A 92,537-nucleotide genomic window follows, 5' to 3' on the forward strand; every position below is an offset into this window, starting at 1 on the left:
CTTTAATAATATATAAAGTTTTTAGAATTCATTAAATCATGTACTAGAGGTGTAATCATGCTGATTTTTGTGGATGACGAACAAAAAAAGTTTCATCTAACAAACGGAAGAATTAGTTATGTATTTTATGTCATGAAAAATGGTCAACTTGGGTCTTTGTATTTTGGAAAAGCAATTGACATTCATTCAAATTTTACTCATATCCAAAATGACAATTCTTCTACAACATATACTTCTTATTATTATGCTGATCGATCAATTAGTCTTGAAACGATTAGACAGGAATATCCCGTATATGGCACTTCTGACTATCGTGAACCGGCATTAAGTATTCGTCAGTTAAACGGTAGCCATATTACTAACTTTATCTATAAAGATTTTACAATTACAAAAGGGAAACCAATTTTACAAGGTTTACCTGCCACTTATACAGAAAATGAAGAAGATGCTGAAACAATTCAGATTGTTCTTGAAGACTCAATTCTTAAAGCTGTGCTTGTCATTTCCTATACAATATTTAAAGATTTATCAGTTATTACTCGAAGTGCATATATTTGTAACCAAGGAATTGAACCATTTTATTTAGAGAGATTCATGAGTGCAACGATTGATTTTCCTGACCATGATTTCATGATGATTCAGCTAAGTGGTGCATGGTCTAGAGAGAGACATATAAAGGAACGTCAGTTAGTGATGGGTACACAAGGAATCTCGAGTTTGCGAGGCTCAAGTTCACATCAACATAACCCATTTCTTGCCTTTAGAAGAAAGGAGACTACAGAAAATCATGGTGAAGTATTTGGTTTTAATTTAGTTTATAGCTCAAATTTTATTGCTCAAGCTGAAGTTGATCATTATGATATGACTCGAATCACGATGGGAATACATCCGTTTCGATTTACCTGGAAATTATCTGAAAACGAACACTTTCAATCCCCTGAAGTAGTGATGGTGTTTTCTGATCAAGGAATGAACGGAATGAGTCAAACTTATCATGATTTATATCGAAACAACTTAATTCGTGGAAAATGGAAAAATAATGAACGACCTATATTAATAAACAATTGGGAAGCCACTTATTTCAATTTTAATGAAGAATCCTTACTTCAAATCGCAAGAGAAGCAAAACAACTTGGGATTGAATTATTTGTATTAGATGATGGTTGGTTTGGTAAAAGAAATAATGCAACTAGCTCTCTAGGCGATTGGTATTCAAATACAGAAAAATTCCCTAAAGGAATAAATAGTTTTGCAAATCAAATTAAAGAGTTAGGTTTAAAATTTGGTCTTTGGTTTGAGCCTGAAATGGTTAGTCAAAATAGTAATTTATTTAAAAATCATCCTGATTGGATTATTTGTACACCTAATCGACAAGTTTCTTTAGGAAGGCATCAACTAGTCTTAGATTTCACGAGAAAGGAAGTTGTCGATCATATTTATAAAAAAATGGCAGATGTTATAAAAAATACAAATTTGGACTATATAAAATGGGATATGAATCGAAATATTACTGAGGCTTATTCTAAGAAGTTAGCTAATGATCAACAAGATGAATTTTTTCATCGGTATATTTTAGGTGTGTATGAATTATATGAACGACTAGTAAGTGATTTTCCAAATGTGTTATTTGAATCATGTGCTGGCGGTGGTGGTCGATTTGATCCTGGTTTATTGTTTTATGCACCCCAAGCATGGGCTAGTGATAATACAGATCCAATTGAACGATTAAAAATTCAATACGGTACCTCACTACCATACCCAATTTCTAGCATCGGATCACATGTATCAGCATCACCTAATCATCAAACATTACGTTATACCCCATTATCAATTAGAGCCAATGTCGCATTCTTTGGAACATTTGGTTATGAATTAAATCCTTCGATACTTACAAAACAAGAAAAAACAGAAATTAAATCGCAAATACAATTTTACAAACAGCACCGATCATTAATGATGAACGGAGATTTTTATCGGTTACTTGATCCTTTTAAGGATAACGAAGTAGCTTGGATGGTAGTAAGTAAAAACAAAAATGAAGCCATTATAGGCTGGTACAAGATATTAGCAAGTCCAAATCCACCGAAGTACCAGACTTTAAAACTGACAGGTTTAAATCCAAATACGAAATATTTACTAAACAATACAAATCGCACTTTTTATGGAAACGAATTAATGGAAAATGGAGTCCCCTTACCACCCGAATTTAATGGTGCCAATAAAAAAATTGCAAAACGAGCAGGTGATTTCCAATCTTGCATCTTTCATCTTGTTTGTTGTGATTAATTGAACGAAACTAGTACTTAATGTCTTATAAAAATGATATATTGACCAATCAAACGCTTGTCTTTTCGTGCAATAAATCTTGCAGATGTGCGATAAACACAAGCGTTTTGATATGGTCGAAAACCATTCAATATTAAAAAAGGTTCTTAAGCTTTCAATAATTCCTCAATTGTCGCTCTCATCTCTTGAGGATTTGTTTGAGGAGCAAATCGTTCAATGACTTCACCATTTTTATCAATAATAAATTTAGTAAAATTCCATTTTATTGATTTTAACCCCATAATACCAGGAGCTTTTGAGCTTAAATATTTAAATAGTGGATCTGCTTTGTCACCATTTACATCAATTTTTGCAAAAACAGGGAAGGTTACACCAAAATTCAATTCACAAAAACTTTGAATTTCTTCATTTGAACCTGGTTCCTGATTCATAAATTGATTACATGGAAAACCAAGAATTTCTAATCCGTCTTCTTTATATTCTTCATATAATGCTTGTAAATCTTTATATTGAGGAGTATATCCACATGCACTTGCAGTATTTACAACAATCACAACTTTATCTTTATAATTTGAAAGAGATACTTCTTCGCCCTTGCTATCTTTTACTTCAAAATCATAAATACTCATTTCACATTCCTCCTTCTTCCTTATAATGTTAATAGTAATTATTTTCCATCAAAAAGTCTATTCTAATTACTATATTTTGAAAAAAACCTTCAAACCTATTAGTATTTAAATTATAGTTTAATTAAACTAATTTCTTCACCTTTTAACTAAAGAATGGAGGTAAGTGTATGCAAGATTTAGGGTTTAATACATATTTAATTGATTTATATGATTTATCGTTTCAGGAACGAACGGGTAGCTATATTATATTAGATGAAGATATTACAATCATTGAAACAAGTGCAAGCCCTTCCCATGAGTATTTATTAAAAGGTTTAAAAGAGTTACAAATTTCATTTGAAAAAATTAAAAATGTTATCGTAACACATATTCATTTAGATCATTCAGGTGGCGCTGGCTTGCTAATGGAAAAATGTCCAAATGCAACTCTTTTTGTACATCCAAAGGGAGCTAGGCATTTAGAAGATCCGACAAAATTAATTGCGAGTGCAAAACAAGTTTATGGTGATGATTTTAATCGTTTATTTAACCCAATCCTTCCAATTGACTCTACTAAAATTTATCAGGTAGCCGATAGTGAAGAGCTTGTTATTGGTAAAAATCGTAAACTAACATTTTTACATACTCCAGGTCACGCTATTCATCATATTTCAATTTTCGATTCTTCTAGTAAATTTATGTATACAGGAGATACTTTAGGTATTTATTATCCACAGCTTCAAAAGGAAATCGGTACGTTTATTTTACCATCGACATCACCTAATCAATTTTCATACGAAGCAACTCTAAGTTCATCAAAAAAAATTCAAGAGTATAATCCGGATGCTATTTGCTTCGGTCATTATGGATTAACTAGAGATACAAATTTCGTATATGCGTCTTTAAAACAATATTTAGATCGTTTTATAAAACTAACTGCTACCACGATTGAAGAAAATAAGGAAAAAGCTTTTTATGAGAAAAGTAGGATTCTGTCAGAAGTATTATACAACGAAGTAAAACAAGATCTTCAAATTAAGAATATAGATAAAAGTAATCCGGTTTTCCAGATTATTAAATTAGATTTGGAAGTTTCAGCTATGGGATTAGTACTGGCTATGGATCAAAATTAACCAAATAAAAAACTTCAGCCATTTGGCTGAAGTTTTTATTATTTTTTACCCTTTTTTACCGGTTTATTTTTGCTCGAAACAGGTTTTTTGTTTTGATTCGAAACTGGTTTTGTTCTTTTTTCATTTGATTGATTTTCATTCAATTGTTTTTCGTTCATTTCGATTTTTTGTATTTCGCCATGTGAAACGGTTAAATGTTCAAAAAACATTTTTTGCGTTCCTCTTAAGCTAAATAAATTCTTTTTCTCTCGAGGTGTTACCAAGTTTATAACAGTACCTTGTTTACCCATTCTTCCTACACGGCCACTTCGATGAGTATATTGTTCAACTTTTTCTGGTACATCAAGTGTTATAACGTACGGTAACTCTTGCAAATCAATTCCTCTTGCTGCTACATCAGTAGAAAATAGTAAAGTAGTTTTACCAATTTGAAGATCTTTTAAAACTCGGCTTCTTTCCATTTTCCCTAGTTTTGAATGCAGTACCGCTGTTTTAATTCCTCTAAAGTTTAATTTAGAAGCGTATCCTTCAAGTTTAAATGGATCATTACTAAATACGATTGCTTTCATATTTTGAACAGAACCAATTCTTCTAAGTAATTCTAGCTTCTCTCTTTCTTCACAAGGAATAAACCCATGGACTATATTTCCTTCCAAGCTTTGTTCAATCGAAATTTCTTTTAGATTTGAACTTGTTTCTTTTGCAAACTGCATTGCTGCCGGTGTGATTGTTGCCGATAAGAATAATAGTTGGCGATCTTTCATTGTTGCTTTGACAATTTGCGGTAAATCTTTTTGATCATCCGTTTTTAATAATTCGTCTACTTCATCAAAAACAATTGTCTTAACACAATGCATTTTTAATTTTTTCTGTTTAATTAGTTGTGAGATACGCCCCGGTGAACCAACGATAATTTTAGGCTTCTGTTTTAATTTTTCAATCTGACGTTTTATATCAGCTCCACCAACAATTGAAGCAACCTTTATATTTGTATTTTGTGTATAGTCTTGGACAACCTGAAAAATTTGCATTACAAGTTCACGAGTTGGAGCCATGATAATAATTTGAGGATTTTCTTCCTTTTCATCAACCTTATTAATCAATGGTAAAACATATGCAAGTGTCTTACCAGTACCTGTCGGAGATTGCGCTATAACATCGTTCCCTTCTAAAATTGCGGGGATTGCTTCCTCTTGAACTGGTGTCCATTTCGTAATATTATTTGCTTTTATTTTTAAGATTGTTTGTTCTGCTAATTGAAAATGTTCCATTTAAATCTCCTTTAATATTTGCTCATCGTACCATTGTAACATTATTTCTGTATTATGTACCAATTCTTCTATTAGATCGAAGTCATCTTCGGTCATTTTATTTTGAAATTTTATGTTTACTGACGATTTAATGATATTTTTATCTAAAATAGACTGTTTAATGTTATAAAATGGAGTGAATTGTTCAGTTGTCTTATTTTGAAATAAAAGTAGACTTCTTTGAATGATTTCGATTTCTAATTGTTTAGGAAAGGAAAATTCAATTTCAATATAACAACCTACTTCAGTTTTTCCATTAATTAATTCATTATATAAATCACTAGCCGTTGTATTCATTGAAAATGTGCAACTAGTTGTCTTAGTCGACTTGTTTAGCTTCCTAAATTTAATTGAGAATAATCGATCCATCTTGGAAAGATTAACAAAGTCATTTCGATCGATGATTTCATATTCTCCGTCTAGATCTTTATCATATATAAGCCCTTCTATTACAACCTTCATATTATCAAAAGCGGTCGGATCAAACATTATTTAAACTCCTTTAAACTATAGATTCCTTTAGTTCGCTTATTTTCTATTATGTATCATATTAAACGAACCACACAAAAAATAATCCGATAAAATCGTCTTGATTCAAATTTTATCGGATCAATTTTTATTTAACTATTTCAAATTGGCTATTATAAAGATTTGCGTAGAAACCTTCTTTTTCCATTAATTCATCATGCGTACCTTGTTCAATTATATCGCCATCCTTCATACAAAGAATCAAATCTGCATTTCGAATAGTCGAAAGGCGATGCGCAATCACAAAACTTGTTCTTCCTACCATTAAATTGTCCATTGCTTTTTGAATGAGTGCTTCAGTTCTCGTATCAACACTACTCGTTGCTTCATCTAAAATTAATATTTCAGGATCTGCCAAAATTGCTCGAGCAATCGTGATCAGCTGCTTTTGACCTTGGGATATATTATTCACTTCTTCGTTAAGTATCATATTGTATCCATCAGGCAGGGCTCTAATAAAGTGATCAGATTGAGCAGAAATAGAGGCATTTTTAATTTCCTCATCTGTTGCATTTAGTCTTCCAAAACGAATATTATCCGCAATGGTACCATTAAATAGCCAAGTATCTTGCAGAACCATTCCAAATAATGATCTAAGTTCATCCCTTTTATAATTCTTTATGTTATGTCCACCGATTGTGATTTCCCCACTATTTACATCATAAAACCGCATTATTAAATTTACAATTGTTGATTTACCAGCTCCTGTAGGCCCAACAATTGCAATTTTTTGGCCAGGTTTAACGACTAAATTAAAATCATGAATTATCATTTTTTCAGGTGTATAACCAAAAGCAACATGATTAAAGCGAACATCACTAGTAACTTCATTATGCTTAATTGATAGGGCATTTGTTACTTCAGGTACTTCTTCTTTTTCTTCTAAAAATTCAAATACTCTTTCTGCTGCAGCTGCAGTTTGTTGAAGTATATTTGAAATATTAGCAATTTGTGAAATTGGCTGCGTAAATGAACGAACATACTGAATAAAAGCTTGAATTCCTCCGACTGTCATTGATCCATTTGCAGTAAAATATCCACCTAATATACAAATAGCAACGTAGCCAATGTTTCCAATAAAAGCTGTAATTGGAATCATAAGTCCTGATAGAAAATTTGCTCTCCATGCCGATTTATATAACTCATCATTATACTCACTAAAGGCTCTTGTAGATTCTTCTTCACCACTAAATGCTTTTACTAAAACATGATTTCCTAACATTTCTTCTACATGTCCATTTACTTTTCCTAAATATCTTTGCTGGTTAATAAAATGTTTTTGAGATTTTTTAACGATCATCATGACAAATACCATTGAAAGAGGCAATATGCATAGTGCAACTAAAGTGAGTTGCCAGCTGATCGAAATCATCATAATTGTTATACCAATAATTGAAGTAATCGATGTAATTATTTGCGTTAAACTTTGGTTTAATGTTTGATTAATCGTATCAACATCATTTGTTATTCTAGAAAGAACTTCACCGTGACTAGTTTGATCAAAATAACTTAAAGGTAATTTATGAATTTTATCATTTATATCACTTCGAAGCTTATAAGTTACTTTCATCGTAACACCACTCATTACATAGCCTTGAAAATATGCAAAAAGTGAGCTTAATAAATATAAACCGATCAACCATAAACCAATTACACTTATTTTCCCAAAGTTAATTTTTCCACTACCACTAATTTGTTTCATGACACCAGAAAAAATTTCATCTGTCGCTTTCCCAAGAATTTTTGGCCCTAGTATTGTAAACACAGTTGAAATAATTGCTAGTATAAAAACAAAAATGATCGTCTTTTTGTGTGCTCCTAAATACCCCATCAATTTTGTCATCGAACCTTTAAAATCTTTCGCTTTTTGACCTGGCGCCATTGGAATATTTCTTCCAAACATTTGACCAGGACCACGACGAACACCCTGATTTTGAAAAGTATTTTTATTAGAATTGCTCATGCTAATTCCTCCTTGGATAACTGCGATGAAGCAATTTCTAAGTATTCTGGGCAATTTTTCAGAAGTTCTTTATGAGTACCTTGGCCTACAATCCTACCGTTATCTAAAACAACAATATGCTCTGCATTCATGATCGTATTTACGCGTTGGGCAATGATGATCATCGTTGCCGATTCTATCTCTTCATTTAACGCTTTTCTTAGAGCAAAATCCGTTTTAAAATCAAGCGCAGAGAAACTATCGTCGAAAATAAGAATTTCAGGTTTCCTTGCTAAAGCCCGAGCAATCGAAATTCTTTGTTTTTGGCCACCTGAAACATTATCTCCACCTTGAGAAATTTCAGCATTAAATTCCCCTTCTTTTTGAGAGATAAATTCACTAGCCTGAGCGATTTGGGCTACTCTTTCCATTTCTTCATCAGAAATATTTTTATTTCCGTATTTTAAATTAGAAGCAATTGTCCCTGTTAATAATAGACCTTTTTGAGGTACATACCCTATTTTAGTACGTAAATCCTTTTGCTTTACTTCCCTTAGATTTACACCATCAACTAAGACTTCTCCTTTGGAAACATCATAAAAACGTAATATTAAATTTGCAATTGTTGTTTTCCCCGAACCAGTTGGACCAATAATAGCAGTTGTTTGTCCTGGCTTTGCAACAAATGAAATATCATTTAGTACATCATTTTCAGCACCTTCATAACGGAAACAAACATTTTTAAATTCAACAAATCCTTTTTTATTCGCTTCGAAGTTTTTATGAGACTTTGGATCGATAATTGTTACTTCAGTCGACAACACTTCTGAAATACGTGCACCAGAAACAGCAGCTCTAGGAACAAGGATAAACATGATTGAAATCATTAAAAATGCTGTGATGATTTGCATTGCATATTGCATAAATGCGATCATATCGCCAACTTGCATATTAGATTTAGCAATTTGATGGGCACCAACCCAGATAATTAAAAGTGATGACCCATTCATAATCAACATCATTGAAGGCATCATCAGTGTCATGATTCGATTAACAAATAAATTCGTTTTCGTTAATTCGCTGTTTACCTCTTGGAATCGCATTTTTTCATGTGAAGCATTTCCAAAAGCTCTAATCACCATCAATCCCATTAAATTTTCTCTTGAAACTAAATTTAATTTATCTATTAACTTTTGAATTAATTTAAACTTTGGAATAGCAACTGTCATGATTATCATAATTAAAGAAAGTAGAACAATCACAGCTAATGCAATAATCCAACTCATCGAAGCAGATTTATTGATTGCCATTATGATTCCGCCAATCCCCATTATTGGTGCATAACAGAGCATTCGTATCCCCATCATTAAAAGAGTTTGAATTTGCATAACATCATTTGTACATCTTGTAATCAGAGATGCCGTTGAAAATTTATCAAATTCATTGTTAGAAAAGCTTTCAATTTTTTTGAAAACATCTTTACGTAAATTCCTAGCAACGCCAGAAGCAATTCTTGAGGACAAGAAGCTGACTAAGACTGTAGCTATTCCTCCAAGTAAAGCAATCGCAATCATAATCAATCCAATTTTAACGATATATAGACTTCCTAATTTGTGTAAATTAACGCCTAATTCTGTATAAAATGCTTTCGTCATCATAATACCACTTTGAGTTAGTAAGGTTTTATCCGATGAAATAGCTTTATTATGCGCATTTATTATCACATTTTTGGAAAGTTTATCAAACATTGGCTGTAACTCATATAGTTTAGTTACATTAATCTTATTTGAACGCGGCGTACTGCTAGTTTGTGCATGACTGACTTTTCCAGCAGATTCTTCTTGGATTATATTAAATAACGTCCATGTAGATACACCAAATGATTGATCAAGTTGTTTTTCTACATTCTTATTTAATTTTTTCTTTACGTATATGTTCTGATTTGCCTTTTTGTAAATACTTATGTATGTTTTCCCTTTTGAATTTTTATCAGTTGTAGATTTTAAATCATAATTATTCATTACAATTTCTTTTTCTTTATCCGTCATAAAGGTGGTCATTAGTTTCATACCTTTTTGACTAATTGCATCTGGAGCAACGTGCAATATACCATTTTGCTGTATACCATTGTTTACTATTTCAGACATATAGTTAGGTAAGTTCAAATCACACATGGCCTGACCAAATAAAAATAATATAGCTAAAATAATACTTGTACTAAATGATTTTAAATACTTAGCTAACTTGATCAAATGAGCATCTCTCCTATTTTGTTGTATTTTGGCTCCTAAACACTAACTCATACTGAAAAAACTCGCATCAAATGCGAGTAAATTTTTCAGTTTGAATTATTAAGTTAATTAAAACAATCCTTTTGGACGTCCTAGTTCATCTACGTCCATATTTAATGCAGCTGGTTTTTTCGGTAAACCTGGCATTGTCATTACGTTACCTGTTAGTGCAACAATAAAACCTGCACCAATTGATGCTTTAAGTTCTCTTATTTCTACTTTAAAACCAGAAGGTCTTCCAACTAAACTTGGTTGGTCTGATAAAGAATACTGAGATTTTGCCATACAAATTGGTAGGTTGCCCCAACCATTCTCATTAAATTCCAAAATTTGTTTTTTCGCTTTAGGAGAAATATTCACTCCGTCTGCACCATATACTTCTTTTGCAATTTTTTCTATTTTATTTTCAATTGAATCAGATAATTCATATAAATAATTAAAATTTTCTTTAGGATTTTTTAACATATTAACAAGTGATTCAGCTAGCTCTACGCCACCTTTACCGCCATGTTCCCATACTTCTGTTAAGACAATCTTAATGCCATTGTCTTGTCCCCATTGTTTTAATACGCTAATTTCTTCTTCTGTGTCAGAAATAAATTTATTAATTGCTACAACAACAGGTACATTGAATTTTTGAACTGTCTCTACGTGCTTTTCAAGGTTTTGGATTCCATCTTTAACCGCTAAAGCGTTTTCATTAGTCAATTCGTTTTTATTTACTCCACCATGCATTTTTAATGCTCTAATTGTTGCAACAATCACAACTGCGTCAGGTGTAACACCTAAAGCTCTAGTTTTAATATTTAAGAATTTTTCTGCTCCTAAATCTGCACCAAAACCAGCTTCCGTAACAACATATTCCCCTAATTTCATAGCCATTTTAGTTGCAATAACACTGTTACAACCATGAGCAATATTAGCAAATGGACCACCATGAATAATTGCTGGAGTGTGTTCAATCGTTTGAACAAGATTTGGTTTAATTGCGTCTTTAAGTAATAATGCAAGAGCTCCTTCTACTTTTAAATCTCCAACAGTTACTGGAGTTTTATGTATAGTATAGGCAACAACAATTCGTTTAAGCCTTTCTTTTAAGTCTTGAATTGATGTCGCTAAACAAAGAACTGCCATAATTTCAGAAGCAACAGTTATATCAAACCCATCTTCTCTTGGAACTCCACCAGATGGACCACCTAAACCTACAACGACATTTCTTAAAGCGCGATCATTTAAATCGACTACTCTCTTCCAAGTAATTCTACGCACATCAATTTCAAGTTCATTTCCTTGATGGATATGATTATCAATAAATGCTGCTAAAGCATTATTGGTCGTAGTAATGGCATGGATATCACCGTTAAAATGCAAATTAATATCATCCATTGGTAAAACTTGAGAATAACCTCCTCCAGTTGCACCGCCTTTTACTCCCATTGTTGGCCCTAAAGAAGGTTCACGTAATGCAACGATTGCATTTTTGCCAATTTTGTGGAAAGCTTGTGCAAGTCCAACAGTGACCGTAGATTTCCCTTCACCTGCAGGAGTTGGATTTATTGAAGTAACTAAGATTAATTTACCATCTTCATTTTCTTTTAATCGGTCTAAAATTGATAATGACAATTTAGCTTTATAATGACCATAGTTTTCAACTTCTTCATCAAAAAGATTTAAATTATCTGCAATTTCGGTTATTTTTTTCATTTCTGATTCAAAAGCAATTTCTAAATCTGACTTAACTTGACTCATTCAATCATCTCCAATTGCACTTCATTATAATCAAAATTATAGCACAATTTTACAAAAAATTCATTTTTAAAAATTCGAAATTCTTTCATCAAATCATTCAAAATTACTAATACTTTCTACTTATCAATGGAATCCAAAGTTACATACTAAAGATAAGGCATTAAAAGAAAGGAGTGTAATTTTATGTATCGTCATACAAAGCATAATGAACATAAACGTAATCACAATTTACCAAAGGATCAAAATGAAGAATATAGTGCAGAGTTTTATCCCACAAGGAATGTGTTTTATTCGGAAACAACTTCAGATAAATCTCATGCCTCTGGAATTGTAATTGGATACGTAGCTCTATTTTTTTCACTATTTTCGTTATTTTTAATGCCTGTTATATTTGGGATTGTTGGAATTGCACTTGGAATATACTCTGTAACTAAAGGTCATTCCACTTTAGGATATACAGCAATTGGGTTTGGATTATTTTCGGTAATTGTAACTATTTTCTATAATTTATTAATTGTCTTAAGTGCAATACTTTAAGAGTAGATTAAAAAATAAGCAAAAAAACCTTTAAGGTCCTTTCAGAATAGATGTACTTCATCTACACACTGAAAGGACCTTAAAGGTCCATGATATTCCTTCGCAAACGAACACTTACTCCATTTTTACAAATCGAAAGACAATTAATTTTCATTAAACTTGAACTACAGACCATTCGTCATCTTTCTTTGAATAAGTTAAATTTGCAATATGATTTGTGAGGTCGCGATACTCTTCAACATTTTCTAAAATTTCATCTACACCAGAATAAAAATCAACTCGGAAAATAGGGATTTCGATTACCTTTCTATTTTCAACTCTTTCACTTAAATCGATTATTAATCCATCCTCCATTAAAGGATATAATGTCAACATTAATTTAATATTGATTGGATTAATTTGTTTTGAACGATTAAATATATTTAAACTTCTTCTCTGAAGTTGTGTAATTTTATAAGATATAACATTACAAAGCATAAAAATAAAATCATTAGTTCGTTTATAATAAACTTTTTGATACATTCCATCACTTATATTCATGTATGCAAAAGAATTGTTTAATCTTGGTATAAAAGGTTTTTGTAATGGTTCTTTTTTGTGAGCAAGATACAGTAATTCTGCGATTTCTTTAGGCTCTAGCTCATCTAAATCTGCTAATTCTTCAAAATCGATCCAACAAAGGTCGTCATGTTCACTATGTTCTAATATAAATTGATTAATATCTTCTCTTTCAACATAATAAAAAGAGGAATTTAAATTAAATTCGGACCATTGAATATCGTGTTTTAGCAAAAGAATGTTTTGAAGAGGAAAAGGAAGTCCTTGAACAAACTCTTTATAATTTATGCCTGAGGTTATAAAGCAATGATTATGGTTATCACCATAAATATAGATAATATCCTTTATTGAATCAATTCCCGCCAACGATATTGCCACCTTTAATTTTTTTCTTTATCATATCATACTTTATACTAAATTTATCATCAAAAATGATTAATTTCATTCTTTTTATCTAATATTTTTATACATTTTTTACCATAATTCCGTATGCTCTACCTCAATAATAATGTTATACAGGAGGCCTACATAAAGCAGTAGTTTTTGTTTGAATTGGTTCTTTCGTAACAGAGCGAATACTCCATTCACCGTCATCATTTGAAAAATTAAATTTAACAAGAGTGTAAGGTGGTTGTTGATCTTGTTTATATGCAATTAATTGAATTGTTGCCCCGAATACGTATGTACCATTATATTTCTTTTTTAGATTTGTGATTGTTGCACAATTATATTGTTCTCCTGGACCGAACATTTTATATAAACGGTTATTTATACTAGGAAAAAGAATTGATAACACTGCATCTTCTAATACTTCATTTTGTACCGCAAATGCATTTGCCGGTTTTGATGTCCCAATTAAGCATATTAATAGTATGATAATAAATCCTCTTTTCATATCTAATCCTCCATCTTAAGGTTTTAACAAATTACTTAGTATCTATTCTTTACAATTTACTGATGGTTATGAAAGAGAGTTTAAATGAACAGGGAATAAAAATTATAAGGAATAAAGAAAAAAGAAGACCATGAAAAGTTTTTTCTTTTCTCGGTCTTCTTTTTAGCTGTTAAATACACTATTGATGATCCCAATAGTATTTGCTCAAGATATCTGAGAGCAAGTCAATTGTTCTATAAAGTTCAGGTAATGTATTATCGACTCCACCTACTTCGATTAATATCGAGTGTGGCGATAAATCTTGGTTATAAACGCCATTTCCTTGTTTATAGTTTTTACTAAATATTCCTCTTGTTAAACCTTTGTTAAATTTCATAATTTCACTATTTAAATCTTTCGCTAACGCTAAGTTCTTTCTATAATTTTTGTTTTCTACTCCGACAATAAAGTATAGCTTTGCGTATTTTTGACCATCAATCTCAGTTGTTGTCACATTTTTTCTTTGATCATCACGATGTATGTCAATAAGATAATTTAAATCATTATCTTGAGCAAGCGCATTTTGTACAACCAATCTAGACATTTTATATGAACTTCCCCAATTCCAATTTCTTTTCGTCAATTCAGATCCAATATTTGTTTTATCGTCAATCGCACCAATGCCATTTGCTTCTAAATTATTTTTTAATCGTTCACCTAGTAAGCTTACATTTACTTTTGGAGAAGAAGCTTGATTTGGTGACTTTGCACCTGGGATTAAAGGTAAAAATGATTCCCAGCTATGTGTGTGGTAAATAAAAAAGACATCTTTTCCATTTGTAGTTTTTGATGGTGGATTTGCTGGATTTTTAATTGGTTCATTCACTGGATCTTTAACAGTTGGATTTTGGTTAATTTCGTCAAGTGTTAAGCTTGATTCGATTGGAAGATTCGTAAAATCAATTCCTTCTCCAGCGACTAATATATTATTTTCGAATTTTGTCATACTTGATATTTCATGTACTAATAAACTTTTTGGATCGTACAGTCTAATATTGGTAATAAATGAAAAAAGAATATTACCGAGAGGTTGTCCATTTTTATTGGAATCATCACCTGACTTAAAATGACCGTTTTCATATTCAAACGCTTTAATAAATCCTTCATAACTCATTTTTTCGAACCATTGATGTACATAATATGATTTGGTATTTTTCATTGATGTCACAAATAAACTAGCTAACAAAAATAATAAGACAATGCCTACAAAGACACTTGCCGTTACACGTTTAAGATTAATAGATTTTATATATATTGATTGTCTCATTAAATCACCTCTAATAAATCGTATGTACAAGCCCTATAAAATAGAATGAAAAAATTATTAAATCCTATCCTATTAATTACTCCACCACTATAAATGAGTGTGATTAGACTATAAAATTGTTCGACACTTCATCATTTTAATCCACTCACATTTATGAATTTTATTAGAATTTTGATTAGTAAAATATAAAAAAAGAGCTGCCTTAATAGGCACCTCATAAAAAAGTTCGCAATTCAATTAGCGTAAAAGCTCTTTTTTTAATAAATTACATATTATTATTATTGTTGCAACGATTGAATACTGTAAACGGATTTGCAACACAACTATTTCTGGCAGCTTCTAATTGAGTATCACAAAATGAGCTTGTTGCTGGTGATACCATACTATTATTCATATTTCTATTTCTTCTACATCCACTACGTCTATTATTATTCATATTTCTGTTTTCGTTTCTGTTTTCGTTCATGTTTCTGTTTTCGTTTCTGTTTCTGTTTTCGTTCCTGTTTCTGTTTTCGTTCCTGTTTCTGTTTTCATTTCTGTTTTCATTTCTGTTTTCATTTCTGTTTTCATTTCTGTTTTCATTTCTGTTTTCATTTCTGTTTCTGTTATGGCTATTATTCATATTTTCACTCATTACTCTATCATTGTCATGATTTCTATGACAATCACAGTCATTACATGGTCTACGAACTTCAACAAACTCTCTCATATCTCTTACTGGAGATACTTCTTCTCTTTCTTCTCTTCTACGATTGCAACCACAAAATCCCCACATTTAAGAACACCTCTATAATTATTTATTGTACATTTATAACATACGTAGAAATTTAGATATTGAATGTGTACATGTCTAGATATGAACAAGTTTTTTATATTATTTTTCGATTTAAATTGATAATTCGGTAAATGAAATTTTTAAAAAGCTCACTTTTATAAGAATTTGTTAGTTGTTTATCCTGAAAGTAAAAAAAAAATGAGCCAATTAGGCTCATTTTACTTGTTGCGGTATACATACGCATCTTTTGGTGGTTGAATTTCCTTAATATTAGTGACATCTAAATAAGGAATGTTTACTTTAAATGGTTGATAGTACATTTGTTGTATATTACCAGTAGCTTCAATCCATTGATCATTTTTAAACGTTTGTCCATTAGGTAAATCAATTAGCACTCCATATACACCGGAATCGGCAACACAGTGAATAATGCCAAATCTAAATAAGAAAACCTGATTTTTCTTTAATCCTTTTTCATGATAAATAAAGCCTTTATAGGTCAATTGCTTACCTAAATATTTTCCAGGCTCATCGTATAAAACTTCCATTCCTTTAAGAAAGTCATAATCATTTAGGACAATACTTTTTTTATTTATATATTCTTTTGATTCTTGTTTAATTAATTTTTGATATCCTTCTTGCCCATAGTAAATACTTAAATCAGGCTTTAAATATTGCCTTTCCATGAAAGGATCATTATTCCCTGGTTCTGAAACGGGGAAATGAAACCCTTTTGCTTGTACAATCGTAGAGTCCAAAGTTGCAACTGGTAAAAATATACCGGTAAACAATGGAAAGATGAATACTAAGCCATTTAAAAACTTTTTAAAACCTTTAGCTTCCTTATGAACATGTCCATGTACACAAGTATGATCACAATTATGATCATGATGGTGGTCATGATCGTGGCTATGCTCTTCATCTTCATCATGACTCGTTCTTAAAGTATGAATTACTTGAATTAAAGTTAGAAATGCAAATAATATCGCAGCTGTCAAAGATAAATAAGAGTATTTCATATTAATATATTTTGAGATCGTACCTTTAATATGCAATTGCATTAAAAAGAAGGTAAATCCTAATAGTACATATGCTCTTGCCATATTGATTCTCCCTTAAATGAGTAATGTTGTGAAAAACGTTAATACAATAACTAACCCAATAATAATGAATACATATCGACTTTTGAAATGTTGGAATAACATTAATGTATTTTTTATGTCGATCATTGGACCAATAACCATAAACGCAACGATTGAGTTTAAAGAAAACGTACTTTGAAATGAAGATGCTACGAATGCATCAGCCTCAGAACAAAGAGATAAAATAAAGGCTAATGCCATCATTACTAGAATACTAGCAACTTGTCCATTACCTATATGCATTAACGTTGAAGTTGGAATAAATGTTTGTACGAATGCTGCAATAAATGCACCTAAAATTAAAAATTTACCCATTGAGAAAAATTCCTCTATAGCATGTACACAAACACTCCATAATTTTTTCCTAGCAGGAATTGAATGATCAACTGGAATTGTAACTAGATCGTGTTTTAATGGATTCTCAATTTTTAAATATGATAATACGATACCAATTATATAAGCAATGATCATAGCAGCTCCAGCACGATAAATAACCATTTCAATATTATTACCAAATGCAATAAATGTTGCAAACAGTACAATTGGGTTAATGATCGGCCCTGTTAACATGAACGCGACCGCTACATAGTGTGGCACACCTTTTTTGATTAGCCTACTTACAATTGGGACAATTCCGCACTCACAACCTGGGAAAATAAATCCCAATAAAATAGCTACTAATACTGCTAGATATCTATTTTTTGGTATTAACTTAGATAACATTTCCTCAGTAATAAATATTTGAATGATCCCCGATATAAAAACACCAATTAAAATAAATGGCAGTGCTTCAACTACTATCGAAATAAAGATCGTATTCATTTGTAAAAACGAATGATAAAAATTCGTACTCATAATCTCTCTCCCATGTACTTTTTAAAAATGAAAACTCACAAAACCTCCGAATGACCGGCGGCTTTGTGAGTTAAAAGTACCTTTTTTTCCAAAATATTAATGCAATTGTTGTTGATAATATTGCAGATATACCTATTACGATTGGAAACGCATGTGGAATATTTGCTAATGGGATATGATCAACGTTCATCCCATAAAAACTTGAAACCATTGTTGGAATTGATAAAATAATTGTAATAGAAGTTAAAAATTTCATTACAATATTTAAATTATTTGAGATAACCGAAGCAAATGTATTCATCATTCCACTTAAGATATTACTATATACTTCTGCCATCTCTATTGCCTGTTTATTTTCAATAATAACATCTTCTAATAAATCTTCATCATCTTCATACATTTTTAAAATATTCCCTTTAAGAATTTTTTGCATGACAATTTTATTCGATTTTAGTGAAGTCGTAAAATAAACAAGACTTTTTTCAAGGTTCAGCATTGTAAATAACTCTTGGTTTCTCGTAGATTGATGTAATTCGGCTTCAATTTCATTTGTTTTGCGATTAATTTGTTTAAGATAACGTAAATAATATGATGATGTCGTATGCAATAGTTGAAGTGCAAATCTAGTCTTTTTAAATGTAAAAAATCCTTTTACTTTTTGGTAAATAAATCTTTCAAAGATCGGATTTTCACTTAAGCAAATTGTCACAAACGTGTGAGATGAAATAATCATCCCGATTGGTATTGTATCAAAAATTGTGTGCCCATTATCATCATGAGCTACAATTGGAATATCAACAATAATTAGAGTGTGTTCCCCTTCAACCTCTATCCTTGAACGTTCTTCATCATCAAGTGGGTCTTTGATAAAATCTAAATCTAAGTCTAATTTTTGAACTAGATATTGAATTTCTTGTTCTGTTGGATTGATCGCATTGATCCAGCAACCTTTTTCAATGACATCAACTTGATTTAGTTTCCCTTGTGCATCTGAAAGATAAAAATTTAGCATCTTAATTCACCTCTAATTCTGAAACAAAAACTACACAATAATAGCATACGAAACATTTATATATGTTTCAACCTTTATTAAAAAGAAAGTCCATTTTCTAATAATCAAGCGCTATCGGCTGGCTATTTTAGTGAGCATTTATACTATTCACAAATAAAGAAAAAGGCCACTTATAGTGACCTATTTTTTAGTATCCGCTTTTATAGAAATAATGCATATCACTTAATTCATCAATGTATTGATAAACTTCTAACTGACTTTGTAATTGTTCTTTTGTATGTAATGAATAATCTTCCGTATTCAATTGATTTTGAACATTTGAAAGAGTATTTGATAAATCAGATTTTAATGCATCATACGACATAGAATACATAAAATTCATCCTTCCAATTGAAATTTATCATATTATATGTAATATAATGTAAAACAAATCATATTTATTTTATTTTCTACCTTTAGCCACTAATTTTTTTATTAAAAAATATACAACAAATAGGGCAATCGCTATAATGATTAGCATCGGAGTATAAGGAGCTAAAACCTCTTTAGCAGTTTCCCAGTTCTTTCCTAATTTCTCACCTATTTTGATAAATAGTATAGACCAAGGAATGATTGCAAGAACTGTATAAAGTGTAAATTTACTTACTGGCATCTTTGCTAATCCAGCTGGGATCGAAATGGCATGTCTAACAACAGGAATAAAGCGAGCCGTAAACACTACTCCTACGCCATATTTTGAAAACCATTTTTCTGCTAAATCAAGGTGATGCTTATTAATTAGAATATATTTACCATATTTTTCAATAATTGGACGCCCACCAAAATAGCCTAACCAATATAAAAATAATTGAGCAATAGTTCCTCCTATTACCCCTGCTACTAAAGCACCTGCAAAATTTATATGCCCTCCGGCTACAAGATAACCAGCATATGCTAAAACAATCTCGCTAGGAATAACCTCGATCATTAATCCTAATGCGATCCCTAAATATCCTAATGACGCAAAAAATTCTAATATTTGATGTATTATATTTGTCAATAGGATCCCCCCTCTCAAAAACAACTTGTACTACAATGATAATACATAGGAAGATAAAATATGTCAAAATAAAGTAATACTCCGGTGAAAGTAACTTATTTCATATAAAAAAAGGCTGTCCAAGTCAGTGACCTGACAATAGAACAGCCTTTTATCATTTCTTAATTATTTAATTACAACGTTTTTGTAAGTGTAATCTGGTCCGAACGCATGCTCAATTAATCCAGTTACTTTTGGCTTCATAACGTATGCAATCGCACGTTGGTAAATTGGAAGAATTGCTGCATTGTCTTGAACTAAGATTTTCTCTGCTTGTAAGAATGCATCAGAACGCTTAGTTGGATCTAATAAGAAATCTGAACCTGCTTGAGAGATTAACTTGTCATAATCTGCGTTAGCAAATCCCATTTGGTTGAATGGGCTCTTACTAGTCCACATATCGAAGTATGTCATTGGGTCTTTATAGTCTGGACCCCATCCGCCGAATGAGATGTCATAATCTTTCTTAGAGTTTAAATCTAATTGTTGTGCAAATGGAACTGATTTAATGTTAATTTTTAAACCTGGTAAGTTTTTAGTGAATTCACCTTGTAGGTACTCACTGATTTTTTTGTTAGTTTCAGTATCTGAACCTAATAATTCGATTGAAACATCTTTCTTACCGATTTCTTTTAAGCCTTGTTCCCATAATGTTTTAGCATCAGCTTTATCGTATTTTACAAGTTGTCCAGAAGCATCACGGAAGTCTTTACCGTTAGCATCTAAGAAGTTACTTGGAGCTAAACCGTATAAAGGTACTGAACCGTTATTTAAGATTACGCTAGTGATTGCTTCACGATCAAATGCTTCATTTAAAGCTTTACGGATGTTAACGTTTTTAAGAGCTGGATTTTTCGATTCGTTTACACGTAAGAAGAATACAGTTGGCTCTTTAGTTGTTCCGTAGTCAGGGCTAGATTTATATTTGTCAACAAACTCTGCAGTTAAACCAGCACGGTCAACTTCACCAGACTCATATAAGTTTACAGCAGTTTGTGGATCTTTTACGATTTTAAAGTTGATTTCTTTTAAAGATACGTCTTTAGCATCATAGTAATCAGGGTTTTTAACTAACTTGTAGCTTTGATCATGTTTCCACTCTGATAATTCAAATGGACCATTGAAGATTAAGTTAGCTGCTTCTAAACCATAGTTTTTACCTTGAGATTCAACGTATTTTTGATTTAATGGTAAGAATGTTGGGAAAGTTACTAATGAATCAAAATATGGAATAGCTTTTGCTAATTTAACTTCTAAAGTTTTATCATCAACAGCTTTAACTCCTAATTGATCAACTGGTTTTTTACCAGTAGTAACATCTTCACCGTTTTGTAATACATTCAACATGAATGCATACTCAGATGCATTTTTAGGATCTGCAGCACGTTTCCAACCGTAAACGAAATCTCCTGCAGTTACAGGCTCACCATTAGACCATTTAGCATCACGTAAGTGGAATGTATAAGTTAAACCGTCAGCTGATTTATCAAAAGATTCTGCGATACCAGGTTGTACAGCATCATCTTTACCTAACACGTTTAGACCTTCCATAATGTTACCTAAAACGTTGAAAGATTCAGCGTCTGTACTAGTACTTGAATCTAAACTTGGTAGCTCAGCTCCGCCTAGTAAGTTCAATACTTGTGGTTTTGCTTTTGCTGTTTCTTTTTTACCTTCATTTGATTTGTCTGAGTTACATGCAGTTAAAAGCATGCTCACAGCAACAGATAAAGATAGAAAATACGATACCTTCTTTTTCATTAGATTGCCTCCCCAAAATTAAACAATTAGACTTAAAAACTATTAAAATATTCAAACAATTTTTATTGTCCGAATAGTTAATAACCTTTAACTTACTTTTTATTTTACATACTTTTTAGAAAATATCAACAAAAAATCGACATTTTTTTCAAAAAAATTAATAAATTTAAACAAATCTTTACTTTTTTGTAATTAAAAGTTACATTTTCAAGTGCTTTTTTGCATATTTAAATCAAAACTATTAATAATTGCCCCAATTTCAATAAATGTTTAAAGTGAGACAAATATGTATATTTTTTTCAAGTTTCAAGAAAAAATCATATAATTTTCTCTCTGCAAGCACAAAATAAAACAAGAGCCAGCGAAAAAAAGTAACCATCTGGACACCTTTTAACATTTACTTTTAAGATTTTACTTATGCACAAAAATAGAAAATAACCCCTTTAGTTTATTACCTAAAACTTCCTAAAAAAGAGAAGGGTGATCCCTTCTCTTTTTGTTTGATACTATTTATTTTTTTTGTTAGAAGCCCATTTGTAAGAGAAATCTCCGCCAAATTTATGCGCAATAATACCTTTAACTGAATCTTTTTGTAAATATGCACGGCCGCGTTGGTAAATTGGTGAAATACCAGCTTCATCCATAATTACTTTTTCAGCTTCTACCATATCATCCCAGCGTTTTTGTGGGTCTGCTTCTTTCTTTGCAGCATTTACAAGCCCATCATATTGTGGATTGTTGTATGCCATTTCATTGAATGGACTGTTAGATAAGAACATATCAATAAATGTCATTGGATCTGGATAGTCTGGACCCCAACCTGAGAATGAGAAGTCGTAATCTAATTTTTTCTCGTTATCAAGTTTAATTTCAAACGGTTGTGGAGCTACAGTAATTTTTAAACCAGGTAAGTTCTTCTCAAGCTCACCAGCGATATACTCAGCAGCTTTTTTGCGAGTTGTATCATCATAAGAAAGCATTTTCAGTTCAAATTTATCTTTACCAAGTTCTTTTTTAGCTTCTGTCCATAATTTTTTAGCTTCTTCGACATTATACTTGTTAAAGTCACCATTATGATCACGGAAATCTTTTGAATCTGGTCCTTTTACCCACTCAGAAGGAACTAACCAGTATGCAGGTTTAGAGCCATCATTTAAGATTGTAGATGTTATAGCAGATTTATCGTATGCTAAGTCAAATGCTTTACGAGCTTTAGCATTTTTAAAGATTGGTAGTTTTTCATTGAAACGGAAGAATACTAAACGAGCATCTAATTGAGTTTTGTATTCTGGGTTGTTTTTATATTTATCAACGTACTCAGAATCTAACATTACTTTATCAATATCACCGTTTTCATATAAGTTAACCGCAGCAGAAGTATCTTTAACTACATTGTATTTAATTTCATCTAACTTAACTGTATCCTTGTCCCAATATTTAGGATTCTTCTTCAATGTAAAGCTTTGCTCATGCTTCCAGTCACTTAAAGTAAACGGACCATTATATAATTGAGTATTTGCTTCTAAACCATATTGATCACCTTTAGACTCAACCCACTTTTGGTTTTCTGGTAAATATGTTCCAAAAGTTGTTAATTGTAAGAAATAAGGTGTTGGTTGCTCTAATGTAACTTGTAAAGTTTTATCGTCAACTGCTTTAACACCTAATTGATCTAATGGCATTTTACCATTGAAAATTGCCTCAGCATTTTTCACATAGTAAAGAATGAATGAATATTCAGATGCAGTTTTTGGATTTACAGCACGTTGCCATCCGTAAACGAAATCTTTAGCAGTTACAGGATCACCATTTGACCATTGTGTATCTCGTAAATGGAAAGTATAAGTAAGTCCATCTTTACTAACTTCAATCGAATCTTTTTTAGCAACACCATCTACTACTTCGTCACCTTCACCTAAACGTAGTAAACCTTCATTTACGTTGTTTAAAACTTCGAATGACATTGAATCAGTAGTTTTTGCTGAATCCATAGAAGGAATCTCAGTAGTTGTAGTTAATCTTAACGTTTGCTTCGTATCTTTCTGAGAATTGGTTGCTGTTTTTTCTGTGTCTTTGCCACAAGCCGCTAGTACTGTACTTAGTACTAATAAACTTGAAACAGTTGTTGCTAATCTACGCTTCATTAGAGCACCTCCATATATTAGTGATTTTTCCATTTTATAATTTACTTATTTTTCTGAAAAATCACTTATTACTTTTTCAATATACTACAAACTTTTCAGAAAAAAAAGTATTTTTTTAATATTTAATTTATTTTTTATTAAAATTTCTTCAAATCTTAGTTCAATTTTCACACTTTTTATAAATTTTAGTGTAGTTCAATATGATTGTATTACTATTCACATATTTTTTTGTTGCAAAAAAAACGCATTTTTTTTAAATTGTATGTCGATTCTACAAACATTTTATGAACTTAATTATTAGTTTCCATTCTTACTAAATTATGGGTTATAATATATCTTATTGAATTTGAATATATCTATTTTTATATCAATTTTAGGAAGTGAATGTATGATAAGAAAAAGTATCCCAAACCTATTTACTCTAGGGAATTTATATTGTGGGTTTCTATCGATCGGCTTTGCAGCTAAAGGAGAGTTTAGAAATGCCGCAATTCTTATTTTAATAGGAATGATGCTCGATAGTATGGACGGTCGAGTTGCTAGGGTTTTAGGAGTCCAATCACAATTAGGAAAAGAACTAGACTCTTTAGCTGATATAGTTACTTTTGGAGTTGCACCTTCCTATTTGGTATTTTGTACACAATTTTCAACTGAAGGTATCTTTGGTCTAGGAATTGCTGGTTTATTCCCGCTGTTTGGCGCATATAGATTAGCACGATTTAATGTAACACCGATTTCAACATCATTAAAATATTTTACTGGTGTCCCAATTACAGCAGCTGGTGGTTTTGTTGCTTTTTTAACATTATTTGGAAGTCGAATACCGCAAATAGTCATTATTACAGTTTTTGTTGCATTAGCATTCTTAATGGTTAGTAGAATTAAAATTCCAAGCTTTAAAGATATTCCGATCCCTAAATATGCTACAATTATTACGATTTTTTTAGGATACGCATTATATCTAGTATGGCATGCTAAAAAAGTGCAGTGGCCATTCTTCATTTATATAGCAATTCCGCTTTACATTTTCTTTATTTTCTTTCAATTTTTCAAAAGTAAAAAGAAGCAATCAAGTAATGAAAATAAGAAACCACGTAAATTCCGTTTAAAAAGAAAGTCTTAATAAAAAGTATGTTTTGATGCATTGTTTTTCATCAAAGCATACTTTTTTTTATATATTAATCCTTTTAAACCGCATTTTTCTTGCACATTAATAATTACTGTTCTATAATGACTAAGGATTAAATCGTATTTATTACGATTTTGAATATTTTAATAAAATTTATGTACCTAATTGTTTGATAAGAATTATCTTACATTTTTTTTAAAATTTAAAAAGGAATGATTACGAATTACATTAAAATATTTTAACCTTTTTCGTTTATTAATAAGCTTATTATAAAATACTAAAATGATAAATTTTTTTAGGGAGAGAAAAAAATGAAATTTAAAAAATTAGCAATTACGACTTTGCTAGTAACAAGTGCAGTTCTGTCAGCTTGCAATAAAGACACGCAACAGCAAAGTACGAAAAATAAAAACAAAAATAAACTGACGATTTATACAACCATCTATCCTTTACAAGATTTTGCTGAAAAAATTGGTGGTAAATACGTAGATGTTCATTCCATATACCCTACTGGTGTTGATACCCATGATTTTGAACCAACTTCTAAGCAAATTGTGAAAATCGCAAACTCAGATTTATTTGTATACAATGGTGCAGGTATGGAACCTTTTGCAGATAAAATAAAAGATACACTTAAAAATAATAATGTTGCGATCTTAGAGGCTACCAAAAATATTGAATTAATAAAGTCAAACGAAGAAGAAATTCAGGCGGATGAAGATCATCATGACGTTGATCCACATGTTTGGTTAGATCCATCTCGAGCAAAAATTGAAGCACAAAATATTAAAGATGAATTAGTTAAATTAATGCCAAAAAACAAACAGTACTTCGAAGCAAATTATGATAAAATTGAAAATCAATTTGATGAACTTGATAGTGAATTAAGAAATTTAGTTTTACATTCTGCACGTAAGGATATTGTCGTTTCACATGCAGCTTATGGATATTTGGAGCAACATTACGGAATTGAACAAATCCCAATCACTGGACTTTCCCCTTCTCAAGAGCCTTCACAGAAGGATTTAAAGAAAGTTGTTGATTTTGTTAAAGAACATAATGTTAAATATATTTTATTCGAAACATTTGCTACACCAAAAGTAGCATCCGTTGTAAAAAATGAAACTCATGCTGAAATCTTAAGACTTAACCACTTAGCAACTATTTCAGAAGACGATGTAAAGAATCATAAAGATTATTTCGACTTAATGCAAGAAAATATTGATACGTTAGATAAGGCATTAAATAACCGTTAAAAAGAGGACCCAATTTGTTGGGTCCTTTTTTGCTACTATTTATCCTACCTTCATATTTTCGGAAATCGGTTCTGATTTTCTCTTAATCTCTTTAAACATCACTTCAAATAAATAGGCTCCGATCAAGGCTAATATTGAAATGATGCTAAATGTCCATTTATATCCAATCAGCCCAGCAAGTGGAATTGTTAATGGTGCAATCGTTCTTCCAAGTGACCATCTTAATCCAGCTGCTGCAAAATACTGTCCACGTTGATTTTCAGGTGCAATTTTTGCAATAAATGAGTTCTGATTTCCTACAACTAATATCTCACCCAAAGTAAAGAGTGCCATTGCAATAAAAATTACATAGGCTGATAGCGTAAATCCAAATAACAGCATAGATAAAGCATAACAAACAGATGATGCAAAAAATAAAAGTCTTTCATTAAACTTATTTGCAAGTTTCGTTATTAAAACTGTCAATAACGCTACGATTAAACCGTTTTCTGCTATGACCCAGCTAAATAACGTTTCACTATTCGTCTTTAAAGTAAAATCGCTAAAATTAAATAATGTTTGAACTGGAATACTTTCTTTAATATAAACCGCTAGTAATAAATCTAATTGAGTAAAAGTTTGAGAGATTAATATACCAGCTGCAACAAATAAGAAAAATACCTTATCAGTAAAAATAATACGATAATTCTTTACTTGTTTTACTAAAACTTTTGAAATAGAATCTTCTTTTTCTTGTCTTACAGAGTCTGGTAATGATTCCTTTATTAATAGAAGAATCATAAATGCGACGATTAAAAAGATAAATGAAGATGTAGCATATAATAAAAATCTTGCTTTAAAAAATAAAATCCCACCAATGATTGGTCCGATAACAACATTAATATTGATCATCGTATAAAAAACAGCGAATACTAAGTTTCTTTCATCTTTATCTTCTACAGTATCTGCTACCATTGCCGAACTTGCTGGATTATATAGCATTCCTGTGACACTAATAATTGCAAAACCAAAAAAAGTTAACCATGGAGAATTTAAAATTGGTGAATTTGCAATTGTTAGCAAAATCATTCCTCCAGCTTGAATAAAAGCTGAAATAACCATCATTCTTTTTCGGCCATACGTATCAGCCAAATATCCTCCAATTAAATTTGCAAATACCCCAACAGCTTGAGAGCACATAAGTAAGACTCCCGCTGTTACTTTTCCCAATTCTTCTGCAAAATAAATTGCTAAAAATGGTAAATACATCCAAAAGAATAATCCAAAGAAAAACTCGGCAACAAGCCTGATTTTCATATTAAAATTCCATTTAAGTATATTCATGATGTCCGTCCCCCTAACCTTCTCACTTTAACATAATTAAAAAAATGCGTAAATTGAATTTTAATTTCTACTTCCTTCTTCTAAGAAATCTATACCAATAAATGCATTTAATTGAACTGTTTAGAAACTTTTACTAAGGGAGCATGTCTATTTTCTTAAAATGTATCATACAATTTAGTACTACATTTAGGAGGACTTCCTATGAAATTGAACTTTAGTAAAGAAGCTCGAAATATAGCCTTTACATATGTCGGAACTGTTATTGGAGCAGGTTTTGCTACGGGTAAGGAAATTGTAGAGTTCTTTTCAATTAACGGGGTATATGGTGCAATGGGGATCCTGTTTGCCACTGTATTATTTTGTTGGTTCGGAACTAAAATTATGACAATTGCTCATACATATAAATTAAATTCTGCTCAGCAATTTAATGTACTATTATTTGGAGAACTCGGAGGAAATATTATTAATGGGCTATTATTCTTTGTTTTAATTGGCGTTACAAGTGTCATGTTGTCAGGTGCTGGAGCCGTATTTAAGAATTACCTACATTTTGATTCTTTTATCGGTTCATTATTTTTTATCATTTTGACTTTTATCGTTTTAAGAAAAGGGACAAGTGGTTTATTCAGTCTAAATAATACAGTAGTCCCAATTATGTGTGCTTTTATCGTCGCAGTTTTCATTAACTCACATTTACCATTTACAATGCATGAAATCACACTAGATCATATTTTACCTTCTATTAGTTCGCTTAACCTTACAGTGTTTTCAAAACCTATTACTTATGTTTGTTTAAATATGGCTTTAGCCCAGGCTGTTTTAGTACCTATTGGTTTTGAGTGTAAAGAAAAATCTTCAATTGTACAAGGCGGGGTATTAGGCGGTCTAATTTTAGGGACTATTTTATTACTAATTCACCTGAATGTATCAGGTGTAACCAATTTTCAACAATATGAAATTCCAATGGTAGAAGTAATCAAAAAAATCCATCCAATTTTCTATTACTTTTTCCTAATGGTTATTTTAGCTGAAATTTTCACTACATTAGTTGGAAATATCTATGGGATGTCTAGGCAAATAAATTCATATATCCGATTAAATACAAATATAGTCGTTATTTTATTATTAATATGCTGCCTATTTATTAGCATTATTGGCTATGGACCATTATTAACATTCCTTTATCCACTTATCGGTTGGATTAGTTTCCTTGTAATCCTTACCTTACTAAAACCTAAAAAATCATCTTAATCGCAATCATCGCAAACTTCATAATATAAACCAAATTCAATGTGTAACTTTGGCATCCATTGAATCTTAAACATCCTACTTTGCCAACGTTCTAATACAAATTGAATTGAATTTTCATCAGGATCGTTTATTAATATCATTTGATGAATTTGTAGGCTTTTTACTGAGAAGCGATTTTCATTTTCGATATACCAATCAATCGTTAACTCATCGTATTCATTTATAATAAACTTAACATACGTGCTCGGTTTATCTTTCAAACTCATCTCGCTAAAGATTCCTTCGTCAGTCACAATAATTGGATAATCACCTTTATCATTTTTTTCTAATTTTATTTGAAAGGTATTTTCTAAAAAACAAATCATTTTGTCACCTTCTAATTTATGATATGTTGATAGTTTATCAAATTAAGACAGGAAAAGACAGGAATATGCCGGTTCAAAAGAACTTGTTAGGATGGTAATGTTGGAATTTTGTTCTCAAATTGAAAAAGGATTACTCTTATTTATAAGAGTAATCCTTTTTTTTATTTTCGATTATATAAAGCTTTATATTTAGACCATGTATTTCTTCGTTCTTTCATTAAAGTAATGAATTCCGGTTTACATTCGTCTAAATTAGTTAACGCTATCAGTTCGTTATTTTTCCATTTTGTTACAATACCTTCTGTAGTATAGATTAAGTATTGGTACTCTAAGTAACTTCCTAACGTTGATAAGCTTATTTGTTCAAAAATATTTTCTGCAAAGCTGTTAGAAAATGATACACATACCGGCCTAGTGCCCACTCGATCCAAGTCAAGAACATGTACAATTTTCCTATTACAATCTATACATAATGAATAAACGGAAGGAACAATTCCACCAGTTAAAAAAACTTGTTCATTGCTATAGAATTCCTTCACTCTAATCCTCCTATTATCATTGTATATAAGTATATGCAATAAAAAATAGAATTGACTAGTTAAATTACATTATGCGTCACTTTATTTAATGGAATTTTGGATAAACATGATCTTCCCTGCTTCATTAAATTTTAAAGAAGCTTCAAATTCTTTGCCATCTTTTGAAAATCCTTTTATAACTTCTGTTGTCTCACCGTTTAATAACTGCTTCATTAAAGCTTTTGTAATTGTTTTACCTAATATTTTTTTTGAAATTGTAACTTCACATTTTGTTTTTTGGAATTGATCACACCCATAAAATGAGCCTTTATCGACCATTTTACCATCGCATTTAATACATTTTCCAACACTAGTTGATTTTTTCTTCGGACCAAACTTCGAATTTTGCATTTCCTCAATTTTAAAATCTGAAAAATTCCATATCTTCTCATTTTCATATGCATCAAGAATTATTTTTTCAGTTAATTTTTTGGTTTGTTCCATAAACTCAAGACTACTTGCTTTTCCTTCTCCAATTTCACTTAATCTCTGCTCCCATTTTGCAGTCATTTCAGGTGAAGTTAAAATATTTTCCCCTAGAGCATAAATGATCAACTTCCCTTTATCCGTCGCGAAAACTTGATTTTTCTTAACATCAATATATTTTCTATTTTTTAAAGTACCTATAATACCAGCCCTAGTTGCCTCAGTACCTAGCCCTTCAGTTTTATTTAGTATTTTCGTTAATTCCGGATTATCAATATGTTTTCCGGCAGACTTCATTAATGTAATTAATTGTCCTTCTGTATATCTTTTAGGTGCTTGAGTTTTCTTTTCTTTTACCTCTACTTTTTTAACAATTCCTTCTTGCCCAGTTTCAACAACGGGTAAATTTTGTTCTTCAGTATTTTTTTCTTTTGATTTTTCGAATATGACTTTACGCCAACCTTCTTGAACCATTATTTTTCCTTTTGAAATAAAGGTCGCTCGCCCGTCTACTAACGTATGAATTGTAGTATAGTCAAAAATTGAATTAGGATAATGTGCACTTATTAAACGATTTACAATTAGTTCATATATTTTCAATTCCTCATCATTCATTTTATGAATATTTGGCACTTGCTCAGTAGGTATAATTGCATAGTGATCAGTGACCTTTTTCTCATTAACGTAGCGACTATTATTTAAGATCGATTGATTTGGCAGAGGGAAGAATTGTGAAAATTGCTCAATTTTTTCAAGTTTCTTCAATATATCTGGGAGCATCATTGCTTCTTCTTTCGTAATAAAACTTGAGTCTGAACGTGGGTATGAAATATTCCCTTTGACATAAAGTTTTTGTGCAATCTCTAGTGTTTTTTGTGGTGAAAATTTATATTTACTGTTTGCATCAGCTTGAAGTGCCGATAAATTATAAAGAAAAGGTGGTTGAAACTCTTTTCTTTCTTGCTCAATATCAGTAATTTTTACGTTTTTATTTTCACAAAAGCCAGCAATTTTTTCTGCTAATTCCTTTGACAAAATTTTAGATTCGGAATTGTTATGCCATTTTCCAAAAAACTTTTGCTTTTCAAACTGAAATGTAGCAAAAACTTCCCAATAAGGTTCGGAATTAAACCTTTCAATCTCAAGTTCTCTTTTCACAATGAGAGCTAGTGTTGGTGTTTGAACTCTTCCTAACGAAAAGACATCCTGGATTCCTTTCTTCTGCAGATGTAAGGAATATACTCTTGATGCATTCATCCCAACTAACCAATCAGCACATGCTCGGCTATACGCCTCAAAGAATAAACTTTTTGTTTCACTTTCATCCAATAATTGACTAAATCCTTTTTTAACGGCATTTTCTGTTAAAGACGAAATCCAAAGCCTTCTCATTGGCTTTTTATTTCCAGCTAAATTTAAAATAAGGCGAACAATATGTTCTCCTTCACGTTCACAGTCACCTGCAAGAATTATTTCAGTAACCTCTTCTAAGTGGACTAAGTTCTTAATAATTGAAAATTGATCCCATTTTCCTTTTGATACTTTATGCCCAAAGCGATTAGGTATAATAGGTAAAGTATTTAATGACCACTTTTTCCATTTTTCATCATATTCTTCAGGTGATAATAACTCACATAAATGCCCAATAGCCCAAGTTAAATATGCACCTTTTGGAAAAAACTCGTTAGGTTGAATGACTAAGAACCCTTTTTTCTTTTGGAACTTAAAAGGGGCTGCAAGCTTTAAACCTTGATCAGGCTTTTCGGCAATAATTAATTTCATTTTCTTCCTCACATTTTAAACTAATTTTTGTATCACTGTATTTGTTTGATATAGTTATTATATAACTTATGTAATGGTAGGGAAAGCCGTAAGAAACGAAAAAAAGGCAGTGCCAAAAGAATACATTCTCTTGAACTGCCTTTTCTTCTCTTAATAGTTGGACGCTTTTAACTACACGCTGGATTACGTGGTATTTGAATAAATTCTACTTCTTCTAATATTTTAATTCTTTTTGTTACAATGACAACAAAGTTAGCTGTCCATATATATTTAGGAAAGTTATTTTCGTCAACCATCATTGCTTGAAATGTATCATTCATCATTTCTTCAAATTTTTCCTCTGTAATAAAATCATTTTCAATTTTAAATTCAATCCATTCACAATGAATCATTTTCATCTCTCCATCTCTTTATAAAGTGAAATCAAGATCGATTCTTAATAGTAATTTAAATCACTTACTATGGTTGTAGTATATCATGTACTTTTTAATTTGTGAATAATTTCACAAACGGATGTTAACTTTTTATTTTATTTGTGAAATATTTAAGTCAATTGAGTGTATATTATGATATTAAGCGCTTACTTGACTTATATTCTTAATAGTTGTATATTAATTTCAACATTTATTAAAAATATTAATAAATGGAAATTCTTTCGCGCTTCATGTGCAATGTTTTAGGAGGAAAAGAAAAATGCAAGGAAAAGTAAAATGGTTCAACAATGAAAAAGGTTTCGGATTCATCGAAGTTGAAGGTGGAGACGATGTATTCGTACATTTCTCAGCAATCCAAACTGACGGATTCAAATCTTTAGAAGAAGGTGCTGAAGTTTCTTTTGACATTGTTGAAGGTAACCGTGGACCTCAAGCTGCTAACGTAGTAAAGCTATAATATAAACTTGACTACATAAAGGACTGATTATCAGTCCTTTTTTATTTTTATTAAGAGATTATCATAAAAATTATTCAGTATACTTAAACAAAAAAATCCTCTTGCTTTTCATGATTCCCATTTTATTTGGGAATACTACGAAGTGAAATAAGGAGGGTGTTTATGTCAAATTTTAATAATTTTGAAGATGTAGAAATGAAAGTGAAAGCTGCTCAAAAGCTTGTAGGCTATGCAACAATGAGCATGGACGCACAGCAGTTAACAGATGCAACAACAGCAGTTAGTCAAGCAAGAGAACAGCTCGAAAAAATGAAGGGCCTTGCTACTGATTTAGATGATGAATTTTTAAAGAAACAAGAAGAAGACTTAATGCAAGTTGAGCAACAAATAAGAGAAGCTCAGATATAATGAAAAAGAAGGTACTTTTAATGGTACCTTCTTTTTTGTGTTTAAATTAAGTTAGTGGCTAATTAACAGTCAGAAGTTAATTGCTTACCGATCATTTTTATTTTTTCTCCAACCGTACATTTATTAATACAAAAGGATTGAGCAAATTTTTGGCTATGGTCTTTTCTAAAATGTTTATAAACAAAACAACCATCGCAATAAGTCTTTATTAAAGTATCTATTTCGTCCAAGATTTCTTTACGTTCCATACTTCATTTCACCTCTTCATGTAACTTCAATCGTACTTATTATCTTATTCCCTTTAAGTGCTTGCGTTGCTAGATTATGAGCTTCTTTATTATCATTACGTTTAATAAGTTCTAATTGTAAGGTTAATTTTAAGTTTTTACAATTTCTTTCAATTCGATTTATGAATCGTTCATGTTGTTCCTCATAACATGGCCAATCTCCATTTAATTGATTAATGACAACTTGTGAATCTCCTTTAATAAGAATCGTTTGCCCTTTTATATTCATTTCCTCTAATAGTAGGATTGCATTTTCAATAGCAGCAAACTCTGCTTCATTATTTGTCAATAACCCATCTAATTTTTCATTAAACCTTTTTCGATAGTTTTTACCATTTTGACTAAAATATAAGCATACTCCTATACCTGAAATAGATGTTGATTGATCAAATCCACCGTCAAAAAAAATTGAGATATTATGTGGTTCTTCTTCAAGTTCTTTTAAGTACTTTATTACTTGTTTTTTGGTCCACTCTGTGTCGAATTCATCTAAAAAGATGATTTCTTTTGTTCTACCTGTACTTTCAAAATCCTCCGCTAAAAGTAGAGCTTCTTTTATTTCTAACCATTCAGTTTCAAGTGTAATTTGATATTTCTTTTTAGTTTGATACTTCCAACTGATCTTTAGCTTCATCCGTCACACCTCTTCTATTGTTTATTTTAGACTAGACTATGGTTAAATATAAAAATACTTCTTTCATATTTTAAGTTTTCATTTTTTTGAATATATACTAAAATGATACATATATAAGTGTTGGAGGTTTACTATGATTGAAGTTTATATTGACGGAGCTTCCAAAGGAAATCCCGGGCCCTCAGGTGCAGGTATTTTCATAAAAGGAATAAAAGAACCTGTTTTTTTAAGTATTCCATTAGATTCGATGTCTAATCATGAAGCAGAGTTTCATGCCTTGTTACTTGCACTAGATTATTGTGTCAAACATAATTTAACAACTGTTTCATTCCGTACAGATTCAAAAGTCGTTGAAGAAAGTATTGATAAGAATTATTCGAAAAACGATTTGTTTATTCCTTTATTAGAGAAATCACTTAAGTTGATTAATCAACTTGATCTTTTCTTTATTAAATGGATTCCATCAAGCGCAAATAAGGTTGCTGATGAACTTGCTCGAAAAGCCATAAAATAAAAAAGGAATGGACGATATGAAAAATAAATTAATCGCTTTTTCTTCTTTAGTCTTTGTTTCCTTCATTTGGGGTTCTTCGCTTTTCATTGTTAAAGAAACACTTAAGATTGTCCAACCATTTACATTTAATGCATTACGATTTATTGTAGCAGCAATTGTCTTATTTACAGTTCAAACTTTATTAAATCGAAAAAATAATAAAAGATATCGCGGAAAAGCTGGATTTATTTCCCCTGGAATCGTTATAGGATTATTCTTATTTCTAGGTTTTGTTTTTCAAACATTTGGATTACATTACACTTCCATATCCAAATCGGGTTTTATAATAGGTATTAGTGTAGCGATTGTTCCTTTTCTTTTATTTTTTAAATATAAGAAAAAGCCTACTTTACGGGAAAATTTATGTGCAATTATTGCATTCATCGGATTATTTTTATTGACTCTTTCAACAAATTCCAAGTTTAATTCCGGTGATATTATTTCCTTTTTCAGTGCGATTGCGTTTGCTCTTCATATTATTTATTCAACGATTTACTCACCTAGTTATAATTCACTACAACTAGCAACTGTACAAATAACTTTTGTAGGTTTAGCCTCTTGGACATTTGCTTTAATTTTTGAAGATTGGCAAGTCATTTTCAATCATGCATTATGGACAAATAAATTTTTCATTTTTTCAATTCTATTTACAGCAATTTTTTGTACCGCTGCTGCTTTCTTTATCCAAATGTTTGCCCAACGTACAATAAGTGCCACAGAAGTAGGAATTATTCTCGCTACTGAGCCAGTTTTTGCAGCGATTACTGGTTATTATTATGGTGGAGAAAGATTACAAGAAATTGGTTTATTCGGTTGCAGTTTAATTTTAATTTCTACGATCGTAACTCAAATTAGAAAGAACAAAAGTAAAAAGCAATTATATAAAGAAGAAAAAACCATTCACAAGATGTGAATGGTTTTTTTTCCCGCAAATGCCGTTGTTCTTTTTATGTCTAAGTAAACCGAACTCCAAGGTGGATGTCCTCACAAGTAACGCTCATCCTCCTATATGTAGGCACGATGTTGTTACTTAAATATCGGTCTTCCGGTATACAAATCATTGGTTTAAGACATAAAATGACAACGCACACAGCAGGTTTTGTTAATTTGTATTCTCATTCTATACCAATTAAAACTATTTTGCAACTAATTATTTTTTCTTATTCACAACATTTTCTTCATAAGAAATCCAGTCACTAAAACTTCCAGGATAGAGTTTTACATTCGTATATCCAGCTTCAACTAATCCTAAATAATTAACACAACCAGTGACACCTGAACCACAATAAACAACAGTTTCATTGTCATTTTTAAATGGTTTAAAGAGAGTTTGTAATTCTTCTTTTGTTTTAAATTCTCCCGATTCATTTAATACATCTTTCCAAAATGAATTTTTTGCTCCAGGTATATGGCCAGCAATTCCGTCAATTGGTTCAAATTCGCCAATATATCGAATAGATTCTCTAGAATCAATTAAATTGTAATCCTCATTTTTACTATTCTTCTTAACTTCATTCATCGAACTAATCATATACTCTTGTACGTTAATCTCGAATTTTTTAGGTATTACTTCTTCGATTTTAGTAGTTACTTCAAAATCTTTTTCCAACCATTTTTTATAACCACCATTTAAAACAAAAGTAAACTGATGCCCTACTAAATTACATAAAAACCAACATCTTGCCGCGTTATCATTCGTACCATCATCATAACAAATAACAATTGTATCATGATCGATCCCTAGTTCCCCTAAAAGATTTCCAAAATCATTTAAATTAGGAAACGGATGCCTGCCTCCATGCTTTTGTACAGGACTAGATAAATCATTATTTAAATCAACATAACGAGAAAGCGGAATATGATTTTTCTGGTATTCACTTAAACCATATTCTGGATTTGACAATTGAAATCGACAATCTAAAAACACAACATTTTTATTTAAGCGCAATTTATTTGCAATGTTTACATCAATAATATTTTTCAATTTTAATTGTCCACCTTCATATTAAATTAATTTTTTGAATAAGTTTAATACTTTTTCATCTACAACGACTTCATTTAAATTTTCAGTTGCTTTAATTGTTTGTTGAACATCATTTTCGATTTGATTGCTGCAGTTTTGCAACACAGAGTTTAATGCATCAACATATTGGATGTGATAATGCTCTGCAAATAAGCTATTCATATTTGCTAAATACTCTTTTAATGGTGTTCTCAATTCATTAATGCATTCATCGATCATAGTTTCTTTCATATTTTCAACAAAAAAGCTTTTTGGATTTTTAAAGTAATTCTTTAAACTTTCAAATCGATCTACATTAATAAATTGATCAGGATTTTTTATCGAAACAGGTAAAATCTCATTAATTTCGCTTTTTTGAACAATAAATTCAGATTGAATCGAATGAATTTCATCAATTACTCGATCTTGTGACATAGAAATTTCATTTGTTAAAAACTTCTCTAATCTAAATCCAGTTACTCTTAATTCCTTTAAAATCTCTTCCAATACTTCATATATAAATTCACGAATTTTAGTTACAAATAATTGTTTAATATTTTTTGTTGTATTATTAAAAATACTTGGATTAAAGAAGTAAGGGAATAAATCTCGCATCCTTAATTCGATACGCTTTTCGATAAAGAAAATCAATTGCTCGTTTTCTTTCATAAAGGCTCTTGGTAAATTAGTAGGTTCTGCATTTTTAATCGCTTCTTTAACATTTTTCTGAATTTGCTCAAGTTCGTTGAAGAATTGATCTTTTTCACGCTTTATTCTTTCGAAACGATTAATCGTATCACGTAAGATTTTTTCAATTGTTAATAGGTCATTAATAAATGTTTTAAAGACTTCATTTGCAATTTCAAATTGGAAGAAATTTTGGATTTTCGTATTTAATTTCTTATAATTATTCTGGATTTCTAAATTTAACTCTGATTCACCATATCCCTTCATCTGAAGCATACTTGAAATAGGAAAAACAGCTGGGAAACGAACCCCTAGTTTCGTTAATTGGTTTACAAAGAAATTTTGTACGATTTCGATTTCGTTTTGATCCTTTGCTAAATCCGAAGCATTTAATACAAAGTAAACTTTATCACTATCAAAACTTTCTCTCATTCGTCCGATTTGCATTAAGAAAGACTCATCTTGACGTGTAAAAGCATGCTGATAATGTGCAACATATAAAATTAAATCAGCTTTTTTCAAATAGTCGAATGCTAGTTCAGTATGTCTTGAATGGATACTATTTCCTCCTGGCGTATCCACTAATACAATTCCACTTAACGTGATCTCACAATCAAAATAAACTGTACTTTCTTTTACAAAACATGCTCGATTTTCTTCACTGATTACACTTACATACTCACTTAAGTCATATCGCTTAGTAGTACCTAGTAAACTTCTCATTTCTTCATAATTTTGACAGACGCTTTCTGCATAAACGAAAGCATCAGTAGGGATTTTATCCTTTTGTTTCTTGATTAAATTTTGAAGAGTATTAAACCACTCTTTTTCACTTGCTTCCACTCCCCATTTTTTGAAGAAATCAAGAAACTCTTCTTTTAAAGATTCCTCTGATTTATAACTCACATCAGCTTTTTTATTGCCAGATTCAACTGTTGATCGTTTAATCTTACAAATTGCCGCTGTTGTTGGGTGTGGAGAAACAGGTAGTACACGATCGCCAAGTAGAGTATTTATATACGATGTTTTTCCAGAACTAAACGCTCCGAATAATGCAATTGTGTATTCGTTTGATTTTATTTGCACTCTTTTTTCTTTTAAAATACCGATTTTACTCTGAATAAATTTATTTGAAGTTAATTCGTCTAATATAAAATCAGCGACTTCATATTTAGCTTGAATTTCTTCGTTTGAATATTTTTTTGAATTAGTTTGTTCGATGTCAGCAATAAGTTCTTCTTTTACTTCCGGTACTTGAACAGTTAAAATTTTATGATTAATTAACTCGCTTACTGATATTAAAGTAGGCTTAATTTCCGGCAGGTCTTGATTAAATTCTTGATGATTATTTAAAATCGTCTTAATTTCTGTAACCATATGAGAAATTTTTTGATTATTAAACTCTAATTCATCAAATCCTTCTATTTTTGATTGTAAATCAATCTTTTGATTTTTTAACTTTAGTATAGTTGATTCATTTTGTACTTTAAGTTCTTTTGAAAGTGTGTAAATAAATTCGGAAATACTTTTACGATATACCGCCTTAATCCCTTCACTAACTTCCTTCGTATACTGTAATAAATAATTTCCACCTGTATCAATCAAGTGGGACGGCTTTGGACAAATTACCTCTTCACTCAAATTAGGCTCTAAGATTTTATCAAAGTCACTGCTATCAATTTTATTATTTTCAATTTGTTTTACAGTTCGAATTGCTGCTTCTTTTACAAAATACTCTATTTGTTTATTTGTTAATTCTTTTACTTTGTGAATAAATTGACTTTTAGATTCATGTAAAGCATTTTCAAGTTTTTTTCTTGATTGAAATAATCCTTTATTTTGCAATGCTTTTTCTGATTCTAAATATTTTGACGCTAATTCTCTCATTTCAAATGGTGTAATGTTTGAATTAGTAAGAACTTGTTGTGTAGACTGCAAACAATTTTCCTCAAATGATGAAACTGACTTTTCAATCACTTCAATTTCATTATTTAAATCATTATAAACTGATCTAATTTCATCTGCATTTTGATCGAGATCAATGTAATCGTTCTCAAGTTGTTGTATTTGTTCGTTCATAATTGTTAAAAAGCTTGCATTGTCATTTTCAATTTGAACTACGTCTTGATGACTGTATAAATCATTTAAATAATTTATAAACTGGTTATATTCATTATTATTGACAGATTTATCTCTTGTAGAAATATAAAAAACTTGTAAGTTGCCTAATCCTTGTTTTTTCAAGTTTCCAATTACACCATGTTGAAACTGTTCGAACGTCAATTCGGTTTCATCGTGTTTATCAATACATGTGATGACTAAACAAACTTTATTATTTTTTTCAACTAAATTATGAATAAAATCGATATTTGTTTTCGAATGAACATGTTGATAATCCATTAAATAAAAAATACTATCCGCTAGATGAATGACAGAATTTGTTGCCTCTAAATGATCCATATCTGTTGAATCAATTCCTGGAGTATCAATTAAAACAGATCCAGTTGGAATTTTAAATATCTCTTGTGCCCACTCGAGCTCAATTATTGAGCCACTATCAGAAGCTAACTTTTTTAGTTCGTCTACTTGAATGTCCTCTTGAATCTGATACATTTCACCATCTTTAAGAGTAATTAACATTTTACTTTCGCCATTTTTTAATTTTACAACGTTTGCACTTGTAGGAATTGGGCTTGTAGGTAGTTTTTCAACTTGTAAAAGATCATTTAGTAAGGATGACTTACCAGCAGAAAAATGCCCACAAAATACGTAATAACTTTCCTTATTTTGTATTTTGTATGCTAATTTTTTTAATTGAAATAATTCCTTCGAATTTCCTTGTTCAGAAAGTAAATTGATACCTGAAGAAACCTTATTCAGTAATTCCCCTCTGTTAATCTTAGTGTTTTGCAACGTGATTTCCCCATTTCATTTCATACTCAAATATTTTCCCTAGCATTATTTTATCCCCATATATATTAATTTGGAAGAAGAATGTATAGGCATATGCATATAAAATAAAAAAAACTAGGTAACATCACCTAGTTTTGAACTTGTTTAAGTACATATTTAGTTAATAAAAAGTATAAAAGAATTGTAGCTGACACAAATCCAAGAACCATTTGACGCACAACCTTTCGAAGTTGATAATGATTTTCATTCTACATTAATCATAATCAGTTATTTTCCATTTGTCAATAACTATTCGATTGATTGTAAAAGCGCTTTATTTTCTTCTCGGATTCTTACTTTTAATAAAATTAAATTACAAACAGAAAAGATTACAGTTGTAATATACGCATGAAACATAATTGGTATTACTAATAATTCAATTGTAACGATTATGTAATTTGGATGCTTGATATATTTATAAAGCCCACGTTTTACTAATTTTTCATTAGGTAAAATGATGATTTTTGTATTCCATCTTTCCCCCAACGTAGAAATAACCCATACCCTTGCTAATTGTAAAATGACAAAAACGATTAGGAGAAATGTTAAAAATCCAATTTCTATATATTGAATGAAATAATTCTCAATTAAAATTGATATAAAAAACATGTTATGTAAGATGATAAAAAATTTATAATGCTCTTGGCCAAATTCAAGTGCACCCCGCATTTTTAATTTTTTTTCATTTTTCTTTGCTATACCTAGCTCAATCACTCTTTGTATGATGATGAATAAAAAAATAATCTTTAACATTAGCATTCTACCCACTTTAACAAAGATAACTCTGAACTAAATCCTGGTCCTAAAGCACAAAGAAGTCCGTACTCATTCGTTTTTCCTAACTTCATAAACTCAGATAACACAAATAAAACAGTACAAGATGACATATTTCCATATGATTTTAAAATATTTAAGGATATTCCGATATTCGCTTCGGAAAGATCTAAAGATTCAATATAAGCATCCAATACTTTTTTCCCTCCAGGATGAGCAATGAAGTGAGTTATATCCCTTATCGTTAGTTCATTTTCCGTTAGAAAGGTTGTAACAACTGGTTGTAACCAACTTTTAACAATCGATGGAATATCCCTAGAAAAAATGACAAATAAACCATCATTCCGAACATCCCATCCCATTACGTCTAATGAATTTGGCATTAGAGTTGAGTTAGTTTGTTCAATTGACGGCAAAGATTTATGTATCGTTCGATTTTTCAAATCACTTTCATCGCCAATAACTAGTACCGCTGCTGCTCCATCAGCAAATAGTGAAGTTCCTATTATATTACTCTTGGACAGATCTTCTTTTTGAAATGTTAAACTACATAATTCAACTGCAACTAGTAAAATATTTGACTTTGGATGGGCTTTACAATAATCAAATGCTCTTGAAATACCACTAGCACCACCTGCACATCCTAGCCCCCATATTGGTATTCTTTTAATTGAAGAATTAAATGGCAGGATATTAGCTATATGAGCATCAATTGTGGGTGTAGAAATACCAGTTGAAGATACAAAAATAATTCCATCAATTTCTTCATATTGAACTTCTGAAGATAAAAATTCATTACTCGTCACACAATTTTTAATCGCTTCTATCGACAATTCAATCGAGATTTCAGTGTATGCCTGATTTTTTTGCTCAAAGCTATGCTCTTCGCTATACCAAGGAAGCTCCTTAGCAATATATCGACTTTGAATCTCACCATTTTGAAATACAGATAATAAACGATCAATTGAAGGATATCTTTTCAAAAAAAGATCTCGAATAAAAGGTACTACATTTTCCTGATCGATTTTATATTTAGGTACAGCTTTTCCAACAGATAAAATTAAAGGCATAATTTTCCACTCCTTGTAGTCATTACCTTTTGTTTAAAATTGGAAAATTATTCTTTTATAAATGCAAAAAAAGACAATTCGCTATTCATTCATGGACCATGAACAAATAATAAGAATTGTCTAAGCGTTTCAAAGGAGTTTTCTTTCTGTTGTGCAGTTTTAGTATATCTCATTTTACTCAAATCTACATTCGCAATTATTTCCATTAAAACGATTCTGAAATAGCCCTCATAACGCTTCTAATACACGTTTATGATTTATTTACTTCTTCCAACTCATATAATTTTGTGTATTTTGATTCTAAATAATCTACAAAATATTTAACATTCAATTCTTCACCAGTAACATCCTTCAAAATTTGTTGCGGTTCTTTCATTGCACCATATTGGTGAATATTCACTTTTAACCAATCAAGAATTGTTTGAAAATCATTCGTTTCAACTAATTCATTAAAATTTGGTAATTCTCTTTCCATTGTTGCTTTAATTTGAGCAGCATACATTGCACCTAATGCATAAGTTGGAAAGTATCCAAAATGCCCCATCGACCAATGTACGTCCTGTAAAACACCTTCTCGATCAGTTTTAGGAATTATTCCTAAATACTCCTCCATTTTTTGATTCCAAATTGAAGGAAGATCAGTAACCTGAATTTTGCCATCTAATAAATCCTTTTCAATTTCATAACGAATCATTACGTGTAAAGGATAAGTTAATTCATCAGCTTCAATACGAATAAAAGATGGCTTACTATGATTTATGACTTTATAAAATTCATCTAAAGTAACATTATCTAGCACTCCATTAAGTTGCTCTTTTAACTTTGGATAATTTGATTTCCAGAATTCATAGCTTTGTCCAATTATCTTTTCATATAAAAGGGACTGAGATTCATGAATACCTAAAGATGCTCCTTGAGCGATCGGTAAACCTTCCAAATCTTTGGAAATGTTTTGCTCATATAGAGCATGACCACATTCATGAATTGTACTAAACATGGCTTTTTCAAAATTATTTTCATGATATTTCGTTGTTACTCGAACATCACCTAAATTAAGAGAAGTAGCAAAAGGATGTGGAGTAGGGTCTAATCTTCCGGCATCAAAATTATAACCAAGAGAAGCTAATAGTTGCTCACATATTTCTTTTTGTTTTTGCATTGAAACGAATGCTTTAATCTCTTCTTTTTCAAAGTTTTTCCCACTTGTCGCTACAGCTTTAACAATCGGTACTAATTTATTTCTTACTTCTGAAAATACTTCGTCCAGTTTATTTACAGTCATTCCAGGTTCATATTGATCTAAATATGTATCATATTTACAGTCCTTATATCCTAAATATTCAATGAATTTACGTTTATACTCAATTATTTCAGTTAAATAAGGTTCAAATTTAGCAAAATTATTTTCTTCCTTCGCTTCTGCCCAAACACTCTCAGAAATTGCTTGGCATTTTACAAAGGCTTCAAACTCATCAACTGGTATTTTCGTATTTTGATCGTATTGCTTTCTTAAATATTTTACAGTTTTTTCAACTTCTAACGAACATTTACCTGCACTAATGGCTTCTTCCATTGTAATTAAATAGTGAGCCATATCTTTTGAAGTACTCATTTTAAATACATCGGCTGATAATTGACTAATTACATTTGAACGCTGACTAACAGCATTTTTTGGTGCACCTGTTCGAAGATCCCAATATAAAACACCAATTGCTTCTTCAATGTTTAACATTTTTCTTACATACTCTAAAAACGAAGCCTCATAATCTTTTAAGCTCATCAAAACACCCACCTTTAAATATCAAATTTTTGAGTCAGCTAAATAGTAACATAAAAAATAGATGGATTAAGAAGAATTATCTCACTTTTTAAATAATATTTCTCGACAAAACGGATATTGTCAAATCACTTCGTATATACTACTCAAGTCTTTGAATCCTTTTTTGATCAACACAAAATTTGCATTCCGAATATTCCTTGACAGGAATATTCCACGTGAGGTATATTCGATTTATGAATTCGACTTTAATTGCTCTTGCAGAGCCGAACCGTTTACAGATTGTCGAACTCTTACGTGACGGTCCTTTATCAGTCGGGGAAATTGCTGAAAGCTTAGGACTTAAACAACCACAGGTTTCAAAGCATCTTCGCGTTCTAAGCGAAGCTGGGCTTGTCGAAGTTCAACCAATCGCCAATAAAAGAATTTATAAACTAAGACCCCAGCCGCTAAAAGAAATGGATTCGTGGATTAAGTCATTCCGACACGTCTGGGAACAGAGATTCGATCAATTGGACGATTATTTAAAAAAATTACAAGGCAAATAATCATGACTTATTCAACGCACACAATTTGATTTGTATTAACTATTTTTGAAAGGAGAAGTACAGGGAAAACATTACTTACTATGACATCACTTTTTGCATCTGTAGAAATTCGCAATAAAGTTGTTGAAGAATACGGCGCAATAGAAGACGGAAAACAGACTTTAAGCAGCCTAGCAGATTTTTTAATCAATATAAAATAAATGGAGGAATTAATAATGAGTAAAAATACGTTTAATGTAGATGAGCAAGGATTAGTCTTAACAAGGGTTGTAGATGCGCCACGTGAATTAGTATTCAAGGTTTGGTCAGAAGCAGACCATCTTAAAAATTGGTGGGGTCCAACAGGCTTTGAAATGGATGTAGCAACGTTAGAATTTAGACAAGGAGGTAAATTCCACTATAAAATGGAATCTCCAGAAGGATTCGTAATGTGGGGATTATTTGTTTTTGGTGAAATTATTGAACCTGAGAAAATTGTATTTGTTAATTCATTCTCTGATCAAGAAGGTAATATGGTCCGTGCTCCATTCTTTGAAGTTTGGCCATTGGAAATTCAAAATACTTTAACTTTAGAAGAAAATGATGGGAAAACAACTATTACATTAAAAGGTTTTCCAATCAATGCTACTGATGAAGAAGTTGCAGCATTTATTGCAAATAAAGATTCTATGCAACAAGGCTTTACTGGTACTTTTGACCAACTAGATGCATATTTAGCTAAAACTTCATTATAAGATAAATGCAAAAATACCCTTTAAAGCTTGTAAATAGCTTTAAAGGGTATTTTTTTAGTGCTTTTTAATAATAAACAACTTTCGTTTTAGCGATTAAATCATGCAATGTTTTCCGATCTTTTCGGAAGATAAAAAATAGATCAACGAGATACAAAATTCCAATTACCACTATAAATATTGGCAAATTTAGCTGGCAACCAAAAGCAAATATCGAGCGTAATGTCATTGTTTTGAAATCAACTAAGTCTTCTGTATCCTTCACAACCATAATACTTAATAATCTTTTTCCTATTGTTTGTCCGTTCCAAAAATAAGTAGGTACTATGACATAAAATAGGAAAATAAATAATAGCGACCAAATTGAATATAGAAACAGTTGCTTACTACTAAACATAAAAAAATCTAAAATGTCTTTACTTTCTAACCCAAGTATTATTAACCCTAATTTAGAAAATAAAAGATTTAATGAGCCATCGATCCAAGCTGCAAACAATCTTCTAAAACGACTTGCCTGTTCGAAATCCATCTAGAACCTCATTCCACATTTTATAAAAAAATGGATATTAATCGATATACTCTATTATACTTAGGAAGTTTTGTTTTTGATTAGTGATTTTTAACTATTTGATTTAATTTTTTTATACAAGCTGCATAAGTTGTTTTTTCACTACATGATAATTTTTAATGTTCGGTTGATAAACAAACTAAAAAAGAGATGAAAATTTTGACTATTGATCTATGACAAGTCTCCCTCTTCTTATTAAGATATTTCATTTAAAAAGGACTAATTACTATTAAGTAGAATTATTAAAATTAAATAGAAATTTACAAAGGAGATATTTAATGAAGAAAATTTTGACAGGAAAAATGAGTATTACTCAAGCATTATTTGCATGTGCCTTTTCTTCAATTGCAATTACTGTGTTAGAAAGTTATATACATTATAGTAATCGCTATATTGCTGGTATAGTTGCTGGCTTAATCACTTTTTTCAGTTTTCTCTTAGCATTTATCATTTTCAAAAATGAGAAATAATAAGTTTGAATTTTACGTAGCATGAGGTTTTATTAGGAATATTTCGATAAATCAAGATGGACAGTACGGTCATGCATTAGGATTTTTTATAGGATATATTTTTGGGTTTACTTTTTTATTTAGACGAAATAAAAAATATGAAAGTAACTAATTAGTAGATCGACTAAATTGCGCATTTAACGGAGAAAAACCTTGTTTATCCAAGGTTTATTTTTTGTTTAAGAAAGCAATAAAATATGCGAAAAGAGCAAAAAAATAAGACCACAAAATTTTTTTTGTGATCTATGTACTATTTTATCATATTGGTTTAATATTAATTTTTGATTGTTTACCTGCAACCGTTTTCAACAATTTCTGTAGTTCTCTTAAATCAGTGTCCAACTGATGACGAATCTTTACTACTTCATGATGATTGTCATTATTTTGATTTTGAGCTTCTTGCAACTTGATTCGTTTTTCTTCAATATTTCGTTCTAAAGATCTGGCTGTTCTAAAAAACATTCAAATTACCTCCTTTTCAAAAAAGTATGAACACGCTTTCATTTTTATCTATAATACTATAAAAAAATATCTTAAGACTCTCTAAATGTGAATATTTCTTGAACTTAATTAGGCTTCCTTTAAAACTTCAATATTTCCCCTTATTAAATTCAACTCTTCTTAATAAGTAACCGTGAACACGCTTTCATTTTTATCTACTATACTATAAAAAAGCAATTTATTAAATATCTAAATATGTCTATTCTTTGAACTTATTAAAAAAACATAAAAAATTAATAAGTTTGAATTAATCATTTATTTATGTTTGCTTTAATGTTTTGTATAGGGAGATTTATTAAGAACCTCCCCATACGAATAAGATTATGCTAAATTATACAATTTAGTGTACTTATCTTCTAAGTATTCAATAAAGTATTTAACATTTAATTCTTCCCCTGTAACATCTACTAAAATTTCTTTCGGTTCTTTTAGTTTTCCATATTGGTGAATATTAAGTGTTAGCCAATTTACAATTTGATGAATCTCACCGCTTTTTAAAATCGATTCATAATCGGTTAAATCCTGTTTCATTTTATTCTTAAACTGCGCTGCATACATTGCACCTAAAGCATACGAAGGAAAATAACCAAAATCTCCACCTGCCCAGTGAACATCTTGTAGAACGCCTTCTCGATCGTTTGATGGAACGACTCCTAAGTATTCTTCCATTTTTTCATTCCATACTTTTGGTAAATCCTTTACTTGTAAATCACCATCAAACAGTTCTTTTTCAATTTCATATCGAACCATTATATGCAATGGGTATGTACACTCGTCCGCTTCAATTCGAATTAATGAAGGCTCACTATGGTTTATTGCTTTATAAAATTCTTCAACCGATAAATTTTTAAAATAATCGCCAGTTTTCGCGATTAAATTTTCATACTGTGTTTCCCAAAACTCTTTACTTCTTCCAATCATATTTTCAAAGAATAGTGATTGAGACTCGTGAATTCCCATCGATGCACCTTCACATAATGGTGTCCCAATTAAATTCGATGATAAATTTTGCTCATAAAGTGCATGGCCACATTCGTGAATGGTTCCAAAAAGCGCACTCATAAAGTTATCTTCTATATATTTCGTTGTTACACGAACATCACCAGGATTTAACGTAATCTGAAATGGGTGAACTGTTTCATCTAAACGACCAGAATCGAAATTATAACCTAATTTTTCAAGAATATCTTCACTTACTTCTTTTTGAATTTCAATTGAGATTGGTTGTGACAATTCTTCGCGAATTAGTCTAGTTTGTGATTTTGAAATTTTTGCAACTAGTGGTACAAGACTTTCTCTTACTTTCCCAAATACTTCATCAAGCTTCCCAGTTGTCATACCAGGCTCATAAAAGCTTAATAAGGTATCATATTTCTTTTCTTTATAGCCCCAATATTCAATGAATTGTTTTTTCATCGCTACAATTTTTTCTAAATATGGTTGAAACTTACTAAAGTCACCTTCATTTTTAGCATCTTCCCAAGCATTTTCACTTAATGAACAAAGCTTTACATATTCTGCATATTCATTTTTAGGGATTTTACAATTTAAGTCATAATTTTTTCTACATTCCTTAACAGATTTTTCAATGACTTCATTTAAGTTGCCAGTACCTATTTCTTTTTCTAATAAATTTAAATAGTTTTCCATTGTACTTGATGTCGTCATTTCAAATACTTCAGCAGAAATTTGACTGATGACATTTGATCTTTGTTCAGCACCATTTTTAGGAGCTCCAGTTCTTAGGTCCCAATACATAACATTAATTGCTTCATTATAATTCTCGATTTTCTTTAAATATTCAATGAATTCTTCTTGTATCTTATTATTTGCCATATTTATCACTCATTTCTAAATATTGTTAATTTCATTCTATCATAACTTTTATATCGAATTAATATTAAGCTTCAAAAGCACTTTCGTTAACAGAATTCAAATGATTAAGTTTCTTTAAAAGACATGTTTAATAAAAGTATTGTACAATACAGCAAGGTGATGTTATGAAAATATTATTATTAGGAGCAACTGGAAGAGTCGGTTCTTTTTTAGTGGATTTATTATTAGAAGCTAAATGTGAAGTAATTGCTTTAGTAAGAGATGAACAAAAAATAACGATTAATCATGAAGCTCTTACAGTTTTAAAAGGAAATACGCTAAATGAAAATGATTTAAATTTAGCTTTAGAAAACGTAGATGGAGTAATTTCTGCATTAAATACTGGCAGTGAAAATATTTTATCTAGAACTATGGGACTACTAATCCCTCTTCTGGAAATGAAAAAAATAGGTAGGATCGTTACAATTGGAACTGCAGGTATTTTACAATCAAGAGTTGATCCAACAATTCTTCGTTATTTAAGCTCTGAATCAAAACGAAAATCAACAACCGCAGCAACTGATCATGAAAAAGCATATAACTTATTAAACCATAGTCAGTTAAATTGGACGATTGTTTGCCCTACTTACTTACCAGATGGTCCAATAACGAAAGATATTCGTGCTGAAAAGAATTATTTACCGATTGATGGCCAACGTATTACGACTGGAGATACGGCTTTTTTCGCATTTAAGGAATTTTTCGAATGCAATTTTAGTAACTCTAGAGTTGGAATTTGTAATTAAAAAAAGCTAGCGAATGCTAGCTTTTTAAGATTTTTAAGATGGATTAACAGGCAAACTATTTAAGATTTTTTCTTTCGTTTCCTTGTTTAGATCATTCTCGATAAATAAAACGATTCTTCCTTTATCTTCATGACTACGAATTAGTCGTCCAATTCCTTGGCGTAATCTTAATAACATATACGGCTCATCGATCTCGAAGTAAGGGTTCTGTGCATTTTGACGTTTTGATTGGAATACTGGATCATTTGGCGGGAATGGTAGCGCGTGAATGATCACTTGACTTAGTGACATTCCTTGAATATCTAATCCTTCCCATAAATGAACTGCACATAAAGATGCGCTAGTATCTTCTTGGAATTTTTGTACAATTGAACTAATTTCTTCTTCACCTTCAAAGTATAAATTGAAGTCTAATTTTTCTTTTTCAACTTGCAGTTTAAACTTTTTCATTTCTTGAGTTGAATTGAAGAGAATTAATGTACTTCCGTTATTATCCTTTAACTTCTCAATAATCTTTTCATTTTTTTCCTCAATTTTGGTTGGGTCAACTTGATTTAACTCTATTTTCATTTGTTCATCATAGTCAAACGGAGAATTAACCGAAAATGATAAGTAATCTTTTATCCCTAAACTACCTGCGATATAATCAAAAGAACTATTTTGAGAAAGAGTTGCAGATGAAAATACAATCGGCATTTTCTGATTAAATACTTTTTCTTGTAGAAGCTCATTTACAGCCTTTGGCATGATGACAAGTGTTAATTCATTTTGATTATATTCAATCCATTGAATCGCTGTAATTTCATTAATAAATAAATTTAAGCAACGCTCAACATCATCTAAATGCTCATCAACAATGTTTAACTGATATTCATCAATCGTATACATTTCACTTTCAAAGACTAATTCATCACCAATACTACTAATTTGAGATTTTAATCTCCTTGCTAACTTAATTAATCTTTCATTCATATTCAGTTTAAAACGTCTAGATCCTTCAACTTCTTCAGTATTATTATCTAATTCAAAAAAGAATTGATCATACGTTTCTAATGTATCTTCTAGTAACTGTTGGAAACTTTCACGCGTACCTGATTGCATTAAAAATGATAAAAATGTGTTTAATGTTTCTTGTTGAAGTCGATATGTTAACGATTTTTGACTTGCAAATTCAAGTAAATGTCCTTCATCAAATACTACACAACTTGGATTAGGTAGTAATGGCAATTGACCTTCACGTTTTCTAGATTCTACCGTCCAAATATGCTCCATATAAAATTCTTGTGAGCAGACAATTAAGTCAGTTGCTTTACGATAATGTTCTCTTGATAGAGTTTGTCCACATCTATGTCTTTGTTCACAAGTAGAACAATCCTGGAAATAATCATATGAAATTGTATCCCACTCTTCATCTGTTAGATCCTTATATTCAGTACGGTCCCCATATGGAGTAAATTTTTGGAGTGTTCCATAATCATTTACAAAGCTTGGTAAATTTTCATAAACTCCTAAAACGGCATCCGATACGTCAATTTCCGAACGCTGTAAATCTAATTTTTTTAAACATAAATAATTTGTAGTTGATTTAGCTAATCTAACATCAATTGATAAATTTAAAGCATTCGATAATTTTTCAATGTCCCCATTTTTCTTTACTAGCTGCTCGATTAAAGATTCATCAGCACATGCGATAATAGCTGGCTTACCAGTATATCTTGCATAGCATAAACAATATAGCAAATAGACAAACGTTTTACCTGTACCAACACCTGCTTCAGCAAAAATAACTTTCTTTTCTTTAAAAGCTCTTTCAACTTGATAAGCCATAAAGATTTGCTCATCTCTTAATTCATAGCCTGCATCTGGTAATAAATCGTAAAAAACGTCCCCAATCCACTCCCCTAGCTTTTCAATGAATTGGTCTTGCTTTCCTACCTCAAAAGGTAATTTAGTTGAATGACTCATTGCTACCCCCAAAATGTAAATTAAAAAGAAAAAGTCCTCTTGTGAGAACTTTAATTTTGCAAATTTATTCGATCCATTATATTATTTAAAAATTGTCTCTACCCGCTATCATACAAAAAAAGTGAGGGAAAGGCAAGGGAAATAAGGCATGATCACTTAAAGACTAAGGAATCTGTGAATTAGGAACGAATTAAAAGTGTACATTGCTTTAAATTCATAATACTCCTTAATCTCCCCTTAGTTATTTTTACCAACCTTTTGCTTGTTTTATCATTTCTTCAACAATCATTTGAGATTTTAATGCTTCTTCACCATTAATCGATGGATTTTCATCAGAGTAAATGCAATTGATAAAATGTTTAATACAATCCTCAAAACCTCTTTGTTTTAATGTTGTGTCCCATGATGATGAAAACGAATTACTAATTGTGTTATTTTTTTCGATTTCAAAGTTGTTCATATTTTTTACCCTTATAATCGAACCTTCATTAATTAATTCTAAGCGCTCAAGATTTGTTCCTGACTTTCGGTGCATTACTGTATTAATTGTAGTTCCTTCTAACGATTCATATTGGTGTGTAGCATACTCTAGTTGATTAGTATGAGTAAGTTGAACCCTTCCATTAATCAAGTTAACTTCTCCGTCTGCAAACCATCTAATTGTATCAACCAAATGTAAATAATCATCCAGCATCGTAAACTCGAATGAATTAGACCCGATTTTATTCTCTCGATGCTTTTCAAATCTAATTAACGCTATATTCTTTGCCTCTTCTTTTGCCTGCACATACATTGGACAGAATCGGCGGTTGAATCCAACCATAAGTTTTCTATTTAGTTTAATACTTAATTCAGTTAATTTTTCTGACTCTGGCAATGTAGCTGCTAGTGGTTTATCAACATATACATCTTTACCTTTATTTAATAAATACGATACTACCTCAAAATGTGAACTAGTTGAACTATGTACAAATACTGCGTCACTTTGTTCTGCAAGTAAATCCAAACTTTCAAAATCATGAATTCGATATTGTGAACATATTTTCTTACGCTTTTCTTTATTTGGTGAAAATGCACCGATAAAATCCCAGTTTTCTTCTTTTGTAAGAATTGGTAAATATGCTTTTTGTGCAATATTGCCTAATCCTACCATCCCGATACGTAGTTTTTTCATTTTGATCAGTCCTTTAAATTGGGTTACTTTTCTAGATTTATTGTAACAAATAATCATTCTTCTTAATAAAAAAATGATTATATTTCCAGATAATCTAATGGCAATAACATTCAAATTATCGGGAAATCTATAAAATAGTGATAAAAATGGTAGTTTGGAGGTGTTTATTTGTACTTATATTCTTTAATTCAGACTAATTTTGATACGAATGATGATATAAGTGTTGTAAGGGACCTTTATTTGCTTCAGCATGAAAAGAGTTTCACTAGTCATGAATTCCATGATCTAGTCACTCAATATAAAAGTACTGCAGAAACGAATTGGCATGTTGCACACTTACTTGAAAAAAATCATGGATTTAGAATTGTCCCTTCAATAAATTTATGATATTGATAAATCTAATACAATTTTTGTTCAAATTTTGTTCGTAAAAACTTTACCGAAATAAGATATTATAAATAAAAGGTGCCCCAATCGTCTAATCGACAATTGGGAACACCCTTTTAAATTTTTACTCTTCGATTTTTCTTGGAGGTCTTTTTCCAAAGTATTGATAATAGTCAGTTTTAATGAAGCCATTAAATAATTTACGTTTTTTTGTTGCAGGTTTACCGTAAAATTGTTCAAATCCCTCATGACTAGTTAGTACATACGCTGACCATGTATCTAATTTTGTAAAAACATTCCCCATATCTGAATATAACTTTTCAACGTAAGGACGATCGTTTAATCGCTCACCATATGGTGGGTTTGTAACAACATATCCATACTCAGATTTAGTAGTAAAGTCTTTTACTTGCATTTGTTTAAAAGCGATTGTATCTGATAATCCAACTTCATCAGCATTCGCTTTTGAAACATTAATCATTCGATGATCAATATCTGATCCGATTATTTCAAGTTTTTGATCATAGTTTGCTAAGTCTTCTGCTTCTTGTCTTGCTTCATTCCATCTTTTTTTGCCGATCCAGTGCCAATCTTCAGACGCAAAGCTTCTAAACGATCCTGGAGCAATATTATGTCCAATTAATGCAGCTTCAATTGGAATCGTACCAGATCCACAAAATGGATCAACAAAAGGTAAATCAGCATTCCAATTCGTTAGTAATACTAATGATGCAGCAAGTGTTTCTTTTAATGGTGCTTCACCTTGATCTACGCGATATCCTCTTTTATGTAAGCCTTCACGACCAGTAGTATCAATCGTTAATGTTACGATATCTTTTAAAATAGAGACTTCCACTCGGAATAATGGACCATCTTCAATTAACATACCTTGAATATTTTGGATTGTTTTTAATTTATCAACAATTGCTTTTTTGACGATTGCTTGGCAATCTGATACTGAAAATAATTTTGATTTATGAGATTTTCCTGATACAGGAAATTGACCGTTTCTTGGTATAAACATATGCCAAGGTAAGGCTTTTGTTTTTTCAAATAATTCATCAAATGAGGTTGCCTTAAATTCACCAACACGAAGTTTCACTCGGTCAGCTGTTCTTAGCCACAAATTCGCTTTCACAATTCCAGCTTCATCCGCTTTAAATAATACTCGACCATTTTCAACTACTACATCTTCAAAACCTAGGCTTTTTATTTCTCTAGCGACTAGGGCTTCGATACCCATTGCAGCAGTAGCAATTAATGTATATTTCGCCAATTTTACCACCTATCTCATTCAAATTAAGAATGAACTTTTCTTTTCATATTTTCATTTTAATTCCTATTTTCATTATGAACAATTTACGTCGAAATTACAAAAAACTCTCCATATAATGAAGAGTTTTTATACAGTTTCATCATTTCATATGTTCTGTAAGCCATGTTCTGTACCATTCGTACTGCAAGCGGCTCTCGCCTCGTACTACAAGGTGGTAATCATCTATCTACAGAATAATCTGTCCCTTTCTCAGTTCAATTCCTTTGAAAGGATTCCCCTACCATAATTTGGGTTTCTCACTCGTGGGGTTTACCGCGTTCCACTCCTCTCATTTCTTCGAGGACTACGTCACTGTGGCACTTTAAAGGTAGTAGAACCATATCCGTAAAGGACTTAGGTCCGTTCCCTGCCGTTAGCTGATACACAGCTACCCTATCTTATGACTTCGATAGGCACGATCACTACAGCCATCGCAGGACTGTGCGAGCATGGACTTTCCTCAACAACGTCTAGCGTTGCAGCGATTACCCGAACATATTGAAACGAACATTTATTAGTATAGTAAATTATACTTAAGTTTGCAATGCTTTCTTAAAATATAAATTTAGTTAAAATTATTCGAATAATTTACTTCCAAAAACATGCTTCTCTAAATTTGATAATCTTTTTAGAACATCAGTATTCGTATTATTAAAAGGTGATGGTGGAGGTGTAGCTGTGTTCTTTTGATCCTCCAACAATTTTTTATATTTTGCATTTTCTTGTTGTAGGGCTACGATTTGATTTTGAAACGATTCATAATCTTTAATGATCGTGTCTAAGTATTGATCCACTTCCTCTTGATTATATCCTCGCATCGAAACTTTAAACTCTTTATTTAGGATATCTTTTATACTTAGTTTTATTTTTGTTGCTTCCATGTGTGTCACCCCAAAACATTTAGAAATATTTACCTTCTATTTTTTCAAAGTCTTCATAAATTGTCAATTATCTATTCTATATTTCCCTATATTTATTATCATCATTCTCAAATGACTCTTCTGCAATCACTTGTAAATCGTCAAATGTGATGATTTCTACAGGATAATTAAATAGTTCATTTTTCTTGTGTGCTAAATCATATAAATACCTAGGACTTCCTTCTTTTTCATTATCGTAAAATAAAATACATCCATCACTTTTACTAACTAAAAATTCATTTTTTGCTTTTAACTGTATTGGAGATTCGTATGGTTTTCTTGAAATTGAGTCGACGTGATCTGCCCCAATTAAGATTTCATTATAATATTCTTTATTTGCTTCATTCCAATTTTTCTCTTGATCTTCGTAGGGTGTAAAAATACCCAGCTTTAACTCAGGATACTCAAGCTGAAGTTCGAATACTACTTCTGCGGCCCATAATTCGGTACCCATTTGCCCTGAAATAATAATCCATTCTAATTCATCTATAAATAAAATTATTTTATTTTTTATTGCTTTTTTTATGTATTTAACTGCATCATGTTTATTCGAAAAAATTCCTAATTCAAATGATTTATAACCAGATATAAGTAGTATCTTCATATTACCTCACAATAATAAATTAGGAAGAACTAAAAGTTCTTCCACAAATTAAATTTTATTTTATTAAATACTCTGCTGTATTTCAAATATTTAGTAACAAATAAAAATTGTAAGTATAATTTTATCTCGCAAAAATCATTAATTTAAATAATATTCAAATGTAGAAATTTATATTGAGGGAATCTAATATTTAACTTTACTTTAGTAGTCATTAGCTTAGTGGAAATCAACTATTAAGACAATTTAAGATCAATATTTCAATATTTGATTGCTGCTCATAGAGGATATTTTGTTCCCTTTTAGATTAGTTATTATGTTAGGAATATTATTGTTAAAATTTTTTCGTAGAAATTTTACTTAAGATAAAATTACATATAAGGCTTGTTTAAAACTAGTAAAAATAATTAATGTTAATGTAATTGTGAAAAAAAATAAAAAAAGTATTTTGTTCAAATTTATCCTCTCCAATATCCTAAATATACTTTAATGTCAACTTTTTTATTTTATTAGGTTTGAACATATTTCACAACAATAAAATTAATAATGATTAAAAGTTTAAATATTCTGATTTTTGCGAGTATAGACAATGATTGCCGAAAGCATTTTATTCCTTTAAAATGAGTTATGAAATCGTTTTAAATTATAGATAAAATTTAGATTAATGCAATACAAGGAGTAAAAAATGATTAACAAAAATTCCCCAATACCAATTTATCACCAATTATTAGAATACATAAAATGTAAAATCGCATCAGGTGAATACCCCGCTGATGAATTAATTCCATCAGAAAGAGAGTTTTCAGAGAAATTCCAAATATCTCGCATGACCGTTCGACAAGCATTAAATAATTTAGTTCAAGAAGGAATTGTCTATAGGCAAAAAGGTAAAGGTACATTTGTTAGTCGTCAACAAGTTGAAAAAAAAATTAGCAGATTAAATAGTTACACAGAAGAAATGATTGAAAGAGGTTTAAAACCAAGTAGTAGATTAATTCAATTTGATATCTTAAATTCTGATAAAGCATTATCTACTATACTTAAGATAAAAGAAAACGATCCCATTTATTTTATTAAACGAGTCCGATTAGCAGACTCAATTCCTATGTCGATTGAAAGTATTCATGTGTCATGTGATATAGCTCCAAACCTAAATCAAAGTGTTTTAGAAAAATCATTCTTTGATTATGTAAATGCCAATATTCCGGACCCTATTCAATATGCTGATCAATCGATTCAAGCTAGAATGCCTTCTGAAGAAGAAGCTCAATTATTAGAAATTCCGCCGAATTGTCCCGTATTAGCAATTTATCGTACAACCTATTTAAGAAGTGGCAAAGTTTTAGAATACGAATTGACTGTATACAGAGCGGACCGCTACAAACTTGTACATTCTTTATCTAGAAATGATTAATAGTAATAGAGATAAAAGTGTTATACAACGAAAAAAAGCCAGGGATTCCTGGCTTTTTTATTTAAAGAAAACCCCAATTTGTTTAAATAGTCCGCCTACTTGATTCATGGTATTCATCATTTGACCCGCAGTAGACATCATTTTAGGGACATCGTACGAACCGGAACCATTTTTAAATTGATTTAATATTGATGAAAACTGAAAAGATTGACCATTATTATTTTGTTGGTTTAATTTTTTTGGTTGAGTTGGATAAGGTGTACTTGGCGCAAACATTGGTGGAGTTGTAAATGGACCTTGTTGTAACATTTGTGCGTGTTGAGGTTGCATGGAATACTGGTGATTTTGAGGGCTAGTTAAATAGTTCGTTTGATTACCAAATTGTGAAGGATTCATTGGCATATGTGGATATTGATTTTGCATCATCCCGAAAAAATTAGGATCGTATTGGTACACTTGGTTATACGAAACAGCAGGATGTTGCATTGAAAACTGTTGTGGTGCTGCATACTGGATTTGACTTAATTGACCATAACTACTAGTTTGTATTGATGGTCCCCCATAAGGAGATGGCTCAATCATCTGTGATTGTTGGATTGGTTGTGGTGGTTGTGTTAGTTGAGTTGACGGTGTATGTTGTGTCTGTTGTGATTGAACTGGTGGTTGTTGAGTATTAATAGTAGGATTTTGGGAAAAAGGTTGAATTGTATTTCCATAGTAACGCTGATTTTCATTCGTTAATTGGTTCATTTCTGGATAATTAAAATTCTCATCAATCATTTGATTTTGTTTTCTAAACCACTCAAAGCTGTTATCTGAATGATTTGGAGGAAACATTTGAGATCCCATATTCTCACATCCATTATAAGTTTTCTCATTTATAAATATGTTACAAATGCCTATTCTGTTACTTCTATTATCTTATGCGCTATTTGTCATAATATGTCGGAAGTTTAAATTTTTAAAAAAATTTAAATCTTAAATATTTATGATACATTTTATATAGTTATACAAGTTGTTAATTAAATTTTAATGTTGGAGGGGTAATAATGACTTTACAAGAATTAAAGAGCAAGTTTATTTCATCAAAAAGTTTCGAACCAACTGACTTTAATCAATTAATGGACTTTTTACAACAAAATTACCTAAATGGTGAGGTTACTATTCAACATTACAGAGAATTAGTTAAAGAACTTGAACGTTTTGGCGCTTGTAAGCCAATTTAGTAAACGGGAATATTAATATTATAAGAAATAAAGCGATACACATTTACTAAATTGTAAAAGTGTATCGCTTTATTTAATTCCTTTTATTTACTTATACCTTCATTCAAATAAAACATCTTCTACTTATATATGATTATTAAATGTTAAATGCTAATTGTCTTCCTAAAAATGGTGTTGAAATCCAACTACCACCCTCTTTTGCTTGACTTACTTTCTTTTCAAAATGATGAAGATGCACTGTTGTTGACTGGATCTTATTTAAAAGTGAATTCTTTTCTTCATCACACTTTTGATCAATTCTTAAAGCTAAGGAGTGCTCAATAAATTCAACCTCATTTAAAAATTCATCAATTGCTCGAAAAAAATCTTCTCTTTGAATTAACTCCATACAGTTCAACTCCTCTTCCTAATTTTCTAAATTTTCTTTACAAAATAAATTCAACAACAGTTCATCTACCTCCTTCTTCACTGACAAAACTAGAACTATTTCGCTAAACAAAGTGAATAAAGGTATTTTCATCTATAATTTCGACAAAAAAACTTGTAACGTGGAACAGAATTGGGAAAGGTATATTACATGGAGGTGTTTCAAATGGCAAAAAACAAAAATGAAAAAAAGAAAAAGCAAGAAAAAAGTAAAAGTCAACAAACTGGTAATCCAAAATTAGATGGTCCTAATTTCCCTGCTACATAAATGTTGGGACACAATCGATTTGATTGACATTATTTCTATAAAATTTAAATGAAAAAAGCTAGCATTTATGTGCTAGCTTTTTTCAGAGTGTTGAAATATAAATCGGTCATTAATGAAAATGTACAATAAGTGAACAATGTATTAATGAATATAATATTCATTTTTGGAAGATCTCGAGGCTCAAGAATCTCGCCCCATGAAAAACGAGCATCTTGTAGTGGAAATCAATATCACACTACTCCTTTTACGAAAATTTGGTACTTAGTTGATAAGATCGTTTTTCAACAGCGTGAAAAACAGCTAGCATTATTATTGAAAAATCGATTTCAATTTTAACAACGAACTAAGTAGCTCTTGCTTAATTAAAAAAGATTCCTTAAAACTATCTCCACTCGTAACGATTTCATTTTCATACCATTCATTTAAAATTTTACTACTTGTGTACCAATCCTCCTCAACAGTTCGTGTGTGAGGGATCATTGGATAGACATCTCTTAATTTCGGATTATTTGAGCTTGTAATTCCAACTAACCCTTCGTAATCACTTCTACTGCCTGTGTGAATAGTTTGCGTAGCAAAATCGATAAACTCATTGTGTATATCTTCATGAAATAAAATAGAATATAATTGTTTCCCAATCTGTATCCTTTTCGATAAATCTTCAAATTGGAAAATAACAAGTCCATATAGTTCCCCATTACTTGATGGAAATATAACATAACTAAGTTTTAATTGTTCCTGGAGTTTAAATGCTAAAGAATTAAAAACTTCACTTTTAAAAAATTTATTTTGAATGACAGGTCTTTCAATCATATTTTGTTCGTTAATGATCAATGAATAGACCAGTCTTTTCTTATCTCGATCCGTCCAATATTTCTCCCATTCAATTTCCATAAAACTAGATACTGAAAAATATTTCAATAGGTAAAATAATGGCTTATTTTTTACTTTTGAATATTCAAAAAGAAGTAACTGTGGAAATGCATCTAAAAAAATAATCCAATTTGCACGTTCATACGTCATAAAAAGCTGTTTTCTTTGTTTTACACTTAGTCCATTAACGAATATTTCGTTTTCCAAATCAGTCATGTTATAGCCTGCATTACGTGATACCATACTTGCAAGAAAAGACCACTCTATTTCACTTTGTCTTAAAAAATATTCTTGGTATGCAATCGTTCTGGAAATATTATCAGCATTATATTTAACTGTTTCTTTCTTTATTAAATCAATAAGTTTTGCTTCTTCATGTGATAAATTGTGATTTTCTCTTCTTTTTTTTATGAAACCTTTCCAGCTTTCATGGTTTGCATTCATTGACTCACCCCAAGCAATCTGGTATTTTTTTACACGAACATCTGTTTTAGTGCTATAATACGAGTTGTATGTAAATTAAGGTGGAGTTGGTTTTATGACAATAAGTTATCCAAATCGAAGAAATAATGTAGTTCAAAAAAGTCAAAAAAATAACGAAATACAAGTAAAATCAAATAATACTTATAGTAATCGCGGAATGTCACTTGAAGATGATTTAAATGCTACTAATACGTATTATTTATCAAATAACATCGCAAACATACATAAAAAACCAACACCTGTACAAATCGTAAAAGTAGACTATCCAAAAAGAAGCGCTGCAGTTATTAGAGAGGCCTATTTTAAACAGCCTTCAACAACCGACTATAATGGCATCTATAAAGGGAAGTATATTGATTTTGAAGCCAAGGAAACGAATAATAAGACTAGTTTTCCTTTACAAAATTTCCATTTACACCAAATAGAGCATATGGAAAATGTACTGAATCACGGTGGAATTTCGTTTGTCATATTAAAATTTTCATTATATAATGAAATTTATTTTATGAAAGCAACTGATATTCTTACCTTTTGGAAAAGGCAAACAGATGGTGGAAGAAAATCAATATCTAGAGAAGAATGCAAAGAGTATGGAACGTTACTTAAACCAAGTTATCCAATCATTGTTCCTTACTTAAAATGTATCGATGAACTTTTTGTAATTTAATATTTTAATAAATTCATTAAGTTCATTTGAAAGGCAGGAGAAACAAAAAAATGGCAAAAGAGTATAGTTCTCGACAAGAACGAAAACAATTGGAAATGGAAAAGCCTTCAAATGTAAAACCAAAAAAACGTGAAGGTTTATGGAAAAAGATTACATTAACAATATTAACTTTAGCGGTACTTTGTATTCTTGGGGGAGTTGGGACTTTCTATTATTTAGTAAGTGATGCTCCTAAACTTGATGAATCAAAGCTAAAAGTACCTTTATCGTCTACGATTCTAGATAAAAATGGGAATGTTATTGCGGAACTAGGAACAGAACAAAGAACAAAAGTTTCATATAACGAGATTCCTAAAGTAGTAGAAGATGCTTTTATTGCTACTGAGGACGTACGTTTTTATAAGCATAAAGGTGTTGATATCCGCCGTGTGCTTGGCGCAGTTTTAGCTAATATTACTGGTGGATTTGGATCACAAGGTGGTAGTACGATTACTCAACAAGTTGTCAAAAACTCATTCTTGTCTCCACAAAAAACAATTAAACGTAAAGTACAAGAATGGTATTTATCATTCCAGCTTGAACAAAAATATTCTAAACAACAAATTTTAGAAATGTATTTAAATAAAGTTTACTTCTCAAATGGTTTAAAAGGCCGCGGAGTTTATGGTGTAGCAAAAGCAAGTGAAACATATTTTAGTAAAGATTTATCGAAAATTACATTACCTGAAGCAGCTACACTTGCTGGTATGGTACAAAGTCCAAATAACTACAATCCAGCAAAACATCCAGCTCAATCAGAAGCTAGAAGAAATGTTGTATTAAGTCAAATGAAAAAATATGGTTACATCACTAAGGAACAATATGATAGTGCAAAAGCAATTCCTGAGAAATCATTAGTTAAAGTTCATGAAAGTGGCCAAACAAAGTACCAAGCATTCATTGATGTAGTTATGGATGAGGTTAAAAAATACGGTGATGCAGATATAAATACAGATGGATTAACAATTGAAACAACTTTAGATCCTAAAGCACAAGATAAAGCAGATGAAATTATTAATCGAGGATCTGAATTTTATCCAAGCGATGATTTCCAAACTGGTTTTGTACTAACTGACACTAAAACAGGTGAAATTAAAGCTGTAGGTGCTGGAAGAAACACAACTAGTGGTGGTCTAAACTTTGCAACAGATATTAAAAGACAACCTGGTTCAACTATTAAACCAATCCTTGACTACGGTCCTGCGATTCAATATTTAAAATGGTCTACTAATCATCAACTTGTTGATGAACCATATCAATATTCTGATGGAACACCTATTCGAAACGCTGATAAATCTTATAAAGGTAAATTATCGATTCGTAAGGCGTTAATCGGTTCAAGAAATATTCCTGCTTTAAAAACAATGCAGCAAGTTGGATTAGATAAATCACGTGAATTTGGTAACGGACTTGGATTTAACTTCCAAAAGAACAGTTTTTACGAGTCTCATGCAATCGGTGGATTTACAGGTGTATCTGCAATGGAAATGGCAGGTGCATATGCAGCCTTCGGTAATGGCGGTGTTTATATAAAACCACATGCTGTTACGAAAATAATCTATCAAGATAAAACTGAAAAAGTATTATCTCCTGAACCAAAACAAGCAATGAGTGATTACACTGCATATATGATTACAGATATGCTACGTGATGTTGTTAAGGCTCCAGGTGGTACGGGTGGTAGAGCAAATGTACCTGGTCTTGATATGGCAGGTAAAACTGGTACTACAAACTACCCACAAGAAGTAAAAGACAAGTATGGCTTCCCTTCAAACGCAACTCGAGATAGTTGGTTTGTTGGTTATACTCCAGATGTTACTGTTTCGGTATGGACTGGATATGAGAAAAATAAAGAAGGTCATTATTTAAGTAAAACATCAACAAATTTAGCTAAATATATCGCTAGAGATATGTTGGCAGCAACAGCTGATCGTTCATCTGCGTTCCATAAACCAAGTTCAGTTGTAAATGTTCAAAACGAATTATATATTAAAGGTGAAAAAATGGATGATCTTCCTACACCAGATACATTAGATTCAGCTAAAAATGTTACAGCGAAATATGATGAAAAAACGAGCAGTGTTTCGTTAAATTGGCAGTATCCTGCTGAGTTACTTGCTTCTACTACTTTTGAAGTAAACTATGATATAAACGGTGTTAAAGGCCAAACTCAAAAAGTAAATGGTACATCAGCAAAAATTAATGGTATTGTAGCTGGAAACAAAGTAAAAATTACGATCGTAGCAACTAATGGCGATACAAAGAGTGCTGCGGTTACTGTTACAGTCGATTTAACTACTACAGAAGAGCCAACTACCCCACCAGCTGATAATAACGGTAATGGTAACGGTAACGGTAATGGCAACGGTAACGGTAATGGCAACGGTAACGGTAATGGCAACGGTAACGGTAATGGCAACGATAACGGCAATGGTAACGGTAATGGTAACGGTAATGGTAACGGTAACGGTAATGGTAATGGTAACGGTAATGGTAATGGTAATGGTAATGGTAATGGTAATGGTAACGGTAATGGTAACGGTAATGGTAATGGTAATGGTAATGGTACTGGTACTGGTGACGGCACTGGTACTGGAACTGGTGATGGAACCGGTACTGGAACTGGTGATGGCAAAGGTGACGGCACTGGTGATGGTAATACAAATCCAACTACACCACCTACTACACCAGATCCAAATAAACCATCAAAACCAACAAATACGAATCCAACTTCGTATAACTCAGATTCATACTCTAATAATCGATTTAATAAGTTGGAACGTAATATTATTGCATAAATTAAAAACCTCCTCATTTTTTGAGGAGGTTTTGCTATGTAACTATTCTAAAATAAATCCCCTTGCCTTTCTTTTTATTAAGTCCGAGAATTTCCAATTTACTCTAAACTAAAATAAACCTCCTCATCTTGAGGAGGTTTTGCTATGTAATTAATCTAATTAAATCTTCTTGCCTTTCCATATATTAAGCTTGAGAATTGGCAATTTACTCTAAATCTAAAATATTGCTCCTCATCTTGAGGAGGTTATATTTTGCTTATAATAAAGCTTTTCTAACTCCGTATATAAGCCAGAAAGTTGAATAAATGAGTGATAGTGATCAGGTTGATTTAATACAAAACTAATTCGCTCGTCTAAATTGATTGGCTTAATCTTTAATTTATCTAACTCAAGTAATAAATTATTTAAATTAAGCAGCATTTGGCCGTTTATCCATGTAAGAATTGTTATAAAATTAGCTAACCCTCTTATCATTGGCTCACACGCAAGTTTTCGATTCCGTTGTTTAAAGTAGTTAGAAATGTGTTTTGATTCTTCTTTCCACTCAATAAACATTTGTTTAATAATCTCTTCACTTTCATTCGGTATATTTGAGCTCTTATTAACTAGAATCTGATTGCTTTCATAAAAAAACGGTTTATTTTTAATTTTAATTTCTTCATTTATTAGTTCATTAGAATTGTTTTTATAAAATGGCGTAACGATAAAATCCTTATATATACTATTTGTCATTTACTTTCTTCACTTTCATTCGTTTTTTTCCTTCTCTACACATTTCAAGTAAAGGACATACCTCACAACTCGGTCTTTGAGCTTTACAATGGTATCTACCAAAAAATATTAGACGATGATGAGTTACTCCCCATTCTTCGATAGGAACTTTTTTCATTAATGTCTCTTCTACTTCTAAAACAGAATCTTTCCAACGACATATAGCTAATCTTTTTGAAACTCTCTCTACATGAGTATCAACTGCGATTGCTGGAATATTAAATGCGACAGACATTACAACATTAGCTGTCTTTCTACCAACTCCAGGCAATTTTACCAGCTCTTCTCTAGTACGTGGAACTTCTCCATTAAAATCATTAATAATCATTTCACTTAATTTCTGGATATTTTTTGCTTTGTTCCTAAAAAGTCCAATAGAGCGAATATCATTTTGTAATTCCTCTAAAGAAACATTTAAATAATCCTTAGGTTCTTTATATTTTTCAAATAGGTTTTTTGTCACTTTATTTACTAAAACATCAGTACATTGAGCAGATAAAGCTACCGCTACTACTAATTCAAACGGATTCTTATGGTTTAATTCACAATGTGCATCTGGGAACATTTCACCCATTATTTTTAGTACTTCATTTATTTGTTGCTTATTTAACATTTCAAAACACTCCTTACTAAACAAAAGCGAGGAGCATGTCCTCGCTTCAGACTGCCCGCCAACCGCTCGCTTTCTTCGTTACTTCGCCTGTCTGCGGTGCTCATTACCGTTTAGGTAATTCCGCTCCTCACCAGGCTTCGTGCCTCGAAAGACAAGCGCTTTCAATCAGTCTGAAAATCAAATTTTTGGTACATTTTTTACACAATAAAGCGAGGAGCATGTCCTCGCTTTATTTTTCAAGCCAATTATAAAAAGGAATTGATCCTGTATACTTTGTTTCGTTTTGTGGTTCTCTTGTTTCTTTTTTTCTAAAATGCTTACTATAATTCATTGCTTGATCTACTTGCTTAATTCCGTTTTTCTTCCACTCAAAAAGAATACGATCTATATAACGAAAATTTAATTTCCCACTTATAACTGCTTCTTTCAGTGCAGTTTTGATTAGTTTTTCATTATGATCATCTTGGTCCATCCACATTGTTAAAGTTTCAATCTCAAAAGGGGACAATAATCTACCAAATTCTTTTTCAAATACTAAGTAAATTGATTCCTCTTCTTGTTCAATAATTGAAGGAATAGTATGTGTTTCTTTTGATTGTTGACCATTTTGGGTAATATTAACTAATTTTAACCATAATGGAGAAAGTGAATATGCCTCACATCGTAAGTTATGTTGGTCAATTTCTTCCGTAATTTCTAATAAACCTTTTTTAAGAAGTTCTCGAATAACTTCCATACATTTTTGTTCATTTATTGACATAATTTTTGCTAATTGAGTAGGTGTTGGAAACGTATGACCTTGTTGTTGAAAAGAGTAAAGCTGTAGAATCATGACTAGTTCTTCTTCATTTATGTTTAAAGAAGAATAATGACTGAGAAGTATATTTGGAATGCTAATATTCCCAAATTGAATCCAGTTTAGAATGCTATTATTATTCACTTCGAACACCTCTAGCATAGTATAGCATGATTACATAAAATATACAGTAAAAGAAACTCGTGAAATAAAAATAAATAGAGGCATGGAAATCACACCTCTATTATAGTATATCTATTTAATATTTAAAAAACCAACTAATAAATTATTTAATTAAGGATATAGTCTGTTAAATATATTGTGAATGGTTTTGCTTATTGTATTATTAAATCACACAAAAATGTCTACTGAAAAAAGCTAAGCATACGCTTAGCTTCATTGTTAAAAATAGAGATTCCCATGGATAGGAATTAACTTAAGATACTTGCTTTCATAAATTGTTCAATGCGTTCTAAAGCTTTATCTAACTGTACTTGAGATGTTGCATATGATAAGCGAATATTATCAGGTGAACCAAAGCCTGAACCAGGTATTACCGCAACATTAGCTTTTTCAAGTAATTCAGTAGAGAATTTATCTACATTTTGATATCCAGCCATTTTAGCTGCCTCAGTCACATTTGGGAATAAATAAAATGCACCATTCGGTTTAACACAGCTAAATCCTGGAATTGAAATTAAGCGCTCATAAGTTTTATTTAAACGATCTTCAAACGCTACTCTCATTTCTTCAATAGGACCATCGCCTAACTCATATGCTTTAATCGTAGCGATTTGGGCCATTGTAGTAGGATTCGAAGTAGAGTGACTAGCAAGATTTGTCATCGCATTGATTATTTCCTTATTACCAACAGCATAACCAATTCTCCATCCTGTCATTGAATGAGATTTTGATACTCCATTGATAATAATCGTTTGCTCTTTAAGCTCTGGGCTTAATGAAGCAATTGAAACATGCTTTGCACCATCATATACTAATTTCTCATATATTTCGTCAGATACGATTAATATATCATGTTTTAAACAAATCTCTCCGATTGCTTTTAATTCTTGCTCATCATAAATCATACCAGTTGGATTACTTGGTGAGTTTATAATGATCGCTTTTGTATTCTCTGTAATTGCTGCTTCGATTTGTTCAGGTGTTACTTTAAATTGTTGATGTTCATATCCTTCAATAAATACTGGCACACCTTCTGCTAATATAACTTGCTCAGGATAGCTTACCCAGTAAGGTGTCGGAATAATAACTTCGTGACCAGGGTCTAAAATTGCTTGGAAAAGTGTGTAAAGTGCATGTTTTGCACCATTTGTTACAACAACCTCTCCCGGAGAATAAGTTAATCCTTGATCTTTTAATAACTTATCACAAATAGTTTTTCTTAAGGCTGGTAAACCGTTTGAAGGAGTATATTTTGTTTGGCCGTTAAGCATTGCTGAATAAGCTGCTTCAATAATTTCAATTGGTGTATTAAAATCAGGTTCACCTGCTCCTAATCCTATTACATCAATTCCTTGATCTTTCATCTCTTTTGCTTTTGCTGTAATAGCTAGTGTTGTAGATGGTGTTAGTGCACTTACTCTTTTTGCTAGTTTCATCTTGTTAATTTCCCCCTAAATACTATAACGTTTTAAAAGCTCTCCATTTTCGAAAGCAGCGTAGTAAAAATTATATCGGCCGTTTTGGTCTATATATACTACTTCCCAAAGTGGTATTTTGTTCTCTATTCCTAACTTTACTTTATGTATTTTTTTTGGGTTTCTCTCACTGACTACTTTGTCAATGATTTGTTTTTGGGTCAATCCTTCACTTTTCTTTCGTGTAATAACTTCTCCATCCTGTACCCACGCAATCATTTCATTATTTGCATCATCTTTACCACTTACAACGATTGCTTGTTCTTTTCCATGGAAATAATCTGAAGTTTCCACAGATTTTAAATACCCTTGATTTAATACAAGCTCTTCGGCATGTTTTTTATCATCATTTAGCTTTGAAATTGATGATTGATATGTGGCGATTAAAAATAATGAAAGAAAAATGATGCTTAATCCAAGGATGACTAACCATTTTTTCATATATACCTCATTTATGTTCGATAAATTGTAAATACCGCATATTCTTGATCTTCTTTATCAAGTGCAAGTCCAAACATTAAATCTTTTTCTTTTAAAGTACGATTTAAACTATCAACAATTTTGTATAAATCTCTAGTATATTCAATTTTTGTTGTTGATAATACTTCAATATTTGAATTCATGTTGCTCCTCCTAAAAATGTATTATAAATACATTACAATTTATGTCATTATACCACACGTCTAGCCTGAAATCCCCTACTATTCTCATGCTAAATTTTGAAAAACTACTAAAAATCTTTTAATAATTCATCAATTGTATTTATTTTTATTTTATTTTTTGGGATTAACTTTAAAAATTCTCCACCATAGCTAGTATTTATTATGCGATTATCTAAAACAAATAATGAACCTTGATCTTTTTCATTTCGAATTAGACGACCATAACCTTGTCTAAACTTAAATACGGCTAATGGTAAAGCCAAACTTGAGAAAGAATTTTCTCCAGCTTTTTTTAATAAATTTGATTTAGCAATAAACATAGGCTTTTCAGGGTTTGTAAACGGTAAGCGTACAATGATTAAACAATCTAATTCTTCATTAGGTAGGTCAATTCCTTCCCAAAAAGTGTTCGTACCTAATAAAATTGTTTGTTTAGATTGTAAAAACTGTTTTATTAACTTTTGTTTTCCTCCAGGAGAAACACCTTGAGCTAATACAGATGAATTCAGTGAATCAAAATTTTGTATTAATTGATCATAAGTCTGTTTTAATAAATCAAAAGCTGTAAATAAAACTAATGTTCTACCTTTTATTTCGGTAACAATTTTACGAATTGTATTCGAAGTTTGTAATGCATACTCTTCTTGTGTGATTTCTTTTATTCCCATTAAATCTGATGGAATATACACTTTCATCCCTTGGGCAAAATCATTTGGGACGGGGTATATTTTTTCAACGACATTAATATTTTCACTAATTCCTAATGATGACTTTATAAATGAGAAGGATGAATCAATCGACATCGTTGCAGACGTTAGTATGATTGAATTTTTGCCACTAATTAAATAATTTTGTATTAAATCTGCATTTTCAACTTTCTCACAATAAAGCATCGTTGTATGGAATGAGCCTTTTGCCTCAGTTTCCATCCAGCAAATATAATGTTCATTTTTATCGAATAATATTTCATAAAGACCATTTTTCATGCTTTTTAATTGTTCAATAATCATTTTAAATTCTGAAACGATTGAACGATGAAACGCTGATCCCTTTTTCTCTTCAATTAAATTCAAATATTGCTCGCAACCCGTGAATAAAGTATTATTCACATGAATTAATCTATTTGCACATTCTTGAATAACCTTCCAATTTTGGCTAGCAGTATTTTTATCACTTAGTGTAATTGATTGTCTAATGTTTTCTTTATCAAACTCATTTTGTTTACTTAAAATAAAATCACGTAATAATCTAAATAACTCATCAGATTCATACTTTATTTCTTTTACTAAATGATCAACTTTTTTCCACCATTTTTCACGATTAGGTATTCCCTCATCAAATTTATATAATCGGTGAACAAGTTCATTACTATCAGTAGTACTTAATCTACTTAAATATTGATAATATTTTAAGCATGAAAAAGTGATTCCAAAAGTTTTTGATGCAGTCTCTTCAAGAGCATGTGCCTCATCAATTACAATCGTTTTGACAGAATTAATAAAGTGATCTTTATTTTTTAAAGTCGATAATAAATAAGCATGGTTTGTAATAATTATATCGGCTAACATTAATTGATTTTTAGCCCTTTGATAAAAACATTTATGAAACCAAGGATTTGTTCTTTTATTTTCACTTTCTTCGTTACAACAAACACGGTCCCATAAATGTAAGCCACCTGAAGGAAGTGATAATTCATCTAATTCTCCATTTTCAGTTTCAGTTAACCAAACTGTTATCATAGCTTTAGATAAAATACTATCGTAATTATCATCAAATTGTTCGCCAACAATATATTCGAATTTATGAAGACATAGATAATTTCTTTTACTTTGTATAGAAGCTATTTTTAACTGAAAAGGTACAATTTTTTCAATCGTCTTTATATGTTTTTTAAGTAATTGTTTTTGTAATGAGATCGTACTTGTACTAATGACAACTTGTTTGCCGAATTGTTTTGAGAAAAATGCTGATGGAATTAAATACCCAAATGTTTTGCCTACACCTGTTCCAGCCTCAGCTAAGAGAATATTATTCTGACTAAATGCATCGAACACATCATGCATATATGCAAATTGTTCTTCTCTTTTTATAAAGTTTGGAATTTCCACAGCCATCTGATCTACAAGTTCACGCTTAAGATGCTCGTCGAATTCAACGAAATCTTCTTCCTCTTGTGGTAAACTAAAGCTTCTTTTTTTAATGGCGATTCGTCTAAATTCTTCATAATCAACAGTTTCATTTGAAAATGATTCAGATTGCTTTTGAAGTATTTCCGAAATATAGTATGTAATGTCGCTTTTAAAACTTGTGCTAAGTTTTTCTAATATTTTTAATGATGCATATGGTAAGCTTTCAAGTTTTTTTAATAAAATTGTTAATAATTCGGCAGTTACTTCAGCATCACTATCAGCTTGATGAGGATTTTCATGTTCAATATTAAATACTTTTGCTAAATCAGATAATTTATAACTAGTTAAAGTTGGATATAAAATTCTTGTTAACTCCACTGTATCAATAGCTAACGGTGAAATTTTTGGTAAACCAATCCGCTCAAATTCTTTTTGCAAAAATGTTAAGTCAAAATGAACATTGTGTGCAACGAAATAGGCGTCATTAAACATCGGATATAATTCTTCAACTATTTGTTCAAATTGAGGAGCGTATTGAACCATTTCATCTGATATCCCTGTTAGTTCGGAAATAAATGTTGGAATATTCATGTTTGGATTTATAAAACTTGAAAATTGTTCAATAACTTCTCCATTTTCCAATAAAAAGGCTGCAATTTGAATAATTCGATCTTGACCTCTATTATTATTTCCGGTTGTTTCTAAGTCAACGACCACAAATTTATTCATATTTTGCCACCTCCAAATTCTCTATATAGATATTATTTTGCATAAACAGATTAAACAATACAACCAACAAAAAAATCCCCTAAAGAAGGGGATTTCAAATTGCCCTCAAACACTCGTTTTCTTCGTTGTTTCTCTTGTCTGTTAAATAATTGATCTCAACAAGTAAATTCATGTTTCGAAATACAAAAGTTGACAGACAGCCTAATGCCCACTTCTATTACTTTACTGTACCTGCAATTTCTTTGCCAATCATTTCGACAATTTCATTTGCATCGTTTAATATAGCAATCTTTGGTTCATGTTGAGCCAGTTTCTCTTCCTCTACTTGACCATAAGCAATAATAATTACTTTGTCACCTTCTTGAACCAATCTAGCTGCTGCACCATTAAGACAAATTACACCACTTCCACGTTTTCCTGGAATAACATATGTCTCAAGTCGTGCACCGTTATTATTATTTACAATTTGAACTTTTTCGTTTTCAAGTACGTCAACTGCATCCATTAAATCTTGGTCAATTGTAATACTTCCTACATAATTTAAATTAGCTTCTGTAACTGTAGCTCTATGAAGCTTTGCTCTCATCATTGTGCGAATCATGTTATTTCCCCCTAGTTGTTCAATCCTTAAATAGAAATAATAATATTATCGATTAGGCGAGCATTAGTAAACTTAACTGCTAATGCAATAATTACTTTTCCATTTATTTTATTTAAAGGCTCTAAATCTGGATAAGAATAAATACTTACGTAATCTACTGTTCCAGATGTTTCGCTTTGTATTGTAGATATAATATTTTGCTTAAGTTGATCTGGATTTAGATTCCCATTTTTTATATCTTCAACTGCTGCTTGTAAACTTTTATAAAGAACAGGTGCTTCTTGTCTTTCTTTGTCTGATAAATAGACATTTCTAGAACTTTTAGCTAATCCATCTTCTTCTCTAATAGTTGGAACTGGATTAATTTTTACAGGAATGTTGAAGTCTTCAACTAAACCTTCAATTACAGCTACTTGTTGAGCATCCTTTAAGCCAAAATAAACCTGATCTGGTTGAACAATATTAAATAATTTTGTTACGACTAATGCAACGCCATCAAAATGTCCAGGTCTTTTTTCACCACAAAGGACATCAACTCGTTTTGTTACTTTCATTGTTGATTTTAATTCATTTGGATACATTTCTTCAACTGTTGGATAAAAGAGGCAATCTACACCAGCATTTAGTGCAACTTTTTCATCTCTGTCAAAGTCCCTAGGATATCGATCAAAATCTTCATTAGGGCCAAATTGAGTCGGATTTACAAAAATACTTAATACGACGATATCATTATTTTTTCTAGCTTCTTCTAATAATGATGCATGACCTTCATGTAAAAAACCCATCGTTGGAACAAATCCAATCGATTTTTCATTTTTTCTGTGAATTTTTAATTCATTTCTTAAATCCTTTATAGTGTGAAACACTTTCATTGCGAACTTCCCCCGTATAATGCCTTTAACTGTTCTTCTTTCATCGTAAACGAATGTTTAGTATCTGGAAATTGTCTAGCTTTAACTTCTTGCACATATGAAGCAATTGCATTTTCAATTGTTGTAGATACATTTGCATACTGTTTAACAAACTTAGCTACTCGACCAACACCATATGTTATTAAATCATGGTAAACAAGTACTTGACCATCTGTATCAACACCTGCACCTATTCCTATTGTCGGAATTGAAAGATCCTTCGTAATGTCCTTTGCAATTTGCTTTGGTACACATTCAAGTACGATTGCAAAAGCGCCAGCTTCTTCACATTTTTTTGCATCGTTAAACAATTTCATCGCACTTTCAGAATCACGTGCTTGAACTTTATACCCACCTAATACACCTACTGATTGAGGAGTCAATCCTAAATGAGCTACAACTGGTACTCCAGCGATTGTTAATGCTTTAATCACATCTAAAACATTTTCATCTGCGCCTTCAACCTTAACAGCGTGCGCATCACCCTCTTGCATAATGCGACATGCACTACGTAAAGCCTCTTCTTTTGAAAAATGGTAAGACATGAATGGCATATCTGTTACGATAAACGTATTTTTTGCCCCGCGCTTTACGGCTTTTGAGTGATGAATCATGTCATCTACTGTAACCTTAATTGTAGAATCATAACCTAGGACAACATTCCCAAGTGAGTCACCGACTAAAATCATATCTACTTCACTTGCTTCTGCTAATAGTGCTGAAGGGTAATCATAAGCAGTAATCATGACGATTGGGTCATTGTTTTGTTTCATGTTTAAAAAATCTTTTGTTGTTTTCATCTTTTTTCCTCCTTTTAAATGAGAGGAAATGGGGGCTACAATAAAAAAACTTTGCTCAAAGGAGAACAAAGGAAAATTGTAAACCGTCTCATTCCTCTGTCCCAGTCCATATAGGATCAAGGCAGACACATTTTTAGAATTGATTTTTTAAAACCTGGTGTAGTTCTTCTTAGGATACTAAAATTTGATTGACCCTATTCAGATACCACCCTTGAAGCATCAGCTAAAAGTCGCGACCCTTCCAATACAGTTTATAGTAAGAATAGCAATTAAGTAAAGAAAAAACTTGGTATTATTTACAAATATACGTGACAAATATACAGTAAATAAAATAACTCTCTTTCAAATATAAAAAGAGAGTTGTTTTATTTCGTTTTTACTTATTTATCGAAATATCCGCTGAATAGATTGTATGAACATTACCTAAATGATCTTCAATTAATAATTGACCTTCATCAGTAATTCCAATGGCATTTCCGACAATTTCTTCAGTTAAAGTCGTGGCTTTTATTTGTTTCCCTAACGAAATTGCGTAGCTTTCCCATAAAATTTTAATCGGTTTAAATCCTTTTTCTAAAAATATTTCATAGTACTTTTCAAATTCAGCTAATATAGCTTGAATTAAATTGGCTCTCATAAAGGATTGTCCTTTTTCAATACGTAAGGATGTAGCAATATCTGACAGTTCTAATGGGTAATCTTCTTCTACTTGATTTACATTGAGTCCAATACCTATGACAACACTCTTAATGCAATCAGCATCTCCTTGCATCTCAGTTAAGATTCCACAAACTTTTTTATTATTGATTAAAATATCATTTGGCCACTTTATATTTGGATGTAAACCGGTCACTTTTTCGATTGCTGAAGCAATGACTACAGCTGTTAATAATGTTAGTTGAGGTGCTACTCTTGGTGAAATAGCTGGTCTAAGGATCACACTCATAGCTATTGCTTTTCCATCTGAAGTTAACCAGTTTCTTTGTAATCTGCCTCGACCTAATAATTGACGCTCAGCCAAAACGATTGTACCTTCAGGTGCATCATTTAGCACTAATTCATTCGCAATCGTTTGGGTTGAATTCGTTTCTTCTTGGTATACGACATTTCTTCCAAATTTTTTCGTTTCTAAACCAAGTTGAATATCCGTTGGAGTTAACCGATCTGATTTGCCCGTTATTTTATATCCAACCTTCCTAACTGCTTCAACTTCAATTCCCTCTTCTTGCAATTCTTTCATGTATTTCCAAATTGCAGTACGTGAAATTCCTAATTCATCACTCAAAAATTGACCTGATAAATATTCATTACTATTTTCCGTAAATAATTGTATGATTCTTTCTTTTACTTTTGAAGCCAATTTATAAACCACTCCTTAACAGCAAGTTGGTTATTCTCAAGCTGGTTCTCTACTATTTGAAACTCAATTTCACTTAATACTTCTTTTAACCATGGACCACCTTTTAATTGTGACCATTCTAATAAATCATTACCTGTAATACATATATCTGATTTTGAATAAATCGGTAATTGATGATATAAAGCCTTTAATATATCCTCATTAAATTCACTTGCATCGACCTTTTCAATGACACATTGTAAACGCTCGTATTTTATTGCATCCGGTAATCCAACTTGATATAACTTTGTATTGCTCCATTTAATTTTCGTTTCACTTAACAAATTATAAACCTTCAATATTTGTTTCATGCGATTATTCGACATTTTCCAATTTCTTAAAACCTGTTCTGGGTTGTCAAAATTACATGTATATAAAATTAGCGCCCAAATCTCTTCAATTGTTTTTAATGATTGAAGAGGGAGTTCTAATAGTTCATTAAACTGATTAGTATATTTTTTTAAGCTTGGAAGATGATTTACTAAATTTGTTTGTATTAATAGTTCAATGCCTTTTTTAGGAGAATTTCCTAATAACATTTTTTCTATTTCAACCGAAATGCGTTCAATTGCTATATTTTCAATTAAATGTTTATTTGATTTAATTGCGTTAAACGTTTCATCATGTAAACGAAAATCTAATTGGCTTACAAACCGTATACCTCTTAGCATTCTAAGAGCATCTTCTTGAAATCTTTCCTTAGCTTCACCGACACATCTAATTAACCCATCATAAAGATCAATTGTACCATTAAAGGGATCTATTATTTCATTTTCTATCGTCATAGCAATGGCATTCATTGTAAAATCTCTTCGTTTTAAATCTTCTTCGATTGATTTTACAAATGTAACCTCCGATGGTCTACGATAATCATGATATGTTGACTCTGTTCGGAATGTTGTGATCTCATATGGCTCACTATTTTGTATAACTAAAACCGTTCCATGCTGTAGCCCGGTAGGAACGGTTTTTGGAAATATTGACATAACTTCCTCAGGTAAAGCTGAAGTTGCAATATCAATATCGCCAATTGTTCTATTTAATAATTTATCTCTAACACAACCACCGACAAAATAGGCCTCATAACCATTTTTTATTAATTTATCTAAAATCGGCTTTGCTTTATCAAAAATTTCCATATTATTTCATTCCTAATAACTCATTATAAATGGATAAATATTGTGAAACGATTTTATTTGATTGAAATCTTTCTTTAACTATTTCAATCGCTCGACCTGAAATTCGTTTATATAATTCTTCATCTTGTAATAGGTTAAGCGTATAGTAAGCGATTTGTTCAATATCTCCTAGTTCACAAATATATCCGTTTTCCCCATGCTCGATTACTTCTGGAATCCCACCAACTCTTGTACCGATACATGGAACCCCACAAGCCATCGCCTCAAGTAATACTAAACCAAAGCTTTCTTTTGACGAAAGAAGTAATTTTATATCGCTCATTGAAAGTAACTCTTCAACATTCTCTTGCTTTCCTAAAAATAAAACATCATTCTCAATGCCAAGCTCTCTAACTAATTTACATAAACTTGAGATTTCCGGCCCATCACCAACTAATAGGAGCTTGGATGGAATTTCTTTTCTTACTAAGTTAAATACATCTACTACATCTTTTGTTCGCTTAACTTGACGGAAATTAGAAATATGTATAATGACTTTTTCGTGCTCTTTAATCCCGTACCCTGCTTTTAATGCCCGACAATTTCTTTTGTAATACACTCTTTCATCAATAAAATTATATACAGTTTGTATTTCTTTATCAGGGTTAACTAATTCCTCTGTTTGACGTATTAAATCATTTGAGACCGCTGTTACAACATCTGATTTTTCAATCCCGAACTTAATTAACTCTGTTAAAGATGAATCATAGCCAAGAACAGTTATATCTGTTCCATGTAATGTCGTTACAATTTTAATATCATGATGAATCATTTGTTTTGCTAGAACAGCACATATTGCATGCGGAATCGCATAATGTACATGTAAAATATCTAATTTTTCACGGTTTGCAATTTCAGCCATCTTACTCGCCAATGCTAAATCATATGGTGGGTATTGGAAAACTGAATATTGATTTACTTCAACTGCATGATAATAAATATTAGGATATACTTTATTTAAACGAAACGGCATACTTGATGAAATAAAATGAATTTCATGTCCTAGTTCTGCTAATAACTTACCTAGCTCAGTCGCAATCACACCAGAACCGCCTACTGAAGGATAACATGTAATCCCAATTTTTAATTTCATTTTATCTCTCCTAAACTTCTTCATTTCTTCTTAAACTAACCAATCTGCATTTAATAGGAGCGGCCTTTTTGTCATAAACCCTTCCCCATAAGGGACTCCAGCTTCTTTACCAAAAATTTTCTCTCTTGCAATTACGCTATTTACATAATCGTTTGTTAAAGGCGTAACTACACCATCTGGCCCCGGAGTAAATTGACTTTCATATGCTTCTAATGCTGCCCTTTTAACTTCAATCGTTTCTGTAACATCAACAATAAAATTTGGTCGATGAAACCCATTAATCATATATTGAAAAACATGTTTAACCTTGTGGGCATCATGATTTGTATTTACATTAAATTTTCTAATCCCTGATGAAAATACTGCTTCTTCTACTATTTTTGTACAATTACCATGATCAGGATGACGATCCACTTCATATGGTGAGAAAATAATACTAGGCTTTGTCATTCGAATTAAAGCAGCTACTTGTTTAATTGCTTCCTCAGATAAGTATAGCCCCCTATCTGGTAATGATAAATTAAAACGCTTTGAAACCCCTAAAATCTTATCTGCTTCTTCAGCTTCTTTTCTTCTAATAAAAGTATCCCCATTTGATGAGAGCTCCGCTTCAGTTAAATCACAAATAGCAACCTTATAGCCTAACTTAGTAAATTTAGCAATCGTGCCTGCCATACCAATCTCAACATCATCTGGATGCGCTCCAAATGCAAGTACATCAAAATATTCCACTTATCTCACTCTCTTTCAAACTAACTAAAAAATTTCACTACTGCCTTAGCGGTTTGAATATTCGTTGCCACCGGGACATTAAAAACATCGCATAGCCTTAATAAAGCATTTACATCTGGTTCATGCGGTTGAGCAGTTAAAGGATCCCTAAAAAAGAAAATCGCGTCCATTTTCCCTTTAGCTACTAATGCACCTATTTCTTGATCTCCTCCGAGTGGACCAGATTGAAAGCGATAAACGTTTAAAGTTGTATTTCCCATTACACGTAGTCCTGTAGTACCTGTTGAAAATAGTTCATGTTGCTGAAAAAAAGATTCATTTTCTTGAACAAAAGTTACTAATGCGTCTTTTCTCTTATCGTGAGCAATTAGAGCTATTTTCACTACCTACACCACCTTTTAGTCCATTATATTTTCTAATCCGTAGACTAGCTCCGAAAGTTTCATTACTTCCTCAACGGCTACTTTAACTCCAGACATAAAAGAAGCTCGATTCATTGAATCATGTCGAATTGTTAATAGTTGACCATCTCCACCGAATAAAACTTGTTGATGCGCAACTAAACCAGGTAATCTCACGCTATGAACTCTCATTCCATTTAGATCGGCACCTCTAGCACCAGCTTCAGTTTCAACTTCATTTGGATGTCCTTGTAATTTTGATTCACGTACTTCCTCAATCATTTGAACTGTTTTAAGAGCTGTACCTGAAGGCGCATCTAATTTTTGGTCATGGTGTAGCTCAATAATTTCGATATCTTTAAAATATTTCGCTGCCATTGCAGAGAACTTCATCATTAATATAGCACCAATTGCAAAATTTGGCGCAATAATACAACCTAGCTCATTATTTGAAGCTAACTCTTTTAAATCATCAAGCTCCTCTTTTGTAAAACCAGTTGTACCAATAACAGGTCGAATACCATTTTTTAAAGCTAAAAATGCATGTTTTTTTCCAATTTCAGGTGTTGTTAAATCAACAAGTACATCAAAGCTTTCATTTTCGATACATTGCTCTAATGTTTCATATATTTTTGCTTCACCTTTAAACACAGGGTTAACCTTTTGGATTTGTTCTCCACCTAATTTATAATCTACTGCAGCTACAAGTTGAAAATGCTCAGTTCGATCAATTAATTGTAAAGCTTCAATTCCCATTTTACCTCTTGGTCCAGCTAATACTACTCTAATTACTTTTTCCATTTTAAACTTCCTTCCTTGTCCAACGATCTTTATCTCGAGTATTAAACTTGTTCATCACCATATCATGTGCTTCTTCTAAGTCTATATTTAGGCTATTTGCTAAACAAATCATAACAAATAATACATCGCCTAGTTCTTCTTCAATTAGCTTTTCTTTTTCAGTGCTTTTCTTAGGCTTTTCACCATAGGTATGATTGATTTCTCTAGCTAACTCACCCATTTCTTCAGTTAACCTAGCCATCATAGCTAAAGGACTAAAATAGCCTTCTTTAAATTGACCTATATATGTATCGACTTCTTTTTGCATTTCTTTCATCGTTTTTTCGTGCATACTAATATCAACTCCTCAATTAAATCTTATCGAATTGACTACTTTTTGACAAATTATATATTATTTTACTTGAAAAAAATACAAGATAAGATAAAAATAAGAGTTTAGGGTAATTTTTATAGTATGGAGGAAGTATATGATTTTTAATTTGAAGTTACGCAATATCTTATTTATTATTTTAGGTTCTGCAATTTTTTCTTTTGGAATTATGAATATAAATATTCCAAACAATCTAGCTGAAGGTGGCTTTACGGGAATTAACTTAATTCTTTTAGCTGAATTAAATATTCCAGTTTGGATCTCAAACTTAGTTTTAAACGTCCCGTTATTTTTTATTGGCTGGAGATTACTTGGTACAGTAACAATGCTTTATACTATCATTGGAACTGTTGCAGTCTCATTTTTCTTAAAATTATTTGAGAAATTTACGTTCAATATAGATGTCCATGGCGATTTAATGTTAGCTTCATTATTTGCGGGTGTATTTATTGGTGTAGGATTAGGAATTATTTTTAGATTTGGTGGAACTACTGGTGGTGTCGATATCATCGCCCGTTTAGCCTATAAATACAAAGGTATTAATATGGGGAAAACGATGTTTATTTTTGACTTTGTTGTCATTACGCTTTCACTTTTAACTTATTTAAAAGCATATGAAGCAATGTATACGCTAGTCGCAGTTTTTGTCGGAGCAAGAATAATTGATTTTATGCAAGAAGGTGCATATGCTGCACGTGGAGCAAATATTATTTCTGAGAAAAATGATTTAATTGCAGCTCGAATTATGAAAGAAATGGAACGTGGTGCAACTTATTTAAAAGCAACTGGAACATTTACTGGAGAAAGTAAGGACGTTCTATTTTGTGTCGTTCCAAAAAATGAATTAGTTCATTTAAAAAACATCATTCAGGATATCGATCCACACGCATTTGTAGCCGTTACAGAAGTGCATGATGTACTTGGAGAAGGCTTTACTTTAGATGAAAATAAAGTCCCTCTTCACCCTTAATTTTTAACAGAAACAAAAAGAGGTTCTTGGCATTGATTGCCAGAACCTCTTTTAATTTTATATTGATATTAATCATCACTACGTGTCATACCAGTATAAATTAAAACTAATCTTAATAATTCTGCGACGGCTACCGCTGCTGCAGCAACATATGTCAATGCAGCTGCATTTAAAACACGTTTTGCATAAACATGCTCATTCGAATTGATGATACCCAAAGTTGTAATTTGTTTTAAAGCTCTACTTGAGGCATTAAATTCAACAGGAAGTGTAACAACTTGGAACAGTACTCCTAGTGCTAATAAAACTATTCCTATTAATAATGCACCTGATAGTCGAGATAACATACCAATTATTATGAATATATAAGAAAAATTGGAACTGAAATTTGCAACAGGTACTAATGAATGACGGAATCTTAAAAAGCTATAGTCATTTGCATCTTGAATTGCATGTCCTACTTCATGAGCAGCAACTGCAGTACCCGCGACTGAATATCCATGATAATTTTCAGTTGATAATCTTACAACTTTTGCACGTGGATCATAATGGTCAGATAAATATCCTCGAGTTTCCTCTACTGCCACATTGAATAATCCATTTTCATTTAAAATTTTTCTCGCTACTTCTGCACCCGTTAAATTTGATGTAGAACCAACTTGAGAATACTTTCTAAAAGTTGATTTAACCCTCATTTGTGCATATAAAGGTACAATCAACAAAATTAAAAAGTAAATTAAATAACTCATTGTAATTCCTCCAAGGAGTGTGATTTTACGATATTGTAATAACTTTTAGAGAAATTTGTCAATCATTATGTTCTCTTCTTTTTTTATTCTTATTTCGATCACCTATATATTTTCTCCAACCGACATAACTTAATGTACCGATAATAATGATCCCTGTTGTAAAAATTGTCCAAATGGAAACAGGTGGAATAATTGAGTTTCCTTGATCAAAAATGAATAATAATTCACTTTTTGTCTCATCCAACTTTTGTTGAAAAGCTGGAATTGATTCTTGGTTAATTCGATAATCATCTAAAAACGAAACAAGTGAATTTATTTTTTTTACTTCATCATAGGGAAGATCCATGATAAGACTTGGATAAATAATTTCAAATTGATGTAAGAATTGATTTAATTGCGTTTCATATGCTTCAGAATTACCACGTTTATATGCTGAATCCATATTCTGTAGTGGAGTCATAACCGACTTTTTCATTTCCTTCCACATCGGCTGCATTGTCGTTTCTCCAGCATCAATCAATAATCTTAAACCAAGAACATCAGCAACTTTTTCTTGTGGATCTATTGCATCATTCTTTAAAGATACGAGCGCATTTTGAAAAGTAACGGAAATCGTTTCTAGATCTTTAGGTGTCAAATTTTTATTCTTTTTCACAGACGCCATATACTTTGACTCAAACTGTTCAATCAAATTAGCACCATGTACATAATCACCATCTTGTACTAAAGAGAGTGATTGTTCGATTAGTGAAGTATCTTGATCTATTTTAGCGTACCCTTTTACGGTATTAAATGAAAAGAAAATAAAAAAAACGCTTATCCCCGCAATTAATTTTTTCATCAAACCCCTCCCTCATAACTACTAATAATTATGAGAGAAAGGACAAGATTAGAACTTGTTCAATCACGAGCTCTATTTTTAAAAATTAACTGATAATAAGCAATTAAAATAACAAATATAGTTAACCAAAACGTAATTAAAGCTATCCAAATTCGATAATCAGAGAGCATATAGTATTCTGGCATTGTTCCAAAAACATAGTCTAAAATAAGATCTTGTAAGATCCAAATACTTGCAACAGTCAAATGCCATTTTTTAACCTTAAATGACGGTGCATACAAAACAGCCTGGATTGCCATAGCTCCATGCGAAAAAATTAATAAGTATGCAATTTTATCAAGTCCACCTGCTAAATAAAGAACCATTCCATTCATTAAAACTGCCCATATTCCATATTTCAACAAGCTTACATATGCTAGTGCTTCTATTAATCCATTCCGTTTATTTAAAATGAAAAGTAGCAATACAATACAGAAAAATAAGGATGCAGTAGGACTATCAGGTACAAATATTTTTAACCAACCAGGAGTAAAATCAAGTTGAGATTTATACCAATAGTATCCATAGATTGTTCCTAGTAGATTTATTATAAATAAAGCAATTAAATTAGGTTTAAGCCGTAGCATACTGTAGAGTATGTTCACTATTTCACTTCATCCCACTTTCACTTAGGAGATTTAATAAATTTATAACACAAAGTTCACAATTTATATGTATCATCACATTTTTTACATGTTATTATTTCAGTATACAATAAAACATAAAAAAAGAGTCGAAAATTCGACTCTCTTTTAATTACTCTGTTTTACCTGCTTTTGAAACGAACTCAGCTAGAACTTTAAGTTCTGCGTCAGTACCTTTAAATACACCAGATGGCATCGCTTTACGACCGTTTCTTGCGATATGAGCGATTTCTTCAGGTTTTAAACCATTATTTTGAAGACTTGGAGCTGCTGCGCCACCTTCAAGATTATCGCCATGGCAAGATACACAAGTATTTTTTTGCAATAGTTTATATGCTGGATCTTCTTTATTTAATTCAACAAAAGTACGGATTTTACCTTGTTCTTTTTGTTTTTTCCAGTCATGGTGAGCCGCAGCTTCCCATGTTAAATAAATTACACCAGATAAAGCTAATAACATAAATCCTGTAGCTAATGGACGTTTAATTGGTTTTCTATGTGGACTACGATCTAAGAATGGCGCTAATAATAAGCCACCAAAAGCTAATCCAGGAATTACGAAAGCACCAATTACGTTATAGTCACCAGAAGCATAGCTATATTTTAAGAATTGATATAAGAATAAGAAATACCAGTCCGGTAATGGCGTATAGCCAGTATCAGTTGGGTCTGCAACCCTCTCAAGTGGAGATGGATGTGCAATTGTTAATGTTAAGTATCCAATTAAGAAAACTGCTCCTACCATCCATTCTTTTAATAAGAAGTTTGGCCAGAATGCTTCAGTTTTACCAGGATATTCTGAATAATCCTTTGGTACATTAGGTTTACGTCCTGCCATTGCTGGTACACGTGAGTCACCTACAAATTTCATTCCTTTACCGCGATGCATGTTCTCCCTCCTTTATTCCGACACACTTTAGTCAATTTTTACTAAAGCCCCATGCACTAAATCTTATAGTGGACCTGAAATACCTTGCTTACGAATAATTAAGAAATGGGCACCCATAAGAGCAAGTAAAGCACCAGGTAAGAAGAATACATGGATTGCGAAGAAACGAGTTAATGTTTGTGCACCGATGATTTCCGGATTACCTGCAATTAACGTTTTCACTTGCTTACCAATAAATGGTGTTTGTTCAGCAATTTGCAGACCTACTTTAGTCGCAAATAACGCTTTCATATCCCAAGGTAATAAATATCCTGTAAAGCCTAATCCAAGCATTACGAAGAAGATTAAAACCCCTACAACCCAGTTAAGCTCACGAGGCTTTTTATATGCGCCTTGGAAGAATACACGTAAAGTATGTAAAAACATCATAACAATTACTAAACTTGCACCCCAGTGATGCATACCACGAACGATTTGTCCGTATGCAACGTTGTTTTGTAAGTAATAAACTGATTCCCATGCATTTTTGATATCTGGAACATAGTACATTGTTAAGAACATTCCAGATAAAATTTGAATTACTGTAACGAAAAATGTTAATCCACCGAAGCAATATACGAATGCTGAAAAATGGTGTGCTGGATTAACGTGTTCTGGTACTTCATGATCAGCGATATCTCTCCAAAGAGGCGTAATTTCTAATCGCTCATCTACCCAGTCGTAAATTTTGTTAAGCACGATTATTTACCTCCTGTATTTGGTTCTAGTTTACCAAGATAGAAAGAATCACCTTTCACTTTTACCGCATAGTTGTCTAGTGGACCAAGCGGTGGTGTACCTTTAATGTTTTTACCATCCTTATGGTAACGACCGCCATGACATGGACAGAAGAATTGATTTGGAAAATCTTTATTGTCGTTCCAACCAACTGTACAGCCTAAATGCTTACAAGTAGGTGATAACGCAACGATGTCTCCATTTGAATTCTTGTACACCCATGCAATGTGTGACGCATCAGATTTAACCCAACCATCAACCTGCTTAACTTTAAAGTCAAAGCGTTTTGGATCAGTCGTTAAATCTTTGATTAGTCCAACTTGCACCATTGCTCCAGCTTCTTCTTTTTGTAAAACTGGGTCAATGGCAAAACGAGCCAATGGCATTAGCATTCCTGCCGCCATAAAGCCGCCTACACCTGTTAAAGTGTAGTTTAAAAACTGGCGTCTTGAAACCTTTTCACTCATGAAAATTCCCCCCTCTATCACAAGTACTCCTGTACGGACAACAGCTATAATAATAAAACTAGGACACTTTCATAATATAATAACAAATTTAGAAGGTCAATAATATCCTAATAATAATCATAGTAATAATGTTGTTTTTATTTTTATCCCCATATTTTAGAAAATAATGCATTTATGTGAGATAATTGTTTATCAACTATTACTCGTTGTGATGATTCATCTAAGCTATTGATATTTAAATTAGGTAACCAAATTAATGATTCATCCATTTCAGATTCTGACTGTCTCCAATCAAAATCACATGTTAAATAAAACACATGCTTAATCCCACTAGTTTTAAACTCTTCATACCAAGCCTTTAATCGGTTTATTTTATCAGATTCTTCAGGTAAATAAGTAAATTCAGGAGCAATTACAACTCTGCCTTTATATGTACGTTCAAGTTCCGAAGTAAGTATTATTAAGTCCTCTCTTTGCTCGGCAAGACCAATATTTTCTTTCTTCAAAGAAACAGGACAAAGCGGAATAATGATCGTATCGATGTACTCCAGATTCTCAATAACTTGATTTAATTCATTTGTTGTCCATTTCATCAAAATTACCTCTTTCTATTAAAATAATTTATTTATAATTGTGAAATTTTTGTGAACAAATTTCTATTTTCCATTTAACCATACATTACTATTTTAAGAAAGAAAAAAAGTCCACTAATAAAGGATTTTACAGTAGAGGTGAATGGCATCTTTGTAGTTAATTCAGAACCTCCATTAACAGTTCACTGATATATTTTAAAAAACTGTAAATTTAGTTGAACTACTATCCGTTTCGAGTCAAATATTTCTATGAGATCAATAAAGTGACTTTTTTACTAATATTATTTTTTATAAGTGTATTTTTTTATGAGTAATTAGCTAATCTTAATCTTACATACTGTTTTTTTTTTAACTTATATAAGTTGATAAATCGTTCGACCTCAATGAGATTTACCAGAAAGCTTTGGACCAAAAAGGAAACGTATACTACGATTAGGACCATGAATCTTGCCACAATTAAAAGCTAAGGCCCTAAAAATGGAAATTAACCCCACATATCTTATTTAACAATAAAAATTAACTCTATTCAATTAGCAAATAACTTTTCAACAGTAAAAAAGCCCCCATAAATGAGGACTTTTTTCAGGTTTTCATTAAGTTAATGAATTGAGTTGCTTAGTTAATTCTTGGAAAAGCTTTTTGTCTTGATTATCTAAAGCTTCATCAATCATTTTCATCAATCTGTCTTTTTGGAAATTCATAATTGAATCTGACAATAGCTTTTCAGCAATTACGCGGTCTTTTTCGTTACTATTTAAGTTTTTTGGTAGATGTGGGTTCTCTTCTAAAACTGAAACAAACATCGGATATTGAAAAGAAGATTTAAAGTTGAGCTGGATATAAATATCCTCATCCCTATTTAGTCGAATATCGTGAAATGATTTCTCTGCATCCGTCGTCATAACATTTTGTTTATAAAAATGAAATGGGACTTCTTTAACACAGTTGGTCGACATCACTAATCCACGTGGACAATATTTAGACTGTTCTACAAAATGAACCTTTTTCATTAAATAATCATGGCTCATTAGGTAATTTAAAATCCAAACACATTCTCTTTGCTTTAACTGAAAATTACTTAGAAACCATTTAACAAAATCTTTCTTCTCATTCACAGATACAGGGGTTGCCATTTTAAATCCCTCCTCTGTCCATAAAATTTGTCCCCTTTTCTGAATAAAGAAAACTAGAGAATTTCATTTATTCTTTCAAGACGCTCTCTTACTTCTTCCTGTAGATACTCATCGTCTACAAGTTTACTGTAAACCTCTTTTGCTTCTTGTACTAAGCCTTCTTCAAACAATAGGTCTCCGTATTCCTTTAAGAAGGAAATTTCCTGGTTAAAGTCATTATATGCTAGACGATATTGTTTTAATGCCAATTCATAATTTTCATTTCCATAATATGCTTTGCCTAAGTCCCAATTAAAATGAGGATCTGAAGCCCCATGCTCGATTGCTAGTTCAATTATACTAATAATATCATCGAAATCTTCTTCTTCGAAAAGAATTCCGACTAATAACTGAACTGCCTCAATTAGCGAAGGATCATAAATTAATGCTTCCTGTAAATGTTTCTTACTTGCTTCTAAATTTTTCATTTTACGAGCTAATTTAGCTGCTGATAAAAGGCATTCTACATTCGTTTCATCAACTAGTAAAGCTTTTTGTAATATATCATATCCTTCTTGAAATTGACCTTCAAGGTCATGCGCCTTACTTAACCATAAATGTGCTACCAAATATTCAGGATCAAAGAAGATTGCTTCTTCGAATACTGGAATAGAGGCTGCATAGCGTTCAGCTTGAAATAGCGTTATGCCATATCCTAATAGCGTATGGAAGTCTTTTGATTTCTGAATTCCTTTTTCATAATAGGAAATTGCATCTTCCCATTCACCTTCAGCACTTAAACATTCAGCAAGTCTTAAATCTTTATTTACTCCACTTACTTCAATTTCTTGATAGTTGAGTTTTTCGTAAAATGGTATTGCTTTTTTATAATCATATTTACTAAAATAATACTCCCCTAATGCAAAATCTACTACAGGTTCATTAGGTAAAATTCTTTTGGCTTCAAATAATTTTTGTTCAGCTACTTCATCAAGACCCTGAACTTGATATAAATCAGCCATTAATAATAGTGCTTGAACTCGACTCTCACTATCTTCTTTTATTGCAAGTAAAATTTCTAAAGCTTCGTCTTCTAAATCTAGATCCAACAATATTTCTGCATACATTATTTTAAGATCATCGTCGTCATCGTATAAGTAAACTAAATCTTCAATGAGATTTTTCGCATCTTCTACAAATCCTAATGATTGAAAAAGAAGTGCTGCTTCGTATTTTTCTTCATCGTTTGCAGTTTTTAAATTCTTTCTTAATAAATCCAATCCCTTTTCGGTATGACCGTTCTCTATTAACTGAACAGCTTCGTATAAACTCATTCTTACACCTCATATGACTACTTAATTAATTCATTTAATTGCTCTTTAAAGTTCGGAAAAGATACAGCTATGCATTCCGTATTTTCAATAATTGTATCACCTTTAGCAAGTAATGCAGCAATTGAAAGCATCATTCCCATTCGATGATCACCATGTGAATTTACATTCGCACCTATTAAAGAACTATTTCCTTGTATAATCATACCATCTTTTGTTGCTTCAATGCTTACACCAAGATTTGTAAGTTCTGTTACAACAGTCTGGATACGATCCGTTTCCTTTACTCTTAACTCTTCAGCATCTTTAATAATGGTCTCTCCATCTGCTAAAGCTGCTGCTAAGGCTAAGATCGGTAACTCATCGATACAAGTAGGAATTTCAGCCCCACCGATTACAGTTGATTTTAAATTCGATGATTTCACTCGAATATTCGCAATTGGTTCTCCGTTTACAACATTTTCATCCTCTAATGTTATATTAGCGCCCATTCTTTCTAAAACAGTTAATATCCCTTTTCTAGTAGGGTTCACCCCTACATTTTTTAACAAGATTTCGCTATTTGGAACAATCGACCCTGCTACTAAGAAAAATGCTGCTGATGAAATATCCCCAGGAACAATAACATCTGTTGCAGTTAATTCTTGGTTTCCATTAATTGAGACTTTGTTCCCATCAACTTCTAACTCACAACCAAATGCCTTTAGCATTCTTTCAGTATGGTCACGAGACTTTTCCGGTTCAGTCACAGTCGTTGTACCTTTTGCAAATAAACCAGCTAATAAAATTGAAGATTTAACTTGTGCACTTGAAACAGGAGAAGCATAAGAAATACTATTCAGTGAACCTCCTCTAATAGAAATAGGTGTATATGTAGCGTCTTCACGTCCATCTATAGAAGTTCCCATCATTTTTAAAGGTTTTGTAACACGTTTCATTGGTCTTTTACCAATTGATTCATCACCAATAATAACTGAATGGAATGGTAAACCACTTAATATTCCCATCATTAATCTTGCTGTTGTTCCTGAATTTCCTACATCAAGTACTTCGTGTGCCTCTTTGAGTTCTTCAATTCCTTTACCATAAACGACTACTTCATCTTCTGATACTTCGATTTGTACACCTAATTTTCTAAAACACGCAATCGTACTTAAACAATCTTCACCTAATAGAAAGTTAGTAATTTTTGTAGTCCCTTTCGCTAGTGATCCAAACATAATTGCTCTATGAGATATTGATTTATCTCCTGGAATTGTCACATCACCAACTAAACGGATTTTTTCTAACTGGGTATTTCTCATCATAGTCACCTTGTCTAACCTTTCTATATGTATTTACATTCCATTTTTTATTAAATCAAACCTTTTTTTTCTCTGAAATTCTATTCGACGAATTGTCCTATGTTTTTCATTTTCAATGTTCAATTAGTCTAATTTAGAAAAAGAAAATGATATTTTGATTTAACATTTGATCAAAACACCATTTTCAGATAAGTATTATGAAATTATTTGTTTAAAAAAACTATCTAAACTTTCTTTTATAAAGTTTTCGTCTAATTCACAAATCACTGGATTCCCAAAACTTTTTAATAATATATATTTTATTTTCAAATCTATATTTTTCTTATCTTGTTTCATTAGATTTACAATAGGTTCTAATTCTAATTTTGAATAAACAGGATAATTCAATCGATTATACCAATTTACAATTTCTTTAAACTTTAAGTCAACCTCAAAGAACTGTTCACTCAAATAGATTGAAAATAAGGTTCCAAATGCAATAGCCTCACCATGAGTTGTTTTCGCATAACCTAAATAAGCTTCAATCGCATGCCCAAGAGTATGGCCTAAGTTTAAAAATGCTCTTTCACCAGTTTCTCTTTCGTCCTTGGAGACAATTTCATTTTTTACACTTATCCCCATTGTCACACATTTTTCAATTAACGCATCATCTAAATTTTCAAGTGAAAGAATATTATCCATTAACCAATTCAAATTGTCGGTAGAAGAAATCATAGCTTCCTTACTAATTTCAGCAAAACCTGATCTCCATTCCTCAATTGGCAAAGAAGATAAAAAGTTTAATTCATACAAAACTAGTTCCGGCTGATAAAATGCGCCAACTATATTCTTAGCTTTTGGAAGATTTATAGCGACTTTACCACCTATAGCACTATCGTGGGCTAGTAAAGTAGTCGGTAATTGGATAAAACGAATACCACGCATATAAGAAGCTGCAACAAATCCTGCTAAATCACCAACTACTCCTCCACCTAAAGCAATTATTAAACTATTACGATCTAATTGGACATCAAAACAATAGGTTAAACAATTTTCGTACATAGCAAAACTCTTACTTTTTTCACCATGTGGAATGATAAAGTGTTCAACTTTATTTGCTTTACTACAATTTAGTAATACTTGCTCTAGATAAAGTGGAGCAACTTGATCATCTGTAATGATTAATATCTTTGAAACTTTAGGTACTAAGCTATCCAACTTTGATTGTAGTTGACTCAATACTCCAAACCCTATACAAACATCATATTGTTTAGAGCTTGTTTTGACAGTTATCGCATTCATTAAAACCTCCTCGCATACTCACGGAAATCTTCAATATTACGCTTTAAACGCTCAAGTTGATCTGATTCAAATTGTTCAATAACTGCTTTTGCAACTTCCCAAGCAACAATATGCTCTGCTACTACACTTGCTGCTGGAACAGCACAGCTATCTGAACGTTCGATACTTGCTTCATAAACTTCCTTTGTTTCAATATCAACGCTTTGTAACGGCTTGTATAGCGTCGGGATTGGCTTCATTACTGCTCGAACGACAATAGGCATACCTGTTGTCATACCGCCCTCAAAACCGCCTGCACGGTTCGTTAATCGGTAGTAGCCTTGTTCTTCTGAATATGCAATCTCATCATGAACTTCACTACCAGGTAAGGATCCAGCTTGAAACCCGATTCCGAATTCAACACCTTTAAAGGCATTAATGCTTACAATTGCACCTGCAATTTTTGAATCAAGTTTTCTGTCATAATGAACGTAGCTACCAACACCAGCTGGCATACCTTCAACAACAACTTCTACAATCCCACCAACTGAATCGCCATTTTGCTTTGCATCATCAATTAATGTTTTCATATTTTCTGTAGCTTCTGCGTCTATACATCTTACTTCTGAGTTTTCAGCTCTATTATGTAAGTCTTCTACATTTTTATAGTCTAAATTCTTCGCTTTAACTCCACCAATTTCAATTACATGGCTTGCAATTGTGATACCTAGCTCACTCAACAATTTTTTTGCCACCGCACCAGCTGCTACACGTACAGTTGTTTCACGAGCAGAAGATCGCTCTAAAACATTTCGTACATCTCTAAAACCATATTTTATAGCTCCATTTAAATCGGCATGCCCTGGTCTTGGTTTTGTAATGCTTCTTTTTCCTTCGTATTCTAAATCTTCTAAAGGTTCAGCACCCATAATATTAGTCCAATGTTTAAAGTCGTTATTTTCAACAACCAGTGCGATTGGAGAGCCTAAAGTATAACCATGTCGAACACCGCTAGTAATTTGAGCAGTGTCCTTTTCTATCTGCATTCTTCTCCCTCTTCCATATCCACCTTGACGTCTACGAAGTTCAACATTTATTTCTTCTGCTAAAATTGGTAAGCCTGCTGGAACGCCTTCAATAATTGTAGTTAATTGTGGACCATGTGATTCACCTGCTGTTAAATAACGCATTTCAACACCTTCTCTTTATGTAAGTTTAAAATTAATTAGTTACTACTATAGCACAACCTATTCTGAATTTAATATAAAAAGAGAGCCATATTCCGGCACTTTTTTGATTTTTTAACAAAAAAATGAATTATTCAGTAGAAAAACCTAATGCTCAGCATTTGATTGTGCAATCTTTTTTATTAATATTTTAAATCAAGAAAAAATCGGATGAAATCTCTTTACAGCTTAAAGACTGTACCGAGAAAGCTCATCTAATGTTGTAATTAGTTTTTATCATATTCAATTATTTTTCGTCATTCTCATTGCTAAAGTATTTGAGTCTCTGATTATTCCTGTACCATTTATAAGGTCGTTTTTTCAAAGCATTCACCGTCATCTTTTTTAGATAATTTTACTTATGATTGAAGCTTTGCACGGAAGTCTTTTAACTCAAACATAAATTCTTCAAATTGTGGAATATTCATTTGTTGAGCCGAATCTGATAAAGCAACTGCTGGATCAGGGTGTACTTCTGCCATTACTGCATCTGCTCCAATTGCTAGGGCTGCTTTTGCTGTTGGTAATAGCAAATCCTTACGACCAGTAGAATGCGTAACATCTACTACTACTGGTAAATGTGTTTCTTTCTTCAGAATCGG

At 31.4% G+C, this 92,537-nt stretch carries 89 protein-coding genes, 2 other RNA genes and 1 pseudogene; 20 read left to right on the forward strand and 72 right to left on the reverse strand.

The features are described 5' to 3' along the window. Positions 1 to 57 precede the first annotated feature (57 nt). Entirely contained in the window at positions 58 to 2,286 is a 2,229-nt protein-coding gene (locus ACFWM3_RS16875) for an alpha-galactosidase (RefSeq protein WP_056466429.1), read from the forward strand. Between the two features lie 146 nt (positions 2,287 to 2,432). On the opposite strand, the gene ACFWM3_RS16880 is transcribed toward ACFWM3_RS16875, so the two are convergent. Beyond that, entirely contained in the window at positions 2,433 to 2,915 is a 483-nt protein-coding gene (locus ACFWM3_RS16880) for a glutathione peroxidase (protein ID WP_390312194.1), read from the reverse strand. Positions 2,916 to 3,082: 167 nt separating this feature from the next. Between ACFWM3_RS16880 and ACFWM3_RS16885 the strand changes: the two genes are divergently transcribed. Continuing rightward, positions 3,083 to 4,027 (forward strand): MBL fold metallo-hydrolase, encoded by a 945-nt coding sequence (locus ACFWM3_RS16885; protein WP_390312195.1) that lies wholly within the window; start codon positions 3,083 to 3,085, stop codon positions 4,025 to 4,027. 38 nt (positions 4,028 to 4,065) lie between these two features. Here the strand turns inward: ACFWM3_RS16885 and ACFWM3_RS16890 are convergent, their stop codons facing one another. The 5 genes from ACFWM3_RS16890 to ACFWM3_RS16910 all read right to left on the reverse strand — a co-directional run bounded on the left by ACFWM3_RS16890 (position 4,066) and on the right by ACFWM3_RS16910 (position 11,847). Continuing rightward, positions 4,066 to 5,298, reverse strand: a complete 1,233-nt coding sequence (locus ACFWM3_RS16890; protein WP_056466438.1) for a DEAD/DEAH box helicase — start codon at positions 5,296 to 5,298, stop codon at positions 4,066 to 4,068. Further along, complete coding sequence (locus ACFWM3_RS16895; protein WP_390312196.1) at positions 5,299 to 5,826, reverse strand: hypothetical protein; 528 nt, start codon at positions 5,824 to 5,826, stop codon at positions 5,299 to 5,301. Between the two features lie 127 nt (positions 5,827 to 5,953). After that, the gene (locus tag ACFWM3_RS16900) at positions 5,954 to 7,828 is read right to left on the reverse strand and encodes an ABC transporter ATP-binding protein (RefSeq protein ID WP_056466444.1); all 1,875 of its coding nucleotides are present in this window, start codon (positions 7,826 to 7,828) and stop codon (positions 5,954 to 5,956) included. Continuing rightward, positions 7,825 to 10,059, reverse strand: a complete 2,235-nt coding sequence (locus tag ACFWM3_RS16905; RefSeq protein ID WP_390312197.1) for an ABC transporter ATP-binding protein — start codon at positions 10,057 to 10,059, stop codon at positions 7,825 to 7,827. Before ACFWM3_RS16905 ends, ACFWM3_RS16900 begins: the two co-directional genes overlap by 4 nt. 108 nt (positions 10,060 to 10,167) lie before the next feature. Then, positions 10,168 to 11,847: a formate--tetrahydrofolate ligase gene (locus ACFWM3_RS16910; protein WP_390312198.1), complete on the reverse strand. Its 1,680-nt coding sequence runs from the start codon at positions 11,845 to 11,847 to the stop codon at positions 10,168 to 10,170. A 183-nt stretch (positions 11,848 to 12,030) separates the two neighbouring features. Between ACFWM3_RS16910 and ACFWM3_RS16915 the strand changes: the two genes are divergently transcribed. Next, complete coding sequence (locus ACFWM3_RS16915) at positions 12,031 to 12,384, forward strand: hypothetical protein (protein WP_056466456.1); 354 nt, start codon at positions 12,031 to 12,033, stop codon at positions 12,382 to 12,384. 153 nt (positions 12,385 to 12,537) lie between these two features. Here ACFWM3_RS16915 and ACFWM3_RS16920 read toward each other — a convergent pair whose 3' ends face one another. The 11 genes from ACFWM3_RS16920 to ACFWM3_RS16970 form a co-directional block, all read right to left on the reverse strand. Continuing rightward, positions 12,538 to 13,308, reverse strand: a complete 771-nt coding sequence (locus tag ACFWM3_RS16920) for a hypothetical protein (protein ID WP_056466459.1) — start codon at positions 13,306 to 13,308, stop codon at positions 12,538 to 12,540. Between the two features lie 145 nt (positions 13,309 to 13,453). Continuing rightward, complete coding sequence (locus tag ACFWM3_RS16925; protein WP_390312199.1) at positions 13,454 to 13,837, reverse strand: DUF3888 domain-containing protein; 384 nt, start codon at positions 13,835 to 13,837, stop codon at positions 13,454 to 13,456. 178 nt (positions 13,838 to 14,015) lie between these two features. Beyond that, positions 14,016 to 15,143 carry a stage II sporulation protein P gene (gene spoIIP, locus ACFWM3_RS16930; protein WP_286131557.1) on the reverse strand — a complete coding sequence of 376 codons (1,128 nt, stop codon included), beginning with the start codon at positions 15,141 to 15,143 and terminating at the stop codon, positions 14,016 to 14,018. A gap of 265 nt (positions 15,144 to 15,408) precedes the next feature. Then, entirely contained in the window at positions 15,409 to 15,918 is a 510-nt protein-coding gene (locus ACFWM3_RS16935; RefSeq protein ID WP_390312200.1) for a hypothetical protein, read from the reverse strand. A 218-nt stretch (positions 15,919 to 16,136) separates the two neighbouring features. Next, positions 16,137 to 17,021, reverse strand: coding sequence for a TIGR03943 family putative permease subunit (locus ACFWM3_RS16940; RefSeq protein ID WP_390312201.1), 885 nt, complete (start codon positions 17,019 to 17,021; stop codon positions 16,137 to 16,139). Positions 17,022 to 17,033: 12 nt separating this feature from the next. Further along, the gene (locus ACFWM3_RS16945; RefSeq protein ID WP_056466474.1) at positions 17,034 to 17,915 is read right to left on the reverse strand and encodes a permease; all 882 of its coding nucleotides are present in this window, start codon (positions 17,913 to 17,915) and stop codon (positions 17,034 to 17,036) included. Positions 17,916 to 17,985: 70 nt separating this feature from the next. Beyond that, positions 17,986 to 18,927: a magnesium transporter CorA family protein gene (locus ACFWM3_RS16950; protein ID WP_056466477.1), complete on the reverse strand. Its 942-nt coding sequence runs from the start codon at positions 18,925 to 18,927 to the stop codon at positions 17,986 to 17,988. A 187-nt stretch (positions 18,928 to 19,114) separates the two neighbouring features. Then, entirely contained in the window at positions 19,115 to 19,300 is a 186-nt protein-coding gene (locus ACFWM3_RS16955; RefSeq protein WP_056466479.1) for a hypothetical protein, read from the reverse strand. A gap of 69 nt (positions 19,301 to 19,369) precedes the next feature. After that, positions 19,370 to 19,972 (reverse strand): undecaprenyl phosphate transporter UptA, encoded by a 603-nt coding sequence (gene uptA, locus ACFWM3_RS16960; protein WP_390312232.1) that lies wholly within the window; start codon positions 19,970 to 19,972, stop codon positions 19,370 to 19,372. Between the two features lie 159 nt (positions 19,973 to 20,131). Then, a complete protein-coding gene (locus tag ACFWM3_RS16965; protein WP_390312202.1) occupies positions 20,132 to 21,766 on the reverse strand; it encodes a peptide ABC transporter substrate-binding protein in 1,635 nt (544 codons plus the stop codon). 506 nt (positions 21,767 to 22,272) lie between these two features. After that, positions 22,273 to 23,910: a peptide ABC transporter substrate-binding protein gene (locus ACFWM3_RS16970; RefSeq protein WP_390312203.1), complete on the reverse strand. Its 1,638-nt coding sequence runs from the start codon at positions 23,908 to 23,910 to the stop codon at positions 22,273 to 22,275. A 388-nt stretch (positions 23,911 to 24,298) separates the two neighbouring features. Here ACFWM3_RS16970 and pssA point away from each other — a divergent pair, with 388 nt between their 5' ends. Together pssA and ACFWM3_RS16980 are read left to right on the forward strand one after the other, a co-directional pair. Next, entirely contained in the window at positions 24,299 to 25,033 is a 735-nt protein-coding gene (gene pssA, locus ACFWM3_RS16975) for a CDP-diacylglycerol--serine O-phosphatidyltransferase (RefSeq protein ID WP_056466488.1), read from the forward strand. Positions 25,034 to 25,350: 317 nt separating this feature from the next. After that, positions 25,351 to 26,295, forward strand: coding sequence for a metal ABC transporter substrate-binding protein (locus ACFWM3_RS16980; RefSeq protein WP_390312204.1), 945 nt, complete (start codon positions 25,351 to 25,353; stop codon positions 26,293 to 26,295). Between the two features lie 39 nt (positions 26,296 to 26,334). Here ACFWM3_RS16980 and ACFWM3_RS16985 read toward each other — a convergent pair whose 3' ends face one another. Further along, positions 26,335 to 27,618 (reverse strand): MDR family MFS transporter, encoded by a 1,284-nt coding sequence (locus tag ACFWM3_RS16985; RefSeq protein WP_390312205.1) that lies wholly within the window; start codon positions 27,616 to 27,618, stop codon positions 26,335 to 26,337. A 201-nt stretch (positions 27,619 to 27,819) separates the two neighbouring features. Between ACFWM3_RS16985 and ACFWM3_RS16990 the strand changes: the two genes are divergently transcribed. Beyond that, a complete protein-coding gene (locus ACFWM3_RS16990) occupies positions 27,820 to 28,869 on the forward strand; it encodes a YkvI family membrane protein (protein ID WP_056466496.1) in 1,050 nt (349 codons plus the stop codon). On the opposite strand, the gene ACFWM3_RS16995 is transcribed toward ACFWM3_RS16990, so the two are convergent. From ACFWM3_RS16995 to ACFWM3_RS17010, 4 genes are all read right to left on the reverse strand, one after another. Then, on the reverse strand, positions 28,866 to 29,234 hold the full coding sequence (locus tag ACFWM3_RS16995; RefSeq protein ID WP_056466500.1) for a DUF3979 family protein: 369 nt from the start codon (positions 29,232 to 29,234) through the stop codon (positions 28,866 to 28,868). The two genes, ACFWM3_RS16990 and ACFWM3_RS16995, sit on opposite strands and share 4 nt — an antisense overlap. Positions 29,235 to 29,395: 161 nt before the next feature. Then, on the reverse strand, positions 29,396 to 29,773 hold the full coding sequence (locus ACFWM3_RS17000; RefSeq protein ID WP_056466503.1) for a hypothetical protein: 378 nt from the start codon (positions 29,771 to 29,773) through the stop codon (positions 29,396 to 29,398). 81 nt (positions 29,774 to 29,854) lie between these two features. Then, positions 29,855 to 32,020 (reverse strand): DNA topoisomerase III, encoded by a 2,166-nt coding sequence (locus ACFWM3_RS17005; RefSeq protein WP_056466506.1) that lies wholly within the window; start codon positions 32,018 to 32,020, stop codon positions 29,855 to 29,857. A 167-nt stretch (positions 32,021 to 32,187) separates the two neighbouring features. Next, positions 32,188 to 32,412, reverse strand: a complete 225-nt coding sequence (locus tag ACFWM3_RS17010) for a hypothetical protein (RefSeq protein WP_056466509.1) — start codon at positions 32,410 to 32,412, stop codon at positions 32,188 to 32,190. Positions 32,413 to 32,713: 301 nt separating this feature from the next. On the opposite strand from ACFWM3_RS17010, the gene cspD reads away from it, so the two are divergent. Both cspD and ACFWM3_RS17020 read left to right on the forward strand, forming a co-directional pair. After that, a complete protein-coding gene (gene cspD, locus ACFWM3_RS17015) occupies positions 32,714 to 32,911 on the forward strand; it encodes a cold-shock protein CspD (protein ID WP_056466512.1) in 198 nt (65 codons plus the stop codon). Between the two features lie 162 nt (positions 32,912 to 33,073). Continuing rightward, positions 33,074 to 33,319 carry a DUF2564 family protein gene (locus tag ACFWM3_RS17020; protein ID WP_056466514.1) on the forward strand — a complete coding sequence of 82 codons (246 nt, stop codon included), beginning with the start codon at positions 33,074 to 33,076 and terminating at the stop codon, positions 33,317 to 33,319. Positions 33,320 to 33,381: 62 nt separating this feature from the next. On the opposite strand, the gene ACFWM3_RS17025 is transcribed toward ACFWM3_RS17020, so the two are convergent. Both ACFWM3_RS17025 and ACFWM3_RS17030 read right to left on the reverse strand, forming a co-directional pair. Next, positions 33,382 to 33,567 carry a zinc-finger domain-containing protein gene (locus tag ACFWM3_RS17025; protein WP_056466517.1) on the reverse strand — a complete coding sequence of 62 codons (186 nt, stop codon included), beginning with the start codon at positions 33,565 to 33,567 and terminating at the stop codon, positions 33,382 to 33,384. 16 nt (positions 33,568 to 33,583) lie between these two features. After that, on the reverse strand, positions 33,584 to 34,240 hold the full coding sequence (locus ACFWM3_RS17030) for a reverse transcriptase-like protein (RefSeq protein ID WP_390312206.1): 657 nt from the start codon (positions 34,238 to 34,240) through the stop codon (positions 33,584 to 33,586). A gap of 133 nt (positions 34,241 to 34,373) precedes the next feature. Here ACFWM3_RS17030 and ACFWM3_RS17035 point away from each other — a divergent pair, with 133 nt between their 5' ends. Both ACFWM3_RS17035 and ACFWM3_RS17040 read left to right on the forward strand, forming a co-directional pair. Beyond that, a complete protein-coding gene (locus ACFWM3_RS17035) occupies positions 34,374 to 34,754 on the forward strand; it encodes a reverse transcriptase-like protein (protein WP_056466524.1) in 381 nt (126 codons plus the stop codon). Between the two features lie 16 nt (positions 34,755 to 34,770). Further along, positions 34,771 to 35,706 carry a DMT family transporter gene (locus ACFWM3_RS17040; RefSeq protein WP_056466527.1) on the forward strand — a complete coding sequence of 312 codons (936 nt, stop codon included), beginning with the start codon at positions 34,771 to 34,773 and terminating at the stop codon, positions 35,704 to 35,706. 6 nt (positions 35,707 to 35,712) lie between these two features. Here ACFWM3_RS17040 and ssrS read toward each other — a convergent pair. From ssrS to ACFWM3_RS17070, 6 genes are all read right to left on the reverse strand, one after another. Next, positions 35,713 to 35,895: non-coding RNA, 6S RNA (ssrS, locus tag ACFWM3_RS17045), on the reverse strand. Between the two features lie 48 nt (positions 35,896 to 35,943). After that, the gene (locus tag ACFWM3_RS17050) at positions 35,944 to 36,777 is read right to left on the reverse strand and encodes a sulfurtransferase (RefSeq protein ID WP_390312207.1); all 834 of its coding nucleotides are present in this window, start codon (positions 36,775 to 36,777) and stop codon (positions 35,944 to 35,946) included. A gap of 21 nt (positions 36,778 to 36,798) precedes the next feature. Next, positions 36,799 to 40,395, reverse strand: coding sequence for a dynamin family protein (locus ACFWM3_RS17055; protein WP_390312208.1), 3,597 nt, complete (start codon positions 40,393 to 40,395; stop codon positions 36,799 to 36,801). A gap of 288 nt (positions 40,396 to 40,683) precedes the next feature. Then, a complete protein-coding gene (locus ACFWM3_RS17060) occupies positions 40,684 to 41,187 on the reverse strand; it encodes an isoprenylcysteine carboxyl methyltransferase family protein (RefSeq protein ID WP_390312209.1) in 504 nt (167 codons plus the stop codon). Then, positions 41,187 to 42,278: a type III polyketide synthase gene (locus ACFWM3_RS17065; RefSeq protein WP_056466538.1), complete on the reverse strand. Its 1,092-nt coding sequence runs from the start codon at positions 42,276 to 42,278 to the stop codon at positions 41,187 to 41,189. Before ACFWM3_RS17065 ends, ACFWM3_RS17060 begins: the two co-directional genes overlap by 1 nt. 250 nt (positions 42,279 to 42,528) lie before the next feature. Next, positions 42,529 to 44,058, reverse strand: a complete 1,530-nt coding sequence (locus tag ACFWM3_RS17070; RefSeq protein ID WP_390312210.1) for a carboxypeptidase M32 — start codon at positions 44,056 to 44,058, stop codon at positions 42,529 to 42,531. A 233-nt stretch (positions 44,059 to 44,291) separates the two neighbouring features. Here ACFWM3_RS17070 and ACFWM3_RS17075 point away from each other — a divergent pair, with 233 nt between their 5' ends. After that, entirely contained in the window at positions 44,292 to 44,603 is a 312-nt protein-coding gene (locus ACFWM3_RS17075) for an ArsR/SmtB family transcription factor (RefSeq protein ID WP_025671541.1), read from the forward strand. Between the two features lie 215 nt (positions 44,604 to 44,818). Further along, positions 44,819 to 45,337 (forward strand): SRPBCC family protein, encoded by a 519-nt coding sequence (locus tag ACFWM3_RS17080; RefSeq protein ID WP_390312211.1) that lies wholly within the window; start codon positions 44,819 to 44,821, stop codon positions 45,335 to 45,337. A gap of 64 nt (positions 45,338 to 45,401) precedes the next feature. Here the strand turns inward: ACFWM3_RS17080 and ACFWM3_RS17085 are convergent, their stop codons facing one another. After that, complete coding sequence (locus tag ACFWM3_RS17085; protein WP_390312212.1) at positions 45,402 to 45,863, reverse strand: RDD family protein; 462 nt, start codon at positions 45,861 to 45,863, stop codon at positions 45,402 to 45,404. 317 nt (positions 45,864 to 46,180) lie between these two features. Here ACFWM3_RS17085 and ACFWM3_RS17090 point away from each other — a divergent pair, with 317 nt between their 5' ends. Next, complete coding sequence (locus ACFWM3_RS17090; RefSeq protein ID WP_056466551.1) at positions 46,181 to 46,372, forward strand: hypothetical protein; 192 nt, start codon at positions 46,181 to 46,183, stop codon at positions 46,370 to 46,372. A 297-nt stretch (positions 46,373 to 46,669) separates the two neighbouring features. Here ACFWM3_RS17090 and ACFWM3_RS17095 read toward each other — a convergent pair whose 3' ends face one another. After that, the gene (locus tag ACFWM3_RS17095) at positions 46,670 to 46,873 is read right to left on the reverse strand and encodes an aspartyl-phosphate phosphatase Spo0E family protein (protein WP_056466554.1); all 204 of its coding nucleotides are present in this window, start codon (positions 46,871 to 46,873) and stop codon (positions 46,670 to 46,672) included. A gap of 360 nt (positions 46,874 to 47,233) precedes the next feature. After that, positions 47,234 to 48,754: a carboxypeptidase M32 gene (locus ACFWM3_RS17100; protein WP_390312233.1), complete on the reverse strand. Its 1,521-nt coding sequence runs from the start codon at positions 48,752 to 48,754 to the stop codon at positions 47,234 to 47,236. 158 nt (positions 48,755 to 48,912) lie between these two features. On the opposite strand from ACFWM3_RS17100, the gene ACFWM3_RS17105 reads away from it, so the two are divergent. Beyond that, entirely contained in the window at positions 48,913 to 49,533 is a 621-nt protein-coding gene (locus ACFWM3_RS17105) for an NAD(P)-dependent oxidoreductase (protein WP_390312213.1), read from the forward strand. 33 nt (positions 49,534 to 49,566) lie between these two features. Here the strand turns inward: ACFWM3_RS17105 and ACFWM3_RS17110 are convergent, their stop codons facing one another. Both ACFWM3_RS17110 and ACFWM3_RS17115 read right to left on the reverse strand, forming a co-directional pair. Continuing rightward, a complete protein-coding gene (locus ACFWM3_RS17110; protein ID WP_390312214.1) occupies positions 49,567 to 51,498 on the reverse strand; it encodes an ATP-dependent DNA helicase in 1,932 nt (643 codons plus the stop codon). Between the two features lie 247 nt (positions 51,499 to 51,745). Next, positions 51,746 to 52,672, reverse strand: coding sequence for a Gfo/Idh/MocA family protein (locus ACFWM3_RS17115; protein ID WP_390312215.1), 927 nt, complete (start codon positions 52,670 to 52,672; stop codon positions 51,746 to 51,748). A gap of 168 nt (positions 52,673 to 52,840) precedes the next feature. Between ACFWM3_RS17115 and ACFWM3_RS17120 the strand changes: the two genes are divergently transcribed. Next, positions 52,841 to 53,059 carry a hypothetical protein gene (locus ACFWM3_RS17120; RefSeq protein ID WP_056466565.1) on the forward strand — a complete coding sequence of 73 codons (219 nt, stop codon included), beginning with the start codon at positions 52,841 to 52,843 and terminating at the stop codon, positions 53,057 to 53,059. A 124-nt stretch (positions 53,060 to 53,183) separates the two neighbouring features. Here ACFWM3_RS17120 and ACFWM3_RS17125 read toward each other — a convergent pair whose 3' ends face one another. The 4 genes from ACFWM3_RS17125 to ACFWM3_RS17140 form a co-directional block, all read right to left on the reverse strand. Continuing rightward, complete coding sequence (locus ACFWM3_RS17125) at positions 53,184 to 54,335, reverse strand: THUMP domain-containing class I SAM-dependent RNA methyltransferase (protein ID WP_390312216.1); 1,152 nt, start codon at positions 54,333 to 54,335, stop codon at positions 53,184 to 53,186. A 151-nt stretch (positions 54,336 to 54,486) separates the two neighbouring features. Continuing rightward, an RNA gene (gene rnpB, locus ACFWM3_RS17130) (RNase P RNA component class B) lies at positions 54,487 to 54,871 on the reverse strand. A gap of 78 nt (positions 54,872 to 54,949) precedes the next feature. Beyond that, positions 54,950 to 55,255 (reverse strand): cell division regulator GpsB, encoded by a 306-nt coding sequence (gpsB, locus tag ACFWM3_RS17135; RefSeq protein WP_056466572.1) that lies wholly within the window; start codon positions 55,253 to 55,255, stop codon positions 54,950 to 54,952. 76 nt (positions 55,256 to 55,331) lie between these two features. Further along, positions 55,332 to 55,898 carry an SLOG family protein gene (locus ACFWM3_RS17140; RefSeq protein ID WP_056466574.1) on the reverse strand — a complete coding sequence of 189 codons (567 nt, stop codon included), beginning with the start codon at positions 55,896 to 55,898 and terminating at the stop codon, positions 55,332 to 55,334. A 682-nt stretch (positions 55,899 to 56,580) separates the two neighbouring features. On the opposite strand from ACFWM3_RS17140, the gene ACFWM3_RS17145 reads away from it, so the two are divergent. Further along, on the forward strand, positions 56,581 to 57,309 hold the full coding sequence (locus ACFWM3_RS17145) for a GntR family transcriptional regulator (protein ID WP_056466577.1): 729 nt from the start codon (positions 56,581 to 56,583) through the stop codon (positions 57,307 to 57,309). A 57-nt stretch (positions 57,310 to 57,366) separates the two neighbouring features. Here ACFWM3_RS17145 and ACFWM3_RS17150 read toward each other — a convergent pair whose 3' ends face one another. Continuing rightward, the gene (locus tag ACFWM3_RS17150) at positions 57,367 to 58,158 is read right to left on the reverse strand and encodes a YppG family protein (protein ID WP_390312217.1); all 792 of its coding nucleotides are present in this window, start codon (positions 58,156 to 58,158) and stop codon (positions 57,367 to 57,369) included. 200 nt (positions 58,159 to 58,358) lie between these two features. Here ACFWM3_RS17150 and yppF point away from each other — a divergent pair, with 200 nt between their 5' ends. After that, the gene (gene yppF / locus ACFWM3_RS17155; protein WP_082459337.1) at positions 58,359 to 58,535 is read left to right on the forward strand and encodes a YppF family protein; all 177 of its coding nucleotides are present in this window, start codon (positions 58,359 to 58,361) and stop codon (positions 58,533 to 58,535) included. Between the two features lie 136 nt (positions 58,536 to 58,671). On the opposite strand, the gene ACFWM3_RS17160 is transcribed toward yppF, so the two are convergent. Together ACFWM3_RS17160 and ACFWM3_RS17165 are read right to left on the reverse strand one after the other, a co-directional pair. Further along, positions 58,672 to 58,923, reverse strand: coding sequence for a hypothetical protein (locus tag ACFWM3_RS17160; RefSeq protein ID WP_056466583.1), 252 nt, complete (start codon positions 58,921 to 58,923; stop codon positions 58,672 to 58,674). 615 nt (positions 58,924 to 59,538) lie between these two features. Further along, on the reverse strand, positions 59,539 to 60,546 hold the full coding sequence (locus ACFWM3_RS17165; protein WP_390312218.1) for a DUF2515 family protein: 1,008 nt from the start codon (positions 60,544 to 60,546) through the stop codon (positions 59,539 to 59,541). A 94-nt stretch (positions 60,547 to 60,640) separates the two neighbouring features. Between ACFWM3_RS17165 and recU the strand changes: the two genes are divergently transcribed. Both recU and ACFWM3_RS17175 read left to right on the forward strand, forming a co-directional pair. Beyond that, on the forward strand, positions 60,641 to 61,252 hold the full coding sequence (gene recU, locus ACFWM3_RS17170) for a Holliday junction resolvase RecU (protein ID WP_056466590.1): 612 nt from the start codon (positions 60,641 to 60,643) through the stop codon (positions 61,250 to 61,252). A 50-nt stretch (positions 61,253 to 61,302) separates the two neighbouring features. Continuing rightward, positions 61,303 to 64,089 carry a transglycosylase domain-containing protein gene (locus ACFWM3_RS17175; RefSeq protein WP_390312219.1) on the forward strand — a complete coding sequence of 929 codons (2,787 nt, stop codon included), beginning with the start codon at positions 61,303 to 61,305 and terminating at the stop codon, positions 64,087 to 64,089. A 231-nt stretch (positions 64,090 to 64,320) separates the two neighbouring features. On the opposite strand, the gene ACFWM3_RS17180 is transcribed toward ACFWM3_RS17175, so the two are convergent. The 17 genes from ACFWM3_RS17180 to ACFWM3_RS17260 form a co-directional block, all read right to left on the reverse strand. Further along, entirely contained in the window at positions 64,321 to 64,821 is a 501-nt protein-coding gene (locus ACFWM3_RS17180) for a YpoC family protein (RefSeq protein WP_390312220.1), read from the reverse strand. Beyond that, a complete protein-coding gene (gene nth / locus ACFWM3_RS17185; RefSeq protein ID WP_390312221.1) occupies positions 64,811 to 65,473 on the reverse strand; it encodes an endonuclease III in 663 nt (220 codons plus the stop codon). The genes ACFWM3_RS17180 and nth overlap by 11 nt, the downstream gene beginning before the upstream one ends. A 229-nt stretch (positions 65,474 to 65,702) precedes the next feature. Further along, positions 65,703 to 66,413: a DnaD domain-containing protein gene (locus ACFWM3_RS17190; RefSeq protein WP_353611567.1), complete on the reverse strand. Its 711-nt coding sequence runs from the start codon at positions 66,411 to 66,413 to the stop codon at positions 65,703 to 65,705. A gap of 287 nt (positions 66,414 to 66,700) precedes the next feature. Further along, entirely contained in the window at positions 66,701 to 67,888 is a 1,188-nt protein-coding gene (locus tag ACFWM3_RS17195; protein ID WP_390312222.1) for a pyridoxal phosphate-dependent aminotransferase, read from the reverse strand. A gap of 15 nt (positions 67,889 to 67,903) precedes the next feature. After that, positions 67,904 to 68,368 (reverse strand): cell wall elongation regulator TseB-like domain-containing protein, encoded by a 465-nt coding sequence (locus ACFWM3_RS17200; protein WP_056466609.1) that lies wholly within the window; start codon positions 68,366 to 68,368, stop codon positions 67,904 to 67,906. An 11-nt stretch (positions 68,369 to 68,379) separates the two neighbouring features. Then, positions 68,380 to 68,550, reverse strand: a complete 171-nt coding sequence (locus tag ACFWM3_RS17205) for a YpmA family protein (protein WP_082459338.1) — start codon at positions 68,548 to 68,550, stop codon at positions 68,380 to 68,382. Positions 68,551 to 68,657: 107 nt separating this feature from the next. Then, entirely contained in the window at positions 68,658 to 71,447 is a 2,790-nt protein-coding gene (gene dinG / locus ACFWM3_RS17210) for an ATP-dependent DNA helicase DinG (protein ID WP_390312223.1), read from the reverse strand. Positions 71,448 to 71,664: 217 nt separating this feature from the next. After that, entirely contained in the window at positions 71,665 to 72,048 is a 384-nt protein-coding gene (gene panD / locus ACFWM3_RS17215) for an aspartate 1-decarboxylase (RefSeq protein ID WP_056466615.1), read from the reverse strand. Between the two features lie 26 nt (positions 72,049 to 72,074). Beyond that, a complete protein-coding gene (gene panC / locus ACFWM3_RS17220) occupies positions 72,075 to 72,920 on the reverse strand; it encodes a pantoate--beta-alanine ligase (RefSeq protein WP_056466618.1) in 846 nt (281 codons plus the stop codon). Beyond that, a complete protein-coding gene (gene panB / locus ACFWM3_RS17225; protein WP_056466621.1) occupies positions 72,917 to 73,759 on the reverse strand; it encodes a 3-methyl-2-oxobutanoate hydroxymethyltransferase in 843 nt (280 codons plus the stop codon). The genes panC and panB overlap by 4 nt, the downstream gene beginning before the upstream one ends. 376 nt (positions 73,760 to 74,135) lie before the next feature. Beyond that, positions 74,136 to 75,119: a biotin--[acetyl-CoA-carboxylase] ligase gene (locus ACFWM3_RS17230; RefSeq protein WP_390312224.1), complete on the reverse strand. Its 984-nt coding sequence runs from the start codon at positions 75,117 to 75,119 to the stop codon at positions 74,136 to 74,138. Next, positions 75,104 to 76,297 carry a CCA tRNA nucleotidyltransferase gene (locus tag ACFWM3_RS17235; RefSeq protein ID WP_056466623.1) on the reverse strand — a complete coding sequence of 398 codons (1,194 nt, stop codon included), beginning with the start codon at positions 76,295 to 76,297 and terminating at the stop codon, positions 75,104 to 75,106. The genes ACFWM3_RS17230 and ACFWM3_RS17235 overlap by 16 nt, the downstream gene beginning before the upstream one ends. 1 nt (position 76,298) lies before the next feature. Next, positions 76,299 to 77,429: an N-acetyl-alpha-D-glucosaminyl L-malate synthase BshA gene (gene bshA, locus ACFWM3_RS17240; RefSeq protein WP_056466626.1), complete on the reverse strand. Its 1,131-nt coding sequence runs from the start codon at positions 77,427 to 77,429 to the stop codon at positions 76,299 to 76,301. A gap of 30 nt (positions 77,430 to 77,459) precedes the next feature. After that, positions 77,460 to 78,161 (reverse strand): bacillithiol biosynthesis deacetylase BshB1, encoded by a 702-nt coding sequence (bshB1, locus tag ACFWM3_RS17245; protein WP_156339599.1) that lies wholly within the window; start codon positions 78,159 to 78,161, stop codon positions 77,460 to 77,462. 20 nt (positions 78,162 to 78,181) lie between these two features. Then, positions 78,182 to 78,544 carry a methylglyoxal synthase gene (mgsA, locus tag ACFWM3_RS17250; protein ID WP_390312225.1) on the reverse strand — a complete coding sequence of 121 codons (363 nt, stop codon included), beginning with the start codon at positions 78,542 to 78,544 and terminating at the stop codon, positions 78,182 to 78,184. A 15-nt stretch (positions 78,545 to 78,559) separates the two neighbouring features. Next, complete coding sequence (gene dapB, locus ACFWM3_RS17255) at positions 78,560 to 79,363, reverse strand: 4-hydroxy-tetrahydrodipicolinate reductase (protein ID WP_056466632.1); 804 nt, start codon at positions 79,361 to 79,363, stop codon at positions 78,560 to 78,562. A 1-nt stretch (position 79,364) separates the two neighbouring features. After that, the gene (locus tag ACFWM3_RS17260) at positions 79,365 to 79,694 is read right to left on the reverse strand and encodes a nucleotide pyrophosphohydrolase (protein ID WP_390312226.1); all 330 of its coding nucleotides are present in this window, start codon (positions 79,692 to 79,694) and stop codon (positions 79,365 to 79,367) included. A 136-nt stretch (positions 79,695 to 79,830) separates the two neighbouring features. On the opposite strand from ACFWM3_RS17260, the gene ACFWM3_RS17265 reads away from it, so the two are divergent. Further along, complete coding sequence (locus ACFWM3_RS17265) at positions 79,831 to 80,703, forward strand: YitT family protein (protein WP_056466638.1); 873 nt, start codon at positions 79,831 to 79,833, stop codon at positions 80,701 to 80,703. Between the two features lie 68 nt (positions 80,704 to 80,771). Here the strand turns inward: ACFWM3_RS17265 and ACFWM3_RS17270 are convergent, their stop codons facing one another. From ACFWM3_RS17270 to ACFWM3_RS17330, 13 genes and pseudogenes are all read right to left on the reverse strand, one after another. Further along, positions 80,772 to 81,452, reverse strand: a complete 681-nt coding sequence (locus tag ACFWM3_RS17270) for a zinc metallopeptidase (RefSeq protein WP_056466641.1) — start codon at positions 81,450 to 81,452, stop codon at positions 80,772 to 80,774. A 58-nt stretch (positions 81,453 to 81,510) separates the two neighbouring features. After that, positions 81,511 to 82,293: a sporulation protein YpjB gene (locus ACFWM3_RS17275; protein WP_390312227.1), complete on the reverse strand. Its 783-nt coding sequence runs from the start codon at positions 82,291 to 82,293 to the stop codon at positions 81,511 to 81,513. A 59-nt stretch (positions 82,294 to 82,352) separates the two neighbouring features. Beyond that, the gene (locus ACFWM3_RS17280; protein ID WP_390312228.1) at positions 82,353 to 82,937 is read right to left on the reverse strand and encodes a DUF1405 domain-containing protein; all 585 of its coding nucleotides are present in this window, start codon (positions 82,935 to 82,937) and stop codon (positions 82,353 to 82,355) included. 151 nt (positions 82,938 to 83,088) lie between these two features. Further along, on the reverse strand, positions 83,089 to 83,865 hold the full coding sequence (locus ACFWM3_RS17285; protein WP_056466650.1) for a menaquinol-cytochrome c reductase cytochrome b/c subunit: 777 nt from the start codon (positions 83,863 to 83,865) through the stop codon (positions 83,089 to 83,091). Between the two features lie 63 nt (positions 83,866 to 83,928). Beyond that, the gene (qcrB, locus tag ACFWM3_RS17290) at positions 83,929 to 84,603 is read right to left on the reverse strand and encodes a menaquinol-cytochrome c reductase cytochrome b subunit (protein ID WP_056466653.1); all 675 of its coding nucleotides are present in this window, start codon (positions 84,601 to 84,603) and stop codon (positions 83,929 to 83,931) included. Between the two features lie 2 nt (positions 84,604 to 84,605). After that, a complete protein-coding gene (locus ACFWM3_RS17295; protein WP_056466656.1) occupies positions 84,606 to 85,109 on the reverse strand; it encodes a QcrA and Rieske domain-containing protein in 504 nt (167 codons plus the stop codon). Positions 85,110 to 85,252: 143 nt separating this feature from the next. Continuing rightward, positions 85,253 to 85,702, reverse strand: coding sequence for a DUF2487 family protein (locus tag ACFWM3_RS17300; protein ID WP_335412561.1), 450 nt, complete (start codon positions 85,700 to 85,702; stop codon positions 85,253 to 85,255). A gap of 593 nt (positions 85,703 to 86,295) precedes the next feature. Further along, a complete protein-coding gene (locus ACFWM3_RS17305; protein WP_056466666.1) occupies positions 86,296 to 86,835 on the reverse strand; it encodes a ReoY family proteolytic degradation factor in 540 nt (179 codons plus the stop codon). 53 nt (positions 86,836 to 86,888) lie between these two features. After that, positions 86,889 to 88,148 (reverse strand): tetratricopeptide repeat protein, encoded by a 1,260-nt coding sequence (locus ACFWM3_RS17310; RefSeq protein WP_390312229.1) that lies wholly within the window; start codon positions 88,146 to 88,148, stop codon positions 86,889 to 86,891. 17 nt (positions 88,149 to 88,165) lie between these two features. Then, complete coding sequence (gene aroA / locus ACFWM3_RS17315) at positions 88,166 to 89,449, reverse strand: 3-phosphoshikimate 1-carboxyvinyltransferase (protein ID WP_390312230.1); 1,284 nt, start codon at positions 89,447 to 89,449, stop codon at positions 88,166 to 88,168. Between the two features lie 195 nt (positions 89,450 to 89,644). Further along, positions 89,645 to 90,730, reverse strand: a complete 1,086-nt coding sequence (gene aroB / locus ACFWM3_RS17320) for a 3-dehydroquinate synthase (RefSeq protein WP_056466675.1) — start codon at positions 90,728 to 90,730, stop codon at positions 89,645 to 89,647. After that, positions 90,730 to 91,899 carry a chorismate synthase gene (gene aroC, locus ACFWM3_RS17325; RefSeq protein ID WP_390312231.1) on the reverse strand — a complete coding sequence of 390 codons (1,170 nt, stop codon included), beginning with the start codon at positions 91,897 to 91,899 and terminating at the stop codon, positions 90,730 to 90,732. The genes aroB and aroC overlap by 1 nt, the downstream gene beginning before the upstream one ends. Before the next feature lie 395 nt (positions 91,900 to 92,294). Next, a pseudogene (locus ACFWM3_RS17330) lies at positions 92,295 to 92,537 on the reverse strand (bifunctional 3-deoxy-7-phosphoheptulonate synthase/chorismate mutase); the annotation flags it as partial.

Source organism: Gottfriedia sp. NPDC058432 (genome assembly GCF_042721555.1).
GTDB lineage: Bacteria > Bacillota > Bacilli > Bacillales > Bacillaceae_G > Gottfriedia.

Bases quoted from the DNA above. Each gene is read 5' to 3' on its own strand.
- ACFWM3_RS17110 (WP_390312214.1), bottom strand. From the start codon at position 51,498: ATGAGTCATTCAACTAAATTACCTTTTGAGGTAGGAAAGCAAGACCAA.
- panD (WP_056466615.1), bottom strand. From the start codon at position 72,048: ATGATTCGCACAATGATGAGAGCAAAGCTTCATAGAGCTACAGTTACA.
- panC (WP_056466618.1), bottom strand. From the start codon at position 72,920: ATGAAAGTGTTTCACACTATAAAGGATTTAAGAAATGAATTAAAAATT.
- aroC (WP_390312231.1), bottom strand. From the start codon at position 91,899: ATGCGTTATTTAACAGCAGGTGAATCACATGGTCCACAATTAACTACA.
- ACFWM3_RS17235 (WP_056466623.1), bottom strand. From the start codon at position 76,297: ATGGAAATTTTTGATAAAGCAAAGCCGATTTTAGATAAATTAATAAAA.
- pssA (WP_056466488.1), top strand. From the start codon at position 24,299: ATGATAAGAAAAAGTATCCCAAACCTATTTACTCTAGGGAATTTATAT.
- ACFWM3_RS17145 (WP_056466577.1), top strand. From the start codon at position 56,581: ATGATTAACAAAAATTCCCCAATACCAATTTATCACCAATTATTAGAA.
- yppF (WP_082459337.1), top strand. From the start codon at position 58,359: ATGACTTTACAAGAATTAAAGAGCAAGTTTATTTCATCAAAAAGTTTC.
- ACFWM3_RS17175 (WP_390312219.1), top strand. From the start codon at position 61,303: ATGGCAAAAGAGTATAGTTCTCGACAAGAACGAAAACAATTGGAAATG.
- cspD (WP_056466512.1), top strand. From the start codon at position 32,714: ATGCAAGGAAAAGTAAAATGGTTCAACAATGAAAAAGGTTTCGGATTC.
- ACFWM3_RS17300 (WP_335412561.1), bottom strand. From the start codon at position 85,702: ATGAAATGGACAACAAATGAATTAAATCAAGTTATTGAGAATCTGGAG.
- ACFWM3_RS17020 (WP_056466514.1), top strand. From the start codon at position 33,074: ATGTCAAATTTTAATAATTTTGAAGATGTAGAAATGAAAGTGAAAGCT.
- ACFWM3_RS16980 (WP_390312204.1), top strand. From the start codon at position 25,351: ATGAAATTTAAAAAATTAGCAATTACGACTTTGCTAGTAACAAGTGCA.
- ACFWM3_RS17010 (WP_056466509.1), bottom strand. From the start codon at position 32,412: ATGATTCATTGTGAATGGATTGAATTTAAAATTGAAAATGATTTTATT.
- dapB (WP_056466632.1), bottom strand. From the start codon at position 79,363: ATGGAAAAAGTAATTAGAGTAGTATTAGCTGGACCAAGAGGTAAAATG.
- ACFWM3_RS17005 (WP_056466506.1), bottom strand. From the start codon at position 32,020: ATGAAATTAATTATTGCCGAAAAGCCTGATCAAGGTTTAAAGCTTGCA.
- ACFWM3_RS17115 (WP_390312215.1), bottom strand. From the start codon at position 52,672: ATGAAAAAACTACGTATCGGGATGGTAGGATTAGGCAATATTGCACAA.
- ACFWM3_RS17060 (WP_390312209.1), bottom strand. From the start codon at position 41,187: ATGTTAAAGATTATTTTTTTATTCATCATCATACAAAGAGTGATTGAG.
- ACFWM3_RS16925 (WP_390312199.1), bottom strand. From the start codon at position 13,837: ATGAAAAGAGGATTTATTATCATACTATTAATATGCTTAATTGGGACA.
- ACFWM3_RS17310 (WP_390312229.1), bottom strand. From the start codon at position 88,148: ATGAGTTTATACGAAGCTGTTCAGTTAATAGAGAACGGTCATACCGAA.
- ACFWM3_RS16940 (WP_390312201.1), bottom strand. From the start codon at position 17,021: ATGGCAAGAGCATATGTACTATTAGGATTTACCTTCTTTTTAATGCAA.
- ACFWM3_RS16935 (WP_390312200.1), bottom strand. From the start codon at position 15,918: ATGTGGGGATTTTGTGGTTGCAATCGTAGAAGAGAAGAAAGAGAAGAA.
- ACFWM3_RS17275 (WP_390312227.1), bottom strand. From the start codon at position 82,293: ATGAAAAAATTAATTGCGGGGATAAGCGTTTTTTTTATTTTCTTTTCA.
- spoIIP (WP_286131557.1), bottom strand. From the start codon at position 15,143: ATGAGACAATCAATATATATAAAATCTATTAATCTTAAACGTGTAACG.
- ACFWM3_RS16985 (WP_390312205.1), bottom strand. From the start codon at position 27,618: ATGAATATACTTAAATGGAATTTTAATATGAAAATCAGGCTTGTTGCC.
- ACFWM3_RS17030 (WP_390312206.1), bottom strand. From the start codon at position 34,240: ATGAAGCTAAAGATCAGTTGGAAGTATCAAACTAAAAAGAAATATCAA.
- ACFWM3_RS16900 (WP_056466444.1), bottom strand. From the start codon at position 7,828: ATGAGCAATTCTAATAAAAATACTTTTCAAAATCAGGGTGTTCGTCGT.
- nth (WP_390312221.1), bottom strand. From the start codon at position 65,473: ATGTTAAATAAGCAACAAATAAATGAAGTACTAAAAATAATGGGTGAA.
- ACFWM3_RS16965 (WP_390312202.1), bottom strand. From the start codon at position 21,766: ATGAAAAAGAAGGTATCGTATTTTCTATCTTTATCTGTTGCTGTGAGC.
- ACFWM3_RS17095 (WP_056466554.1), bottom strand. From the start codon at position 46,873: ATGTTTTTTAGAACAGCCAGATCTTTAGAACGAAATATTGAAGAAAAA.
- ACFWM3_RS17070 (WP_390312210.1), bottom strand. From the start codon at position 44,058: ATGAGCTTAAAAGATTATGAGGCTTCGTTTTTAGAGTATGTAAGAAAA.
- ACFWM3_RS17205 (WP_082459338.1), bottom strand. From the start codon at position 68,550: ATGAATTCAAATATTGAAGTATTATCAACAACAAAAATTGAATATACT.
- recU (WP_056466590.1), top strand. From the start codon at position 60,641: ATGACAATAAGTTATCCAAATCGAAGAAATAATGTAGTTCAAAAAAGT.
- ACFWM3_RS16895 (WP_390312196.1), bottom strand. From the start codon at position 5,826: ATGTTTGATCCGACCGCTTTTGATAATATGAAGGTTGTAATAGAAGGG.
- ACFWM3_RS17180 (WP_390312220.1), bottom strand. From the start codon at position 64,821: ATGACAAATAGTATATATAAGGATTTTATCGTTACGCCATTTTATAAA.
- ACFWM3_RS16955 (WP_056466479.1), bottom strand. From the start codon at position 19,300: ATGTATTCTATGTCGTATGATGCATTAAAATCTGATTTATCAAATACT.
- ACFWM3_RS16915 (WP_056466456.1), top strand. From the start codon at position 12,031: ATGTATCGTCATACAAAGCATAATGAACATAAACGTAATCACAATTTA.
- ACFWM3_RS16945 (WP_056466474.1), bottom strand. From the start codon at position 17,915: ATGAGTACGAATTTTTATCATTCGTTTTTACAAATGAATACGATCTTT.
- ACFWM3_RS16880 (WP_390312194.1), bottom strand. From the start codon at position 2,915: ATGAGTATTTATGATTTTGAAGTAAAAGATAGCAAGGGCGAAGAAGTA.
- ACFWM3_RS17075 (WP_025671541.1), top strand. From the start codon at position 44,292: ATGAATTCGACTTTAATTGCTCTTGCAGAGCCGAACCGTTTACAGATT.
- ACFWM3_RS16890 (WP_056466438.1), bottom strand. From the start codon at position 5,298: ATGGAACATTTTCAATTAGCAGAACAAACAATCTTAAAAATAAAAGCA.
- ACFWM3_RS17200 (WP_056466609.1), bottom strand. From the start codon at position 68,368: ATGAAAAAATGGTTAGTCATCCTTGGATTAAGCATCATTTTTCTTTCA.
- ACFWM3_RS16995 (WP_056466500.1), bottom strand. From the start codon at position 29,234: ATGATTTGTTTTTTAGAAAATACCTTTCAAATAAAATTAGAAAAAAAT.
- ACFWM3_RS17305 (WP_056466666.1), bottom strand. From the start codon at position 86,835: ATGGCAACCCCTGTATCTGTGAATGAGAAGAAAGATTTTGTTAAATGG.
- ACFWM3_RS16885 (WP_390312195.1), top strand. From the start codon at position 3,083: ATGCAAGATTTAGGGTTTAATACATATTTAATTGATTTATATGATTTA.
- ACFWM3_RS17085 (WP_390312212.1), bottom strand. From the start codon at position 45,863: ATGGATTTCGAACAGGCAAGTCGTTTTAGAAGATTGTTTGCAGCTTGG.
- ACFWM3_RS17080 (WP_390312211.1), top strand. From the start codon at position 44,819: ATGAGTAAAAATACGTTTAATGTAGATGAGCAAGGATTAGTCTTAACA.
- ACFWM3_RS16970 (WP_390312203.1), bottom strand. From the start codon at position 23,910: ATGAAGCGTAGATTAGCAACAACTGTTTCAAGTTTATTAGTACTAAGT.
- ACFWM3_RS16990 (WP_056466496.1), top strand. From the start codon at position 27,820: ATGAAATTGAACTTTAGTAAAGAAGCTCGAAATATAGCCTTTACATAT.
- ACFWM3_RS17195 (WP_390312222.1), bottom strand. From the start codon at position 67,888: ATGAAACTAGCAAAAAGAGTAAGTGCACTAACACCATCTACAACACTA.
- ACFWM3_RS17105 (WP_390312213.1), top strand. From the start codon at position 48,913: ATGAAAATATTATTATTAGGAGCAACTGGAAGAGTCGGTTCTTTTTTA.
- ACFWM3_RS17260 (WP_390312226.1), bottom strand. From the start codon at position 79,694: ATGCACGAAAAAACGATGAAAGAAATGCAAAAAGAAGTCGATACATAT.
- panB (WP_056466621.1), bottom strand. From the start codon at position 73,759: ATGAAAACAACAAAAGATTTTTTAAACATGAAACAAAACAATGACCCA.
- ACFWM3_RS17165 (WP_390312218.1), bottom strand. From the start codon at position 60,546: ATGAATGCAAACCATGAAAGCTGGAAAGGTTTCATAAAAAAAAGAAGA.
- ACFWM3_RS17150 (WP_390312217.1), bottom strand. From the start codon at position 58,158: ATGGGATCTCAAATGTTTCCTCCAAATCATTCAGATAACAGCTTTGAG.
- ACFWM3_RS17285 (WP_056466650.1), bottom strand. From the start codon at position 83,865: ATGCATCGCGGTAAAGGAATGAAATTTGTAGGTGACTCACGTGTACCA.
- gpsB (WP_056466572.1), bottom strand. From the start codon at position 55,255: ATGGAAGCAACAAAAATAAAACTAAGTATAAAAGATATCCTAAATAAA.
- dinG (WP_390312223.1), bottom strand. From the start codon at position 71,447: ATGAATAAATTTGTGGTCGTTGACTTAGAAACAACCGGAAATAATAAT.
- aroA (WP_390312230.1), bottom strand. From the start codon at position 89,449: ATGAGAAATACCCAGTTAGAAAAAATCCGTTTAGTTGGTGATGTGACA.
- ACFWM3_RS17265 (WP_056466638.1), top strand. From the start codon at position 79,831: ATGATTTTTAATTTGAAGTTACGCAATATCTTATTTATTATTTTAGGT.
- ACFWM3_RS17090 (WP_056466551.1), top strand. From the start codon at position 46,181: ATGAAGAAAATTTTGACAGGAAAAATGAGTATTACTCAAGCATTATTT.
- ACFWM3_RS17040 (WP_056466527.1), top strand. From the start codon at position 34,771: ATGAAAAATAAATTAATCGCTTTTTCTTCTTTAGTCTTTGTTTCCTTC.
- ACFWM3_RS16950 (WP_056466477.1), bottom strand. From the start codon at position 18,927: ATGCTAAATTTTTATCTTTCAGATGCACAAGGGAAACTAAATCAAGTT.
- ACFWM3_RS17025 (WP_056466517.1), bottom strand. From the start codon at position 33,567: ATGGAACGTAAAGAAATCTTGGACGAAATAGATACTTTAATAAAGACT.
- ACFWM3_RS16910 (WP_390312198.1), bottom strand. From the start codon at position 11,847: ATGAGTCAAGTTAAGTCAGATTTAGAAATTGCTTTTGAATCAGAAATG.
- ACFWM3_RS17035 (WP_056466524.1), top strand. From the start codon at position 34,374: ATGATTGAAGTTTATATTGACGGAGCTTCCAAAGGAAATCCCGGGCCC.
- ACFWM3_RS17140 (WP_056466574.1), bottom strand. From the start codon at position 55,898: ATGAAGATACTACTTATATCTGGTTATAAATCATTTGAATTAGGAATT.
- ACFWM3_RS17270 (WP_056466641.1), bottom strand. From the start codon at position 81,452: ATGAGTTATTTAATTTACTTTTTAATTTTGTTGATTGTACCTTTATAT.
- aroB (WP_056466675.1), bottom strand. From the start codon at position 90,730: ATGAATGCGATAACTGTCAAAACAAGCTCTAAACAATATGATGTTTGT.
- ACFWM3_RS17065 (WP_056466538.1), bottom strand. From the start codon at position 42,278: ATGCCTTTAATTTTATCTGTTGGAAAAGCTGTACCTAAATATAAAATC.
- ACFWM3_RS17160 (WP_056466583.1), bottom strand. From the start codon at position 58,923: ATGGAGTTAATTCAAAGAGAAGATTTTTTTCGAGCAATTGATGAATTT.
- ACFWM3_RS17295 (WP_056466656.1), bottom strand. From the start codon at position 85,109: ATGAGTGAAAAGGTTTCAAGACGCCAGTTTTTAAACTACACTTTAACA.
- ACFWM3_RS16875 (WP_056466429.1), top strand. From the start codon at position 58: ATGCTGATTTTTGTGGATGACGAACAAAAAAAGTTTCATCTAACAAAC.
- bshA (WP_056466626.1), bottom strand. From the start codon at position 77,429: ATGAAATTAAAAATTGGGATTACATGTTATCCTTCAGTAGGCGGTTCT.